This window comes from Streptomyces sp. NPDC005728 (assembly GCF_040630895.1).
Lineage (GTDB): Bacteria > Actinomycetota > Actinomycetes > Streptomycetales > Streptomycetaceae > Streptomyces.
Window position 1 is genome coordinate 1 of the sequence record NZ_JBEXYL010000040.1, and the last position, 82,171, is coordinate 82,171.

Annotated in this window: 64 protein-coding genes and 1 pseudogene; 50 read left to right on the plus strand and 15 right to left on the minus strand. The window is 71.4% G+C overall.

Going from position 1 to position 82,171, the window contains the following annotated elements:
- Positions 1-195: 195 nt before the first annotated feature.
- Both ABZ471_RS25530 and ABZ471_RS25535 read right to left on the minus strand, forming a co-directional pair.
- The gene (locus ABZ471_RS25530; RefSeq protein ID WP_359069257.1) at positions 196-1,806 is read right to left on the minus strand and encodes an NADH-ubiquinone oxidoreductase-F iron-sulfur binding region domain-containing protein; all 1,611 of its coding nucleotides are present in this window, start codon (positions 1,804-1,806) and stop codon (positions 196-198) included.
- Positions 1,803-3,098 (minus strand): cytochrome b/b6 domain-containing protein, encoded by a 1,296-nt coding sequence (locus ABZ471_RS25535; RefSeq protein WP_359069258.1) that lies wholly within the window; start codon positions 3,096-3,098, stop codon positions 1,803-1,805. Before ABZ471_RS25535 ends, ABZ471_RS25530 begins: the two co-directional genes overlap by 4 nt.
- 402 nt (positions 3,099-3,500) lie before the next feature.
- On the opposite strand from ABZ471_RS25535, the gene leuS reads away from it, so the two are divergent.
- From leuS to ABZ471_RS25580, 9 genes are all read left to right on the plus strand, one after another.
- Positions 3,501-6,386, plus strand: coding sequence for a leucine--tRNA ligase (leuS, locus tag ABZ471_RS25540; protein WP_359069259.1), 2,886 nt, complete (start codon positions 3,501-3,503; stop codon positions 6,384-6,386).
- Between the two features lie 152 nt (positions 6,387-6,538).
- On the plus strand, positions 6,539-7,279 hold the full coding sequence (locus tag ABZ471_RS25545) for a hypothetical protein (protein WP_359069260.1): 741 nt from the start codon (positions 6,539-6,541) through the stop codon (positions 7,277-7,279).
- A 72-nt stretch (positions 7,280-7,351) separates the two neighbouring features.
- Positions 7,352-8,197 carry a DegV family protein gene (locus tag ABZ471_RS25550; RefSeq protein ID WP_359069261.1) on the plus strand — a complete coding sequence of 282 codons (846 nt, stop codon included), beginning with the start codon at positions 7,352-7,354 and terminating at the stop codon, positions 8,195-8,197.
- Positions 8,198-8,351: 154 nt separating this feature from the next.
- Positions 8,352-9,485 carry a ComEA family DNA-binding protein gene (locus ABZ471_RS25555; protein WP_359069263.1) on the plus strand — a complete coding sequence of 378 codons (1,134 nt, stop codon included), beginning with the start codon at positions 8,352-8,354 and terminating at the stop codon, positions 9,483-9,485.
- On the plus strand, positions 9,482-12,025 hold the full coding sequence (locus tag ABZ471_RS25560; RefSeq protein ID WP_359069265.1) for a ComEC/Rec2 family competence protein: 2,544 nt from the start codon (positions 9,482-9,484) through the stop codon (positions 12,023-12,025). Before ABZ471_RS25555 ends, ABZ471_RS25560 begins: the two co-directional genes overlap by 4 nt.
- A gap of 28 nt (positions 12,026-12,053) precedes the next feature.
- The gene (locus ABZ471_RS25565) at positions 12,054-12,896 is read left to right on the plus strand and encodes an arylamine N-acetyltransferase (RefSeq protein WP_359069266.1); all 843 of its coding nucleotides are present in this window, start codon (positions 12,054-12,056) and stop codon (positions 12,894-12,896) included.
- Positions 12,897-13,084: 188 nt separating this feature from the next.
- Positions 13,085-13,330: a hypothetical protein gene (locus ABZ471_RS25570; RefSeq protein WP_359069267.1), complete on the plus strand. Its 246-nt coding sequence runs from the start codon at positions 13,085-13,087 to the stop codon at positions 13,328-13,330.
- 87 nt (positions 13,331-13,417) lie between these two features.
- On the plus strand, positions 13,418-14,407 hold the full coding sequence (gene holA, locus ABZ471_RS25575; protein ID WP_359069268.1) for a DNA polymerase III subunit delta: 990 nt from the start codon (positions 13,418-13,420) through the stop codon (positions 14,405-14,407).
- A gap of 102 nt (positions 14,408-14,509) precedes the next feature.
- Entirely contained in the window at positions 14,510-14,905 is a 396-nt protein-coding gene (locus ABZ471_RS25580; protein WP_359069269.1) for a nuclear transport factor 2 family protein, read from the plus strand.
- A 189-nt stretch (positions 14,906-15,094) separates the two neighbouring features.
- On the opposite strand, the gene rpsT is transcribed toward ABZ471_RS25580, so the two are convergent.
- On the minus strand, positions 15,095-15,361 hold the full coding sequence (gene rpsT, locus ABZ471_RS25585; protein ID WP_189948402.1) for a 30S ribosomal protein S20: 267 nt from the start codon (positions 15,359-15,361) through the stop codon (positions 15,095-15,097).
- Between the two features lie 226 nt (positions 15,362-15,587).
- Here rpsT and lepA point away from each other — a divergent pair, with 226 nt between their 5' ends.
- From lepA to hemW, 5 genes are all read left to right on the plus strand, one after another.
- Entirely contained in the window at positions 15,588-17,456 is a 1,869-nt protein-coding gene (lepA, locus tag ABZ471_RS25590; RefSeq protein ID WP_359069270.1) for a translation elongation factor 4, read from the plus strand.
- A gap of 263 nt (positions 17,457-17,719) precedes the next feature.
- Positions 17,720-19,594, plus strand: coding sequence for an AMP-dependent synthetase/ligase (locus tag ABZ471_RS25595; RefSeq protein WP_359069271.1), 1,875 nt, complete (start codon positions 17,720-17,722; stop codon positions 19,592-19,594).
- Between the two features lie 152 nt (positions 19,595-19,746).
- On the plus strand, positions 19,747-25,503 hold the full coding sequence (locus ABZ471_RS25600; protein WP_359069273.1) for an AAA domain-containing protein: 5,757 nt from the start codon (positions 19,747-19,749) through the stop codon (positions 25,501-25,503).
- Positions 25,504-25,686: 183 nt separating this feature from the next.
- Positions 25,687-27,534 carry a SpoIIE family protein phosphatase gene (locus ABZ471_RS25605; protein WP_359069347.1) on the plus strand — a complete coding sequence of 616 codons (1,848 nt, stop codon included), beginning with the start codon at positions 25,687-25,689 and terminating at the stop codon, positions 27,532-27,534.
- 27 nt (positions 27,535-27,561) lie between these two features.
- On the plus strand, positions 27,562-28,794 hold the full coding sequence (gene hemW / locus ABZ471_RS25610) for a radical SAM family heme chaperone HemW (protein WP_359069274.1): 1,233 nt from the start codon (positions 27,562-27,564) through the stop codon (positions 28,792-28,794).
- 21 nt (positions 28,795-28,815) lie between these two features.
- On the opposite strand, the gene ABZ471_RS25615 is transcribed toward hemW, so the two are convergent.
- Complete coding sequence (locus tag ABZ471_RS25615; protein ID WP_359069276.1) at positions 28,816-29,628, minus strand: DUF3097 domain-containing protein; 813 nt, start codon at positions 29,626-29,628, stop codon at positions 28,816-28,818.
- Between the two features lie 34 nt (positions 29,629-29,662).
- Positions 29,663-30,397 carry an MBL fold metallo-hydrolase gene (locus ABZ471_RS25620; protein WP_359069278.1) on the minus strand — a complete coding sequence of 245 codons (735 nt, stop codon included), beginning with the start codon at positions 30,395-30,397 and terminating at the stop codon, positions 29,663-29,665.
- Between the two features lie 171 nt (positions 30,398-30,568).
- On the opposite strand from ABZ471_RS25620, the gene hrcA reads away from it, so the two are divergent.
- The 10 genes from hrcA (at position 30,569) to ABZ471_RS25670 (ending at position 41,501) form a co-directional block, all read left to right on the plus strand.
- The gene (gene hrcA / locus ABZ471_RS25625) at positions 30,569-31,585 is read left to right on the plus strand and encodes a heat-inducible transcriptional repressor HrcA (protein ID WP_359069280.1); all 1,017 of its coding nucleotides are present in this window, start codon (positions 30,569-30,571) and stop codon (positions 31,583-31,585) included.
- Positions 31,586-32,722 carry a molecular chaperone DnaJ gene (dnaJ, locus tag ABZ471_RS25630; protein ID WP_359069282.1) on the plus strand — a complete coding sequence of 379 codons (1,137 nt, stop codon included), beginning with the start codon at positions 31,586-31,588 and terminating at the stop codon, positions 32,720-32,722.
- A 212-nt stretch (positions 32,723-32,934) separates the two neighbouring features.
- Positions 32,935-34,011 (plus strand): nitronate monooxygenase, encoded by a 1,077-nt coding sequence (locus ABZ471_RS25635; protein ID WP_359069284.1) that lies wholly within the window; start codon positions 32,935-32,937, stop codon positions 34,009-34,011.
- Positions 34,008-34,748, plus strand: coding sequence for a 16S rRNA (uracil(1498)-N(3))-methyltransferase (locus tag ABZ471_RS25640; protein ID WP_359069285.1), 741 nt, complete (start codon positions 34,008-34,010; stop codon positions 34,746-34,748). Before ABZ471_RS25635 ends, ABZ471_RS25640 begins: the two co-directional genes overlap by 4 nt.
- Positions 34,749-34,765: 17 nt before the next feature.
- Positions 34,766-35,158, plus strand: coding sequence for a VOC family protein (locus ABZ471_RS25645; protein WP_359069287.1), 393 nt, complete (start codon positions 34,766-34,768; stop codon positions 35,156-35,158).
- 117 nt (positions 35,159-35,275) lie between these two features.
- Complete coding sequence (locus ABZ471_RS25650) at positions 35,276-35,836, plus strand: hypothetical protein (protein ID WP_359069289.1); 561 nt, start codon at positions 35,276-35,278, stop codon at positions 35,834-35,836.
- A 108-nt stretch (positions 35,837-35,944) separates the two neighbouring features.
- A complete protein-coding gene (locus ABZ471_RS25655) occupies positions 35,945-39,127 on the plus strand; it encodes a PDZ domain-containing protein (protein WP_359069290.1) in 3,183 nt (1,060 codons plus the stop codon).
- A gap of 95 nt (positions 39,128-39,222) precedes the next feature.
- Positions 39,223-39,576 carry an HIT domain-containing protein gene (locus ABZ471_RS25660; RefSeq protein WP_359069292.1) on the plus strand — a complete coding sequence of 118 codons (354 nt, stop codon included), beginning with the start codon at positions 39,223-39,225 and terminating at the stop codon, positions 39,574-39,576.
- Positions 39,577-39,582: 6 nt separating this feature from the next.
- Positions 39,583-40,488, plus strand: coding sequence for a ribonuclease Z (locus tag ABZ471_RS25665; RefSeq protein ID WP_359069293.1), 906 nt, complete (start codon positions 39,583-39,585; stop codon positions 40,486-40,488).
- Positions 40,489-40,508: 20 nt separating this feature from the next.
- A complete protein-coding gene (locus tag ABZ471_RS25670; RefSeq protein WP_359069295.1) occupies positions 40,509-41,501 on the plus strand; it encodes an adenosine deaminase in 993 nt (330 codons plus the stop codon).
- Here the strand turns inward: ABZ471_RS25670 and ABZ471_RS25675 are convergent.
- Complete coding sequence (locus ABZ471_RS25675; RefSeq protein ID WP_359069296.1) at positions 41,465-42,727, minus strand: MFS transporter; 1,263 nt, start codon at positions 42,725-42,727, stop codon at positions 41,465-41,467. The two genes, ABZ471_RS25670 and ABZ471_RS25675, sit on opposite strands and share 37 nt — an antisense overlap.
- A gap of 471 nt (positions 42,728-43,198) precedes the next feature.
- Between ABZ471_RS25675 and ABZ471_RS25680 the strand changes: the two genes are divergently transcribed.
- From ABZ471_RS25680 to ABZ471_RS25715, 8 genes are all read left to right on the plus strand, one after another.
- A complete protein-coding gene (locus ABZ471_RS25680; protein WP_359069349.1) occupies positions 43,199-44,095 on the plus strand; it encodes a 5-dehydro-4-deoxyglucarate dehydratase in 897 nt (298 codons plus the stop codon).
- Complete coding sequence (locus tag ABZ471_RS25685) at positions 44,092-45,432, plus strand: glucarate dehydratase family protein (RefSeq protein ID WP_359069298.1); 1,341 nt, start codon at positions 44,092-44,094, stop codon at positions 45,430-45,432. Before ABZ471_RS25680 ends, ABZ471_RS25685 begins: the two co-directional genes overlap by 4 nt.
- Positions 45,433-45,534: 102 nt before the next feature.
- The gene (locus ABZ471_RS25690; protein WP_359069351.1) at positions 45,535-46,659 is read left to right on the plus strand and encodes a PfkB family carbohydrate kinase; all 1,125 of its coding nucleotides are present in this window, start codon (positions 45,535-45,537) and stop codon (positions 46,657-46,659) included.
- 126 nt (positions 46,660-46,785) lie between these two features.
- Positions 46,786-47,856, plus strand: a complete 1,071-nt coding sequence (locus ABZ471_RS25695) for a PhoH family protein (RefSeq protein ID WP_359069300.1) — start codon at positions 46,786-46,788, stop codon at positions 47,854-47,856.
- A gap of 15 nt (positions 47,857-47,871) precedes the next feature.
- Entirely contained in the window at positions 47,872-48,369 is a 498-nt protein-coding gene (gene ybeY, locus ABZ471_RS25700; RefSeq protein WP_359069302.1) for an rRNA maturation RNase YbeY, read from the plus strand.
- 16 nt (positions 48,370-48,385) lie between these two features.
- Positions 48,386-49,672, plus strand: coding sequence for a hemolysin family protein (locus ABZ471_RS25705; RefSeq protein WP_359069303.1), 1,287 nt, complete (start codon positions 48,386-48,388; stop codon positions 49,670-49,672).
- Complete coding sequence (locus tag ABZ471_RS25710; RefSeq protein ID WP_359069305.1) at positions 49,669-50,028, plus strand: MmcQ/YjbR family DNA-binding protein; 360 nt, start codon at positions 49,669-49,671, stop codon at positions 50,026-50,028. The genes ABZ471_RS25705 and ABZ471_RS25710 overlap by 4 nt, the downstream gene beginning before the upstream one ends.
- A 43-nt stretch (positions 50,029-50,071) precedes the next feature.
- A complete protein-coding gene (locus tag ABZ471_RS25715; protein ID WP_359069306.1) occupies positions 50,072-51,091 on the plus strand; it encodes a S66 peptidase family protein in 1,020 nt (339 codons plus the stop codon).
- Here the strand turns inward: ABZ471_RS25715 and ABZ471_RS25720 are convergent.
- Complete coding sequence (locus tag ABZ471_RS25720; RefSeq protein ID WP_359069308.1) at positions 51,076-52,530, minus strand: MFS transporter; 1,455 nt, start codon at positions 52,528-52,530, stop codon at positions 51,076-51,078. The two genes, ABZ471_RS25715 and ABZ471_RS25720, sit on opposite strands and share 16 nt — an antisense overlap.
- A 150-nt stretch (positions 52,531-52,680) precedes the next feature.
- On the opposite strand from ABZ471_RS25720, the gene ABZ471_RS25725 reads away from it, so the two are divergent.
- The 5 genes from ABZ471_RS25725 (at position 52,681) to ABZ471_RS25745 (ending at position 57,180) form a co-directional block, all read left to right on the plus strand.
- The gene (locus tag ABZ471_RS25725) at positions 52,681-53,502 is read left to right on the plus strand and encodes a helix-turn-helix transcriptional regulator (protein ID WP_359069353.1); all 822 of its coding nucleotides are present in this window, start codon (positions 52,681-52,683) and stop codon (positions 53,500-53,502) included.
- 28 nt (positions 53,503-53,530) lie between these two features.
- Positions 53,531-53,893 carry a cytidine deaminase gene (locus ABZ471_RS25730; protein ID WP_359069309.1) on the plus strand — a complete coding sequence of 121 codons (363 nt, stop codon included), beginning with the start codon at positions 53,531-53,533 and terminating at the stop codon, positions 53,891-53,893.
- A 186-nt stretch (positions 53,894-54,079) separates the two neighbouring features.
- Positions 54,080-54,556 (plus strand): hypothetical protein, encoded by a 477-nt coding sequence (locus ABZ471_RS25735; RefSeq protein WP_359069311.1) that lies wholly within the window; start codon positions 54,080-54,082, stop codon positions 54,554-54,556.
- 180 nt (positions 54,557-54,736) lie between these two features.
- Positions 54,737-56,065, plus strand: coding sequence for a beta-xylosidase (locus tag ABZ471_RS25740; protein ID WP_359069313.1), 1,329 nt, complete (start codon positions 54,737-54,739; stop codon positions 56,063-56,065).
- A 95-nt stretch (positions 56,066-56,160) separates the two neighbouring features.
- Entirely contained in the window at positions 56,161-57,180 is a 1,020-nt protein-coding gene (locus tag ABZ471_RS25745) for a DUF916 domain-containing protein (protein ID WP_359069314.1), read from the plus strand.
- On the opposite strand, the gene ABZ471_RS25750 is transcribed toward ABZ471_RS25745, so the two are convergent.
- Positions 57,074-57,412 carry a P-II family nitrogen regulator gene (locus tag ABZ471_RS25750; protein ID WP_359069316.1) on the minus strand — a complete coding sequence of 113 codons (339 nt, stop codon included), beginning with the start codon at positions 57,410-57,412 and terminating at the stop codon, positions 57,074-57,076. The two genes, ABZ471_RS25745 and ABZ471_RS25750, sit on opposite strands and share 107 nt — an antisense overlap.
- Positions 57,409-58,728 (minus strand): ammonium transporter, encoded by a 1,320-nt coding sequence (locus ABZ471_RS25755; protein ID WP_359069317.1) that lies wholly within the window; start codon positions 58,726-58,728, stop codon positions 57,409-57,411. The genes ABZ471_RS25750 and ABZ471_RS25755 overlap by 4 nt, the downstream gene beginning before the upstream one ends.
- A gap of 174 nt (positions 58,729-58,902) precedes the next feature.
- On the opposite strand from ABZ471_RS25755, the gene era reads away from it, so the two are divergent.
- A complete protein-coding gene (gene era / locus ABZ471_RS25760; protein ID WP_359069319.1) occupies positions 58,903-59,856 on the plus strand; it encodes a GTPase Era in 954 nt (317 codons plus the stop codon).
- On the opposite strand, the gene ABZ471_RS25765 is transcribed toward era, so the two are convergent.
- Positions 59,853-60,707, minus strand: a complete 855-nt coding sequence (locus ABZ471_RS25765) for a helix-turn-helix transcriptional regulator (protein ID WP_359069321.1) — start codon at positions 60,705-60,707, stop codon at positions 59,853-59,855. The two genes, era and ABZ471_RS25765, sit on opposite strands and share 4 nt — an antisense overlap.
- 123 nt (positions 60,708-60,830) lie before the next feature.
- On the opposite strand from ABZ471_RS25765, the gene ABZ471_RS25770 reads away from it, so the two are divergent.
- Positions 60,831-61,682, plus strand: coding sequence for an NAD-dependent epimerase/dehydratase family protein (locus tag ABZ471_RS25770; protein WP_359069323.1), 852 nt, complete (start codon positions 60,831-60,833; stop codon positions 61,680-61,682).
- Between the two features lies 1 nt (position 61,683).
- Here ABZ471_RS25770 and ABZ471_RS25775 read toward each other — a convergent pair whose 3' ends face one another.
- The 4 genes from ABZ471_RS25775 to ABZ471_RS25790 form a co-directional block, all read right to left on the minus strand.
- Positions 61,684-62,940 carry an MFS transporter gene (locus ABZ471_RS25775; RefSeq protein WP_359069324.1) on the minus strand — a complete coding sequence of 419 codons (1,257 nt, stop codon included), beginning with the start codon at positions 62,938-62,940 and terminating at the stop codon, positions 61,684-61,686.
- Positions 62,937-64,250, minus strand: coding sequence for a GH1 family beta-glucosidase (locus ABZ471_RS25780; protein ID WP_359069326.1), 1,314 nt, complete (start codon positions 64,248-64,250; stop codon positions 62,937-62,939). Before ABZ471_RS25780 ends, ABZ471_RS25775 begins: the two co-directional genes overlap by 4 nt.
- 71 nt (positions 64,251-64,321) lie before the next feature.
- On the minus strand, positions 64,322-64,588 hold the full coding sequence (locus ABZ471_RS25785; RefSeq protein ID WP_359069328.1) for a protealysin inhibitor emfourin: 267 nt from the start codon (positions 64,586-64,588) through the stop codon (positions 64,322-64,324).
- Between the two features lie 21 nt (positions 64,589-64,609).
- A complete protein-coding gene (locus ABZ471_RS25790; RefSeq protein ID WP_359069329.1) occupies positions 64,610-65,680 on the minus strand; it encodes a M4 family metallopeptidase in 1,071 nt (356 codons plus the stop codon).
- 321 nt (positions 65,681-66,001) lie between these two features.
- Here ABZ471_RS25790 and leuA point away from each other — a divergent pair, with 321 nt between their 5' ends.
- The 11 genes from leuA (at position 66,002) to ABZ471_RS25845 (ending at position 81,795) form a co-directional block, all read left to right on the plus strand.
- Positions 66,002-67,723 (plus strand): 2-isopropylmalate synthase, encoded by a 1,722-nt coding sequence (gene leuA / locus ABZ471_RS25795; protein WP_359069331.1) that lies wholly within the window; start codon positions 66,002-66,004, stop codon positions 67,721-67,723.
- A 217-nt stretch (positions 67,724-67,940) separates the two neighbouring features.
- Positions 67,941-68,636, plus strand: coding sequence for a TerB family tellurite resistance protein (locus tag ABZ471_RS25800; protein WP_359069333.1), 696 nt, complete (start codon positions 67,941-67,943; stop codon positions 68,634-68,636).
- 140 nt (positions 68,637-68,776) lie between these two features.
- Positions 68,777-70,852 carry an MMPL family transporter gene (locus ABZ471_RS25805; protein ID WP_359069334.1) on the plus strand — a complete coding sequence of 692 codons (2,076 nt, stop codon included), beginning with the start codon at positions 68,777-68,779 and terminating at the stop codon, positions 70,850-70,852.
- Between the two features lie 15 nt (positions 70,853-70,867).
- Positions 70,868-72,052 carry a histidine kinase gene (locus tag ABZ471_RS25810; RefSeq protein WP_359069336.1) on the plus strand — a complete coding sequence of 395 codons (1,185 nt, stop codon included), beginning with the start codon at positions 70,868-70,870 and terminating at the stop codon, positions 72,050-72,052.
- Positions 72,049-72,714: a response regulator transcription factor gene (locus ABZ471_RS25815; RefSeq protein ID WP_359069338.1), complete on the plus strand. Its 666-nt coding sequence runs from the start codon at positions 72,049-72,051 to the stop codon at positions 72,712-72,714. The genes ABZ471_RS25810 and ABZ471_RS25815 overlap by 4 nt, the downstream gene beginning before the upstream one ends.
- A complete protein-coding gene (locus ABZ471_RS25820) occupies positions 72,711-73,889 on the plus strand; it encodes a sialidase family protein (RefSeq protein WP_359069339.1) in 1,179 nt (392 codons plus the stop codon). The genes ABZ471_RS25815 and ABZ471_RS25820 overlap by 4 nt, the downstream gene beginning before the upstream one ends.
- Before the next feature lie 394 nt (positions 73,890-74,283).
- A complete protein-coding gene (locus ABZ471_RS25825; protein WP_359069340.1) occupies positions 74,284-74,799 on the plus strand; it encodes a hypothetical protein in 516 nt (171 codons plus the stop codon).
- Positions 74,796-75,383 carry a hypothetical protein gene (locus ABZ471_RS25830; protein ID WP_359069342.1) on the plus strand — a complete coding sequence of 196 codons (588 nt, stop codon included), beginning with the start codon at positions 74,796-74,798 and terminating at the stop codon, positions 75,381-75,383. Before ABZ471_RS25825 ends, ABZ471_RS25830 begins: the two co-directional genes overlap by 4 nt.
- Positions 75,383-80,131, plus strand: coding sequence for a putative T7SS-secreted protein (locus ABZ471_RS25835; RefSeq protein ID WP_359069344.1), 4,749 nt, complete (start codon positions 75,383-75,385; stop codon positions 80,129-80,131). The genes ABZ471_RS25830 and ABZ471_RS25835 overlap by 1 nt, the downstream gene beginning before the upstream one ends.
- A 635-nt stretch (positions 80,132-80,766) precedes the next feature.
- Positions 80,767-81,207 (plus strand): hypothetical protein, encoded by a 441-nt coding sequence (locus ABZ471_RS25840; protein ID WP_359069345.1) that lies wholly within the window; start codon positions 80,767-80,769, stop codon positions 81,205-81,207.
- A gap of 72 nt (positions 81,208-81,279) precedes the next feature.
- Positions 81,280-81,795, plus strand: a complete 516-nt coding sequence (locus tag ABZ471_RS25845) for a hypothetical protein (protein WP_359069346.1) — start codon at positions 81,280-81,282, stop codon at positions 81,793-81,795.
- 101 nt (positions 81,796-81,896) lie between these two features.
- On the opposite strand, the pseudogene ABZ471_RS25850 reads toward ABZ471_RS25845, so the two are convergent.
- Positions 81,897-82,171, minus strand: a pseudogene (locus ABZ471_RS25850) (hypothetical protein); the annotation flags it as partial.

Below are 82,171 nucleotides of genomic sequence, written 5' to 3' on the forward strand. Positions count from 1 at the left end.
GGTAGAGCGCCTGCATGGCATGCAGGAGGTCAGGAGTTCAATTCTCCTTAGCTCCACAGAAGTCGAAGGCGGACCATCCGAATGGATGGTCCGCCTTCGGCGTGTTTCAGGACGGTTCCGGATCACGCACTGGGGTGCGGAGGACGGCGATACGACGGCGGGTCACCCGAGCCGGGTGGCCCGCCGTCGGTGTGCTCAGCGCCCGAGGGCGCGGCGGCCGCGGCCCTGGGAAAGAACGGGCAGGTTGCGCGACGGCGCCTGCCCGCGCGTGTCCTCCTCGAGGCGCAGTGCCAGCGCCGGGCAGCGGCGCACCGCCCGCAGTGCCTTCGCCTCCGCGTAGCGCGGCACCTGCGCCTGGGCGACGGTCGGGAAACCGTCGGCGCCCAGTTCGAAGACCTCCGGGAGGATGTCGGCGCACAGACCGTGGCCCCGGCACAGCGTCCAGTCGACGTAGATCTTCTGGCGGCTGGCGCCGCTCTCCTCGGGCTCTCCGCCGCCCGGGATGCCCGTAGGAGCCCTACCCCCCTCGAAGAGCGGCAGAACGCCCTCCACGGGCCGTCCGCAGCCGTTTCCGAGGACGTGCGCGGCCAGGTCGTCCGTGAACGCCTTGATGGTCGACTCCAGGAACATGGCGGAGCCGTCGGGGTGCGAACACGCCCCCCGCCGCTTGACGTTCTTCGCGACCTGCTTCAGCGCCTCCAGGGCGGCCGGTCCGCCGCCGTTGAGGATGTCCTCCATACCGCGCGCGGCGGCGGGCAGTCCGAGGTAGCAGGGGCCGCACTGGCCGGCGCTCTCCTCGGCCAGCCACTGGGCCACCCGCAGCGACTCGCCCAGCGGGCAGGTCTCCTGGCTGATCGGCAGGATCGCGCCCGCGCCCAGCGAACCGCCCACCGCGTCCAGAGAGTTGCGGGAGACGATCGCCTCGTTGACCGTGGCCGCGTCGATCCACTTGCCGTGGTAGCCACCGGTCAGCACGCCCTGCGGCACCGGCGGGGCGCCGGCCAACTGCAGGACGTAGCGCAGCGGCACGCCCGTGGGCACCTCGAGCACCATCGGGCGGGCGACCGCGCCGGAGACCGTGAGCATGACGGTGCCCGGTTCGTCGTACAGGCCGGTGTTGCCGTAGCGCTCGGGGCCGATCCGGGCGGCGATGGCCAGCTGTGCGAACGTCTCTGCGTTCGACAGCAGCGTGGGCGCTCCGCCGACGCCGGTCTGCGAGGCGCTGATCTTGCGGCCGGGCGGGATCGCCGGGCCGCCGTCGATGGAACGGACCAGCGACGCGGCGGCGCCGGTGACCATGCGCACGGGGTTGCGCTGCACCCACGCGCGCAGTGCCGATCTGCGGGTGTTGCTCAGGCCCCGTTCGGCGAGCGCGGCCTCCATGGAGCGCTGGGTGGACTCCCGGGTGACCCCGATCACGAGTGTGCGGGCGCCGAGGGCCTCGGCGCACAGCAGGGCGCCGTCCAGGATGAGGTGCGGGGCACGGTTGATCAGCACCGTGTCCTTGCGGCAGGCCGGCTCGTCCTCACTGCCGTTGACGACGACGACCGGCCGCACACCGCGCTTGATCGCCGACTCGGCGACCGAGCGCAGCTTCTTGTGGAAGGGGAAGCCCGCGCCGCCGCGGCCCTTCAGGTTGATGCGCTCGGCGAGTTGGGCGAGCTGTTCGCCGCCCAGCGGATCGAGCGGCCCGTGCACCTTCAGATGCATGGGCAGGTCGAGCCGCTCCACAAGGTCGAAGCCCGACGTGAGCTGGGGAAGTCCGACCACGCGGACTTCTGGGACGTCGGGCAGGGCCTCGTTCACCTATAGCCTCCGGAAGGCATGTTCCAAGGTTCGCCCGAACCCGGCGTGTCGAAGGACGTGCCGGGGGTTGGTTCAGTGGCGGGACCGCTGTTGAACGTGTCACCCGAGTTGTACGTGCCATAGAGGTTGTTCGTCTCACCGGTGTCGTACACGTCACTTCCGCCGTATCCACCGGTGCCTGAATTGCCATAGACGGGGATGTTGTATCCGGTGTCCTGGAGCGGGTCGTAGGCCGACGGCGGGGCCTCGCCGACCGGCGGCGGGGAGGGGATCGGCCAGCTGCCCGAGGTGCTGGACGGGCCGTCCACGCGCGGGCTCGCCTCCGTGGCCTGCAGATCGAGCGGCAGGTCCATGCGCGTGGTCTGGCCGGCCGCGAACGGCTGCTGCTGGGGCCGGCCCGGAGTGGACACCGCCCGGTAGGCCGCCGCGAAGCCGGACGCGGGCTCCGGGGCCGGGGCCGCGGGGGTCTGGTACAGCGGCGCGAAGGCGGGGGCCGGTGCCTCGGCGGGCGACGCCTTCGGCTCACGCCTGCCCTCGAAGCCCGGCAGGCCGGACTCGGTGACCCGGGAGCGGCTCGCGTCGAGGTCCTCGAGCCCCGGCCGCTCCGAGCTGCCCAGGACGGCGACGAGCCGGTCGGCGACCTTGCGCTTGAAAGGACGCGGAGCGGAGCGCAGCGCGAGGGCGCCCATGACGCCCAGCAGGGACAGGCTGTAGAGGATCACGAAGATCGGCTTGGCCTGGCGACCCGCGTAGAGGCCGTGGACCAGCGCGGCGCACCAGGCCGGGTAGGCCAGCATGTGCATGGCCCGCCAGCGGGCGGCCACGGGGGCCGGGGTGGCGAAGTTGCTGCGCAAGGCGCCGGTGATGCCTACGAAGATCATCAGCAGGCCCGCCAGCGAGCCCAGTCCGATCAGGCCGGCGCTTCCGGTGATGCCGAGCGAGAACGGGATGATCGCGGCGATCAGCTGGGTGTGGTCCAGCGCGATCTTGGCGGTGATGTGCAGCAGCAGGAACGCGATCGAGGCGACCGCGGTCGTCCGGTGCACGGCCTGGCCGACGATCCGCTGCCGCGTGTTCAGGAAGATCCGGTCCTGGGCGAACAGGCCCCAGATCACGGAACAGCTGAGCGAGACGAGGGACAGCACGCCCGCGCCGAAGTTCAGGAACTCGCGGAACTGGCTGCCTCCGACCAGCACGATCACGGGTATCAGCAGCAGAACGACGGCGGACGCCACCCCATAGGCCGACCGGCCCGGTTTGGGGAGCGAGCTGTTACTACGACGAGGGTTCATGGGGGCAACTCCGAGCAGTTTCGGGAAGGCGGTCCCGCTGCCGAACTCTAAGTGGCGCCATACCGATCAGTACGAGCTTTGAGTTATTGCGTTGTTATCAAAGGACAATGCGCTTGGGATGTTGTCCCATAGCGGGTGTTACGCGAAGTAATCTTTGACCTTGGTTCAGTCCTGGCGGGCTTCGTGACATGTCCACCAGGCATACGGAAGCGCGTCGCGGCTTGCTCAAGGGCTGCGGTACCCTAGCGCCATGCGTGCCGTACGCCTTCTGCTTAGCGGGCCGCGCTGATCAGTACCGATCCCCGGTCGAACCGGGTGGTCGGCATCGGCGCGGCGTCCCCTCCTGTGCGAGGGGCTTTTTCATTTCCGCAGGCAGAGACGATCGATGGAGCTTTGAGGATCATGAGCGAGACGAACCCCGCTGCCACTGCTGCCACGTCGGCGGAGGCCGCACCGCACCGCTACACGGCCGCTCTGGCAGCCGACATCGAGGCACGCTGGCAGGACTTCTGGGACGCCGACGGCACCTATGCGGCACCGAACCCGAAGGGTGACCTGGCCGGCGAGCCCGAGCTGGCCGCCAAGCCCAAGAAGTTCATCATGGACATGTTCCCGTACCCCTCGGGTGCGGGCCTGCACGTCGGTCACCCGCTGGGCTACATCGCCACTGACGTCTTCGCCCGGTTCCAGCGCATGACCGGCCACAACGTACTGCACACCCTGGGCTTCGACGCCTTCGGCCTGCCCGCCGAGCAGTACGCCGTACAGACCGGCACGCACCCGCGCGTGTCCACCGAGGCGAACATCGAGAACATGAAAGCCCAGCTGCGCCGGCTGGGTCTGGGCCACGACAAGCGCCGGTCGTTCGCCACGATCGACCCGGACTACTACAAGTGGACCCAGTGGATCTTCCTGCAGATCTTCAACTCCTGGTACGACGACGAGGCCGGGAAGGCCCGCCCGATCTCCGAGCTGATCGCCCAGTTCGAGTCCGGTGAGCGCGCCGTACCGGGTGACCACGGGCGCGCGTGGAACCAGCTGACCGCCACTGAGCGCGCCGACGTTCTGGGTGACTACCGCCTGGCCTACGCCTCCGACTCCCCGGTCAACTGGTGCCCCGGCCTGGGCACCGTGCTGGCCAACGAGGAGGTCACCGCCGACGGCCGCTCCGAGCGCGGCAACTACCCGGTCTTCAAGGCCAAGCTGCGCCAGTGGAACATGCGCATCACCGCCTACGCCGACCGGCTGCTGGAGGACCTGGAGGAGCTGGACTGGCCCGAGGCCATCAAGCTGCAGCAGCGCAACTGGATCGGCCGCAGCGAGGGCGCCCGCGTCGACTTCCCGATCGACGGCGAGCAGATCACGGTCTTCACCACCCGCCCGGACACCCTGTTCGGCGCGACCTACATGGTGCTGGCCCCCGAGCACCCGCTGGTCGAGAAGTTCACCCCGGCCACCTGGCCGGAGGGCACTCACGAGGTGTGGACCGGCGGTCACGCGACCCCGGGGGAGGCCGTCGCCGCGTACCGCGCGCAGGCCGCCTCGAAGTCCGACGTCGAGCGGCAGGCCGAGGCCAAGGACAAGACCGGCGTCTTCATCGGCGCGCACGCGACCAATCCGGTCAACGGCGAGAAGGTCCCGGTCTTCATCGCCGACTACGTCCTGATGGGCTACGGCACCGGTGCGATCATGGCCGTCCCGGCGGGCGACCAGCGCGACTTCGAGTTCGCGCGCGCCTTCGAGCTGCCGATCCACTGCATCGTCGAGCCGACCGACGGGCGCGGCACCGACACCTCCACGTGGGAGAACGCCTTCGGGTCGTACGACGCGAAGATCATCAACTCGTCGAACGACGAGATCCGCCTGGACGGCATGGGCGTGGCCGAGGCCAAGGCCCGCATCACCGAATGGCTGGAGCGCAAGGGCATCGGCCAGGGCACCGTCAACTTCCGCCTGCGCGACTGGCTGTTCAGCCGCCAGCGTTACTGGGGCGAGCCCTTCCCGATCGTCTACGACGAGGACGGCGTCGCCCACGCGCTGCCCGAGTCGATGCTGCCGCTGGAGCTGCCGGAGGTCGAGGACTACTCGCCGCGCACCTTCGACCCGGACGACGCGGACACCCAGCCCGAGACGCCGCTGTCGCGCAACGAGGAATGGGTCAACGTCACCCTGGACCTGGGCGACGGGCCGAAGAAGTACCGGCGCGAGACCAACACCATGCCCAACTGGGCCGGTTCCTGCTGGTACGAGCTGCGCTACCTGGACCCGCACAACGGCGAGAAGCTGGTCGACCCGGAGATCGAGCAGTACTGGATGGGCCCGCGCGAGGGCCAGCCGCACGGCGGTGTCGACCTGTACGTCGGCGGCGCCGAGCACGCCGTGCTGCACCTGCTGTACGCGCGCTTCTGGTCCAAGGTCCTGTTCGACCTGGGGCACGTCTCCTCCGCGGAGCCGTTCCACAAGCTGTTCAACCAGGGCATGATCCAGGCCTACGTCTACCGCGACAGCCGCGGCATCGCGGTGCCGGCCGCCGAGGTGGAAGAGCGCGACGGCGCGTACTACTACCAGGGCGAGCAGGTCACCCGTCTGCTGGGCAAGATGGGCAAGTCCCTGAAGAACGCGGTGACTCCGGACGAGATCTGCGCCGAGTACGGCGCGGACACGCTGCGCCTGTACGAGATGGCCATGGGGCCGCTGGACGTCTCCCGGCCCTGGGACACGCGTGCGGTGGTCGGCCAGTTCCGGCTGCTGCAGCGGCTGTGGCGCAACATCGTCGACGAGGACAGCGGCGAGGTCACCGTCACCGACGCCGAGCCCGACGAGGAGACGCTGCGTGCCCTGCACAAGGCGATCGACGGCGTGCGCCAGGACCTGGAGGGCCTGCGCTTCAACACCGCCATCGCCAAGGTCACCGAGCTGAACAACCACCTGACCAAGGCGGGCGTAGCCGTGCCGCAGCCGGTCGCCGAGCAGCTGGTGCTGATGGTCGCCCCGCTGGCCCCGCACATCGCCGAGGAACTGTGGCGCAAGCTGGGCCACGCCGACTCGGTCGTCCACCAGGACTTCCCGGTCGCCGACCCGCAGTACGTGGTGGACGAGACGGTGACCTGCGTCGTGCAGATCAAGGGCAAGGTCAAGGCCCGTCTGGAGGTGCCGCCTGCCATCTCCGAGGAGGAGCTGGAGAAGGTGGCGCTGTCCGACGAGAAGGTCGTCGCGGCGCTGGACGGCGCGGGCATCCGCAAGGTGATCGTGCGGGCGCCGAAGCTGGTGAACATCGTTCCGGCGTAAGCGCGGCAACGCTTCGGGGAGCCGGACGCACCTGGCGTCGGGGTGGTCCCCTACGGGCAGGTTCGGGGTCCTTCCGGAACTCCGGACCTGCCCGCTGCGTTTACCGTGGAGAGCACAGCGGCTCGTGCCGCACCGGGTCGAGGAGGAGCGTCATGGAAGCGTTGGTCACCGTGTTCGCCCTGCTCTTCCTCTTCTTCATCGGCCTCGGCGCGTACGCGACGGTCAAGGCGGTGGGCGCCGCCAAACGCGGAGTGGACCGGACGATCGCGCAGGCCAGGCGCACGGTCGAGGACCACACCCTGCGTGCCAAGTCCTTCGCCCAGCTCGGTCCGGCCGGCGAGATCGCCCAGCTGCGGCTCACGCTGCGCACCTCGATGCGCGCGACGCAGGACGCGTTGCACGCGAGCGTGGCGGAGGACGAGTCGCTCAAGGAGTCCCTCGGCCTGTTCGAGCGGCTCAGCGTGCACGGGCGCGAGCTGGATGCCGACCTCAAGCGCCTGGAGTCCGAGCCGGACCGGGCCACGCTCACCGCGCGGCTGCCCGAGCTGCGCAGCCGCACCGAGCGCATCATCAAGTCCGCCGACTCGCTGCGCTGGGCCGCCCGTGACCGGGCCCGCCGCTTCTCCGACGACGACCTGGACGCGCTCAGCGCCCAGATAGACGTCGAGGCAGGGGCTCTTCGGCACTGGACGCAGGCCGAACCCACACCGGCAGCCCAGCCCTGGCCCGACGCCCCGGCCGCGGCCGACGGCCCGGCGGCACAGCAGCAGACCTGGCACGAGACGCATGGGTCCCACACCGCCGAGGAGCCGGCGAAGCCCGCGATCACCCCGCCGACGCGGAGGCCCGCCTACCCCTGGCAGAAGAAGCCGCGCCCCGAGAGCACCACATGACCGGCCCGTACCCGGTCCGGCAGGCAGGGGCCGGTCTGCCGCGCGGACGCTACGGCAGGTAACCTCCAGCTCATGTCCCGCCATGTCGCGATCGTCACCGATTCAACGGCCTACCTGCCGCCGCGGACGATGGAGCGCCACGGCATCACAGCGGTGCCCCTGACCGTGGTCCTCGGCGACCAGGCGCTGGAAGAGGGCACCGAGATCTCGACCCGTTCCCTGGCCCAGGCGCTGCAGAAGCGGCGCCCGGTCACCACCTCCCGCCCCAGCCCCCAGGTGTTCGCGGAAACCTACCGCAGGGTCGCCGAGTCCGGGGCGAGCGGCATCGTCTCCCTGCACCTGTCCGCCGAGCTGTCCGGCACCTACGACGCCGCGGTCCTCGCGGCGCGGGAGGCACCGGTGCCCGTACGGGTGGTGGACACCGGGATGGTCGCGATGGCCCTGGGCTTCTGCGCGCTCGCCGCTGCCGAGGCGGCGGAGGCCGGCGGCACGGTGGACGAGGCCGTGACGGCCGCCGAGAAGCGGGCCGCCGGCACCTCCGCCTACTTCTACGTCGACACGCTGGACTATCTTCGCCGCGGCGGCCGCATCGGTGCCGCGCAGGCCCTGCTCGGCTCCGCGCTGGCCGTCAAACCGCTGCTCCAACTGGACGGCGGCCGCATCGAACTCCTCGAAAAGGTCCGTACGGCGTCCAGGGCGATCGCCCGTCTCGAGGAGATCGCCGCCGACCGGGCGGGCGGTGCCGAGGTCGACATCGCCGTCCACCACCTCGCCGCCCCCGACCGGGCCTCCGCCCTCGCCGAACGGCTGCGGGTGCGGGTCCCCGGGCTGGCCGATCTGCATGTCAGCGAAGTCGGGGCGGTGATCGGGGCGCATACGGGGCCCGGGCTGCTGGGAGCGGTCGTCTCGCCGCGCTGACGCCTTGCGCCTCATGGCTGACGTCCGGCTTTTCACGAGCGAGGACGGGCACGCCTTCACTCGTGTGGGTGGTCGAGTTTTCCACAACTGGGCGGTAATCCCCGGGAATTGACCAAGATCATCGCGAAGTGGCGAGATGCCCGATCCTCGTCGCATGGCACCTCGATCACCTTCACGCACAGCCACCCCGACCAGCGGACCGGGCCGTGGCCCCACATCCGACGGCCGCATCCGCCGCCGACCCACCGACCGCCGACCCGCGGATCGCCGTCCCACAGACCGCCGCCGCGCCCGTCACCGTGTGCCCGCGCCCGCGGAGGAGATGCGGCGCCGCGCGGAACTCCTCTTCGGTGAACGAGCCGTGGAATGGCGCGAGTCGGGCAACGCCCCGCCGGACGGACAGCGGCCTGCGCGTACGGCGACCGTAACGGGCGCCGCGCCCGGATTGAGCACGGCGAGTGCGGCTCCGCCCCGACCGGTTCGGGCACACACACCGTCCCCTGTGTCCGGGCCGACCGGGGCAATCGAGGATCAACAAGCCGATCCGACAGGCGATTCGGAGTCGGCGGAGCCTCTCGGGCCGGGTCTGCGGGAGCGGGCCGGGCTTGCTGTGCGGGAGCGGCTGCCCGTGTGGTTGCAGGTGCGCTGTGGTGTGCAGCGGCGGGGAGTGGTCGCGCTCGCTGTGGTGCTCGTGGCGGCCGCCGTGTTCGCCGCCCAGCACTTCTGGGCCGGGCGGACGCAGACCGTGAGAGCTCCCCAAGTGGTGCGCGCGGGGGCGCCGTTCACCAAGAAGGGTGAGGACGCCAAGTCCGGTGGTGCGGGAGCCCCGGCGACGCCGGGCAGGGAGATCGTCGTGGACGTCAGCGGCAAGGTCCGCAAGCCCGGGATCCGGCGGTTGCCGGCCGGCTCGCGGGTCGCCGACGCACTGCGCGCGGCGGGCGGGGTACGGCCGGGTGTGCGTACCGAGGGGCTCAACCGGGCCCGCTTCCTGGTGGACGGCGAGCAGGTCCTGGTCGGCGCATCCGCAGGGACGGCTCTCGCCCCGCCCGGACCCGGCAGCGGCGCAGGTTCCGGAGCGGCAGGGACGGGACCCGCGGCCCCGGTCTCCCTCAACACGGCGACCGCGGAACAGCTCGACACCCTGCCCGGGGTCGGCCCCGTGCTGGCCCAGCACATCATCGACTACCGCACCCGGCACGGTGGCTTCCGCTCGGTGGACGAACTGCGCCAGGTGAACGGCATCGGCGACCGCCGCTTCGCCGACCTTCGGGCCATGGTGCAGCAATGAGCGGCCCCTGCGGCAAGCAGCCGCCGGTCCCGGCCGATCTCCGCCTGGTGCCTCCCGCACTCGCGGCCTGGGCGACGGCTGCCCTGGTCCTTGATGCTCCACCGGGCTGGAGCGCCGGCATCGTACTCGCCTGTCTGATCGCCGGAGCCGTGCTGCTGACGGCCCGGCGGTGGGGGAGGCAGGGCCGCCGGCCCGCCCGATTCGCCTGGGCCCGTGCCCCCGTCGCCGCCGTGCTCCTCTGTGTGGCTGCGGCCGCCGCGGCCGCCGGGCTGCACGGAGCGGATGTGCGGCGCGGGCCGGTGCCCGAGCTGGCACGCCGGTTCGCGACCGTGACTGCGGAGGTCGAGCTGAGCGGCGACCCCTGGCTGAGCAGGCCACGGGTGCGGGGCGATCACGCGGCGCCCGTGGCGGTGCTGGCCAGGGCGGAGGTACGTCGCGTGGAGGAGGGCGACGGGACGGATGTGCGGACGCGCACTCCGGTGCTGTTGGTCGTCGACGCGGATGTTCCGGCGCCACGGGCACCTCCCGCAGGGGACGCACCCGACGCGCACAGCTCGCGCGGTGCGCGTCCGGTCTGGCTCGGGCTGCTGCCGTCCACGCGGTTGCGGGTGAACGCCAGGCTGGCGCCCGCCCTGACCGGCGGCGACCGGACCGCGGCCGTGCTGCGCGTGAGGAGCGATCCCGTGCCGCAAGTCGTCGCGGGGCCGAGCGGGCCGCAGCGGCTGGCGGGCCGGCTCAGGGCAGGGTTGCGGGAGGCCACCGACGGCCTGCCGGCGGACGCCAGGGCGCTGCTTCCCGGGCTGGTCGTCGGCGACACCTCGCGGATCACGCCCGAACTGGACAACGCCTTCAAGGAGACGGACCTGGCGCACACGCTCGCCGTCTCGGGCAGCAATCTGACGATCCTGCTCGCCCTGTTGATCGGGCCGCCGGGGCTGGCTCAGCGTGTCGAGCGCCGCGGACTCGCCCCGCGACTGGGGCTCTCGCTGCGGACCACCGCTCTGCTGGCGGGCGCGCTCACGCTCGGCTTCGTGATCGTGTGCCGGCCCGACCCCAGCGTTCTGCGGGCTGCGGCCTGCGGCTCGGTCGCGCTGCTCGCCCTGGCGACAGGGCGCCGGAGATCCCTGATCCCGGCGCTGGCCACGGCCGTCCTCCTGTTGGTGCTGTACGACCCCTGGCTGGCCCACAGTTACGGCTTCCTGCTCTCCGTGCTGGCCACCGGCGCGCTGCTGGTACTGGCGCCCGGCTGGAGCGAGGCGCTGCAGCGGCGCCGGGTGCCGGCCAGGCTCGCCGAGGGGCTGGCCGCGGCCGCCGCAGCCCAGGCCGTGTGCGCGCCGGTCGTGGCGGTGCTGTCGGCCCGGGTGAGTCTGGTTGCGGTGCCCTGCAACCTGCTGGCCGAGGCGGCGATCGCTCCGGCCACGGTGCTGGGGTTCGCCGCGCTCGCCATGGCACCGGTGGCGATGCCGGTGGCCAAGGCGCTGGCGTGGTGCGCCGGTTGGCCCGCCGGATGGATCGCGGGGATCGCGCGGACCGGGGCGGCGTTGCCCGGCGGGGGAGTGGACTGGCCGGGCGGCTGGTCCGGAGCACTGCTGCTCGCGGCGGTCACCGTGGCCGTCGTTCTGGCCGGCCGGCGGCTGCTGAGGCACCCCTGGTGGTGCGGTGCGCTCGGCGCGCTGCTCCTGCTGCTGGTGATCCGGCCCGCATCGCTGACCCGGGTGATCACGGGCTGGCCGCCGCCGGGCTGGCGGTACGCGATGTGCGACGTCGGGCAGGGCGACGCCACCGTGCTGGCGGCCGGCGAAGGAGCCGCGGTGGTCGTGGACGCCGGACCCGATCCCGCGCTGGTCGACCACTGCCTGCGGGAGCTGGGCATCACCCGTGTCCCCTTGGTCGTCCTGACCCACTTCCACGCCGACCATGTCGCCGGACTGCCCGGCGTCCTGCGGGGCCGCTCGGTGGCCGCGATCGAGACCACGGACTTCGAAGAACCGGCGGACCAGGCCGAGTTCGTGAGAAAGGAGGCGGCCGAACGGCACATCCCGCTCACCCGGGCCGTGGCCGGGGAGGAGCGGCGCACCGGACCGCTGTCCTGGCAGGTGCTCTGGCCACCCGAGGCACCCGCCCCGGGGCAGCTCCCGGCGCCGGGCCAGGTCCCGGTGCCGGACGGGCCGAACGACGCCAGTGTCGCCCTGCTCGTCCGGTCCGGCGGACTGCGGCTGCTGCTGCTCGGGGACCTCGAGCCCCCGGCCCAGCAGGCCCTGCTGCGCTCTCCGGCCGCGGCAGATCTGGCCCGAGTGGACGTACTGAAGGTGGCCCATCACGGCTCGGCTTATCAGGACCCGGATCTGATAAGGCTGGCCGCCCCGCGGGTGGCGCTCATCTCCTGCGGCGCCGACAACCCCTACGGTCATCCGGCACCGTCGACCGTTGCAGCGCTACGGTCCGGCGGGGCGGTGGTACTGCGCACGGACCGGGACGGGGCAGTCGCGGTCGGCGGGGACGGCGGCAACGGCGGGGAGATACAGGTGACGAGAGACTGAGGAGGGGCCGCTCGCCCAGACTGGGGGCATGAACCCAGCACAGGCAGACGCCTATCTCCGCCGCCTCGGGGCCGCCCGCCCGCAGCACCCCACCTCCGCGGCCCTGCGCGAGCTGCACCTGCGCCATCTGTGGACCGTCCCCTTCGAGAACCTGTCGATCCACCTCGGCGAGGAGATCGTGCTGGAGGAGAAGCGGCTGCTGGACAAGGTGGTCGAGGAGCGGCGGGGCGGCTTCTGCTATGAACTCAACGGCGCGTTCGGGGCATTGCTCGCCGCCCTCGGCTACGAGGTCCAGCTGCTCGCGGGGCGGGTGTACGGGGACGAAGGGCGCCTCGGCATCCCCTACGACCATCTTGCCCTGCGGGTGCGGACGTCGGACGGCGGTGACTGGCTCGCCGACGTCGGGTTCGGGGCGCACAGCCACCATCCGCTGGCGTGCGCGGAACGTGGAGAGCAGCCGGACCCGGGCGGGACGTTCCGGGTGGCGGAGGCCGGTGCGGACCCGGCCGGAGTACTGGGCGGCGCGGGCGGCCCGGCCGGGGCCGCGGACCTGGACGTCGTACGGAACGGCAGGCCGCAGTACCGGCTGGAGACGCGGCCCCGCGCTCTCGGGGACTTCGTGGCCGGGGCCTGGTGGCACAGCACCTCGCCGCAGTCGCACTTCACCCGGTCCCTGGTGTGCTCGCGGGTGACGGAGGACGGCGGGCGGATCACCCTCAGCGGCCGGGCGTTGACGACCACGGCTCCCGGCGGGCGCAAGCAGACCAGAGAACTGGGCACGGACGAGGAGGTGCTGTCGGTCTACCGCGAGCGGTTCGGGATCGGGTTGAGCGCTGTGCCGACGGTGCGGAAGACGAACCGGGACGGCTGATCTGGGCCGCTGGGCGGCGGCCTGTGCTGGTGGGCTTCTCTGCCGGGAGGGTTGATCAGGGTCGTCGGATGGTGGCCTGTGCCTGTGGGCTCCTGTGCCGGGACGGCTGATTCGGGTCGCTGGCGGGGTCTCGTGCCCGTGGGCTCACCTGGCCGTTCGGACTGTGCCGGGTACCGGAGAATAGGGCCGTGAGCGATGTGAGACACGTGCTGGTGCTGCCCGACCGCGATGCCGCCGAGGAAGCGGCCGAGGCGCTCGGGGAGCGCTTCACCATCGACGAGGAGCCCCAGCTCGTCCGGGACGCCCTGGCCGGAGAGGACGACGCGGAGGACGCCCAGTGGCTGGTGGTCCTCCACGACGAGCAAGGACGCCTGGACCCCGCCGAGCTGAACGCGTTCGCAGAGGAATGGGACGGCTGGCGCGAGGAGCCGTGACCCCGAGACGGACTCGGGGTGTGGTCCGGGACCGGTCAGGGTGCGCGGGCCGGTTCGTTGTCAGTGCCGCGTGGGATGCTGTAGGCGATGGCCAGGAAGACTGCGAATGACGACCCTCTCGCCCCGGTGACACTTGCCGTGGGCCAGGAGGACCTCCTGCTCGACCGTGCCGTGCAGGAGGTGGTGGCCGCCGCCAGGGCCGCCGACGCCGACACGGACGTACGGGACCTGACCCCGGACCAGCTCCAGCCCGGCACGCTCGCCGAGCTGACGAGCCCCTCGCTCTTCGCCGAGCGCAAGGTCGTGGTCGTACGCAACGCGCAGGATCTCTCGGCCGACACGGTCAAGGACGTGAAGGCGTACCTCGGGGCGCCCGCGGAGGAGATCACCCTCGTGCTGCTGCATGCGGGCGGTGCGAAGGGCAAGGGGCTGCTGGACGCCGCGCGCAAGACCGGGGCGCGGGAGGTGGCCTGCCCGAAGATGACCAAGCCGGCGGACCGGCTGGCGTTCGTGAGAGGCGAGTTCCGGGGGCTCGGGCGGTCGGCGACGCCCGAGGCGTGTCAGGCACTGGTCGACGCGATCGGCAGTGACCTGCGCGAGCTGGCGTCGGCGGTGGCGCAGCTCGTTGCCGACGTCGAGGGGACGATCGACGAGGCCGTTGTCGGGCGGTACTACACCGGGCGGGCCGAGGCGTCCAGCTTCACCGTCGCGGACCGGGCGGTGGAGGGCCGTACGGCGGAGGCGCTGGAGGCGCTGCGGTGGTCGCTGGCCACCGGGGTGGCCCCGGTGTTGATCACCAGCGCGCTCGCGCAGGGCGTGCGGGCGATCGGGAAGCTGTCGTCGGCGCGCGGCGGCCGGCCCGCCGATCTGGCCCGTGAGCTGGGCATGCCGCCGTGGAAGATCGACCGCGTGCGCCAGCAGATGCGGGGCTGGACCCCGGACGGGGTGGCCGTGGCGCTGCGGGCGGTCGCCGAGGCCGACGCCGGCGTGAAGGGCGGTGGCGACGACCCCGAGTACGCGCTGGAGAAGGCGGTCGTGACGATCGCCAGGGCCGCGCGGTCCAGAGGGCGGGGCTGAGCAGCCCGGCGGGCCGGTGATCCAGTCGCCCCCCGGCCGCCGGCGAGGAGAATCGGAGCTGTCAGCCGTACATCGCCGAGGCACCGGAAGGTGGCGATCTCCATGGCTGAACATCCGCACGCAACCCTCGTCCGCAAGGGTTACGACGCCTTCCTCCGCTCCGACATGGACACCCTGCGCGGGCTGATGACGGCGGACGTCACCCACCACGTGCCCGGCAGCCACCCGCTGTCGGGTGACTTCAAGGGCCAGGACGCGGTCATCGGCATGTACGGCCATCTCTTCCAGGAGACAGGTGGCAGCATGCGCGCCGACCTGCGCAGCGTGTTCGTCGACGGGCGGGGCCATGCCGTGGCCCTGCACCACGTCACCGCGGAGCGTGAGGGCCGGCGGTATCACGGCGACGGATGTCTCGTCTTCCGGATCGTCGGAGACAAGATCACCGACATTGACGAGTGTGTCGAGGACATCGACAAGGGCAACGAGTTCTGGGGCTGAGGCCCGGGGCATGCCGAAGGCCCCGTCGCCTGCCCTGGGGAAGGGAGGGCGACGGGGCCTCGGACCAAGCTGACGAGCCCGTTCCCGCGTGGCGAACGCAGGCCGCGAACAGGCTCTGGGGTACCGGTCGGGAGCGGATGAGAGAGGGCCCGCTCTGGGTCCTTCCGGCGGTCAGATCAACAGGGAGTTTCAGCCCTTGAGGGACGTGACCTTGGAAGCAAGCGCCGACTTCTTGTTGGCGGCCTGGTTCTTGTGGATGACGCCCTTGGAGACGGCCTTGTCGAGCGCACGCGCGGCAGCGCGCTGCAGCTCGGTGGCCTTCTCGACGTCACCCGAGGCAGCAGCCTCACGGGCCTTGCGGATCGCGGTCTTCAGGGAGGACTTGACGGCCTTGTTGCGCAGCCGAGCCTTCTCGTTGGTCTTGATCCGCTTGATCTGGGACTTGATGTTCGCCACGAAGGAGCCTTTTCAGGTTCTGGTGCGGGGCCGCTCGGGTCCCGTACCGATGATTCAGAAATTTTCTGTCGCGCCTCGCGCTGAGAGGGCATGAGGCACAGCCATCTACAGTACCAGTGGCCCTCCGGGCGGCCCAAAACGGTCCTCGGTCCCTGCGCGTGGGACGATGGAGACTACGTATAGATCCGACCCGAGGCATAAGGCGCCTCAAGAGACAGGACCCTGCGTGCCCGCGACCCCTAACCATGTGCCCGAGCCGAGCCGTACCGACCCGGCTCTGATCCGCAATTTCTGCATCATCGCGCACATCGACCACGGCAAGTCCACGCTCGCCGACCGGATGCTCCAGCTGACCGGTGTGGTCGAGCAGCGGCAGATGCGTGCTCAGTACCTCGACCGGATGGACATCGAGCGCGAGCGCGGTATCACGATCAAGTCCCAGGCGGTGCGTCTGCCGTGGGCTCCGAGCCAGGACCCCGGCAATACGCACATCCTCAACATGATCGACACCCCGGGGCACGTCGACTTCACCTATGAGGTCTCGCGGTCGCTGGCCGCCTGCGAGGGGACCGTCCTCCTTGTCGACGCCGCCCAGGGCATCGAGGCGCAGACTCTCGCCAACCTCTACCTGGCGATGGAGAACGACCTCGCGATCATCCCCGTACTGAACAAGATCGACCTGCCGGCCGCGCAGCCCGAGAAGTTCGCCGAGGAGCTCGCCAACCTGGTCGGTTGCGAGCCCGACGACGTGCTGCGGGTCTCCGCGAAGACCGGTGTCGGCGTCGATGCGCTGCTCGACAAGGTCGTCCGGGTGATCCCGGCGCCGGTCGGGGTCAAGGACGCTCCTGCGCGCGCGATGATCTTCGACTCGGTGTACGACTCCTACCGTGGTGTCGTGACGTACGTCCGTGTCATCGACGGCCAGCTCAACAAGCGCGAGCGCATCAGGATGATGTCGACCGGCGCCACCCACGAGCTGCTGGAGATCGGGACCAACTCGCCGGAGATGCTCCCGGCGGACGGTCTCGGGGTCGGTGAGGTGGGTTACCTCATCACCGGTGTGAAGGACGTCCGGCAGTCGAAGGTCGGTGACACCGTCACCAGCCAGACCAAGGGCGCCACGGAGGCCCTCGGTGGCTACAAGGACCCGAAGCCGATGGTCTTCTCCGGTCTGTATCCGCTGGACGGCTCCGACTACCCCGAGCTGCGCGAGGCGCTGGACAAGCTGCAGCTCAACGACGCCGCGCTGGTCTACGAGCCGGAGACCTCAGCGGCCCTGGGCTTCGGCTTCCGTGTCGGCTTCCTCGGCCTGCTTCACCTGGACGTGATCCGGGAGCGGCTGGAGCGCGAGTTCGGCCTCGACCTGATCGCCACCGCGCCCAACGTGGTCTACCGGGTGGTCATGGAGGACGGCACCGAGCACATCGTCACCAACCCGAGCGAGTTCCCCGAGGGCAAGATCAACGAGGTGTACGAGCCGGTCGTGCGCGCCACCATCCTGGCGCCCACCGAGTTCATCGGCTCGATCATGGAGCTGTGCCAGACCCGGCGCGGCACCCTGCTCGGCATGGACTACCTCTCCGAGGACCGTGTCGAGATCCGCTACACACTGCCGCTTGCGGAGATCGTCTTCGACTTCTTCGACCAGCTGAAGTCCAAGACCCGCGGCTACGCCTCCCTGGACTACGAGCCCACGGGCGAGCAGACCTCCAGCCTGGTCAAGGTCGACATCCTGCTGCACGGCGACAAGGTGGACGCCTTCTCGGCGATCACCCACAAGGACGCCGCGTACGCGTACGGGGTGCGGCTCGTCGCCAAGCTGCGCGAGCTCATCCCGCGGCAGGCCTTCGAGGTGCCGATCCAGGCTGCCATCGGCTCCCGGGTCATCGCCCGCGAGACCATCCGCGCCATCCGCAAGGACGTCCTCGCCAAGTGCTACGGCGGTGACATCTCCCGTAAGCGGAAGCTGCTGGAGAAGCAGAAGGAAGGCAAGAAGCGGATGAAGATGGTGGGTTCCGTGGAGGTTCCGCAGGAGGCCTTCATCGCGGTCCTGTCCAGCGATGACAGCGCGGGGTCGGGCAAGGGCAAGAAGTAACCGGAGGTAACAACGGGTTACGTCCGCAAATCGGGCACAGGGGGGCTCGCCGTGCGAAAGTGCGGCGGGCCCCTACGCGTGCGTAACGTCGCTCTGCGTGGAAAGTGACAGGCCGATGCCCCTTACGCAGCGGCCGGTCGCGGCTTACTCTGATCCCTGCTCGATAGTTACTCGCGAGTTAAACAACCAGCCTGAACCCCACCGTGAGTTAACCCAGCCGCACTTTTGAGCCAGCCGCACCGTCGCGGGCCCCGGAGGATGTCGTGAGCGACACACAGACCCTGATCGAGAACCGTCCGCCGTCCGTGGCGGCCCTCTTCCTGGAGCGCGTGGCGGCCACACCGGACGCCGAGGCCTACCGCTACCCGGTGCCGCCGGCCGCGGGCCGGGGCCCCGACGACTGGAAGTCGCTGAGCTGGGGCGAGGCGGCGCAGCGGGTGTACGCGATCGCGGCCGGACTGATCGAACTGGGCCTCCAGCCGGAGGAGCGGGTGGCGCTCGCCTCCTCGACCCGGGTCGAGTGGATCCTCGCCGACCTCGGCATCATGTGCGCGGGCGGCGCCACCACGACCGTCTACCCGCAGACCAACGCCGACGAGTCGGCGTTCATCCTCTCCGACTCGGCCAGCCGGGTGCTGATCGCCGAGGACGCGGCGCAGGTCGCCAAGGCGGTGGAGAAGCGCGCGGAGCTGCCCGCGCTGACCAAGGTCGTCGTCATCGACCCGGCCGGCGTCGAGACGAACGACTGGGTGACCACCCTCGCCGAGCTGGAGCGGAGCGGTGCCGCCTACCTGGAGCAGCACCCCGAGCTGATCAAGGAGCGGGTCGGCGCGATCACCAGCGACCAGCTCGCCACCCTCATCTACACCTCCGGCACCACCGGCCGTCCCAAGGGTGTGCGCCTGCCGCACGACAACTGGGCGTACATGGCGAAGGCCATCGCCGCGACCGGCCTGATCAGCGGCGAGGACGTGCAGTACCTGTGGCTGCCGCTCGCCCACGTCTTCGGCAAGGTGCTCACCTCGGGGCAGATCGAGGTCGGCCACGTCACCGCCGTCGACGGCCGCGTCGACAAGATCATCGAGAACCTTCCGGTGGTGCAGCCGACGTACATGGCGGCCGTGCCGCGCATCTTCGAGAAGGTCTACAACGGCGTCGCGGCCAAGGCCCGGGAGGGCGGCGGCGCCAAGTACAAGATCTTCCAGTGGGCCGCCGAGGTCGCCCGCGAGTACGCCAAGGCCAGCCAGGACACCTTCCGGCGCACCGGCACCGCCGCCGTGCCGTTCGGTCTGGCCGCCAAGCACAAGGTCGCCGACACCCTCGTCTACTCCAAGCTCCGCGAGGCCTTCGGCGGCCGGCTGCGCGCCTGTGTCTCGGGCGCCTCCGCCCTCGCCCCCGAGATCGGATTCTTCTTCGCCGGCGCCGGCATCCACATCCTGGAGGGCTACGGCCTCACGGAGACCTCCGCGGCCTCCTTCGTCAACCCCGGCGAGGCCTACCGCACCGGCACCGTCGGCAAGCCGCTGCCCGGCTGCGAGGTGCGCATCGCGGACGACGGCGAGATCCTGCTGCGCGGCCCCGGCGTCATGGAGGGCTACCACCAGCAGCCGGAGAAGACCGCCGAGGTGCTGGAGTCCGACGGCTGGTTCCACACCGGCGACATCGGCGAGCTGTCGCCCGACGGCTACCTGCGCATCACCGACCGCAAGAAGGACCTCATCAAGACCTCCGGCGGCAAGTACGTCGCCCCCGCCGAGGTCGAGGGCCAGTTCAAGGCAGTGTGCCCCTACGTCTCCAACATCCTGGTGCACGGCGCCGACCGGAACTACTGCACCGCCCTCATCGCGCTGGACGAGATCGCCATCCTCCAGTGGGCCAAGGAGAACGGCCTGGACGGCAAGTCGTACGCCGAGGTCGTCGCGGCGCCGCAGACGGTCGAGATGGTCGACGGTTACGTCAAGCAGCTCAACGAGGGCCTGCAGCGCTGGCAGACCATCAAGAAGTTCCGGCTGCTGCCGCGCGACCTCGATGTGGAGCACGGCGAGATCACGCCGAGCCTGAAGCTGAAGCGGCCGGCGGTCGAGCGGGCCTACAAGGCCCTGATCGACGAGATGTACGCGGGCACGCGCGAAGGCTGAGACAACCCTCCGGCCCCGGAAGGCACTTCGCCTTCCGGGGCCGTCCCGTGCCCGGAACAGGCGGAAACGGCACGAGTGTCAGACCTGCCCCCTAGGATGCACACAATCCCTCCACATGTGGGTTCCGCCAGTTCAGCGAGGTGAGCGTGCCCGTGTCCGCCGCGACGCCCGACGATGTCGTCCGTCACGTCTTCCGCTATCTCGCGGAGGTCGGCGAAAGCCGCACCAGGCCGGTACGCACGCATGACGATGCCCGGCATCAGATGTGGTTCGCCGACCTGCCCGAGCAGTTCGCCTGCTTCCTCACCGAAGCGGTCCCCGGCGACGCCCCGTTGTGGCTGCGGGCGGACCGGCCCGTACGGCACGACCCGCCTGCCCCACCCCTGCCGCTCGCCCACTGGCTGGACGGCCGGGAGATCCGCGACTGCGCGCGGGAGGAGCCGCCCGCACCGCGGGCCGACGCGGACCTCCCGGCCGACGAGGTGTCCGCGGGCGGCAGTTCACGCGCCGGGTACGTCACCGTCGCCCTCGCCGATCACCCCCACCGCGAGGTCGTGCACGAGCAGTACGCCTCCTGGTCGCGCCAGTGGGAGAAGTGGGCGGCCCGCGACCGCTCCGCGAAACCGGTCGTCCGCGCCTACGACCGGCTCTACCGCCTGTGTGTGGACGCCTCCGAACTCGGCGAGAGCTTCGAACTCGTCGTCGGCTTCGGCCATCTGACCTGGTCCGCCCAGGGCGAGCCGATCCGCCGGCACCTCGTCACCTGCCGGGCCGTCATCGCCATCGACCCGGACACCGGGGCCATCACCGTCGGACCCGACCCCGAACACGGCAGCCCCGTCCTCGAGGAGTCCATGCTCGACGCCGGACAGAAGGCGCGCGCCGAGATCCGCGCCCTGGTCCGCAAGGAGTTGGAAGCCGCCGGCGACACCACGGACGCGATGCTCGCCGACCAGCTGCACCGCGCCCTCACCACCTGGACCATCGCGGCCCACGAAGCCGGTCGCTACGACCCCTCGCCCGTCCGCCACCGCGCCACGGGAGACCCCGCCGTGCCGGTCGTCAGTTTCGCGCCCGTGCTGCTGCTCAGGGAGCGCACCCGGCGCAGCATGCTCGAAGCGCTGCGCGGTGTCGCCCTGCACATCGAGCAGGGCGCCGAACCCACCGCGCTGCTCCGTGCCGTCGCCGGAGCCGGCGGCGACCGGCCGCTCGGCGAACCCGGCACCCCGGAGGCCCGCGGCACCCAGCAGGAGCTGTACTTCGCGCTGCCCTCCAACGACGAGCAGCGCACCATCGCCGAGCGGCTGCGCGACCGCGACCTGGTCGTGGTGCAGGGGCCGCCCGGCACCGGCAAGACCCACACCATCGCCAACCTGGTCACCGACCTGCTCGCGCACGGCAACCGCATCCTGATCACCAGCCACACGGCCCGCGCCCTGAAGGTCCTGCGGGACAAACTCCCCGCCGGCATCCGCGAACTGTGCGTCAGCCGTACCGACGACGGAGCCGGCCAGCAGGAACTGGAACAGTCGGTCAAGGCCATCCTCGACCGGCAGGGAGACTTCTCCGCGCGCGCCTACCGCCGGCGCATCCAGGAGCACGAGGAGCGCCTCAGGTCCGCGCGCTCCGCGCAGGCGCTCGCTCTCAAATCCCTGCGGGCCCTGCGGGAACAGGAGACCTACCACCATCCGGCCGAGATCGGCGACTACGAGGGCACCCTGGCCCGTATCGCCGAACGGCTCGCCGCGGAGCGCCCGCGCCACGCGTGGCTGGGCACCGTCCCCGCCGAGACGCCCACGCTCGATGCGGCGGCCCTGACCGGCCTGCGCCGCGCGGCCCTCGCCTTCACCGACCGGCACCGCTCCCTCGCCGCCACGGTCACCGCCGCGCTGCCCGATCCGGGGCGTCTGCCCACCGGCGCCGCGTTCGCCGACGCGGTCGAGACCGTCCGGGAGGCGGAGGCCGACCTCGCCGCCCTGCGGCAGGACGGCTCCGCCTCGGGCCTGGACGACGCCGTGTCCACCCTGAGCACAGCTCAGCAGGACCAGCTGGCCACGGTCCTGGACCAGTTCGCGGCGGCCTCCGCCGCGACGGCCACCCTGCCCGCCGACTGGGCCGCCGCACTGCGCCGCGAGGTGCTCGCCGGGCAGGACCTCGTCGCCCGCGACCGGCACGCACGCACCGCGGCGGCCCTGACCACGGTCGAGGAGGCGGCACAGGCCCTGGGCTCCACCCTCGTCAGCGGACTGGAGGCGTACGACGTACCGACGGCGCTGGGGCTGGCCACGACCCTGCGCGACGGTCTAGCCGGCGGCGAGAAGCTGCGCGGCCCGCTCGGCCTGAAGACCCGGCTGCGCAAGACGGTCGGTGACTTCCCCGAGACGGTGCGGGTCGAAGGCCGTACCGTCGAGACCGAGACCGCCGCCTCCGCCGTGGTGCACCGTGTCGTGCTGGAACGGCACCTGCAGGACATCGAGCAGGAGTGGGGCGAGGGCGCCGACACCTGGCAGAGCGTCAACCGGCGCATGACCCGGCTGCGCCAGGACATCGCCACCCTCACCGCCCTGACCACCCTCGCCGGTCTGCGCCAGGACGTGGCGCGCGCGGCGGCGCCCGCGCCGGGGCTCGCCGGCGTCGACTGGGCGGACCAGGAACGGACGCGCACCGTCCGCGCGGTGCTCCGGGCGCGAGCCGCCCGCCGTGCCGCCGACCCCGCCCGCGTACTGCTCGACGACGCCCTGGAGGTGCTGCGGGCAGCCGCCCGGCAGCGGGGCGCGACGGCCGCCGTGCAGCGGGCACGCGCGGCGGCCGAGGCCCGCGACGCGACGGCCTACGGCGCCGCAGCGGGCGAACTGGACGACCTGCGCGAGGCACTGGACCGCAAGAAGGCGTGCGACGACGCCTACCGGATCGTCGCGGCCGAACTCCCCGACGTCGCCGACGTCCTGGAGTCCGCACCGGACGACCCCGCCTGGGACCGCCGCCTGACGGAGTTCGAGGCCGCCTGGGCCTGGTCGGCCTGGCACGCCCGCATGACGGACCTGACCGACCCCGAGGCCGAGGTGCGGCAGCTGCGCCTGCTCGCCGAGGCGGACGCCGACATCCGCATCGGCCTGGAGCGGCTCGCCGCCGACAAGGCCTGGTTCAACTGCCTGTCCCGGCTCACCGACGACCAGGCCGTGGCCCTCACCTCGTACCAGCAGAACGTCCGCAGGCTCGGCAAGGGCACCGGCAAGTACGCCGCGACCTACCGTCGGCAGGCCCGGGAGAGCCTCCAGGCCAGCCAGGAGGCCGTACCTGCCTGGATCATGCCGCTGCACCAGGTGACGGAGACCGTCCCCATGGACCGGGCCGGCCGCTTCGAGGTGGTGATCATCGACGAGGCCAGCCAGTCCGGGCCCGAGGCACTGCTGCTCGCCTGGCTCGGCGCGAAGATCGTGGTCGTCGGTGACGACCAGCAGGTCAGCCCGGCCCAGGTCGGCGTCGACCACGACGAGCAGTTCGCCCTGCAGCGGCGGCTGCTCGCCGAACTGCCCGCCGCCCGCCGCAACCTGTTCACGCCGACCGCCAGCCTCTTCGACATCGCCTCCGGACTCGCCGGCGGTCGCGGCCGGCTGATGCTCCAGGAGCACTTCCGCTGCATGCCGGAGATCATCGGTTTCTCCAACGAGCTGTGCTACGGCGGCCGGCTCCAGCCCCTGCGGCAGTACGGCGCCGACCGGCTGCCGCCGCTGCGCGCGGTTCACGTGGCCGACGGCTGGGTGGAGGGCAGCGGGCAGAAGCAGATCAACCGGCCCGAGGCCGAGCGGCTGGTGGACACCGTCGCCCGGTGCATCGAGGACCCCGCCTATGCCGGACGCACCATGGGCGTGATCACCCTGCTCGGTGCCGGGCAGAAGTTCCTCATCGAGGATCTGCTGGCCGACCGGATCCCGCTCGACGAGCGGCAGCGGCGGCGGCTGCGGGTGGGCAACGCCGAGGAGTTCCAGGGGGACGAGCGCGACGTCGTCTTCGTCGGTGCGGTCGCCTCGCTCGCCGGTCCCGACGGGCCGCGCCGCATCGGCCCCTACAGCAGCGCCCTCAACCGGCAGCATCTCAACGTGGCCGCCTCCCGGGCTCGCGACCAGGTGTGGCTCTTCCACAGTGTGACGCTCACCGAGTGGGGCGAGACCGACCTGCGGCGCGCCTACCTGGACTGGTTCTCCCGGCCGGCCGAGGACCAGGACGGCGAGGGGCTCGGCGAGGTCCGTCCGGACGTGCCGCACGAGGTGTTCGACAGCCTCTTCGAGCAGCGGGTGTACCTGGCCCTGCGGGCCCGGGGCTACCGGGTACGGCCTCAGTATCCGGCCGGCCGCTACCGCATCGACCTCGTGGTCGAGGGTGGTACCAGGCGGCTGGCCGTGGAGTGCGACGGCGACGCCTTCCACAACGAGGAGAACGCGGACGCGGACGCGGCACGCCAGCGTGAACTGGAAAGGGTCGGCTGGACGTTCGTCCGCATCCGCGGCAGCCGCTTCTTCCTCGACCCGGAGCAGGCGCTCGAACCGCTGTGGGCAGAACTGGACCGGCTCGGCATCGAACGCTCCGACGCGTCCCGCGCCGACGGGGATGCGCCGGGCGCCCACGCCGATGAGCCGAGTGCCGACGCCGACGCGTCACGCGCCGAGGCCGATGTGCCGAGTGCCGACCTCGAGGAGCCGCATGCCGACGCCGGCAGCCTGTCGGCTGCCCCAGGCGGCGCAGGGACCGCCTGCAGCGGTTCAAGGATGGGCGGCTCACAGCCCCGTCCGGCCGCCTCGCAGACGGCTTCAGCCGCCCCGCAGCCCCGTCCGGCCGCCTCGCAGACGGCTCCTGTCGCCCCGCAGGCAGGACGCCCTGACGAACCGTCGACCGGCCCCACAGGGCATCCCGCCGTCCCGGGCGACCCCGCGCTGGTGTCCGTGGCCCGTCTCCACCGTGACGAAGTCAACGCGGCCCAGCATGCGTTCAGTCTGCGCTCCACCGTGGCCGGGTCCGCCCGCTTCCTCAGTGCGGCGGGGGTGCCCGGCTTCCCGGGGGCCGATGTCGTGGACGTCCTGCGCGGCGGACGGCCCGTCGCCCGCGTTGCCCACCCCGAGGTGCAGGCGATGATCCGCGCCGCGATCGCACGCGTCGACGTGCCCGTCCTCGGTGACGACGGCCAGGTGGGACTGGCCCGCTACCACGCGCCCGGCTCCGCCGAGGCAGTCGACGGCCGCACGACGGAGCTGCTCCGCGCGCACCGCCGGCCGACCGGCCCCGGGACGGGAGACCGACGACCAGCGGGATCCGGGTCGGCCGCCCCGCAGCTGGCGGCCCGGAGGGCGACGAGTCCGAAGGTCGCGGCCCCGACGCTGCCGGCCGTGCCCCGGCAGCCCGTGCGGACCACCGAGACGGCCGCCGGTGCCGCTCCCGAGCGGTCCGGACCGTCGCTGCGCCGTCGCGTCGACCGCATCAGCCTGCGGGCCCACCGGCGCGTGCAGCGAGAACTCCAGAGAGTCCAGGACGTGCTGGACCTGCCGCTGCCCGAGGTGGTGGCCGTCGACTCCTCCTCCCGCAAGGCACAGCTGGCCGACCACGAGAAGCGGCGCGAGGCGCTGAAGGAGCGGCGGGGCTTCCTGCGGACCCTGCTCGACGAGGTCGTGCCCGACCCGTCCTACACCGGCGGCGCCGTCGTCGTACCGGGATGCCTCGTCGGCGTCGAGGACCCGGACGAGCCGGGGATCACGACGTACGAGATAGCGTTGCTCGCCGGTGAGGAGGCGGAGCGGCTGAGCCCCGACTCGGCCCTGGGCAAGGCCCTGCTGTGGCGCGAGGCCGGGGACGAGGTGACCTGGCGGACCGAACGCGGCACCACCCTGCGCGTGCTCATCCGGTACATCGAGGACTGAGCCGACGACGCGAGCCGACGACATGAGTCGACGAGATGAGCAGACGACGCGCGGATGCTCGAATTCCGCCCACTTTCCGACCGTGTTCGAGCACACCCGTAGCACAGTTCTCACGCGTGGCTGTCTACTTCGGTAACTCAGCGCATAGGTGTGGGGCCTGTCTGTCACCCTGGCCGCATGGACATGGCGGCCATACCGGCGCAGCGGGAGAGCGAGACCTACAACCGTGGGGCACACGGGCACGCCACCCTGCCCGGCAGTCCCCTCGCGCCCGGCTCGGCACGTGCGCTGCTGCGCGCCGCGTTCGCCGAGTGGGCCGACCTGGGGCTCGGCGACCCGAAGGGGTCCGCACGGCTGGCCGAGGACGCCCTGGCCGTCGTCAGCGAACTCGTCACGAACGCCGTCGTCCACGCCGGCACCGAGGTGGAGGTCGACTGGCGTCTGGAGGAGACCGGCGCGTTCGTCGTGGAGGTGCGCGACCACCACCCCACGCGCGCCCCGCGCGACCCCGCGGGCGGCGAGGCGCCGTACGACATCCCCGACCACGGTCGCGGCCTGCGCATGGTCGCCACGCTCGCCGAGTCCTGGGGCGTCACCTACCGCGCCGGTACCAAGACGGTGTGGGCGCGGCTGCCCGCAGGCGGCAAGGAGGACCCGGCCGGGCCCGCCCCCGAGCTCACCCTGGAGGCGGCCGAGGCCCTCGCCCCGCAGCCGCAGCGCCCCGGAGCCGACCGGGACTGGCTCGGCCGGGGAGCGCTGTCCTTCCTCGCCGAGGCCTCCGACCTGCTCGCCGGGCAGCTGGACGAGAGCCTGGTCACGGCCCTCACCGGCCAGCTGATCGTGCCCCGGCTGGCGGACTGGTGCGCGGTGTGGCTGGAGGACGAAGCGACCTTACGCGGCGGCGACGGCGGCGCCCCCGCACGCGTCTGGCACGCCAGCGAGAACCGCATCGAGGAGCTGTCCCGTGCCCTGGAGAAGGACCCGCCGTGCCCGCTGGACGGGCTCAGGTCCGGCCCGGAGACCTACCCCTGGCCCGGTGACGCGCTCGGCCCGCAGGGCGCCCACGGCACGGCGCTTGCGTACCGGCTGATCGCGGGCGGCCGCCCGCTGGGCACGCTGGTCATCGGACGCTGCGGGCTGGACCGCTTCCCCGACGAGGTAACCGGCCTGATCGAGGACCTCAGCCGCCGGGTGGCCCTCGCCGTCGGCGCGGCCCGCCAGTACGCCCGGCAGGTCACCATCAGCGCCGTCCTGCAGCGCGGCCTGCTGCCCGGCGCCGTCGCGCAGATCCCCGGGGTGAGCAGCGCGCTCGTCTACGAACCCTGCGACAAGGGCGGTCCCAGCGGAGACTTCTACGACCTGTTCCCGGCGGGCGACGGCCGCTGGTGCTTCGCCGTCGGCGACGTGCAGGGCAAGGGCCCCGAGGCGGCGGTCGTGATCGGACTGGCCCGCCCCTGGCTGCGTCTGCTCGCCCGGGAGGGCTACCGGGTCGCCGACGTTCTCGACCGCCTCAACCAGCTCCTCCTGGACGACGCCACTGAGGCCGCCGACGCGGCCGCCCGCGCGCTGGTCGCCGCCGGCGGCCGGCCCGTGTTCCCCGGGGACGGCCCGCAGACCCGCTTCCTTTCCCTCCTCTACGGCGAGCTGACCCCGCACGACGACGGCGTCCGCTGCACCCTCGCCTCCGCCGGACACCCCCTGCCGCTGCTCCTGCGCCCCGACGGCGAGGTGCGCACCGCCGCCCGGCCGCAGACCCTGCTCGGGGTGGTCGAGGACGAGACGTACACCAGCGAGACCGTCGACCTGCGGCCCGGCGACAGCCTGCTGTGCGTCACCGACGGGGTGACCGAGCGGCGCTCCGGTCCCCACCAGTTCGACGACGGGGACGGGCTCGCGCGGGCCCTGTCCGGCTGTGCGGGCCTGAGTGCCGAACTGATCGCGGAAAGGATCCGCTGCCTGGTGCACGACTTCGGCGGCGGCCTGCCCGAGGACGATCTGGCCCTGCTGGTCCTCCAGGCCGAGACCGGGTGACCGCTGCCGTACGGGACAATGGAGGACATGCCTTCTGCACTTCCCGACGGCGAGCCGGTCCCCGACGACGGCGCGCTGCCTGACTCCGCCCTCGCCGGGGCCGCCGACCGACCCCTCGGGTTCTACCTGCACGTCCCGTACTGCGCGACCCGCTGCGGCTACTGCGACTTCAACACGTACACCGCCACCGAGCTGCGCGGCACCGGTGGAGTGCTGGCGTCCCGGGACAACTACGCGGACACCCTGACCGACGAGATCCGCCTGGCCCGCAAGGTGCTCGGCGACGACCCGCGCGAGGTCCGTACGGTCTTCGTCGGCGGCGGTACGCCGACGCTGCTGGCCGCCGAGGACCTGGTGCGGATGCTGGGCGCGATCCGGGACGAGTTCGGTCTCGCGCCGGACGCGGAGATCACGACGGAGGCGAACCCGGAGTCGGTCGACCCGGCCTACCTCGCCAAGCTGCGGGAGGGCGGCTTCAACCGGATCTCGTTCGGCATGCAGAGCGCGAAGCAGCACGTACTGAAGATCCTCGACCGGACCCACACCCCGGGCCGCCCCGAGGCGTGCGTGGCGGAGGCGCGGGCGGCGGGCTTCGAGCACGTGAACCTGGACCTGATCTACGGCACTCCCGGCGAGTCGGACGACGACTGGCGGGCCTCTCTGGACGCGGCGATCGGCGCGGGTCCGGACCACGTCAGCGCGTACGCCCTGATCGTCGAGGAGGGCACGCAGCTCGCCCGCCGCATCCGCCGGGGTGAGGTCCCGATGACGGACGACGACGTCCACGCCGACCGCTACCTGATCGCCGAGGAGGCCCTGTCGGCCGCCGGTTTCGACTGGTACGAGGTCTCCAACTGGGCCACTTCGGAGGCGGCTCGCTGCCTGCACAACGAGCTGTACTGGCGGGGCGCGGACTGGTGGGGCGCGGGCCCGGGAGCCCACTCCCACGTGGGCGGGGTGCGGTGGTGGAACGTCAAGCATCCGGGGGCGTATGCGGCGGCACTGGCGTCGGGGCGGTCTCCGGGGGCCGGGCGCGAGGTGCTGCCGGAGGAGGACCGGCGGGTGGAGCGGATCCTGCTGGAGCTGCGGCTGCGGGAGGGCGCTCCGCTGTCGCTGCTGAAGGAGGAGGGGCTCGCGGCTTCGCGGCGGGCGCTGGCGGACGGGCTGCTGGAGGAGGGGCCGTACGACGAGGGGCGGGCCGTGCTCACGCTGCGGGGGCGGTTGCTGGCGGATGCGGTGGTGCGGGATCTGGTGGACTGATCACCCGGGCGAGCGAGAAGGTCAGGCCCCACCGCTACCCGTAACGAAGTCGATCAACTCCTCCACCCGCCCCAGCAACTCCGGCTCAAGATCCTTGTAGGACCGCACCCGCGACAGAATCCCCTGCCACGCCGCCCCTGTGTTCTCCGGCCACCCCAGCGCCCGGCACACGCCTGTCTTCCAGTCCTGACCGCGCGGCACCCGGGGCCAGCCGGGAATGCCCAGGGACGACGGTTTCACCGCCTCCCAGATGTCGATGTACGGGTGGCCGACGACCAACGCGTGCTCACTGGTCACCGACTCCGCGAGCCGCCACTCCTTCGTGCCCGGCACGAGGTGGTCCACGAGCACTCCCAGCCGCGCGTCCGGACCCGGTGCGAAGGAAGACACGATCGCCGGCAGGTCGTCCACGCCCTCCAGGTACTCCACGACCACGCCCTCGATGCGCAGGTCGTCGCCCCACACCTTCTCGACCAGCTCGGCGTCGTGCCGGCCCTCGACGTAGATGCGGCCGGCGCGGGCCACGCGCGCGCGTGCGCCGGGAACGGCCACCGAACCGGATGCCGTACGGGTGGGACGTACAGGCGCCGAGGACGATGCCCGTACCAGCGTCACCACCTGGCCCTCCCACAGGAAGCCGCGCGGCTCCAGCGGGAACACCCGGTGCTTGCCGAAGCGGTCCTCCAGCGTCACCGTGCCCGCCTCGCAGCGGATCACCGCGCCGCAGAAACCGGTGCCGGTCTCCTCGACCACCAGGCCGGGCTCCGCCGGGACCTCCGGCACCGGCTTGGGCTTCTTCCAGGGCGGGGTCAGGTCCGGGGAGTACTGGCGCATTCGGATGACGATAGGAGAAGCCGCCGGTCTGCACTCACGACACGCCGAAACGCGCTGCCAGCTCGTCGCGTTGCCGTCGTACGAACGCCGCGTCGACCACCGCGCCGTGACCGGGCACGTACAGCGCGTCCTCGCCGCCGAGGGCGAGCAGCCGGTCGAGCGCGTCCGGCCATCGCGACGGTACGGCGTCCGGGCCCGCCTGGGGCTCGCCGGACTCCTCGACCAGGTCGCCGCAGAAGACGATCTCCGCGGTGCCGGAGACCGAGCCGGGAACGAGGACCGCGAGATCGTGGGCCGTGTGACCGGGGCCCACGTTGGCCAGCAGCACCTGGCGGCCGCCGCCGAGGTCCAGCGTCCACTCGCCGGAGACCAGATGGAGGGGAGGGGCCAGGGCGGCCACCGCCTCGTCCGCGTCCGCCGTCGGCAGGCCGTGCGCGACCGCGTCCCGGCGCAGTTCCTCACGTTCGTACGCGAACACCGCGTCCATGCCGACCGCCGCGTACACCTCCGCCCCGGCGAACGCGGGCGCGCCGAAGACGTGGTCGAAGTGGGGATGGGTGAGCGCGAGATGGGTCACACGCCGGCCCGCCAGCCCTTGCGCCGCCTCCCGCACCCGCGCGCCCTCGGCCGGGCTCGACCCGGCGTCGACCACCAGGGCCGTACCCTCCCCGAGGACCAGGCCCGCGGTGCAGTCCCAGCCGGGCAGCCGGCACCGTCCGACCCCGGGGGCCAGCTGCTCCCAGCCCAGCTCTTCCCAAGTCACCGTCATACCGCGACGCTAGCGGTACGAGCCGGAACGGCTGGACCGACCTTGCCCAGTGAGTACCCCACGGCCGTACACTGGGCCGGGGAACGCTGGCACTCGGACACACAGAGTGCCAGGCGGACGACTCGAAGGGCCGAAGGGCCGAGGGGACCGACATGCTGGAGGTGAGCGCGGATGCTGAGTGAACGCAGGCTTCAGGTGCTGCGCGCCATCGTCCAGGACTACGTGGGGACCGAGGAGCCGGTGGGCTCGAAGGCCCTCACCGAGCGGCACAACCTCGGCGTCTCCCCGGCGACCGTACGCAACGACATGGCGGCCCTGGAGGACGAGGGGTTCATCGCGCAGCCGCACACCAGCGCCGGGCGCATCCCCACCGACAAGGGCTACCGGCTGTTCGTGGACAAGCTCGCGGGCGTCAAGCCGATGACCGCGCCCGAGCGCCGGGCGATCCAGAACTTCCTCGAGGGCGCCGTCGACCTGGACGACGTCGTGGCCCGTACGGTACGGCTGCTCGCGCAGCTGACCCGGCAGGTCGCCGTCGTGCAGTACCCGTCCCTGACCCGGTCCACCGTGCGGCACGTGGAGCTGCTCTCGCTCGCGCCCGCGCGCGTGATGCTCGTGCTGATCACGGACACCGGCCGGGTCGAGCAGCGGATGGTCGACTGCCCGGCGCCGTTCGGGGAGGCGTCCCTGGCGGACCTCAGGGCCCGGCTGAACAGCCGGGTCGCGGGCCGCCGGTTCACCGACGTACCACGGCTGGTCGAGGACCTGCCCGAGGCCTTCGAGGCCGAGGACCGCGGTACGGTCTCCACGGTGCTCTCCACTCTGCTGGAGACACTGGTCGAGGAGAACGAGGAGCGGCTGATGATCGGCGGCACCGCCAATCTGACCCGCTTCCCGCATGACTTTCCCCTCACGATCCGGCCCGTCCTGGAGGCGCTTGAGGAGCAGGTCGTGCTCCTCAAGCTGCTCGGCGAGGCGAAGGATCCGGGCGTGACCGTGCGTATCGGGCACGAGAACGCCTATGAGGGACTCAACTCCACCTCCGTCGTGTCGGTCGGCTACGGTTCGGGCGGCGAGGCGGTTGCCAAGCTCGGCGTGGTCGGACCGACCCGCATGGACTACCCGGGAACGATGGGAGCGGTACGCGCAGTGGCACGGTACGTCGGACAGATCCTGGCGGAGTCGTAAGTGGCCACGGACTACTACGCCGTTCTCGGCGTGCGCCGCGACGCGTCGCAGGATGAGATCAAGAAGGCGTTCCGTCGGCTCGCGCGCGAGCTGCACCCGGACGTCAACCCGGATCCGAAGACCCAGGAGCGGTTCAAGGAGATCAACGCCGCTTACGAGGTGTTGTCGGACCCGCAGAAGAAGCAGGTCTACGACCTCGGCGGCGACCCGCTCTCCCAGTCCGGCGGCGCCGGTGCGGGCGGCTTCGGGGCCGGCGGCTTCGGCAACTTCTCCGACATCATGGACGCGTTCTTCGGTACGGCGTCGCAGCGCGGCCCGCGCTCGCGCACCCGGCGCGGCCAGGACGCGATGATCCGCATCGAGGTCGAGCTGGACGAGGCGGCCTTCGGGACGACCAAGGACATCCAGGTCGACACGGCGGTCGTCTGCAACACCTGCAACGGTGAGGGCGCGGCCCCGGGCACGTCCGCCCAGACGTGTGACATGTGCCGCGGCCGCGGTGAGGTCTCCCAGGTGACCCGGTCCTTCCTGGGCCAGGTCATGACCTCCCGCCCCTGCCCCCAGTGCCAGGGCTTCGGCACGGTCGTGCCGACCCCGTGCCCGGAGTGCGCCGGCGACGGACGCGTCCGCTCCCGCCGCACGCTGACGGTCAAGATCCCGGCCGGTGTCGACAACGGCACCCGGATCCAGCTCGCCGGCGAGGGCGAGGTCGGCCCCGGCGGCGGTCCGGCCGGTGACCTGTACGTCGAGATCCACGAGCTGCCGCACCCGACCTTCCAGCGGCGCGGCGACGACCTGCACTGCACGGTCACGATCCCGATGACCGCGGCGGCCCTCGGCACCAAGGTGCCGCTGGAGACCCTGGACGGCATGGAGGAGGTCGACATCCGGCCCGGCACCCAGTCCGGCCAGTCGATCCCGCTGCACAACCGGGGCGTCACGCATCTGCGCGGCGGCGGCCGGGGTGACCTCATCGTGCACGTCGAGGTCATGACGCCGACCAAGCTCGACCCCGAGCAGGAGCGACTGCTGCGCGAGCTGGCGAAGCTGCGGGGCGAGGAGCGCCCGACGGGGCAGTTCCAGCCGGGGCAGCAGGGGTTGTTCTCGCGGTTGAAGGATGCCTTCAATGGGCGCTGACGTCGGCTGAGGTCGCGGCTGGGGGTCCGGGGGTCGGCCCCCGGGCAGGCACAGTCAGCCGGGGCAGCAAGGGTTGTTCTCGCGGTTGAAGGACGCTTTCAACGGGCGCTGAGGTCACTCGGAAGGGGTGCCTAGGCCCCCCTTATGCCCCTGGCCTATGCCGCGGGAAGCCCGGATTCGGACTTGTTCGGAGGACGTGACAACATGCCGTCATGTCCTCCGCACTGACCGATCTCTTCCCTCACCCGATCGTGCAGGCCCCCATGGCGGGTGGTGTCTCCGTCCCGCAGCTCGCCGCCGCCGTGTCCGAGGCGGGCGGTCTCGGGTTCCTCGCCGCCGGTTACAAGACCGCCGACGGCATGTACCAGGAGATCAAACAGCTGCGGGGGCTCACGACCCGGCCCTTCGGCGTGAACCTGTTCATGCCCCAGCCCGAGTATGCCGAGTCGGGTGCGGTGGAGGTCTACGCGCACCAGCTGGCCGGCGAGGCCGCCTGGTACGAGACCGAGCTGGGCGACCCCGACAGCGGCCGGGACGACGGCTACGACGCCAAGCTCGCCGTCCTCCTCGACAACCCGGTGCCGGTGGTCTCCTTCCACTTCGGTGTCCCGAGCCGGGACGTCCTCGACTCCCTCCGCCGTGCCGGGACCCGCACCCTGGTCACCGCCACCACCGCCGAGGAGGCCCTCGCGGTCGAGCGGGCCGGGGCGGACGCGGTGATCGCACAGGGCGTGGAGGCCGCCGGCCACCAGGGCACCCACCGGGACATCCCGGAGAACGACGGTTCCGGCATCGGCCTGCTCTCGCTGATCGCGCAGGTCAGCGAGGCCGTGAGCATCCCGGTCGTCGCCGCCGGCGGCATCATGCGCGGCAGCCAGATCGCCGCCGTCCTCGCGGCGGGCGCGTGCGCGGCCCAGCTGGGGACGGCGTTCCTCGCCACTCCCGAGTCCGGCGCGAACGCCCTGCACAAGCAGGCGCTGACCAACCCCCTGTTCGCCCGCACCGAGTTGACCCGCGCCTTCTCCGGCCGCCCGGCCCGCGGACTGGTCAACCGCTTCCTGCGCGAGCACGGCCCGTACGCCCCCGCCGCCTACCCCGAGATCCACCACCTGACCTCGCCGCTGCGCAAGGCCGCCGCCAAGGCCGGGGACGCGCAGGGCATGGCGCTGTGGGCGGGACAGGGGCACCGGATGGCCCGGGAGCTGCCCGCCGGGGAGCTGGTGGAGGTGCTGGCGGCCGAACTCGCCGCCGCTCGGACAGCGTTGTCGGCCGGAGGTGACGGGCGATGACGGCCCCGGTCTTCGTCGTGGACCGACTCGACCCCGTCGGGCCGGAGTTCGTGCTCGACGGCCCCGAGGGACGGCACGCCGTCTCCGTGAAGCGGCTGCGGCCGGGTGAGGACGTCGTCCTCACCGACGGGCACGGCCGCTGGGCCGAGGGCGTGGTCAAGGCGGCCGAGGGCAAGGACCGCCTGGTGGTCATGGACCTGGAGTCCGTCCACGAGGAACCCGAGGCGTCCCCCCGTATCACCGTCGTCCAGGCCCTCCCGAAGGGCGACCGGGGCGAGCTCGCCGTCGAGACGATGACCGAGGTCGGCGTCGACGCCGTCGTGCCGTGGCAGGCGTCCCGCTGCATCACGCAGTGGAAGGGCGACCGCGGCCTGAAGGCGCTCGGCAAGTGGCGGGCCACCGCCCGGGAGGCCGGCAAACAGTCCCGCCGGGTCCGCTTCCCCGAGGTCGCGGACGCGGCAACGACCAAGCAGGTTGCCTCACTTCTGGCCGCGGCGGACTTCGCGGCCGTACTCCACGAGAGCGGCGAGCAGCGGCTCGCCACCGCCGAACTCCCCACCGAGGGTGAGATCGTGCTCGTCGTCGGCCCCGAAGGCGGCGTCTCCCCCGAGGAGCTGGCGCTCTTCGCGGAGGCGGGCGCGGGGCCCTACGTGCTCGGCCCCACCGTGCTGCGTACATCCACCGCCGGCACCGCCGCCGCGGCCCTCCTCCTGGGCCGCACCGGCCGCTGGTCCTGACCCACCTGGGGGAACAGATGGAACTCGCCCAGATACGGCTCCTCGTCACCGACTTCTCCGCCTGCTACCGCTTCTACGCCGAAGTGCTCGGCCTCAAGCCGCAGTCGGGCGCGATCGAGGGTCCGTACGAGAAGTTCAGCCCGCACGCCGGCTCCGCCGGGATCGCACTGCAGGACCGGTCGATGATGGCCGAGATCCTCGGCGAGCTGGGCGAGGCGGCCACCGGCCACCGCTCCCTGGTCGTCCTGCGCGTCGACGACCTCGACGCCTACTGCGAGCAGATCACCTCCCGCGGCGCCACCCTGATCCACGGCCCGGCCCTCCTGAGCGACCGCATGCGCGCGGCCCACCTCAAGGACCCCGAGGGAAACCTGGTGGAACTCCAGGAGTGGCTCCTGCTGCGCGGCTGAGGTCCGTGACCGGGCGGCGACCCGCCGCTGCGGGTCATCCGATGGTGGCGTAACCGAACTGACGAGTGGCCGTATGCGGCCTTCCGCCGCGCCCGGGCCGGTGGCACGCTGCCCTCCATGGGGGTATTGAGGCGGATTCGGCGCCGGCCGCGACCCGCGCGCGTGCTGGGCGTGGCAGGGCTCGCGGCGGTGACCGTGGGTGTGGTGACGGCGTGCCAGCCGGGTGATCTCAGCTCGGCGACGGTCGCGTACACCACCGACAGGACCGCGACCGCCGAACTCGGCCGGCAGCACGTCGATGTCAACTGGCTGACCTGTACCGGGAGCTACGGCAAGGCCGGCTACACGCCCGGGAAGACCCCCTCGCCGTCGGAGACCACCGTCGTCTCCGTCGACTGCCAGGGGGAGACCAGGGACGGGCGGAAGATCACCGTCACCGGGAAGGTGACCAAGGCCGTCGACGGGGCCTGCGTCCGCGGGGACCTGACGGCCAGGGTCGCGGGCAGGCAGGTGTTCCACGTCGGCGGGCTCGGCGACTGCGACGCCACGCCGAAGCCGCCGTACACCCCGCCCGCCACCTACCGGCCCCCGGGCGGGCAGCCCACCGTCACGGTCACCGTCACCCGGACGCTGTGGTGCAAGGGCGACCCGACCTGCTGGCCGGTGCAGGGCAAGTGATCGGAACCGGGGGCGGACCCGCTGCCCGCTGCGTAAGGTGACGGGGTGACTCAGGGCGCTTCGACGGGATCCTCAGGCTACCTCCGATTTCCCCATATCCACGGTGACTTGGTGACCTTCGTCGCCGAGGACGACGTATGGCTGGCACCTCTGGACGGCGGGCGCGCCTGGCGGGTCAGCGCCGACAACGTGCCGGTGAACCACCCCCGCATCTCGCCCGACGGCACGACCGTCGCCTGGACCTCCACCCGGGACGGCGCCCCCGAGGTGCACATCGCCCCCGTCGACGGCGGCCCCGGCAGGCGGCTGACGCACTGGGGGAGCTGGAAGACCCAGGTGTGCGGCTGGACCCCGGACGGCGAGGTCCTCGCCCTCAGCACCCAGGGCCAGGCGAGCCTGCGCCGCAGCTGGGCGCGCGCCGTCCCGCTGGACGGCGGACCCGCCGCCACGCTGCCGTACGGGCCGGTCGGCGCCGTCGCCCACGGCCCGCACACCGTGCTGCTGTCCGCCCCGATGGGCCGCGAGGCCGCCTGGTGGAAGCGCTACCGGGGCGGCACGGCGGGCAAGTTGTGGATCGACCGGGAGGGCAGCGGCGATTTCGTCCGGCTGCACGAGGAGCTGGACGGCAACCTCGAGTACCCGCTGTGGGCGGGGATGCGGGTCCCCCCGCTCGAGCGAAGCCGAGAGTGGGGAAGGATCGCGTTCCTGTCCGACCACGAGGGCACCGGCGCCCTCTACTCCTCCCTCGCCGACGGGACGGACCTGCGGCGCCACACACCGCTCGACGGCTTCTACGCCCGGCATGCCGCCACCGACGGAAGCCGGGTCGTCTACTCCAGCGCGGGTGAACTCTGGCTGCTCGACGACCTCGACGAAGCCGCGCCGCGCCGCCTGGACGTCCGGCTCGGCGGCGCGCGCGTGGACCTCCAGCCCTTCCCGGTGAAGGCCTCGCGCTGGTTCGGGTCCGCCGTCCCCGACCACACCGCGCGCGGCAGCGCGGTCGCCGTGCGCGGCGCCGTCCACTGGGTCACCCACCGCTCCGGCCCGGCCCGCGCGCTCGCCGCCCAGTCCGGCGTACGGGCCCGGCTGCCGCGCACCTTCCGTACGGAGGGCGAGGAGTGGGTGGCGTGGGTGACGGACGCCGAGGGCGAGGACGCCCTGGAGTTCGCGCCCGCCACCGGCGTCGCCCCCGGCGCGATCCCGCGCCGGATCGCCGCCGGGCAGCTCGGCCGCGTCCTGGAACTCGCCATGGCCCCCGACGGCAGCAGGGCCGCCGTCGCCTCGCACGACGGACGGCTGCTGCTGGTCGAGTGCGAGAGCGGCGAGGTCCGCGAGGTGGACCGCAGCGAGTACGGCGACGTCAGCGACCTCGCCTTCTCACCCGACTCGGGCTGGCTCGCCTGGTCCCACCCCGGCCCGAGCCCGCTCGCCCAGCTCCGCATCGCCCGCACCGCCGACCTGTCCGTCACCGAGGCGACCCCGCTGCGCTTCCGGGACTACGCGCCCGCCTTCACCCTCGACGGCAAACACCTCGCCTTCCTCTCCAGCCGCTCCTTCGACCCGGTCTACGACGAGCACGTCTTCGACCTGGCCTTCGTGGAGGGCGTCCGGCCGCACCTGATCACCCTCGCCGCGACCACGCCGTCCCCGTTCGGGCCGCAGCGGCACGGCCGGCCCTTCGGGACGCCCGACAAGGAGGAGACGCCCGACAGCGAGGGCACCCCGGCGACCCGGATCGACCTCGACGGCCTCGTCGACCGCATCGTGCCCTTCCCGGTCGAGGCCGCCCGCTACACCAACCTGCGCGCCGCCAAGGACGGCGTGCTGTGGCTGCGCCACCCGGTGCGCGGAGTCCTCGGCGCCACCCGTGCCACCCCTGACGCGCCCGACCCGAAGAGCGAGCTGGAGCGGTACGACCTCGTCCAGCAGCGCCTGGAGCATCTGGCCGCCGACGCCGACGACTTCGAGGTCAGCGGGGACGGCAGGCGGGTGCTGCTGCGGACCGTCGGCCGGCTCAAGGTCGTACCCGCCGACCGGCGCGGCTCCGACGACGAGGACGGCGACTCGGCCATCACCGTCGACCTGAGCCGGATCGGGCAGACCGTCGACCCGGTCGCCGAATGGCGGCAGATGTACGACGAGACCGGCCGCATCATGCGGGACAACTTCTGGCGGCCCGACATGAACGGCGTCGACTGGGACGGCGTCCTCGCCCGCTACCGGCCCGTCCTCGACCGCCTCGCCACCCACGACGACCTGGTGGACCTCCTGTGGGAGGTGCAGGGCGAACTCGGCACCTCGCACGCCTACGTCACCCCGCGCGGCGCCTTCGGCAACGGCGCCCGGCAGGGCCTGCTCGGTGCCGACATCTCCCGTCACAAGGACGGCGGCTGGCGCATCGACCGCATCCTGCCCTCGGAGACCTCCGACCCGGCCGCCCGCTCCCCGCTCGCCGCGCCCGGTGTCGCCGTGCGCCCCGGGGACGCGATCGTCGCGGTCGGCGGACATCCCGTCGACCCCGTGACCGGCCCCGGCCCGCTGCTGGTCGGCACGGCCGGAAAGCCCGTCGAGCTGACCGTGTCGCCCGCCGGCGGGGGCGAGCCCCGGCACGCGGTCGTGGTCCCGCTCGCGGACGAGGAGCCACTGCGCTACCACGCCTGGGTCGCCGACCGCCGGGCCCACGTCCACGAGACGTCCGGCGGCCGCCTCGGCTACCTCCACGTACCGGACATGCAGGCGCCCGGCTGGGCCCAGATCCACCGTGACCTGCGCGTCGAGGTGGCCCGCGAGGGCCTCGTCGTGGACGTGCGGGAGAACCGCGGCGGCCACACCTCCCAACTCGTCGTGGAGAAGCTGTCCCGGCGGATCGTCGGCTGGGACATGCCGCGCGGCATGCGGCCCGAGAGCTACCCGAGGGACGCACCGCGCGGTCCCGTCGTCGCCGTCGCCAACGAGTTCTCCGGCTCGGACGGCGACATCGTCAACGGGGCGATCCGCGCCCTCGGTATCGGCCCGGTCGTCGGCACCCGCACCTGGGGCGGCGTCATCGGTATCGACAGCCGCTACCGCCTGGTCGACGGCACCCTGATCACGCAGCCGAAGTACGCGTTCTGGCTGGAGGGGGTCGGCTGGGGCGTGGAGAACCACGGCGTGGACCCGGATGTGGAGGTGGTCCAGCGCCCGCAGGACTGGGCCGAGGGCAGGGACCCACAGCTGGACGAGGCGATCAGGCTGGCGCTCGAGGCCCTGGAGACGGCGCCTGCGAAGACACCGCCCGGCCTGCCCGGCTAGAGGCGCGGGGGACCGGGCGACCGGCCCACACGGCGCCGCAGCCGAGCGACTACGATGCCCACCGTACTGATCACCAGCGTGAGGAGGCACACGCGATGGCGGGAGAACCGCAGGACGACTGCCTGTTCTGCAAGATCGTCGCAGGCCACATCCCGGCAACGGTCGTCCGCGAGACCGAGACCACCGTGGCCTTCCGCGACATAAACCCCCAGGCGCCCACCCATGTCCTGGTGATCCCCAAGGCCCACTACAAGAACGTCGCCGAGCTGGCCGCGGCCGCGCCCGCGCTCGCCGCCGACGTGCTCGCCGAGACGCAGGCCGTAGCCGACGAGGACAAGTTGGAGAGCTACCGCATCGTCTTCAACACCGGCAGCGGCGCCGGCCAGACCGTCTGGCACGCCCACGCGCACGTGCTCGGCGGCCGCGGCATGGAATGGCCCCCCGGATAAGTCGCCATGTCCGTCCGTGAATTGGTGGTCCTCGGCACCGCCAGCCAGGTCCCGACCCGGCACCGCAACCACAACGGCTACCTGCTGCGCTGGGACGGCGAGGGCATCCTGTTCGACCCCGGCGAGGGCACGCAGCGGCAGATGCTGCGTGCCGGGGTCGCCGCCCACGACCTGAACCGGATCTGCGTCACGCACTTCCACGGAGACCACTCCCTCGGCCTCGCCGGAGTCATCCAGCGCATCAACCTCGACCAGGTGCCGCACGAGGTCACCGCGCACTACCCGCGCTCCGGGCAGCGCTTCTTCGACCGACTGCGGTACGCCACCGCCTACCGGGAGACCGTCCACCTCACCGAGGCACCGGTCGCCGCCGACGGCACCCTCGCGGTCACCCCGTCGTACACCCTGGAAGCCCGCAGGCTGTCCCACCCCGTCGAGTCCTACGGCTACCGGCTGATCGAACCCGACGGGCGCCGCATGCTGCCCGAACGGCTCGCCGCGCACGGGATCAACGGACCGGACGTCGGCCTGATCCAGCGCGAGGGACGGCTCGGGGACGTGACCCTGGACGAGGTCAGCGAGGTGCGCCGCGGGCAGCGGTTCGCGTTCGTCATGGACACCCGGCTGTGTGACGGGGTGCATGCGCTCGCCGAGGGCTGCGACCTGCTCGTCATCGAGTCCACCTTCCTCGACGAGGACGTCGCACTCGCCGAGGACCACGGTCATCTGACGGCCGGACAGGCGGCGGCAGCGGCACGGGACGCCGGGGTGCGGCACCTCGTCCTCACCCACTTCAGCCAGCGTTACTCCGACCCCGAGGAGTTCGAGCGGCAGGCGCGCGCCGCCGGGTTCGAGGGAGAGCTGACCGTCGCGCACGATCTCCTGCGAGTGCCGGTTCCGAAGCGCAGATAAAACACGCATACGATGCTTTGATGGCTCTCCCCAAAGCAGAACTGCACCTCCACATCGAAGGCACCCTGGAGCCCGAGCTGGCCTTCGCGCTGGCCGCCCGCAACGGTGTCGAGCTGCCCTACGCCGACACCGACGAGCTGCGCAAGGCGTACCAGTTCGAGGACCTCCAGTCCTTCCTGAACCTGTACTACGAGCTGATGGCCGTCCTGCGCACCGAGCGGGACTTCGAGGACCTGGCCGACGCCTACCTCGCCCGCGCCGCCGCGCAGGGCGTGCGGCACGCGGAGATCTTCTTCGACCCGCAGGCCCACATCGCGCGGGGCGTGCCGATGAGCACGGTGGTCGAGGGGCTGTGGCGGGCACTCGGCCGCAGCGAGGACAACCACGGCGTCTCCACGAGGCTCATCCTGTGCTTCCTGCGCGACGAGTCCGCCGACTCGGCCCTGGAGACGCTGGAGGCGGCGAGGCCCTACCTGGACCGGATCACCGGCATCGGCCTCGACTCGGCCGAGGTCGGACACCCGCCGGTGAAGTTCCGTGAGGTGTACGAGGCCGCCGCCGCGCTCGGACTGCGCCGCGTGGCGCACGCGGGGGAGGAGGGGCCGCCCGCGTACATCACCGAGGCACTGGACGTCCTCGGCGTGGAACGGATCGACCACGGCCTGCGCTGCATGGAGGACCCGGCGCTGGTCGAACGCATGGTCCGGGACCGCATCCCGTTGACCCTGTGCCCGCTGTCCAACGTCCGGCTGCGGGCCGTCGACGTCCTGCCGGAGCACCCGCTGCGCGCGATGATCGACGCCGGCCTGCTGTGCACGGTCAACTCCGACGACCCTGCCTACTTCGGCGGCTACGTCGCGGACAACTACCACGCCGTGCGCGACGCCCTCGGGCTGACCAAGGAGCAGATGCGCGAGCTGGCCCGCAACTCCTTCCTCGCCTCCTTCCTGGAGGACGACGAGGAGCGGCGGGCGCGCTACCTGGCCGAGGTGGAGGCGTACGAGTTCGCGTAGGCGGTGTCGTACGCGTTCTGGGCGGGCACGGCGGGCGTCTCCATCGCGACCTCCACGACCGGCAGGGGCCGCCTGCCCGCCCGCAGCGCCACCACCGCTAGGGGTACCGCCACCCCCAGCAGCCCCACCGCCAGGACCTCGCCCATGACCGGGAACCCCGCCCAGGCCGCCAGCGCGCTCCCGGTCAGCGGGCCTGCCGCCGTGCCCAGTGACGACGCCGAGCCGACCAGTACCGCCCAGCGGCCGCGCGGGTCCAGGGAGGCGGCCAGGCCGATGACGTACGACAGCACGACCGGGTAGAGCAGGTTCCAGGCGATCTCGCCCGCCGCGAAGGCCGGCAGGTCGGTCGCCGAGGCGCTGAGCGCGATGCAGCCCGCGATGAGGGCCGTACCCGCGCCGATCGGCAACGCCCGGCCCAGCCGCGGCCCGAGCGCCCCCGCGCCCACGACCCCGACCAGCCCGGCGCCGAGCGCGAGCGCGAACACCGCGCCGACGGTGACCTCGGTGAGATGCGCCTGGCCGAGTCCGATGCGGCCGCTGACGCCCCACAGCGAGTTCTGCGCGAGGGACCAGCACATCATGGCCGCGGCCAGCACCAGACCGGCGCGGAGGCGGGGGAGCCGGCCGCGCTCGACGGGTGTTCCCCCGCGTGAGCGTGCTCGAGCGTGGGGGAGGGCGCGGGCCGGTGCCGTACGGCCGGGCAGGCGGCCGGTGAGCGGCCACACCGCGAGGGCCGTCAGCGCGATCGCGGCGAGCGGTTGTCCGTGGCCGGGGCCGAGGTGCGGGATCGTCAGATAGAGGGCGCCCGCGAGGGCGGAGACGCCGAGCAGGCCGAGCGTGGTGACCCGGTGCGGGTCTCTCTGGGCCGCGATACCGCCGGCGGCGACCGCCGTGACCGTACCGGACCCGAACCCGCCGACGAGCGCACCCGCGACGACGGCCGGTACGAACCCGGTGAGTGCGGCCCCGCCGTAGCCGAGGACGGCGAGCATGAGCCCGAGCCGGGCGAGGGTGCGCGCGCCGATCCGTTCGATGCGGGAGGCCAGCAGGAAGCCCGCGGCCGCCGAACTCAGCAGCAGCGCGCTGCCGGTGGCCCCGGCCTGGGTCGCGGAGAGCGGAAGCCCGGCGTCGAGCCGGCCGACGGTGGTCGGCAGCAGGTACGGGGCGAGATACCCGGCCGTGAAAAGGGCGACGAGGGGCCAGGGCATGGAGCGGGGGGCGAACACGGGCGTTCCCAGGGCAGGCGAAAGGAGCGGCTCAGAAAGGGGGAGGGGCGACGGCCGTCGACGGACGGGAACGCGCGAGCAAGTTGTATCAAGCAGGCGGTTCGAGAAGAAGGTTGGGAGGTGTGATCCGCGTCATCTTTGGTTTGCGGGTTGCCGGTGGGGGTAACCGCATCCGCTATAGTTGATCACGTCGCGGTCGCCGGAATTCCCGGTGCCGGACAGTGCGTTGGTGGTCCAAGGAAAGACGCCCCGCTTCCTGCGGGGAGATGCAGGTGCAAGGCCTGCCCAGCGCTCCGACAGAGCCCCATCCCGCCGTGTGCGGGGTGGGGCTCTTTGCTGTTTCCTCATTGACTGCCGCTCATCCATGTATCTAGCCTCTGTTCTCATACGTAGACGGCATTCACGAGAGGAGATGATCTGGTGGGTGGCGACCCGAGTCCGCAGGACGTGACGCGGCGGCTGCGGGAGGGCATGGCGCACGGCGTGCTGTCCTTCCCGCTCACCGCCTTCCACGACGACGGCTCACTCGACCCCGACGGCCTGCGTGCCCATGTCGCCGCCCGGCTCGCCGCCGGGCCCGGCGCCCTCTTCCCGGCCTGCGGCACCGGCGAGTTCTTCTCGCTGGACGAGGAGGAGTACCGGCAGGTCGTGACCGTCGCCGTCGAGGAGGCGGGCGGGCAGGTGCCCGTGGTGGCCGGGACCGGGTACGGCTGGGCGCAGGCCGCCCGGTTCGCGCGGATCGCCGAGGAGGCCGGCGCCGACGCCCTGCTCGTGCTGCCGCACTACCTCGTCGCCGCCCCGCAGGAGGGCCTCGCCGCCCAGCTGGAGCAGCTCGCCGCCCGCACCCGGCTGCCGATCGTCGCCTACCAGCGCGGCCAGGTCGCCTATACGGTGGCCTCGGTACGGCGCATCGCGCGCATCCCGAACGTCATCGGCCTCAAGGACGGCCACAGTGACCTCGACCGGCTCCAGCGCCTCACCCTCGCCGCCCCCGGGGACTTCCTCTTCTTCAACGGTGCCGCCACCGCCGAGATCCAGGCCCGCGCCTACGCCACCGTCGGCGTCCCCGCCTACTCCTCCGCCGTGCACGCCTTCGCCCCCGAGATCGCGGACGCCTTCTTCACCGCCCTGCAGAGCGGCGACCACGGCACGACCGAGAAACTGCTGCGCGACTTCTACGTCCCCTTCGTCGAACTGCGTGACCGCACACCCGGATACGCGGTGTCCCTGGTGAAGGCGGCGGCCCGGCTGCGCGGCGAACGGGTCGGCCCCGTCCGCGCCCCGCTGACCGACCCCTCGCCCGCCGACCTCGCCGACCTGAAGGCCCTCCTCACCGCCGGACTCGCCCTCGTAGGAGCCTCCCTGTGACCCGTGACCTGACCATCGCCGAGGTACGGCTCACGCCGATCCTGGTCGCCGACGCGCCGCTGCTCAACGTCCAGGGCGTGCACCAGCCGTACACCCCCCGGCTGATCGTGGAGGTCGTGACGGCCGACGGGATCACCGGCCTCGGGGAGACGTACGGCGACACCAAGTACCTGGAGCTGGCCCGCCCTCTCGCCGAGCACCTCACCGGACGCTCGGTCATGGATGTGAACAGTCTGTTCTCTCTGGACCTCGCCGTCGACGAGAGCCGGGTCAGGGGCACCGTGGACGCCGGCGGGCTGCGAGGCGTGCAGAGCGCCGACAAGCTGCGGCTGTCCGTGCTCTCCGCCTTCGAGGTGGCCTGCCTGGACGCCCAGGGCCGGGCGCTCGGGCTGCCCGTGCACGCACTGCTCGGCGGCAAGCTGCGGGACGCGGTCGAGTACAGCGCCTACCTCTTCTACAAGTGGGCCGGCCACCCGGAGGGCGTCGCGGCCGAGCCGGACGACTGGGGCGCCGCCCTGGACCCGGCCGGAGTCGTCGCCCAGGCACGCCGGTTCAAGGAGCGCTACGGCTTCACCTCCTTCAAGCTCAAGGGCGGTGTCTTCCCGCCCGACGAGGAGATCGCGGCCGTAAGGGCCCTCGCCGAGGCCTTCCCCGGGCACCCGCTGCGGCTCGACCCCAACGGCGCCTGGTCCGTCGCGACCTCGCTGAAGGTGGCGAAGGAGCTCGGGGACGTCCTCGAGTACCTGGAGGACCCGACGCTGGGTACCCCGGCGATGGCAGAGGTGTCCGCCGAATTGAGAGGGGCGGCGCGAAGCACCTCGGACAAGGGTGGTGGTGGGCGACGGGCGGGCGTTCCGCTCGCCACCAACATGTGCGTGACCACCTTCGGTGAGATCAAGGAGGCGTTCACCAGGGACGCCGTCCAGGTGGTCCTCTCCGACCACCACTACTGGGGCGGGCTGCGCAACACCCGGCACCTCGCCGCGATCTGCGACGTCTTCGGGGTCGGCGTGTCCATGCACTCCAACACCCACCTCGGCATCAGCCTCGCCGCGATGACCCACGTGGCCTCCACCGTCCCGGGCCTCCACCACGCCTGCGACTCCCACTACCCCTGGCAGTCCGAGGACGTCCTCACCGAGCGGCTCACCTTCAGCGGCGGCACGGTCGTCGTGTCCGACGCGCCCGGTCTCGGCGTGGAGCTGGACCGGGACGAACTGGCCCGGCTGCACCGGCGGTGGGCCGAGGACGACGGCACGATGCGCGAGCGCGACGACGCCGCGGCGATGCGGGTGGCCGAGCCCGGCTGGCGGACGCCGGTGATGCCCCGCTGGTGACCGCGTGCCGGTGCGACGGGGGCCGTGCCCCGGGTGGGATGTGGTGCACACTGGCCAGATCCGCATCAGCTCAGGGAGCGCACCGTGACCCCGTCCCGCACGATCGCCGGAGAGGAACCCGAGCACCTCACCCGGGCAGCGCGCTGCCAGGCCCAGGTCGACCCGCTGGCCGCCCTGCGGGCCGCGGACGGTCCGCCCTGGGACGTGTATCTCACGGGCACGGTCTTCCTGGACATCGTCTTCACCGGCCTGGACTCGGCGCCCGTGCGCGGCACCGAGTCCTGGGCCCGCGGGATGGGCTCCAGCCCGGGCGGGGTCGCCAACATGGCCACCGCGCTCGCCCGGCTCGGTCTGCGGACGTCCCTCGCGGCGGCCTTCGGGGACGACCACTACGGCGAGTACTGCTGGGACGCGCTGGAACAGGGGGAGGGCATCGACCTCACGACCTCGCGGACGGTGCCCGGCTGGCACTCGCCGGTGACCGTCTCCATGGCCTACGAGGGCGAGCGGACCATGGTGTCCCACGGCCACGAGCCGCCGCCGGAGGAGCCCGCGCCGGACTGCCCGCCCCGCGCGCGTGCGGCCGTCGCCTCGCTCACCCCTGGCACGCGAGCCCCCTGGATCGCCGAGGCCGCCCGCGCGGGCACCCGGATCTTCGCGGATGTCGGCTGGGACGACACCGGGGCCTGGGACCTGGCCGGCCTCACCGACCTCGGGCACTGCGAGGCGTTCCTGCCCAACGCCGAGGAGGCGATGCGGTACACCGGCTCGCACTGCCCGCGTCTTGCCGCGCATGCGCTGACCGAGTACGTGCCGGTGGCCGTGGTGACCCTGGGGGCGGAGGGGGCCTACGCAGTGGACCGGCGCACGGGGGAGGCCGCCGAGGTGCCCGCGATCGCCGTGGAGGCGCTGGATCCGACCGGGGCCGGGGACGTGTTCGTCGCCGGTTTCGTCACGGGGTCCCTGGCAGGGTGGCCGCTGGCCGACCGGCTCGCCTTCGCGGGGCTCACCGCGGCGCTGTCCGTCCAGGAGTTCGGCGGGTCGCTGTCGGCGCCGGGGTGGTCCGAGATCGGGGCGTGGTGGCGTCGCGTCCAGTCGGTGGAGGGGCAGGATCCGGCGGCGCTGCGGCGGTACGCGTTCCTGGACCGACTCGTGCCGGAGGAACTGGACCGGCCGTGGCCGCTCAGGCGGGCCGTACCGACGATCGGCTTCCGGCGGTCGGCCTGACGGGCAGAGGCTCCTGTGAAAAGCCCTACGGCCTTGTCAGTGCACCGTCGTACTCTGGACAGTGCGAGGCCGCCCTCAGCTACGCGGCCGTGACGAGGAGGAACCGCAGGCCTACAGCGCCGGCCCATGACTCAGACACCCACAGCTCACACCCCCGCGCAGGAGCAGGCGAGAGCACAGCTCACCGTCCCCGCCCAGCACCCCATGGTGACCGTACTGGGTTCCGGCGACTCCCTCCTGCGCGTGATCGAGAAGGCCTTCCCGGCAGCCGACATACATGTCCGGGGCAATGAGATCAGCGCGGTCGGCGACCCCGCGGACGTCGCCCTCATTGCGCGCGTGTTCGACGAGATGATGCTGGTGCTCCGCACCGGGCAGCCGATGACGGAGGACGCAGTGGAACGCTCGATCGCCATGCTCAAGGCGAGCGAGAACGGGACGAGCGACGGCCCGGAGACCCCGGCCCAGGTGCTGACGCAGAACATCCTGTCCTCGCGGGGCCGCACGATCCGCCCCAAGACGCTCAACCAGAAGCGGTACGTCGACGCGATCGACAAGCACACGATCGTCTTCGGTATCGGTCCCGCCGGTACGGGCAAGACCTACCTGGCCATGGCCAAGGCCGTACAGGCCCTGCAGTCCAAGCAGGTCAACCGGATCATCCTGACCCGTCCCGCGGTCGAGGCCGGCGAGCGCCTCGGCTTCCTGCCGGGCACGCTCTACGAGAAGATCGACCCCTACCTGCGCCCGCTGTACGACGCGCTGCACGACATGCTCGACCCGGACTCGATCCCGCGGCTGATGGCGGCCGGGACGATCGAGGTCGCACCGCTCGCCTACATGCGCGGCCGTACGCTCAACGACGCCTTCATCATCCTGGACGAGGCCCAGAACACCAGCCCCGAACAGATGAAGATGTTCCTCACCCGTCTCGGCTTCGACTCGAAGATCGTGATCACCGGTGACGTGACGCAGGTCGACCTGCCGAACGGCACCAAGTCCGGTCTGCGGCAGGTGCAGGAGATCCTGGAGGGCGTCGAGGACGTCCACTTCTCCCGGCTGTCGTCCCAGGATGTCGTACGGCACAGGCTGGTGGGCCGTATCGTCGACGCGTACGAGCAGTACGACAGCGAGCACGGCACCGAGAACGGCACCCACAAGGGCGGCCGGGGCCGGTCCGGGCACAAGGGGAAGTAGAGACACGGCACCACCATGTCGATCGACGTCAACAACGAGTCCGGCACCGAGGTCGACGAGCAGGCGATCCTCGACATCGCCCGCTACGCGCTCGCGCGGATGCGCATCCACCCGCTCTCCGAGCTCTCGGTGATCGTCGTGGACGACGACGCCATGGAGCAGCTGCACATCCAGTGGATGGACCTGCCGGGGCCCACCGATGTCATGTCCTTCCCGATGGACGAGCTGCGTCCGCCGTCCAAGGACGACGAGGAGCCCCCGCAGGGGCTGCTCGGCGACATCGTGCTGTGCCCCGAGGTCGCCAAGAAGCAGGGCGAGGAAGCGCCCACGCAGCATTCCATGGACGAGGAGCTCCAACTGCTCACCGTCCATGGGGTACTGCACCTTCTCGGGTACGACCACGAGGAGCCCGACGAGAAGGCCGAGATGTTCGGCCTCCAGGCCGCCATCGTGGACGGGTGGCGGGGCGAGCGGGGACTGACCGGGCCGTCCCCGGCGCCGACGGTCTCGTAAGAGGGCCGGTCGTCGTATGAGTCCGCAGATCGTCCTCGGCGCGATCGCACTGGTCGTCGTCGCCTGGCTCGCCGCCTGTGCGGAGGCGGGCCTCGCGCGCGTCTCCAGCTTCCGCGCCGAGGAGGCCGTACGCACCGGGCGCCGTGGCAGCGCCAAGCTGGCGCAGGTCGCCGCCGACCCCACCCGCTATCTGAACGTGGCCCTGCTGGTCCGCGTCGCCTGCGAGATGGCGGCCGCGGCTCTGGTGACCTATGCCTGCCTGCAGGAGTTCACGGCCACCTGGCAGGCCCTGCTGGTCGCCATCGGCGTGATGGTCCTGGTGTCGTACGTCGCCGTCGGCGTCTCCCCGCGCACCATCGGCCGCCAGCATCCCCTGAACACGGCGACGGTGGCGGCGTACGCGCTGCTGCCGCTCGCCCGCGTCATGGGCCCGATCCCGTCCCTCCTCATCCTCATCGGCAATGCGCTCACCCCCGGCAAGGGCTTCCGCCGCGGCCCGTTCGCCTCCGAGGCGGAGCTGCGCGCGCTGGTCGACCTCGCCGAGAAGGAGTCGCTGATCGAGGACGAGGAGCGCCGCATGGTGCACTCGGTCTTCGAACTCGGGGACACCCTGGTGCGCGAGGTGATGGTCCCGCGCACCGACCTGGTCGTCATCGAGCGGTACAAGACCATCCGGCAGGCCCTCACCCTCGCCCTGCGCTCCGGGTTCTCCCGGATCCCGGTCACCGGCGAGAGCGAGGACGACATCGTCGGGATCGTGTATCTGAAGGACCTGGTCCGCAAGACGCACATCAGCCGCGACGCCGAGAACGACCTGGTGTCCACGGCCATGCGCCCGGCCGTCTTCGTCCCCGACACCAAGAACGCCGGTGACCTGCTGCGCGAGATGCAGAAGGAGCGCAACCACGTCGCCGTCGTCATCGACGAGTACGGCGGCACCGCGGGCATCGTCACCATCGAGGACATCCTCGAGGAGATCGTCGGCGAGATCACCGACGAGTACGACCGTGAACTCCCGCCCGTGGAGGACCTCGGCGACGACCGCTACCGGGTCACGGCCCGCCTCGACATCACCGACCTCGGCGAGCTGTACGGCCTGGAGGAGTACGACGACGAGGACGTGGAGACCGTCGGCGGACTGCTCGCCAAGGCGCTCGGCCGCGTGCCCATCGCGGGCGCGTCCGCCGAGGTGGAACTGCCCGACGAGCGCCGGCTGAAGCTGACGGCGGAGGCCGCCTCAGGACGCCGGAACAAGATCGTGACGGTCTTGGTCGAACCCGCACCCGAGGAGAGGCCCGAGTGACGCCCCAGGAGCTGCGCGCCTTCTGCCTGTCCTTCAACGCGGCCGTGGAGGACTTCCCGTTCAACCCGGACACCTCCGTCTTCAAGGTCCTCGGGAAGATGTTCGCCCTGACGCACCTGGACGGGCGGCCCCTGACGGTCAACCTCAAGTGCGACCCGGAGGACGCGATCCGGCTGCGCGGCCAGCACGACGGGCTGATCGTCCCCGGCTGGCACATGAACAAGCGCCACTGGAACACCGTGACGGTCGACGGCGGACTCCCGGACCGCCTGGTCAAGGAGCTGATCGAGGACTCGTACGACCTCGTCGTCGCGGGTCTGCCGAGGGCGGAGCGGCTGCGGCTGGACCGCCCGTAAACCCGTTGCCGGCCCCCGCTGACCGCGTGTCAGAATCCGCCGTATGGCTGTGCGATATCCGCGCCCTCTGCGCCCAGGTGACCGTGTCGGTGTGACCTCCCCGTCCAGCGGGGTGGCCGAGAAGATGTGCGGGCGCCTCGACGTCGCGATACGCGACCTGGAGGCACGCGGGTACGAGGTGGTCGTCGGCCGGTGCATGGACGGCTCGGGACACATCAGCGCCCCCGCCGCCGAACGCGCCGCCGAGCTGACCGGGATGCTGACCGATCCGCAGATCCGGGCGGTGGTGCCGCCGTGGGGCGGGGAGACCGCGATCGACCTGCTGCCGCTGCTCGACTTCGAGCGGATCGGGCGGGCGCAGCCGACCTGGGTGGTCGGCTGGTCCGACATCAGCACGATCACGACCCCGCTGACCCTGCTGACGGGCGTTGCGACCGTGCACGGCAACAACCTCATGGACACCCCGTACCGGACCCCCGAGGGGCTGCTGTCCTGGCTCGACATCGTCGAGGCGCCCCGGGACGAGCCGTTCACGCAGACCCCGCCGGGCCGTCACCGGGCCGCCGGCTGGGACGACTACGCCCTGTATCCCGAGGTCCGTGACCTCGTTCTCGACTCCACCGGCCGGTGGATCCGCCTCGACGGCTCCGGCGACGTGGACGTGGAGGGCCGGCTGGTCGGCGGCTGCGTCGAGACCCTCGTCAACCTTGCGGGCACCCGGTTCCTGGACACCTCCGCTCTCGCCGCCGACGGCGGGACGCTCGTCTATGTCGAGGTGGCCGACAGCGACGCCTACACCGCCTGCCGCAGCCTGCACGGCATGCGCCTGGCCGGCTTCTTCGAGGGGGCGAACGCCGTGCTCGTCGGCCGGACCAAGGGACCGGACGGCCCCACCCTCACCCAGCACGAGGCCGTCCTCGACGCCCTCGGCCCGCTCGGTGTGCCGATCATCGCGGATGTCGAGTGCGGGCACGTACCGCCCTACCTGTCCCTGGTGAACGGCGCGCGCGGCCGTGTGGTGCACACGGCCGCGCGGAGCGAGATCGTTCAGACCCTGGACTGACCCCGGCGCAGACCCAGCCCGACCAGGACGGCGGCGGCCAGGACGATCGCCGCGTCCAGGGCGAGGACCGTGTGGACGCCGGACAGCAGGTCCTGGGAGGTGGTGGCCAGGACGCCCAGCAGCGGGATGCCGACCGTGATGCCCACCTGCTGGGTGGAGGTGACCAGGCCGGTGGCCAGGCCCTGTTCCTCGTCGGGGACGCCGGAGGTGACGGTGAGGCCGTACGAGATGATCGCGCCCAGGTGGCACATGCTCGCCAGGGACACGGCGGCCGTGGCGAGCCAGACCGACCAGGTGTGGGCGTTCAGGAGCAGCAGCGTCGCCACCAGTGCGCCCTGGCCGGTCAGGGAGGCGACCAGGGTGCGGCGGGCGCCGAAGCGGCCGATGACCTTCGGGGCGAGCGTGCCGGCGGCGGCCGACAGCACGCCCTGGACGCCGAAGACCAGGCCCGTCTCGAAGGCCGACAGGTGGAGGATCTCCTGGAGGTACAGGGTCAGCACGAAGATCACCGTCGACATCATCGAGAAGGTGACCAGGCCGCCCAGGTTGCCCCACGCCACCGTGCGGCGGCGCAGCATCGAGAGGGAGACCAGGGGGGCCTGCGAACGGGACTCGACCACCGTGAACGCGGTCAGCAGCAGGAGACCGGCGATCAGTCCCGTGATGACGTCGGTGCGGGCGAAGCCGTGGTCGGCGGCCGTGGACAGGGCGTAGATCAGGGACAGCAGGCCCGTGGTGACGGTGACCGCGCCGGGCACGTCCAGGCGCGGGCGGTCCGGGACGGGGGCACCTCCCCTGCCCTTGAGGCCATGGGGGAGGGACTTGGGCAGCAGGCCCGGGGCCAGCGGCAGCACGATCAGCGCGAACACGGTCAGCAGGGCCATGGTGGAGCGCCAGCCGAGCGCGTCGGTCAGGACACCGCCCGCGATCATGCCGACCGTGAAGCCCAGCGACAGCAGCGTGCCGGAGATGCCCAGGGCGCGGTCCCGGGCCGGGCCCTCCGGGAAGGTGGTGGTGAGCAGGGACATGCCGGTCGGCACGATCGCCGCCGCGGCGAGGCCCTGAAGGGCGCGCCCGGCGAGGAAGGACTCCGGGTCCCAGGCCAGGGTCGCCAGCAGCGAGGCGGCGCCGAACAGGGCCAGGCCGGTCAGGAACAGCTTCCGGCGGCCGTACAGGTCGCCCATCCGCCCGAAGAGCAGCAGGAAGCCGCCGGACGGGAGCGCGAACGCGGTGACCGCCCACTGCAGGCCGGAGCGGCTCAAACCGAGGTCCGCGCCCAGCTCGGGCAGGGCCACGTTGAGGACGGAGAAGTCCAGGGCGACCATGAACTGGGCCGCGCACAGGACGAAGAGGACGAGCTTGTCACGCGTCGACAGCCGGGGGTTGCCGAGCGGTGGGACGGGGGACGCGGTGGGTTCGGTGGTGGTGTCGATCGCCATGTCCCGAGCTTCGGGCCGCCGGAACATCCGTGGGGAGTCAGAACTTATGGTGGTGGTGGCACCACCAGACACGGTGACGAGGGGGATCGGTACGTGGCTGCTGCGGATGCGCCGAAGAGCCGTCGGCTGGGCGAACTGCGGGAGTTCCTGATGAGCCGGCGCGCCCGGGTCAGTCCTCAGGAGGCGGGCCTGCCGGTCGGCGGGGTCCGTCGCCGTACGCCCGGACTGCGCCGGGAGGAGGTGGCCGTGCTCGCCGGGGTGGGCGCGTCCTGGTACCAGTGGCTGGAGCAGGGGCGGGACATCTCCGTCTCGCCGCAGGTGCTGGACTCCGTGGCGCGGGTGCTCAGGCTCAGCAACGCCGAGCGCCGTCACCTGTACGCGCTCGCCGGGCTCAACCCGCCCGCACCCGAAGTGGCGCCCGAGAAGCGGGACATGTGCGACGGGCTGCGACGGGTGATCGACACCTGGATGCCGTATCCGGCGCACATCATGGACCTGTACTACAACTGCGTGATGTACAACGATGCGGCCGCGGTCGTGCTCGGCATGCGGTCCGACATCACGCAGAACTGTCTCGTCGACTTCTTCACCGACCCGATGTACCGGGCGCGGAGCCGGACCTGGGAGCAGAACGCGCGCACGGTCGTGGCACAGTTCCGGGCCGCGTGTGCCGCGCGGCCGGACGACGACGGGTACCAGGCGGTGCTCGCCGAGGTGAGCGACGCGAGCGCCGAGTTCGTGGGGATGTGGGCCGAGCGGGACATCGAGGACCAGGGGCAGATCCGCAAGGAGCTGGACCATCCGGTGGTCGGGCTGCTGGTCGTGGAGTCGACGGTGATGAAGGTGCCGGCCCGGCCCGACCTGTCCATCGTGCTGCACACTCCGCTGGACGAGGCGAACACCGCGGCGAAGCTGGAGTGGCTCGCCTCTCCGGAGGGGCGGCGCGGGGCGATGTACCCCGTGGCGGGGTGAGCGATCCGCTGATCCGTATGCTCGGGGCATGACCGACAGCAACGCGCTTGACCCCGAGGACCGCAAGATCGTCACCCTGGCCCGTTCCGCGCGGGCCCGCAACGGTGTGCCCGAGGGTGCGGCCGTACGGGACGAGACCGGGCGTACGTATGTCGCCGGGTCGGTGGAGCTGGCTTCGCTGAAGCTCAGTGCGCTGCGGACCGCGGTCGCCATGGCCGTGGCGTCCGGTGCGCGGTCGCTGGAGGCGGCCGCGGTGGTGAGCGAGGCGGAGGGCGTCGCCCCCGAGGACCGGGCGGCCGTGGCCGATCTGGGCGGCGCCGGGACGCCGGTGCTGCTCGCCGGCCCGGACGGTGCCGTCAGGCTGACGGTCCCGGCGGGCACCGGAGAGTAGTCCGGATTTCATCCTTGCCGTCGCCTGCCTCTCGCGCATCAATGGAGCCGTAAGTCCCGACGATCCGTCAGATCCGCACCGCCGACGCAGCGTGCCCGCACCCACCTGTTCCGGCCTGCCGTTCGTCGGCGCACCTTCCGACCATCCCCACATGGCATCCCCCACAGGGAAGGGAAGCGGATCCCCATGAGAGGCAAGCGCACAGCAACAGGTGCGGCACTGGCCGCCGGCGCCCTCGCGGTCGCCGGGCTGGCCTTCGCGCCCACCGCGGCCGCCGTCACTCCCCAGACGGCGACCATCAACGCGAGCTGCGGCATCTTCGGCGGCGGCGCCGCCACGCTCACCGCCACCCAGAGCGGCACCTCGGCCACCATCACCCTCACCTCCAGCGCGGTCAAGGCGCCGGTCGCGGTGGCGGCGGACTCCATCAGCTCGAAGCTCACCCTGGTCAAGGCGAGCGGCGGCACCAGCGTCTTTACCGGGACGAAGAACCCGGCCATGGCCGCCGGCGACCCGGTCACCGCCGGCCCGCTCAGCGGCACCGTGGCCGCCGGCGACAGCCTGGAGGCGTACGGCGGCTCGCTGCAGATGACGATCTTCGGAGTCAACGTCACCTGTACGGCCACCGGCAAGCAGTCGCCCGGTCCGTTCGTGTTCGACTGAGTGAGCCGGTGAACCGAGCGATCTGTTCCGGATAGTGCCGGAACTCCCGTGGATGCCGCAGAAACTGATGATCCGTCAGATTTCTGCGGCATCTCCATTGACTTCTCACGCGGGCTCCACATCAATGCCCCCTGTCGGCGCAGATGAGCCGCTGCGCCCGCGACCCTCAGGAGGGGGCCCATGGGTTCGACACCCCGAAGATCCCGACGGTGGCGCTGGGCGTCACTGTTCGGGGCGACCGCGCTCGCGGTCACCGCGGGCGGCGCGCTGGCCGGTCCGGCCGGTGCCGCCGGTAAGAACGTGGACTTCGCCACGCACTGCATCCCGCCCGCCGTCTCGGGTCTTCCGCCGATCGACGGCACCACCACCGCGAACGTGTCGGTGGACAACACCAGCCCGAAGGTCGGCGACACGGTCACCGTGACCTACACCGTGGTCACGGCCGCCGCCAGCAACCCCACCGACCTGGCCCTGCCGGCCGACATCATGACCCCGACCGGCAAGGTCGCCCTCGGCGGTGCCCAGACCGGTGCCGTCACCGTCGCCGGACCGAAGAAGAACCCGCCGGTGCCGGGGAAGGCCGCCTTCCCGTCCTTCTCCATGACCGGTACGTTCACCGTCACCAAGGCCGGCCAGATCACCCTCTCGCCGGGCGACTACAACATCCACACCAGCTACATCCTGGAGCTGGACACCCCCTGCACGGTCACCAACCCGCCCGCGCCGACCTCCGAGACGCTCACGGCGACGGACGGAACGCCCGCCAACACCCGTGCCATCTCGCTGGGTTCGGCCTCCGGTGATCCGGGCGCCGGTGTCACGGTGAGCGGCAGCAACTTCACGCCGGGCGCCACCGTCACCCTGGCCGGGCGGGCCGGGGCCACCCAGACCGCGGACACCGCCACCGTGACCGCGGGCGCCCAGGGTTCCTTCAGCGGTTCGCTGGTCGTCAACGACAAGACGACGACCGGGATCGTGGCCTACGAGGGCGGCTCCTGGAGCGCGGACAAGGGCGCGGGCCCCGCGGCCTACGTCGTCAACGACAACACGCCCGTCCCGGCCGGCAGCCAGAAGCTGACCACCACGGTCAAGGCGGGCACGCTGTCCATGTCCCAGGCCGGGGACGCCGTCGCGCTGTCGGCGGTCGACTTCGGCAAGGGCGGGGCCTCGACCGGATCCCTGCAGTCGGTGACCGTCAAGGACTTCCGCGGCGGTCCCGCGGGCTGGTCCCTGACCGGCAAGGTCACCGACTTCACCGGCCCCGGCGCCAAGATCGACGCGAGCAAGCTGAGCTGGACTCCCGCCTGCGCGACCAAGGCGGGCAGCCCCAGCACCTGCAAGGCCGGTTCGACGGGCACGGTGGGCACCTCGGGAGCGACGCTCGCGTCGGCCCCCGACGCCACGCTCACCGGTGGCGAGTTCACCGTCGACGCCGGACTCTCCCTGGACGTACCGGCGTTCACGCCTCCGGGCGCGTACTCCGGCGTCCTGACCCTCACCCTCACCTGACCCGCACCCACTCTCCGGTGGCCGGGCGCCCCCACCGCACCATGGGGCCGCACCCGCCCGACCGCCCGACCCGAGCCCATGGGGGGTCCGCACCCATGCGCAAGCCGTACGTCCTCCTCCTGAGCCTGATCTGTCTCGCCCTCGGGGTGTCGACCGCACCGGCCCGCGCCGCCGACAACGGCAGCTGGTCCGTCTACCCGGTCGCCTCGAAGGTGGCCGCGCGCCCCTACTTCTACCTGTCGGCCGACCCCGGCCAGACCGTCACGGACAAGGTCGCCGTCGCCAACAAGACCGGCACTCCGCTCACCTTCCGGCTGTACGCGGCCGACGCCTACAACACCGCGCGCGACGGCGGGTTCGCCGTACGCACCCTGAAGGAACGCATGCGCGGAGTCGGCGCCTGGGCGAAACCGGCCAGGTCACGCGTCACCGTGCCCGGCCACAGGACCGTCACCGTGGCCTTCACCCTGCACGTGCCCCAGGGCGCCGAACCGGGCGACCACCCGGGCGCGATCGTCGCCCTCGACGAGCGGGTGGACCCCGGCAGCGGCAAGCTGGCGCTCGGCGTGCAGCGGGCCGTCGGCGCCCGCGTCTACCTCCGGGTCAGCGGGCCCACCCTGCCCGCGATCTCCGTCGAGCACGTGCAGATCAGCCACCACCAACCGCTCGTCCCGGGCCTCGGCGACAGCACGGCGACCATCAGCTACACCCTGCGCAACACCGGGAACGTCACCCTCGACCCCAAGGTGGAGCTGAAGGCACGCGGGCTGTTCGGCCGCACCCTGCTCGACCGCGACCTGACCGGGATCCCGTCCGAGCTGCTGCCGAGACAGCGCGTGCGGCTCACCGAGACCTGGCACGGCGCTCCCCAGCTCGACTGGGGCGACATCACGCTGACCGCGAGCGCGCAGGACACCCGCGAGTCGGCGAGCGCCTCCTTCCTCGCGCTGCCCTGGCTGCTCGCCTCACTGGTGTTCGTGGCCGGAGCGGTGACAGGAGTGCTGCTGGTCAGAGGGCGTCGGGGCCGCGCTCGCCGGTCCGCACCCGGACGACGGTCTCCACGGGCAGCGCCCACACCTTCCCGTCCCCGATCTTCCCCGTCTGCGCGGCCCTGACGATCGCGTCGATGACGTCGTCCGCGACCGCGTCCTCGACCACGACCTCGATCCGCGCCTTCGGCACCAGGTCCACCCGGTACTCGGCCCCCCGGTACACCTCGGTGTGGCCGCGCTGACGGCCGTACCCGCTCGCTTCGGTCACGGTCAGACCGTGCACGCCCAGCTCCTGCAGGGCGGTCTTGACCGCGTCCAGACGGTACGGCTTGACGATCGCGGTGATGAGCTTCATGCCTGGCTCTCGACCTTCTGGATGGGTGCCTTCTGGGCGGCGACGGAGTGGGAGACCGGGGCGCCATGGCCCAGGACCCCGTGATCGTAAGCCGTCTCGGCGTGCACCGTAAGGTCCAGACCGGTGTGCTCCTGCTCCTCGCTCGCCCGGAAGCCCAGCGCCCGGTCGATCAGCTTGCCGAGGCCGTACGTCACCGCGAACGCGTACACCGCGACGACCACGACGGCCAGCAGTTGTTTGCCGAGCGGGACCAGCCCGCCGCCGTAGAACAGGCCCTCGACGCCGCCGGTCATCGCCTTCTCGGCGAACAGACCGATGAGCAGGGTGCCGACGATGCCGCCGACCAGGTGGACGCCGACGACGTCCAGCGAGTCGTCGTAGTTCAGCCGGAACTTCCAGCTCACCGCGTAGGAGCAGACGACACCGGCGGCCAGGCCCACGACCAGCGCGCCGAGCAGGGAGACCGTGCCGCAGGAGGGCGTGATCGCGACCAGACCGGCCACCGCGCCGGAGGCGGCGCCCAGGGTGGTCGGGTGGCCGTCGCGCCGCTGCTCGACGAAGAGCCAGCCGAGCAGACCGGTGCAGCCGGCGGCGAGGGTGTTGAGGAAGGCGGCCGCGGCCAGCCCGTTCGCGCCGAGCGCGGAGCCCGCGTTGAAGCCGAACCAGCCGAACCAGAGCAGACCGGCGCCGAGGACCACCATGGGCAGGTTGTGCGGGCGCATGGCGTCCCTCTTGAAGCCCAGCCGCGGGCCGAGGACCAGGCACAGGGCGAGGCCGGAGGCACCGGAGGTGATCTCGACGGGCAGACCGCCCGCGAAGTCGAGCGCGCCGAGCCGGTCGAGGATCCAGCCGCCCGGACCCCACACCCAGTGGGTGACCGGAACGTATACGAGGAGGGTCCAGACCGGGACGAAGACCAGCCAGGCCGAGAACTTCGTACGGTCGGCCACCGCGCCGCTGACCAGGGCGGCGGTGATGATCGCGAAGGTGAGCTGGAAGGTGGCGAAGAGGAGGGTGGGGACCGAGCCGTGCACGCTGTCCGGGCCGAGCCCGCTCATGCCGGCGTGGTCGAGCCCGCCGATCAGCCCGCCGCCGACGTCGTCACCGAAGGCCAGCGAGTAACCGGCCGCCAGCCACACCACCGTCACCAGGGCGATCGACACGAAGCTCATCATCAGCATGTTGAGGACGCTCTTCGTGCGGACCATGCCGCCGTAGAACAGGGCCAGGCCCGGCGTCATCAGCAGGACGAGAGCGGTGGCGGCGAGCAGCCAGGCGGTGTCGCCGGTGTCGACGTGCGCTGCGGCGAGGGTCACGGGCGTCTCCAACGGTGTGGGGGCTCGTCAGAGGGTCACCGGTGTGCGTTTCCGGTTGTGTACGGGGTTGTTTCCGTGGCGTTTCGTTGCGTGGGGGTTTCCGAAAGCTCACGCGGAGAGCCGGTGGTCCCCACTGGTACGGCACGGTCTCGTGGATCAGGGACAATGGTCGCCATGAGCGTCCGTACCCAGTCATCCGAGCAGCCGGCCGAGACCGCCCACCGCGCCGGCTTCGCCTGCTTCGTGGGCCGCCCCAACGCGGGCAAGTCCACCCTCACGAACGCTCTGGTCGGGCAGAAGGTGGCGATCACCGCGAACCAGCCGCAGACGACGCGGCACACGGTGCGCGGCATCGTGCACCGGCCCGACGCCCAGCTGATCCTGGTGGACACCCCCGGGCTCCACAAGCCGCGCACCCTGCTCGGCGAGCGGCTCAACGACGTCGTACGGACGACGTGGGCCGAGGTCGACGTGATCGGCTTCTGCCTGCCCGCGAACGAGAAGATCGGCCCCGGCGACCGCTTCATCGCCAAGGAGCTGGCCGGGATCCGGAAGACCCCGAAGGTCGCCGTCGTCACCAAGACCGACCTGGTGGACTCCAAGACCCTCGCCGAGCAGCTGATCGCCATCGACCAGCTGGGCAAGGAGCTGGGCTTCGAGTGGGCCGAGATCGTCCCGGTGTCGGCGGTCGGCGACAAGCAGGTGGGCCTGCTGGCCGACCTGCTCGTCCCGCTGCTGCCGGAGGGCCCGGCCCTCTACCCCGAGGGTGACCTCACCGACGAACCCGAGCAGGTCATGATCGCGGAACTCATCCGCGAGGCGGCCCTGGAGGGCGTCCGCGACGAGCTGCCGCACTCCATCGCCGTCGTCGTGGAGGAGATGCTCCCGCGCGAGGACCGCCCCGCGGACCGGCCGCTCCTCGACATCCACGCCAACCTCTACATCGAGCGCCCGAGCCAGAAGGGCATCATCATCGGCCCCAAGGGCAAGCGCCTGAAGGAGGTCGGCATCAAGTCCCGCAAGCACATCGAGGCGCTGCTGGGCACGCCGGTCTTCCTCGACCTCCACGTCAAGGTGGCGAAGGACTGGCAGCGCGACCCCAAGCAGCTCCGCAAGCTGGGGTTCTAGCCGACAGCCCCCTGCGGGGACATGTCCTGCAGTCCCACCACCCGCAGCAACTGCAGCCTCTCGTACGACTCCGTGCCCGGGCGGGCCGTGTGGATGACGAGGAGCTGGTGGTGGTCGGGGTGGAGGAGGACCTCGCAGTCCAGTTCCAGCAGGCCGACCACCGGGTGCCGGAAGCGTTTGGTGGCGGACCGGCGCACGGCCACCTCGTGTTCCTCCCACAGGTGGGCGAACTCCTCGCTGTCGGCGCGTAGTTCGGCCACCAGGGCCGCCGGTTCCGGGTCGTCGGGGCGGGCGGCCGTCACCGCGCGGAGGTTCGCCACCTGGGCGCGGGCGTGCTCGGGTCCGTCCTCCGGCGGGAACAGGGCGCGGGCGGCCGGGTCCAGGAAGAAGCGGCGGATCAGGTTGCGCTCGTGCGGCGGACGGGCCGAGGCGTCACCGGACAGGGCCTTCGCCATCGCGTTCTGGGCCAGTACTTCGCCGCAGTCCGTCATCACCTGGGCCGGTGTGTCGTGCAGTCGGTCGAGCACCAGGAGCAGGCCCGGGCGCACATGCGCGGAGGTCGCCTCCCGGCGTGGGGGTTCCTCGCCGGCCAAGTGGAAGAGGTGGTCCCGCTCGTCGTCCGTCAGGCGCAGGGCCCGGGCGAGGGCCGTGAGCATCTGGCGGGACGGGCGCGGGCCCCGGGACTGTTCCAGGCGCGTGTAGTAGTCCACCGACATGCCCGCCAGCGACGCCATCTCCTCGCGCCGCAGGCCCGGTGTACGGCGGCGGATCCCGGGCGTGAGGCCCACGTCGGTGGGATCCAGGCGGGCACGGCCGCGGCGCAGGAAGTCGGCGAGTTCGGTCCGGTTCACCCCTCCAGCGTGCGGCAGCGAGCCCGGCTTATCCAGGGACTGCGAATCCCCTGATCGGCAGGTCTCTCCCGGTCCGGCCCGCCTCGGCCGAGGCTGGAGGCGACCCACCGAGAGGAGCACATCATGTCGACGACACTCGTCACCGGCGTCACCGGCCAGGTCGGAACCGGGTTCCTGCCGCGGCTGCTGGCGCAGCGGCGCCCGGGGGAGGAGGTCCGTGTCCTGGTGCGGGACCCCGCCCGCGCCGACCTGCTCTCGGACCTCGGCGCCGAACCCGTCCTCGGCGACCTCCGCGACACCGACGCCCTCGGCAAGGCCCTCGCCGGAGCCGACGCCGTCGTGAACATCGCCGCCGCCTTCCGGGGCGTACCGGACGAGGAGGCCCGGGCCGTCAACCGGGACGCCGCCCTCGAACTCGGCCGTGCCGCCGTCGCCTCCGGTACACGGCGGTTCGTGCAGGTCAGCACCATTCTCATCTACGGCACCGGGCGCGGGCGCCCGCTCACCGAGGACGACCCCTGCGTGCCCGGGGGCCAGATGTGGACCGCGTACCCGCAGGCCAAGGCCGAGGCCGAACGCGGACTGGCGGCGCTGGACGGGCTCGACCTGCGCATCGGCCGCCTCGCCTACGTCTACGGCGAGGGCGACCCGCACCTGGCCGGCGCCACCCGCTGGACCGCCCACTGGCCCCCCACCAAGCGCTTCTTCCAGCTTGTGCACATCGCCGACGTCGCCCAGGGCCTGCTGCGCCTGCTGCACGCCCCGGGCATCGCCGGCCGCGCCTACAACATCGCCGACGACGCCCCCGTCAGCGCCCTCGAACTCCACCAGCTCCTCGGCGCCGAACTCCCGGACGGCGACACCGATCCCGACCCCTGGTACGGACTCGTCTCCACCGACCGGATCAGGCGCGAGCTGGGCTACCGGCCGCTGTACCCGACCCTGTGGGCCGCCCGGGACGCCGGAGCCCTGTAGCTCACTCCACGCCCCGGATCCGCCCCACCAGCACCGCCCCCGCCAGCCCGATCACGGCCGCCACCAGGTACAGCACCCGGTAGCCGCCGAGGTACGTGACGATCGGCGCGGCGAGGGCGGGGGCCGCCACCTGCGGCAGGGCGTTGGCCGCGTTGATCACGCCCAGGTCCTTGCCCCGGTCCAGCGCCTTCGGCAGGACGTCCGTCATCAGCGCGAAGTCGACCGAGGTGAACACGCCGAAGCCGACCCCGAGGACCGCCGAGGCGACGATCGCGCCCGGCCAGGTCTGCCAGCCGGACAGGGTCGCCGTGGCCACCGCCATCAGCACGCCCGACCACACCACGAACGGCTTGCGCCGGCCGGCCCGGTCCGACCACACCCCGCCCACCACGACGGTCGCCATCAGTGTCAGGCCGTTGACCGCCGTCAGGATCAGCACGCCCTGGTCGGGGTCGGCGTAGTGCAGCCGGTCCCGCAGGTAGTAGAGGAGGTACAGCAGCACCAGCGAGTTGCTGAGGTTGATCAGAAAGCGGGTCAGCCATGCCCAGCCCAGGTCCGGGTGGCGGCGCGGGCTCAGCCAGAAGCCCGCGAGGAAGGTCCGCCGGGACCAGGGCGCGCGGTCGCCCGCCGGCAGGCGCAGATCCTCGTAGCGCCACACGTACGGGAGCACACCGACCACGGTGAACGCGGCGCAGGCCGCATAGCCCGCCCCGGTGCCCCCGGCCGCCGTCGCCAGCCCGGTCCCGCCGACCACCCCGAGGATCTGGGCCGCCCCCAACCAGCCGCCCACCCTGCCCCGTTGGAGCCTCGGAACCCGGTCCGGCACGGCAGCCGTGACCGCCGCGAAGGCCGCGTTCAGCGTCAGCTGGACCAGACACCAGCCCAGCGTCATCGTCCACAGGCCGTCCGCTCGCGCGAGCAGCAGCAGGGCGAGGGCACCGGCCGTCGCACCCGCCACGATCCAGGGGGTGCGGCGGCCCCATCGCGACGTCGTACGGTCCGACAGCGCCCCGAAGAACGGGTTCGCCAGCAGGGAGACCACGGCGCCGACGCCCGTCACCCACGCCAGCATCGTCTCCTTCGACATCCCGGCGCCGGGCGCGAAGTCACCCGCCTGCGAGGCGAGCAGGATCTGCAGCGGGCCGAACCAGCCCACCCATATCGCCCCGTTGGCCAGCGACAGGGCAGCCGTCCAGCCCCGGCCGACCGGCTCGACGGGCTCGGCGAGCGGGTCGGCCGAGGCGCGGGCCATGGTCATCTCTGCGCCCGCAGCACGTCCCGGAACCAGTGGTAGGAGGCCTTCGGGGTGCGCTGCTGGGTCGCGTGGTCGACGTGGACGAGGCCGAAGCGGCGCGCATAGCCCTCCGCCCACTCGAAGTTGTCGATCAGGGACCACACGAAGTAGCCGCGCACGTCCACGCCGGACTCCAACGCCGTGTGCAGCGCCCGGACATGGCCGTCCAGGTAGGCGATCCGGTCCTGGTCGTCGACGCCCTCGTACGAGCAGCCGTTCTCGGTGATGACGACCGGCGGGAGCCGGTCGCCGTAGCGGTCGCGGAAGGTGGTGAGCAGCTCCGTCAGGCCTTCGGGGACGACCGGCCAGCCGAAGTCGGTGACGGGCCGGTCCTCGATCTCCCGGACGGAGAAGGGGAGTTCGGCCGGCATGGTCAGACCGCCGAACTCGATCTCGGTGCCCTGCGGGGCACCCACCCGGGTCGGCGCGTAGTAGTTGACGCCGTACCAGTCGACCGGCTCGGAGATGACCTTCAGGTCCGCGGACACGTCGCCGGGCATCAGGTCGCCGATGCCCTCCGGGTAGGCGCCCAGGATGACCGGCTCGGCGAACAGACGGTTCAGGAGGATGTCGTAGAAGCCCGCCGCCTCCAGGTCCGCCTGCTCCTCGGAGGCCGGCCAGGTCGGGCCGTGGGAGTTGGCGATGCCGATGTCCGTCGCTCCGGCCGCGCGCAGGGCCCGTACCGCGAGGCCGTGGGCGAGGAGCTGGTGGTGGGCGACCGGGAGCGCGTCGAACAGGAGCTGTCTGCCGGGGGCGTGGGCGCCCAGGGCGTGGCCCAGCAGGGTGTGCTCGGCGGGCTCGTTGAGGGTGATCCACTTGGTGACGCGGTCGCCGAGGCGTTCGGCGACGACGGACACGTACTCGGCGAACCGGGCCGCCGTGTCCCGCTCCAGCCAGTCCAGCGAGGCGGGCAGGTCCCAGTGGAAGAGGGTGGGCACGGGGCGCACGCCCGCCGCGCACAGCTCGTCCACCAGACGGTCGTAGAAGTCCAGGCCGCCGGGGGAGTTCACGCGCGGCCAGGAGACGGAGAAGCGGTACGCGTCCACGCCGAGGCCGGCCAGGAGGGCCACGTCCTCCCGGTAGCGGTGGTAGTGGTCGCAGGCCACCGCCGCCGTCGAGCCGTCCTTCACCCGCCCCGGCTCGGCCGTGAACACGTCCCACACGGACGCCTCGCGCTCGTCGGCCGCCCCCTCGATCTGGTGGGCGGAGGTCGAGACGCCCCACAGGAAGCCGGCCGGGAAGCGGGGGATCGGATCGCCTGTATCAGTCGCCATGGCCGGGATCATCCTTACCCCCGGTAACGGAAGTCAACGCCCCGGCGTGAAGTGACGGTCCCGGCTCTGTTCTAGGCGCCTTCCTTCAGGACCCGTGAGATCAACTCCCGCTGCTCCGCGGTCAGTCGGGGATCGGCCGCGTACACCGTCCGGCCGTCCACGGTGATCTCGTAGCTGAAGCCGTCCGGGACCCCGGCCGGGCGGGTGCCCCGGCCGGACGCGAGGGCGCGTTCGGCCAGGGCGTGCCACTCGGCGGCGTCGGGCCGGGCCGAGGTGTCCACCTCGGCCCGGCGCTCGATGCCCGCGAAACCGCCCGTGCGCCGCACTTGGATACGCATGGGTCACTGTCTAGTACGGAACTACAGCGTCCGCACCCCCACCTGGTCCCACGCCTTCTGTACGGCCTGGAGCTCGTCGCCTGCGCCGTACCGCGCGCGGGCCGCCTTGACGGTCAGCGTGGCGAAGTCGGCGAAGCGGGCCTTCTCCGTCAGGTCGCCGCCGGTCAGGACGTCGTACCAGATCTGTCCGGCCCTCTCCCAGGCGTTGCCGCCGATGGCCGTGGCGACCAGGTAGAAGGCGTGGTTCGGGATGCCCGAGTTGATGTGCACGCCGCCGTTGTCGCGGTTGGTGTGCACGTAGTCGTCCATGGTCGCGGGCTGCGGGTCCTTGCCGAGGACGTCGTCGTCGTAGGCCGTGCCCGGCGCCTTCATGGAGCGCAGGGCGGTGCCGGTGACGCGCGGAGCGAGCAGCCCCGCGCCGATCAGCCAGTCCGCCTCGGCGGCACTCTGGCCGAGTGAGTACTGCTTGATCAGCGAGCCGAAGACGTCGGAGACCGACTCGTTGAGCGCTCCGGACTCGCCGAAGTAGGCCAGGTTGGCGGTGTGCTGGGTGACACCGTGGGTCAGCTCGTGGCCGATGACGTCCACCGGAATGGTGAAGTCCAGGAAGATCTCGTTGTCCCCGTCGCCGAACACCATCTGCTCGCCGTTCCAGAAGGCGTTGTCGTAGTCGGTGCCGAAGTGCACGCTCGCGTCCAGCGGCAGGCCCTCGCCGTCGATGGAGTTGCGGCCGTACGCCTTCAGATACAGCTCGAAGGTGGCGCCGAGGCCCGCGTAGGCGCGGTTGACCGTGGCGTCCTGACCGGGCTCGGAGCCCTCCTCGCGGACCTTGGTGCCGGGCAGGTCCTGCTGATGCTCCGCGTCGTAGATGGTGCGGTGCGGCTGGTCGGCCACCGCTCCGGCGGGCGGGGCGACGGCGGGCGCGCCGATCACGGTGGTCAGCCGGCGGCGGGTGCGCTGGTAGGCGTCGTGCTCCAGAGACCGGCGGGCGGGGAGGGAGAGTGCGGGGTCCTCGTTCCGCGCAAGCTTGTCGAGGACGTGCGGCGGCACGATCGTGCAGAAGACGGGCTGGAAGCCCCCGTTGGTCGTCATGCCCGGCACCCTTGCACTGAGTGATGCAGCTGTCACTACTCGCAACCATGATTGGTGAAATACGGTGACATCGGTCTCACTCCCCGTAGCCGAAGTGGTATGGCGCACTTTTTGTCCAATTTGTCCCCGCGGTCCCGCATACTGATACGGGCCCTCGCGGCTCGGGGCGGCTCGGCTAGCATGCGGAGCATCATGCGTTTCGGGCTGCTCCTTCTTAGCTGCCGCGGCGAGGGCCTGTAGTCGAGGCCGACTCCCTCCCCGCGGAGCTTGGCGTTGCGTCGTCGGCCGTCCTTCAGGACACCTCCCAAGGAGCCCCGCACCATGGCGAACCGCCAGCAGCCCAGTTCGATGCCGATCCACAAGTACGGCCGCTACGAGCAGGTCGACATCCCGGACCGCACCTGGCCGGAGCAGCGCATCACCGTCGCCCCCCGCTGGCTCTCCACCGACCTGCGCGACGGCAACCAGGCCCTGATCGACCCGATGTCGCCCGAGCGTAAGCGCCGGATGTTCGACCAGCTGGTCACGATGGGCTACAAGGAGATCGAGGTCGGCTTCCCGGCCTCCGGCCAGACCGACTTCGACTTCGTGCGCTCGATCATCGAGGAAGAGGGCGCGATCCCGGACGACGTCACGATCTCCGTACTGACCCAGGCCCGTGAGGACCTGATCGAGCGGACCGTGGAGTCGCTGAAGGGCGCCAGGCGGGCGACCGTCCACCTGTACAACGCCACCGCCCCGGTCTTCCGCCGGGTCGTCTTCCGCGGCTCCCAGGACGACATCAAGCAGATCGCCGTCGACGGCACCCGCCTGGTGATGGAGTACGCGGAGAAGCTGCTGGGCCCGGAGACGGAGTTCGGCTACCAGTACAGCCCCGAGATCTTCACCGACACCGAGCTGGACTTCGCGCTGGAGGTCTGCGAGGCGGTGATGGACGTCTACCAGCCCGGTCCGGGCCGCGAGATCATCCTCAACCTGCCCGCCACGGTGGAGCGTTCGACCCCGTCGACGCACGCGGACCGCTTCGAGTGGATGAGCCGCAACATCTCCCGCCGCGAGCACGTCTGCATCTCCGTCCACCCGCACAACGACCGCGGCACGGCCGTGGCCGCCGCCGAGCTGGCGCTGATGGCCGGCGCCGACCGCGTCGAGGGCTGCCTGTTCGGGCAGGGCGAGCGCACCGGCAACGTCGACCTGGTCACCCTGGGCATGAACCTGTTCTCGCAGGGCGTCGACCCGCAGATCGACTTCTCCGACATCGACGAGATCCGTCGCACGTGGGAGTACTGCAACCAGATGGAGGTCCACCCCCGCCACCCGTACGTGGGCGACCTGGTCTACACGTCCTTCTCCGGCTCCCACCAGGACGCCATCAAGAAGGGCTTCGACGCCATGGAGGCCGACGCGGCCGCCAAGGGCGTCACCGTCGACGACATCGAGTGGGCGGTCCCGTACCTGCCGATCGACCCGAAGGACGTCGGCCGCTCCTACGAGGCCGTCATCCGCGTCAACTCGCAGTCCGGCAAGGGCGGCATCGCGTACGTCCTGAAGAACGACCACAAGCTGGATCTGCCGCGCCGGATGCAGATCGAGTTCTCGAAGCTCATCCAGGCCAAGACGGACGCCGAGGGCGGCGAGGTCACCGGCTCCGCCATCTGGGCGGTCTTCCGGGACGAGTACCTGCCGAATCCGGACAACCCGTGGGGCCGCATCCAGGTCCGCACCGGCCAGTCGACCACCGACACGGACGGCGTGGACACGCTGACCGTCGAGGCCACCGTCGACGGCGAGGACACGGTGCTGACCGGCTCCGGCAACGGTCCGATCTCGGCCTTCTTCGACGCCCTGCAGTCCATCGGCATCGACGTACGCCTGCTGGACTACCAGGAGCACACGATGAGCGAGGGCGCCTCCGCACAGGCCGCCTCCTACATCGAATGCGCGATCGACGGCAAGGTCCTGTGGGGGATCGGTATCGACGCGAACACGACGCGTGCATCGCTGAAGGCAGTCGTCTCCGCGGTGAACCGCGCGACCCGCTGACCCCTCGCTGACCGGCACTTTCGGGGCCCCGACCGCTGTGAACGGCGGCCGGGGCCCCGTCGCTTATCAGCCAACGCGCCCCTGAGGTCACAGAAAGGTCTCGTACGGGGTACTGACTCAGCCTCCGTGATGTGGCTAACATCACGCCAGCGCGGCGATGTTGCCTGGGGGCACCTCCCGCGCCCTTAAGGCAGTGGGGGAGTTACGGAGGTGCGACGTGCTGCCAGTACGGGGACGAGACGGCCGTGCCACCAGGGCTGTGCGCATCCTGGGCACCCGCACCGCATGGACACCCGTGGGAGACGGCGATTTCTTCTGCCCCGGCTGCGGAGGCGACCGCAACTACCAGCGGCTGACCGGCCGCCGCCGCCTCACCCTCCTCGGGGTGCCCGTCCTGCCGCGCGGGGCGACCGGACCGGTCGTGGAGTGCGCGTCCTGCCGCCACCACTTCGGCACCGACGTCCTCGACCACCCCACCACCCGCCGCTTCTCCGGGATGCTCCGGGACGCCGTGCACACCGTCGCCCTCGCCGTCCTGGCCGCGGGCGGCACCGGCTCCCGTACGGCCCTGGAGACGGCCGCCGGCGCGGTGCGCGCCGCCGGCTTCGAGGACTGCACCGAGGACCAGCTGGACGCCCTGGTGGAGGCCCTCGCCGCCGACACCGGCCGGGTCCTCGGCGGGCCGTGCGGCGCGAGCCTCGCCATAGAGCTGCACGAGGCCCTCGACCCGCTCGCCCCGCACCTCGCCCCGGCCGGCCGTGAGTCCCTGTTCCTGCAGGCCGCCCGCATCGCCCTGGCCGACGGCCCCTACACACCCGCGGAACGCGACGCCCTCACCACGATCGGCGCCGCACTCACCATCTGCGCCGACGACGTGAACCGGCTGCTGGCCGCCGCGCGGACGCCGTCCTGATACTCCCCCGGGAGTAACGGGGCCGCCCGGTCACCCCTCGCAGTAGCACCGAACTCGCCCCCTCGCCCGACGAACGCGCCCCCTCCCAGCGGAAGTCTGGAACCCGTATCCGGACATCCGTTTCCAGAGGGGGCCGATTCATGGGGGCCGCGAGAACACGCAGGACTGACGGGCGGCGGGGACTGCCCTGGCTGGTGCTGGGGCTGTGGGTGGTGCTGCTGGCCGTGGCGGGACCGTTCGCGGCCAAGCTCGCCGACGTCCAGCACGACCGGGCGACCGACTACCTGCCCGCATCCGCCGACTCCACCCAGGTGGCCAGGCTCCAGGACCGGCTGCCGGGCGGCGAGACGACCGCACTGGTCCTCGTCTACCACCGCGCGGGCGGCCTCACCGCCGCCGACCGGACGACGGCCGCACAGCAGGTGGCGACCGTCGCCGACCGCCACACCCTGACCGGCACCCCGAAGGGCATCCCGTCCGCCGACGGCACCACCCTCATGTACCCGGTCACCACCAACGAGCCCGGCACCGACGAGAAGAGGCGCGACACCTTCGTCGACGACGTCCGCCAAGTCGCCCGCGGCCAGGGCGGGCTGACCGTCGAGGTGGGCGGCCCGGCCGCCCTCGCCACCGACGCCTCCGGCGTGTACGCCTCCCTCGGCGGACCCCTGCTCTACACCACGGTCGCCGTCGTCGCGGTCCTGCTGATCCTCATCTACCGCAGCCCGCTGCTGTGGCTGGTCCCGCTCGTCGTCGCCGGGATCGGCGACTTCCTGGCCCGGGCCGCGGCCTACGGCCTCAACCAGGCCTTCGGCACCACCGTCTCCGGCCAGAGCGCCGGCATCATGACGATCCTCGTCTTCGGCGCCGGCACCGACTACGCCCTGCTCCTCGTCTCGCGCTACCGCGAGGAGCTACGCCGCCACGAGCGGCCGTACGACGCGATGCGGGCCGCCCTGCGCGGCTGCGGGCCCGCCGTGCTCGCCTCCTCCGGCACGGTCGCCGCCGGGCTGCTCTGCCTGCTCGCCGCCGACCTCAACTCCAGCCGGAGCATGGGCCCGCTCGGCACGGTCGGGGTGCTGTGCGCACTGGCCGCGATGCTGACGCTGCTTCCCGCCGTGCTGGTCCTGCTGGGCCGCCGCGTCTTCTGGCCGCTCGTGCCCGCCGTCGGCAGCACACCCAAGGCCCGCCGGTCGCTGTTCGCCGCGATGGGCTCCTCCGCCGGGCGCCGCCCGCTGACCGTCCTCGCCTCCGGCGCCGCCCTGCTCGGTGCGCTCGCGCTGGGCACCCTGAACCTGCCCGGACCGGTCAAGCAGCTGGACACCTTCGTCGACCGGCCCGACTCCGTCACGGCCATGGAGACCCTGGCCCAGGCGTATCCGGAGCGGTCCGCGCAGCCCATCGAGATCCTCACCCCGGCGGGCGGCGCCGACGCCGTCCTCGCGGCGGTCCGGGGCACCCGGGGAGTGGCGGGGGCGCGGGAGGGCCGTACCGGCGGAGGCTGGACCGAGATCACGGTGACCGCGTCCGCACCGCCCCAGTCCGCCGCCGAGACCGCCACCATCAAGGAGCTGCGGCACCGGCTCGCCGGCTCCTACGTCGGCGGGCCCAGCGCCCAGCAGCTGGACCTGGAGGACACCGACGCCCGCGACCGGCTGGTCGTCGTACCGATCGTGCTGCTCTCCGTGCTGCTGATCCTGATCGCCCTGCTGCGGTCCCTCGTCGCGCCGCTGATCCTGGTGGCCGCCGTGGTCGCCGTGTGGGGCGCGGCGCTCGGTCTCGGCGGGCTGGTGTTCGGGCCGCTGTTCGGCTTCCACGGCACCGATCCCGGTCTGGGCCTGCTGTCCTTCGTGTTCCTGGTCGCCCTCGGCGTCGACTACGGCATCTTCCTGATGCACCGCATGCGGGAGGAGTCGCTGCGGGGGCGGGAACCGGCCGAGGCCGCACTGACCGCACTGCGCACCACCGGCGGGGTCATCGCCTCCGCGGGCCTCGTCCTCGCCGCCACCTTCGCCGTGCTGACCAACATGGGCCTCGTCCCACTGGTCGAGCTGGGCTTCGTCATCGCGGTCGGCGTCCTGCTGGACACCTTCCTCGTCCGCACCTACCTGGTGACCAGCGCGAGCGTGGCGCTGGCGCGGTGGGTGTGGTGGCCGGGACGGTTGTCCAGGACGCCCGAGGCGCCGAGGACGCGCACACCGGAGCCCGTGGGCTGAGCCCCGTACCGGAAGATGAACCCCGTGCAGGCAACCACCTTCGTTTCCCGACCCCGACCGCCCGCGTCCCTCGATCCTCTGCGGCAGGACGCGTACCTCGCCGTCGGCCTCGCCGCCCTGGCCTCCGTGATCGCGGTGACCGTCGGCAGCGGCAGACACCCGGACGCGCTCGGCTGGGCCCTGCTGCTCGGCCTGCACGTGCCGCTCGTCCGGCGCCGGCGGGCCCCGCTGCCGGCGCTGGCGATCATGATCCCGCTGATCGCGGTGTACCACGCGCAGGACTACAACCACTCCGCGCCGACCGCTGCCTCCATGGTCGTCCTGTACACGGTGGCGGTGCGCAACGGGCCCCTGCGCACGGCGGTCATCGGCTGCGCCGTCATCGCGCTCATGATGGTCCTCAAGATCGGCCACGGCATGGCCGGGCTCGCGGTGTCCTTCCAGATCACCGGCTGGATCGTCTCCATGCTCGTCCTCGGCGGCTACATCCGCGTCCACCGGGAGAACGCGGCCGCGGCCGTCGAGCGCGCCGAGCGGGCCGAGCGCACCCGCGAGGAGGAGGCCCGCCGCCGGGTCGCCGAGGAACGCCTGCGCATCGCCCGCGACCTGCACGACCTGCTCGCCCACAGCATCACCCTGATCGGCGTGCAGACCTCGGTCGCCGCTCACGTCCTGGCCGCCGACCCCGGCCGGCTGGACCGGGCCGCCGTCGCCGGTGCCCTGGACGACATCGCGGAGACCTGCCGCACCGCCCGCGGTGAACTCCGTACGACGCTGGAGGTCCTGCGCGATCCCGGTACGCCGGACGCCCGCGGCCCGCTGCCCGGCCTCGACGGCCTGGCCGACCTCGCCCGGACGACCGCGGGCGCCGAGGCGAAGCTCACGGTCGCCGCGGACGGGGTGCCGCCCGCCGTGGGGGCCGCCGCCTACCGGATCGTGCAGGAGGCGCTCACGAACGCCGTACGGCACGGCGGCCGGGACGACCTGACCGTGCAGGTACGGGTGTTCGAGGAAGAGGGCGCCCTCCGCGTCCAGGTCACCGACGACGGCGCGGGCGCGGGCGCCGGCACGCCCGGATACGGCCTGCTCGGCATGCGGGAGCGGGCGCGCAGCGTCGGCGGCACGGTGACCGCCGGGCCGCGCACGGACGCGCAGGGCTTCGAGGTGACGGCCGTACTGCCCCTGGGAGGGCCGAGATGATCCGGGTGCTGCTCGCCGACGACCAGACGCTCGTACGGGCCGCGTTCGCGATGCTCGTGGAGTCCGCGCCGGACATGGTGGTCGTCGGCCAGGCCGCCACCGGCCGCGAGGCCGTCGACCTCGCCCGCACCGAACGCGCCGACCTGGTGCTGATGGACATCCGCATGCCCGACCTCGACGGCATCGAGGCCACCCGCCTGATCGCCGCCGACGAGGACCTGGCCGGGGTGAAGGTGCTGGTCCTCACCACCTACGACACCGACGAGAACATCGTGGACGCGCTGCGCGCGGGCGCCTCCGGGTTCCTGGTGAAGGACACCCGTCCGGGTGATCTGCTCGAAGCCATCCGCACGGTCGCGGCGGGCGAGGCGCTGCTCTCCCCGGGGCCGACGGCACGGCTGATCGAGCGGTTTCTGCGCAGCCCCTCCGCCCCGGCGACGGGCGGTCCCGAGTGCCTGTCGGACCGGGAGCGGGAGGTGTTGACGCTGGTCGCCCGGGGCCTCAACAACACCGAGATCGCCGAGGCGTTGGGGCTGAGCCCGCTCACCGCGAAGACCCATGTGAGCCGGATCATGGGCAAGCTCGGGGCCCGCGACCGGGCCCAGCTGGTCGTCGTGGGCTACGAGTCGGGGCTGGTGATTCCGGGCAGCATGGATGCGTGACGCCGCTCCACCGCACGCTCCTCACCACGCTCGCGCTCCTCACCTCACTCACCGCCCGCCTGCCCGCCCACGCGGCGCCCGGCTGCACCTCCTCGGTGCCGTACGTGTCCGGCGAGGGCGGCTACCACACCTACCGCATCCCTGCCACCGTCAGGACCGCACGCGGCACCGTCCTGGCCTTCGCCGAGGGCCGGCACGACGGCGCGGGCGACAGCGGGGACATCGACGTGGTGCTGCGCCGCTCCGCCGACGGCGGCTGCACCTGGGGTCCGCCGGCTGTGGTGGCCGCGGGGGACGGGGACACCCGGGGCAACCCGGCGCCCGTGGTCGACCCGCGCTCCGGCGCCGTCGTCCTCGTCACCTCGTACAACAGCGGGGCCGTGACGGAGGCTCAGATCATGCGGGGCGAGGCCACCCCGGAGCAGAGCCGCCGGGTGTTCGTGCAGCACAGCCTGGACGACGGCCGTCACTTCACACCTCCGCGGGACATCACGGCCCAGGTGAAGCGGCCGGGCTGGCGCTGGTACGCGACCGGTCCCGGGCACGCGGTCGCCCTGACCCGGGGCCCGCACGCCGGCCGCCTGCTGGTCCCCGCCAACCACTCCGCCGCCCCGCCCGCCGGCTCCCACGACACCGGTGCGGAGGCCAGGTACTACGGCGGCCACGCCCTCTACAGCGACGACCTGGGGCGCACCTGGCATCTCGGCTTCGTGGACGACACCTACGACGGCATGACCAACGCCAACGAGACCAGCGCCGCCCAACTCCGGGACGGCCGCCTGTACTTCACCGCCCGCGACCAGAACGGCAAGGCTCCGGGCAACCGCCTCGACGCCTACTCCGGCGACGGCGGCCGGACCCTGGAGCGGCCCTACGCCGTCCAGCCCACCCTGAACGACGTACCGGTGGTCCAGGGCAGCGTGCTCCAACCGGTCGGCCCCAAGGCCCCGTTGCTGCTCTCCGCCCCCTCGGTGCCCACGGCCCGCCGCGCGATGGCCCTGTGGTCCAGCACGGACGAGGGCCGGACCTTCACCAAACTCCAGACCCTCTCGGCCCACTGGGCCGCGTACTCCGACCTCGTCCAGGTGAGCCTCGACACGGTCGGCGTCCTGTACGAGACAGGTGCGAAGGGCACCTACGACACGATCGAGTTCCGGCGGTTGCGGCTGCCCTAGGCCAGACGCCGGTGGCTGGGCCTTTCCTGTCTGTGGTGGGAACCGTTGTGGATGCGGCGGCAGTTGACCGTTCTTTGCTCATTGTTGATCGGGTAGACGTTGCGTGCGTCAGTCCGCGCATGTGAGCATTAAAGGTCGTTCACTGAATGAAATCAGCCGAGCGTATCAAGACATTCCACTGAGGGGGGAAGGCGCTGTGGGCAGCGCTGAGCCGACGGGATCGCCGGGGGCGACGGGCGAGACCGATGTGCATTCGCCCAGGTCGGCACTTGCAGACATCGCGGAGCAGACAGTTCTGCATACGGGCAGTGCGTCACTTCCTCCTGCTGAGGGCCTCTCTGAAGTCGATCCGCAGCCGGAGCCCGACGTATTTGCTACCGCCAAGCAGTCCGTAGTGGGGCCCGGAGCCACGGACGGGCCCGCATCAACGGCGACCCCGGAATCCGCAGCCGCACAGCCGGGCGACCGGCTGGAAGAGCCGCTCTCCGAGGAGCAAGCCGTCCGACTGAAGCTTCACCGGCGCCGCTTCCGCGCGCTGCTCGGCGAGTTCCGACGCCGCCGCGTCCTCGTCCCCTACGGGGAGAACGGCGCCGCCCTGACGGTGGAGACGCACGGGGCACGGTGGCTGCTCGCGTTCACCGACGAGGTCGCGCTCGGGCGGTACGCGAGGGCACGCGGAGACGGCGACCGTACCTGGCGGTACCGGGCGGTGTGGGGTGCGGCGGTGCTGGACGCCGGTGTACCGGCGGTGGCCGAGGCCACCGGGCTGCCGTGCGGGGTGCTGCTGGACGCCGGCGACGGCGAGCGGGGAACGGTGCTGCCGCCGGTCGTCGGCATCGTGCCGGAGGCGGTCGCAGTGGACGGGCCGGCCAGGGGCGTGGGAAGCGGAACGGGGGAGGAGCGGCAATGACCACACCGAGCGGGGGCGGCCAGCCGGATCTGCGGGTGCAGGGGCTGAAGTCGATCGCCGAGGGGATCAACAAGGCGCTGAGCGAGATGGATTCGCTGGGTGGGATGAAGGGCTGGGCGGGCGCGGGCCGCGGCTTCACCGGCCTGGAGATGGACGGCATGGACGTCGGCGACGACCAGCTGGGCGCGATGCTGCACACCTTCTGCGAACGCTGGCAGTGGGGAGTGCGCGATCTGATGCAGGAGGGCAACGCGCTGGCCGAGGGGATGGGGCTCGCAGCAGGAACCTTCCACCAGACGGACGAGTACGTGAAGGGCTCGCTGAAGGTCGCCTACAACTCCGTGGTCGGGGACCCCTTCGCCTCCAATGAGCAGGTGGAGAAGGAGAGCGTGGACCAGATCAACCACGCCGCGGCGACGACGGGTTACGGCGCCAAGGACCGCGAGAACCTGGTGAACTCCGTGAAGCAGACGGGGAAGGGCGCGATCAAGGACGTGGAGACGAGCGAGGGCGCGCCGGGCAGTCCGATCCCGATCACGCCGTCGATGGTGCGGGACGTGGCCGGGTCGGGTGACGACAACTGATGTCGCTCACGGGGAAGTTCAACAGTGCCCTGGGGTCGCTGAAGTCCGGCTACGACCATGTCAAGCGGACGACGGGCCATGTCATCGACGAGGGCGCCCACGGTGTGGGCGACGCGCTCGACTACGTGGGTGCGCATGGCGCGGCCGACAAGGTCGACGACTGGGGCGACTCCACCGCGTCCAAGCTGGGCGCGCACGTGGACGAGCAGCAGCTGGACGAGACCGAGGACCCGAAGGAACTCATCCACGGCAACCCGGCGAAGCTGCGCGAGACGGCGGGGCACCTGCAGAACTTCGCGCAGGCCTTCGGCGCCGTCGCGTCAGGCATGCAGAATCTCGACTCGTCGGACTTCAAGGGCGAGGCCGCCGACACCTTCCGCAAGAAGTTCGCCACGCACCAGGTCAAGTGGCGTCAGGCCGGTGAGGCGTGCGGGGATGCGGCCTCGGCCTTGGAGAACTTCGCGCACACGGTGGAGTGGGCACAGGCCCAGGCGCGGGAGGCGGTGGCGAAGTACCGCGAGGGCAAGTCCGTCTCCAAGGCACACCAGCAGAAGGTGGAGACGTACCACCACGCCGTCGACGCGGGCTCGAAGGACCCCGGGCCGAAGCCCTCGGAGCAGGACCCGGGCGACGAGGCCAAGCACGCGGCCGAGCAGATCCTGGCCGCCGCAAGGCGCCAGCGCAGTCACCTGGCCGCAGAGGCCGCTGACCGGTTCAAACTCGCTCTGCAGCACGCTCCCCGTGAGCCGTCGGCCCTGAACCAGCTGAAACTCGACGGTGCCGACGCCTGGGACGCCGCCAAGACGGAGGACATGCGGTTCTTCGGCGGCTTCATGCGCGGACTCGGCGACCTGAACAACCTGGCCCGCAACGCCAACCCGCTCGATCCGTACGCGATCACGCACCCCTACGAAGCGCTCCAGGCCAAGGTGGAACTCCTGGGCGGTGCCGTCCACATGGTCACCCACCCCACCCAGACCGCCGACCACCTCTGGAACTCCTTCCTCCAGGACCCGGGCGGCGTCGGCGGCGAACTCGCACCCCAGTTCCTGATCCCGGAGGCGGGGGCCGAGGGGGTCGCTGTCGACGGTGTCCGGGTCGCGGAAGACGGGGTGAGGGGGGCGGAGGAAGCGGCTGCCGGAGGACGCGGGGCAGCTGAGGGAGAGGCGGCGAATTCCGAAGGGAACGCCGCCCGGGAGGGGGTGAACGACGACCCGCCGGCGACCTCCCACGACGAGAACAGTACGGAGAGCAAGGGCACCGACCCGATCAACCTCGCCACCGGCAAGATGTACCTGCCGCAGACGGACGTCACCCTCCCCGGGGTACTGCCCCTGGTCCTGAAGCGGCGAGTGGAGTCCGGCTACCACCTGGGCCGCTGGTTCGGCCCGTCCTGGTCCTCCACCTTGGACCAACGGCTCGAGATCGACGCCGAGGGAGTCGTCTTCGTCACGGAGGACGGCCTGCTCCTGGCGTACCCGCACCCGGCGCCCGGCCTGCCCACTCTTTCCAGCCACGGCCCTCGCCGGCCGCTCGACCGGGTGGACGGCGGCTACACGATCACGGACCCCAGGACACACCGCACCTGGCACTTCGCCGACCGAGGCGAAACCCTGGCGGTGCTGGAGCAGATAGACGACCGCAACGGCAACTGGATCACGTTCGAGTACGACGCGGAGGGCACTCCTCTCGCAATCGTCTCCAGCAGCGGCCAGGCCGTCCGCGTCAGCACGGAGGCCGGCCGCATCACCGCCTTCCACCTGGCCGCGACCGGCGAGGAGCTGAAGCGCTACGGCTACACGGACGGCGACCTCACGGAGGTCTACAACTCCTCGGGCCTGCCGCTCCGATTCACCTACGACGAGGCCGGCCGTATCACCTCCTGGACGGACACGAACGACCGCGGCTACACGTACGCGTACGACGACCGGGACCGCTGCATAGCCGAGGGCGGCTCGGCGGGGCACATGGCCCTGAGCCTGACGTACGGGGACCCGGATCCGGAAACCGGCCTGCGGACCACGACGGCGACGACGGGTGAGGGCCACACCCGTCGCTACCTGGTCAACAGCGCCTGGCAGGTGGTCGCGGAGACCGACACCCTCGGCGGGACCACCCGATACCACCGCGACCGCTACAACCGCCTGCTCTCCCAGACAGACCCGCTGGGCCACACGACGACGCTCGGCTACGACGACGAAGGCAACCTGACTTCGGTCGTCCGTGCGGACGGCCGCGAGTCGAGAGCGGAGTACGACGAACTCGGCATGCCGGTGAGGGTGGTCAACCCCGACGGCACGGTGGTCCGTCAGACCTACGACGAGCGCGGCAACCGCACTTCGGTGACGGACCCGGCGGGCCAGACGACCGGCTTCACCTACACGGAGGCCGGCCACCTCACCTCCGCGACCGACCCTCTCGGCAACACGACAAGGGTCGTCTGCGACCGCGCGGGCCTCCCTCTGGAGATCACGAACCCGCTGGGCGCGACCACCCGCTACGAGCGTGACGCTCTGGGCCGCCCGACGGCGATCACAGACGCCCTCGGCGCAACGACGTGCCTGGAGTGGACGATCGAGGGTCAACTGGCCCGCCGTACGGCCCCGGACGGCACATCCGAGTCCTGGACGTACGACGGCGAGGGCAACTGCACGAGCCACTCCGACCCGATCGGCGGAGTCTCCCGCTTCGAGTACACCCACTTCGACCTGCTGACGGCACGAACGGGCCCGGACGGGGTCCGCTACGAGTTCGACCACGACGCGGAACTGCGCCTGACGAAGGTCACCAACCCGCAGGGCCTGACGTGGACGTACGAGTACGACGCGGCAGGCCGTCTGGTGACGGAGACGGACTTCGACGACCGCACGCTGACCTACGCCTACGACTCCGCGAGCCGCCTCGTCTCCCGCAGAAACGCTCTTGGCGAGGTGGTGTCCTTCGAGCGCAACGAACTGGGCCAGGTGACCCGCAAGGACGCGGCGGGCCGGATCACGACCTACGCCTACGACTTCACCGACCAGCTTGCTCAGGCCACCGGCCCGGACGGCACCACCCTCACCCTCCTCCGCGACCGCTACGGCCGCCTGCACTCGGATTCGGTCAACGGCCGCACACTGACGTACACCTACGACGCACTGGGCCGCCGCATCGGCCGCACGACCCCCACTGGCGCCCAGACCACCTGGTCGTACGACGCCGCCGGCCGCCGCGCCGGCATGGTGGCCTCGGGCCGCGCCATCAACTTCACGTACGACGAAGCGGGCCGCGAACTGGCCCGCCACATAGGCGAGACGGTCACGCTGGAGCACTCCTTCGATGCGTTGGGCCGCCTGACGACCCAGTCAGTGACAGGGGCGGAGGGCCGCGCGATGCAACACCGGGCGTACACCTACCGTGCCGACGGCAACCTGATGAGAATCGACGACCAACTGTCCGGCTCCCGCCGCTTCGACCTGGACACAACGGGCAGGGTGACAGCGGTCCACGCGGCGGGCTGGACGGAACGGTACGCGTACGACGAGGCGGGCAACCAGACCCAGGCGTCCTGGCCGACCAATCACCCAGGGCAGGAGGCAGTCGGCCCGCGCACCTACACAGGCACCCGCATCACCCGCGCAGGCAACGTCCGCTACGAACAGGACGCCCTGGGCCGCACCACCCTCCGCCAGAAATCCCGCCTGTCCCGCAAACCGGACACCTGGCACTACGAATGGGACGCCGAGGACCGCCTGACGTCAGTCGTGACCCCAGACGGCACACGCTGGCGCTACACCTACGACCCCCTGGGCCGCCGCACGGCGAAGCTTCGCCTGGCGTCGGACGGCGGAACCGTGGTCGAACGTGTCGACTTCACGTGGGACGGTACAACGCTCTGCGAACAGACCACGACGTCCCCCGGCCTCGCCCACCCGGTCACCCTCACCTGGGACCACCAGGGCCTACGCCCTCTCACCCAAACAGAACGCATCGCGGCAGCCGATGCCCCCCAGGACGAAATCGACTCGCGCTTCTTCGCCATCGTGACGGACCTGGTCGGCACCCCCAGCGAACTCATCGACGAACACGGCGACATCGCCTGGCACACCCGCAGCACCCTATGGGGAACGACGGCGTGGGCGGCCAACAGCACGACGTACACACCGCTGCGATTCCCGGGGCAGTACTACGATCCCGAAACCGGGCTCCACTACAACTACTTCCGCCACTACGACCCCGAAACCGCCCGATACCTGACGCCTGACCCTCTCGGACTCGCACCTGCCCCCAACCCAGCTGCCTACGTTCACAACCCACACGTATGGAGTGATGTCCTGGGATTGGCGCCAGAGTGCCCTCCTAAAGCAGAAGGCAACTCAACATCTGGCTTGCAGCGCCGGATTGCGAACACGGGCCCCTTCTCCGAGCTGCAGGTTCCAATGCAGAAGCGGGTAGTGCATCAAATGGCTGAGCAGGCTGGTGTTGGACTCGAGGGGGTGAAGGTAAAGATTAATCGGGATACGGATCTGATCGGCCGTGGACTATACGGGCACACATCGCCCGACGGAACGATCACACTATATCCCGACGCCTTCACCTCTGCAGAGGACTTGGTGCGAACGATTGGGCACGAGCGAATGCATGTGATGCAGGTTGATTTGTACGGTCGTGCATCATCGCTAGAGCAAGAAGCCGCATGGGAGCGGGCCGCCTATGGTTCAGAGGACCAGTTCTGGAACTACTACAACGGGAGGTTGGCTGATGGCTAATCGAACCGCCTGGTTGAAGGCGCTGTCTAGGCTGAACATTAGTGCCGAGAGGGGCGCAGAGGAACCGTGCCCTAACTGCGGGCGAATCCAACTAAGGAATCGATATATCGTAAACCCTGAAAGTCGTCTAGGGTATGTCCTAGTGTGGTGCGAGGCATGTCTACACGGCGTCTCTGTATCTCGGGTGCGAGCTCCCGACGGAGCACCTATCTGGCCAATGGAAGACCCAGCTTCGGTCGCTGGCATCCCAATCTTTGAGCGGGATGATTAAGCCGGATGGAGGGAAGCTGCCATATCTGCCCCGCCAACAGGCTCCGCGCTGTGCGGAGCACCTTGGCGTGCTCGTGCCGCTATGCAGGGCCTCAGCAGGCTTGGGGAACTTGCCTGGTTCAAACTTCCGGAAGAGTATAACCATGCGTACGGATACCGCCACGTGCCATACATGGGGTGGCGCTACACGTCTCCCCAAGAAGGCATCGCGCAATATATCGAGGATGCGGTGAGAGGGGCTCCCACTCAGGTTTCGTGGGAGCTCAACAGGAGTAGAAGGAACTTGATCCTACTGCCAAGCAGAATTTTGCGCGAAGCTCAGGGGATCGAAAGTCCCGCTTTCGCAGACGCCGTCCACTCCGTCAATGTTCACGACCAGGAGTTCTACCTCAAAGGCGCTATCTGATTTCGAGCGCATCGTCCTGCCGGGATTGACGAACTTCCCGGCAAAGGTGAAGTGGGGTGCAGTCTCTTTGGCTGATCTGGTTCGATTGACTCGCGATCTGATCGAATCGACTTGCGAGGAAGGTGCTTCAAGGATCCCGGATCCGGTGCGAGACTTCATCGAAGAAATCTCATTCGCCGAACCTGAGGATATCCTTTCTGCTTTGCGTGATGTGCTGGCGGAGGATTGGATGGCGATGCCGGTTTGGGCTCGTAATCTAGCTTATCGACTTGCTTGCTTGCAGCGTCCTGATGACCCCGAGTTGTTGCGTGAAGCGGCAGCCGACCTGCTCTCTTTTGGTCCTGATTGGGATGACTTCGCAGAGGATTTGAAAGCGAGAGGGGTGCAATTGAGGAATTGACTGTAATTCTCGCGGTCGTTCATGAGGTCAGAAGCTTGAAACGTCCCCCATGTTGGTTAGGAATGAGAAGCGTTGACTCGGAAGGGAAACCATGTCGATCTGACGGGACTGCAGCTGTGCGCAACTCTGCTGGCCACTGGTCGAATTTTCGGTGTCGGGCTCGGATCTGCGGTGACAGAAGTGGATCGGGCCCTCGCGGGGGAATATGTTGAGGAACTCGGTGGCAGCGGAACCGGCATGCGTAGGGACTACGGGCTGATCGAGATTTCTTTGACGAAGACGGACGAGGACAGGTGGGTTTTGGCGGGTGTTACCCTCGAACTGCATCGCCTGCCGGGCGGCCCTGACCTTCTTCGTGAAATCCGGGATTATTCAGGCGTGCCCTTTGATGGATATACGTCCTGGCTTGAGCTGAAAGATGAGTTCCCGACCTCCGTGTCTCACCCTTCACTGCAGTGCGCACGGCAGGGGGATTTTCTGGAGTACCGGAAGATGGATGTCAAAGTGTCGGTCTTCGTTGTCAACGACAACGCGGAGCGCGATGAATGGCCCGGCCAGGGTGATGTGTGGAGCATTGCGCTTGGATGAGGTGTCGAGGCCCGTCAGATGCTGCTGTCCGAGCCGGCATTCCCTTCCTGTGACCGGGCCTGGCGGGTGGTGAGCCCGGCCCACACACTCCTCTCGCTCCCTCACGTCTCGGTGAACAGCTCCGCCGCGTCCGTGGCGCGCACCGCCCGCTGGGCCCAGACCTCAAGCTGGTCCAGGTCTGTACACGCCTCCACGCGCTCACGGACAGTGTCGGTCACCTGAATGCCTCGCCACTGCAGGATGTGGAGGATCATCTCGGCCTTCGCATCGGCCCGACCCAGTTCCCGGCCTTGCTCCCGTCCCTCCTCGCGTACTTGCTCGGCCAGGGGGTGTCGCCAGAAGTACTGGATCGCCGTCATCAGATCCCTCCACATCT

What these genes read in the sequence shown, in the direction of transcription:
- ABZ471_RS25660 (WP_359069292.1), top strand. Translation starts at nt 39,223, where the DNA reads ATGGCGGGAGAACCGCAGGACGACTGCCTGTTCTGCAAGATCGTCGCA.
- ABZ471_RS25790 (WP_359069329.1), bottom strand. Translation starts at nt 65,680, where the DNA reads ATGACGACCAACGGGGGCTTCCAGCCCGTCTTCTGCACGATCGTGCCG.
- ABZ471_RS25830 (WP_359069342.1), top strand. Translation starts at nt 74,796, where the DNA reads ATGACCACACCGAGCGGGGGCGGCCAGCCGGATCTGCGGGTGCAGGGG.
- ABZ471_RS25735 (WP_359069311.1), top strand. Translation starts at nt 54,080, where the DNA reads ATGAGAGGCAAGCGCACAGCAACAGGTGCGGCACTGGCCGCCGGCGCC.
- ABZ471_RS25615 (WP_359069276.1), bottom strand. Translation starts at nt 29,628, where the DNA reads ATGCGCCAGTACTCCCCGGACCTGACCCCGCCCTGGAAGAAGCCCAAG.
- hemW (WP_359069274.1), top strand. Translation starts at nt 27,562, where the DNA reads ATGCCTTCTGCACTTCCCGACGGCGAGCCGGTCCCCGACGACGGCGCG.
- ABZ471_RS25805 (WP_359069334.1), top strand. Translation starts at nt 68,777, where the DNA reads ATGGGGGCCGCGAGAACACGCAGGACTGACGGGCGGCGGGGACTGCCC.
- ABZ471_RS25670 (WP_359069295.1), top strand. Translation starts at nt 40,509, where the DNA reads ATGGCTCTCCCCAAAGCAGAACTGCACCTCCACATCGAAGGCACCCTG.
- ABZ471_RS25730 (WP_359069309.1), top strand. Translation starts at nt 53,531, where the DNA reads ATGACCGACAGCAACGCGCTTGACCCCGAGGACCGCAAGATCGTCACC.
- ABZ471_RS25565 (WP_359069266.1), top strand. Translation starts at nt 12,054, where the DNA reads ATGAACCCAGCACAGGCAGACGCCTATCTCCGCCGCCTCGGGGCCGCC.
- ABZ471_RS25745 (WP_359069314.1), top strand. Translation starts at nt 56,161, where the DNA reads ATGCGCAAGCCGTACGTCCTCCTCCTGAGCCTGATCTGTCTCGCCCTC.
- ABZ471_RS25550 (WP_359069261.1), top strand. Translation starts at nt 7,352, where the DNA reads ATGTCCCGCCATGTCGCGATCGTCACCGATTCAACGGCCTACCTGCCG.
- ABZ471_RS25715 (WP_359069306.1), top strand. Translation starts at nt 50,072, where the DNA reads ATGGCTGTGCGATATCCGCGCCCTCTGCGCCCAGGTGACCGTGTCGGT.
- ABZ471_RS25535 (WP_359069258.1), bottom strand. Translation starts at nt 3,098, where the DNA reads ATGAACCCTCGTCGTAGTAACAGCTCGCTCCCCAAACCGGGCCGGTCG.
- ABZ471_RS25840 (WP_359069345.1), top strand. Translation starts at nt 80,767, where the DNA reads ATGTTCACGACCAGGAGTTCTACCTCAAAGGCGCTATCTGATTTCGAG.
- ABZ471_RS25695 (WP_359069300.1), top strand. Translation starts at nt 46,786, where the DNA reads ATGACTCAGACACCCACAGCTCACACCCCCGCGCAGGAGCAGGCGAGA.
- ABZ471_RS25640 (WP_359069285.1), top strand. Translation starts at nt 34,008, where the DNA reads ATGACGGCCCCGGTCTTCGTCGTGGACCGACTCGACCCCGTCGGGCCG.
- ABZ471_RS25775 (WP_359069324.1), bottom strand. Translation starts at nt 62,940, where the DNA reads ATGACCATGGCCCGCGCCTCGGCCGACCCGCTCGCCGAGCCCGTCGAG.
- ABZ471_RS25665 (WP_359069293.1), top strand. Translation starts at nt 39,583, where the DNA reads ATGTCCGTCCGTGAATTGGTGGTCCTCGGCACCGCCAGCCAGGTCCCG.
- era (WP_359069319.1), top strand. Translation starts at nt 58,903, where the DNA reads ATGAGCGTCCGTACCCAGTCATCCGAGCAGCCGGCCGAGACCGCCCAC.
- leuA (WP_359069331.1), top strand. Translation starts at nt 66,002, where the DNA reads ATGGCGAACCGCCAGCAGCCCAGTTCGATGCCGATCCACAAGTACGGC.
- ABZ471_RS25635 (WP_359069284.1), top strand. Translation starts at nt 32,935, where the DNA reads ATGTCCTCCGCACTGACCGATCTCTTCCCTCACCCGATCGTGCAGGCC.
- holA (WP_359069268.1), top strand. Translation starts at nt 13,418, where the DNA reads ATGGCCAGGAAGACTGCGAATGACGACCCTCTCGCCCCGGTGACACTT.
- ABZ471_RS25720 (WP_359069308.1), bottom strand. Translation starts at nt 52,530, where the DNA reads ATGGCGATCGACACCACCACCGAACCCACCGCGTCCCCCGTCCCACCG.
- ybeY (WP_359069302.1), top strand. Translation starts at nt 47,872, where the DNA reads ATGTCGATCGACGTCAACAACGAGTCCGGCACCGAGGTCGACGAGCAG.
- ABZ471_RS25560 (WP_359069265.1), top strand. Translation starts at nt 9,482, where the DNA reads ATGAGCGGCCCCTGCGGCAAGCAGCCGCCGGTCCCGGCCGATCTCCGC.
- ABZ471_RS25780 (WP_359069326.1), bottom strand. Translation starts at nt 64,250, where the DNA reads ATGGCGACTGATACAGGCGATCCGATCCCCCGCTTCCCGGCCGGCTTC.
- ABZ471_RS25620 (WP_359069278.1), bottom strand. Translation starts at nt 30,397, where the DNA reads ATGACGGTGACTTGGGAAGAGCTGGGCTGGGAGCAGCTGGCCCCCGGG.
- ABZ471_RS25785 (WP_359069328.1), bottom strand. Translation starts at nt 64,588, where the DNA reads ATGCGTATCCAAGTGCGGCGCACGGGCGGTTTCGCGGGCATCGAGCGC.
- ABZ471_RS25680 (WP_359069349.1), top strand. Translation starts at nt 43,199, where the DNA reads ATGGCGCACGGCGTGCTGTCCTTCCCGCTCACCGCCTTCCACGACGAC.
- ABZ471_RS25705 (WP_359069303.1), top strand. Translation starts at nt 48,386, where the DNA reads ATGAGTCCGCAGATCGTCCTCGGCGCGATCGCACTGGTCGTCGTCGCC.
- ABZ471_RS25605 (WP_359069347.1), top strand. Translation starts at nt 25,687, where the DNA reads ATGGCGGCCATACCGGCGCAGCGGGAGAGCGAGACCTACAACCGTGGG.
- ABZ471_RS25580 (WP_359069269.1), top strand. Translation starts at nt 14,510, where the DNA reads ATGGCTGAACATCCGCACGCAACCCTCGTCCGCAAGGGTTACGACGCC.
- ABZ471_RS25740 (WP_359069313.1), top strand. Translation starts at nt 54,737, where the DNA reads ATGGGTTCGACACCCCGAAGATCCCGACGGTGGCGCTGGGCGTCACTG.
- ABZ471_RS25725 (WP_359069353.1), top strand. Translation starts at nt 52,681, where the DNA reads ATGAGCCGGCGCGCCCGGGTCAGTCCTCAGGAGGCGGGCCTGCCGGTC.
- hrcA (WP_359069280.1), top strand. Translation starts at nt 30,569, where the DNA reads ATGCTGAGTGAACGCAGGCTTCAGGTGCTGCGCGCCATCGTCCAGGAC.
- ABZ471_RS25555 (WP_359069263.1), top strand. Translation starts at nt 8,352, where the DNA reads ATGGCACCTCGATCACCTTCACGCACAGCCACCCCGACCAGCGGACCG.
- leuS (WP_359069259.1), top strand. Translation starts at nt 3,501, where the DNA reads ATGAGCGAGACGAACCCCGCTGCCACTGCTGCCACGTCGGCGGAGGCC.
- ABZ471_RS25545 (WP_359069260.1), top strand. Translation starts at nt 6,539, where the DNA reads ATGGAAGCGTTGGTCACCGTGTTCGCCCTGCTCTTCCTCTTCTTCATC.
- ABZ471_RS25810 (WP_359069336.1), top strand. Translation starts at nt 70,868, where the DNA reads ATGAACCCCGTGCAGGCAACCACCTTCGTTTCCCGACCCCGACCGCCC.
- ABZ471_RS25750 (WP_359069316.1), bottom strand. Translation starts at nt 57,412, where the DNA reads ATGAAGCTCATCACCGCGATCGTCAAGCCGTACCGTCTGGACGCGGTC.
- ABZ471_RS25815 (WP_359069338.1), top strand. Translation starts at nt 72,049, where the DNA reads ATGATCCGGGTGCTGCTCGCCGACGACCAGACGCTCGTACGGGCCGCG.
- ABZ471_RS25645 (WP_359069287.1), top strand. Translation starts at nt 34,766, where the DNA reads ATGGAACTCGCCCAGATACGGCTCCTCGTCACCGACTTCTCCGCCTGC.
- ABZ471_RS25650 (WP_359069289.1), top strand. Translation starts at nt 35,276, where the DNA reads ATGGGGGTATTGAGGCGGATTCGGCGCCGGCCGCGACCCGCGCGCGTG.
- ABZ471_RS25835 (WP_359069344.1), top strand. Translation starts at nt 75,383, where the DNA reads ATGTCGCTCACGGGGAAGTTCAACAGTGCCCTGGGGTCGCTGAAGTCC.
- ABZ471_RS25770 (WP_359069323.1), top strand. Translation starts at nt 60,831, where the DNA reads ATGTCGACGACACTCGTCACCGGCGTCACCGGCCAGGTCGGAACCGGG.